Origin of the sequence: Candidatus Sysuiplasma jiujiangense, from assembly GCA_019721075.1 — an archaeon.
In the GTDB taxonomy this organism is placed as follows: Archaea; Thermoplasmatota; Thermoplasmata; order Sysuiplasmatales; family Sysuiplasmataceae; genus Sysuiplasma; species Sysuiplasma jiujiangense.
On the sequence record JAHEAD010000009.1, the window covers coordinates 1 to 95854 of the forward strand.

Consider the following 95854-nt stretch of genomic DNA (forward strand, 5'->3'; position numbering starts at 1 on the left):
TGGAGAAGGTGTTTCCGGGCACACCCATCGGACTGTGCAAATTCCATTTCCTCAGGGATCTAGGCAGGGACATCATGGAATACAGGCACACGCTGCTCGGCAAGACGCTCGGGCGTCTCGGAACAAAGAGTGCACTGAAACGTGTGCTGCAGTCGCTGCCTGCATACGACACAAAACTGCTGCGTGAGGTGGGCGAGGACTACTGTTCGGACGGCGCCGGTCTCGCGAGAATGGTCGTGAGGCACACGCTGGAGGAACTGGTCTATACCGGTGAAAGCAGCGGCCGCGGCTTCCCGTTCTCCCTCAGGCACCTCGAATTCGTGACGGACTGCCTGTCGGCGCTTCCGTCGCTCAGGGAGATGGACGCAGTCACGAACGACGCGCCGATTGCACAGGCGATAGCGGCGCTGGAACTGCTTGCCGCAGACGCGCTCGCGACGAGACTCACCAAAGAACTCACAGGCATAAACGGCGTATTCTGCAAACTGAGGATTGCCATGTACCCGAAGCACGGGGGCACGCCGCTTTCAGACGAGCCGAAACGCACCAATGGGGAGATGGAGGAGGACTGCGAAACTGTCATCGGCACACTGGATGTGTACATGAAGACAAACATACCTCCATACATGCTGGAGGCTGCAAAGCACATAGTCGAACAGTACAGTAAATGGAAGAGCCATCTCTTCGTGAGGGAACTCGACGGCATTGCCCACACGAACAACTCGCTGGAACAGCTGTTCAGGAGGGTGAGGCGCAATGTCAGGCGCAGGTGCGGCGACATGGCAACGGGCCACCAGCTCACGCTGAACGGGGAGCGCCTGCTGCTCTTTCAAAACATATCGAACAGGAAATACATCGCGGCAGTATTCGGCAATGAGGACATTGCCTCCGTGTTCGGAAGGGAGAGGGCACTCCTTCCGAAAACTGTTGCCATGACTCACAGGAAACGGGCGGAACTGCTGGAAAAGGGCAGGCGGATGCTGCACTCGGGCAATGTGCCCGTCACTGTCTATACGGATAAACTGTGGGATGAGGCGCAGGCCGCGAGGCAGGCGCAGGCGGCACAGCACGGCTGACACTGCTCCTGCAAGAATGGAAGGTCGGTCATGTTTCAGAAGCTGATGTATCTGCGGCACTCATTGCCTAACCCTTTATGTCCGCCATAGGGGCGCTTCATCCCATGAATGAATTCTCGGGCTTTCGCGACCTTTTTAGGTAATCATTTCTGTCCGCGCTGACCAGCGGCACGGTGCAGTAATTCATCCTTTCCAGCGCCGGAAATGCGGCGTATGCCGTATCGTGTGTCTGTTGCAACTGTCTGAATGTGCGCACAATCTCTGTTTCATCATGAATCGGCAGGCAGGCAAAAGGACTGCGGTCGCAGGGACATTACGCATCTGCCGGCTCTGCATTTGTGCCGTCATGTTTTGTTACCGTGACAGTTCTACTCCGGATAACGTCTTTGGAACAAACTCTGCGCCACTGTCTGGCAGTCATGTCAGTGGAGAATCACCTGCCGTGAAGCGCCGCCGCAACGATCAGCGGCAGTGTTATGGTTGCATCGCCTTCGACAGTCACATGCCTTGCATCAGTCCTGAGTTTTCCCCAGGAAATCGCCTCCCTGGTCTGTGCGCCTGACAGGCTGCCGTCAAATTCGTTCGCGGTAGTGAGATAAACAGCGTAATCCAGACCGCCCCTGAACTGATTCCACCAGATTGTATGGTGCTTCGATATTCCTCCGCCTATCATGATGGCACCTGTTTTCTTTGCAGAAAATACAATATCGGATAGCATGTGCTCATCCTTCAGCAGATCCACATTGAAGTCTCTGTGTTTCTGCCAGAACATCCAGAGTTGCGAACCTACCGCGCCGTCTGTTATCCCGGGCACGAACACAGGTATACTGTTTTTGCTTGACCAGTAAAGCAGGCTCTGCCTGCTGCCTGCAAATTCGCCCAGCCTGTCCAGCAGCTCGGCGGTCGAAGGTTTTCTGATGCCTTCTGAATAGATTTCCTCAAGGAATTTCTGCATTTTCTCTTCTATTATTGGGCCGTATGATCCTTCGGGGATGAGTATGTTTCCGAGACGGTGGATGCCCTTCTTTTTAAGCTCCACGTCGTCCATCTCGAAACTGCCATGGTAATAGTCTTTCCAAATCCTTGCAAGGTCGTGATCAAGGGTGCCGCAGGTGGTAATAACAGCCGAAACGGTTTTGTCCCTGATCAGCTTGAGAAGAACACCGCGTGTACCGGTAGACACTATGTCGGCTGGAAAGGAGAGGAAAATATATGCATGCGATGAAATCATCTTCCGGACAATCCTCACCGCCTCCCCTACCTTCCTGGCAGTGAATCCGCCGGATCTGTACATCTGCTCCGTCAGATCGTGGAAGGTTGAACATCTGTCAATATCCATGTCGACGACTTTTTCGGCATTAATGTGCTTCATAGCCTGAGTGAATGTAAACGGATAGAAATATTATTACAATCCGCTGTTCAAAAGATTGATTAACCAAATCGCCGGTAGGACGGACTATGGTGACATCGTAGGTGACGGAGCGGATTCCCCCACACAAGCACTGCAAGCAGTGCGGAAAGCCCGTTTCAATGGACGAAACATTCTGCTCGAACGGGTGCCGCGACGACTACAGGAATATGCTGCGGAAGAGGAAGAGGCAGCTCTATCTCTATTACGTCCTGATCATGATAATTCTTCTACTTGCCCTGACCTACGTGAGCAGGTTATGACCGGAAAAACAATATGTCTCGGTGGAACATTCAACGTCCTGCATGACGGTCACAGGATGCTGCTGAGGACCGCGTTTGAAAGCGCAGACAGTGTGATTATCGGCCTGACATCAGACTTGATGGCTTCAGGAAGGAGGAAATTCGTGAGGCCGTATGATCACAGATACAGCTCGCTAAGAAACTTCTGCTCGAAATTTGGCAGTGAATTCGGCATTTACAGGATCGATGATCCGTACGGCCCCTCGATCGAGATAAGCGCCATAGACGCCATAGCAGTAACAGAAGACAACTCGTTCAGGGCGGCGGAAATCAACAGGATAAGGGTGAAGAAGAGCATGAAACCTCTGCGTATTATCGAAGTACCCGTTATCCGGGCGGCTGACGGACTTCCGTTGAGCTCAACTCGCATACTGAACGGCGAGTGCGACAGGCATGGCAATGTTCTGTCTGAGTTGCGCATAGGCATAGGGTCCTCGAATCCGTCGAAGATAGAAGGGATTGAAAGGGCGTTCCGGCGTTATGGAAGGGATTTCTCCAATCCTGTTTTCCTGCCCGTTGCAACGGAATCGCGCGTTCCTGACCAGCCGCTGGACAGAAGAGATACAGTAAGGGGTGCACTGAACAGAGCGACGCAGTCACTGAAGGGAAACGACATCGGCGTCGGCATTGAGGCCGGTCTTATGGAAAGCGGAATTAAGGGTGTTTTCCTTGATGTCCAGTTCTGCGTAATTATTGACAAAGCCGGAGGAAAAACCTGCGGTCAGGGGATCGGTTTCCAGTATCCGGCATCCGTGACAGGTATGCTGACATCCGGCAAAGGCTCGGCCGGAACCGTCATGTCGGAGCTTTCCGGCATAACAGATATAGGCAGGAAAAACGGCGCCATAGGTTATCTTTCGCGCGGCGTTCTGAGCAGGAGTCATATCACCGAGGATGCTGTCATCGCCGCTCTCCTGCCGAGGATTAACCGTGAATTGTATGCCATCCCTGCACATCATGCGGCGAAATGGTAAAATTCGATGATACTGCAGCACATTCTGCATATACATGCCTGTTGCCGGCTGATGTTCCGCCGCAATGCATACAGTTACCGGCGGAAGCGCTGAGGGGGAGATTTGAACTCCCGAGTCGCAGAGCGACACCGGCTTACTCGACTGGTACTCAAGGCCGGCGCCTTGAACCGGGCTTAGCTACCTCAGCTTTATCAGTTCGGTTACGTCGAGTTCGAACCCCACCACGGGGTTGAATAAATTAAAGTTTGTTATCACTTCCGGATGCAATTCTCCGAAAATTCCGATCGCCTTGTTGCCGCTGTGAATTTCTGCCTGTCTTCCGGCGATGAATCTTTCATCGGTCGAAGCGATAAACTCGCCGCCGAACTTCAGATCCCTCAGCAGCGCATCAACAAGCGATTTGCTCTCCGAAAAGGTTGCCTTCGGATGTATGCTGAGTGCGGCAAGATGTTTTCTCCTGGAAGGTGTGTGTACATCGCCTATCTCGTAAATGCGCTGTGGGAGCTCGTTGTGCTTGTTTGCCTCGAACAGTTTCAGGAGTCCGGGAAGCAGCGAAAGCCTCAGTATTTCTGTGTCCTCTGTTACCGGGTTGATCAGACGAACGGCATCTTTTTCACTCAGGCGCATCATTCCGAACTGCATTCTGACCGAACTGAGCATGAAGGAAACTGTCTGCATGTAGCCGTAGCCGGCCATAAGTTCGAAAATCAGGTTCGAGAATATCGTAGCCGGCAGCATGGTTCCGTTTGTCTGTCTCTTTGACTGAGTGTTTCCGAAATTTTCATAGCCGTAGGCAATTGCAGCATCTTCGGCTATGTCGACGGGATGCATGATATCCATCCTGTAGGGAGGTATGCCGGCGACAATGGCACTTTTTTCATTCTGCACTGTGTAACCCATCCTTTCTAGCAGGTCCGCCAGTCTGTCCTGTGAAAACTTCAACCCGGTTACTGAATTGACCAGCGAAGACGGAACGGTCATATGATCGAAGGCCATGTCTGGATAGCGCTCCGTGCTGCCGCCGCTTTCAACTACTGCGGATTCGATGATGCCGCCGCGTTCCGAAAGCGCGGAGCAGAGAATATTGAGCACCCTGCTGCATACGGCGGTATCTACGCCATTCACGTCGAAGAGAACATTTCTTGTCTTTTCCGTCAGAGCGGAAACTGTTCCGTTGATGATCGGGGGCATTGACAGCACTTTTCCCCTCGCATCAGTTATGCAGGGATAAGGACCGCCGCCGAGGAGTGGCCCGTATTCAATGCCTTTTTCATGTCCTCTGACAATTTCATCGGGGGTCATTACATCAGTCATTCCGAGCGGCTCGAAACTGATTTCCTTTCCGCCGTACGCCCTGAACAGGAACGGCGGCGTTACCCTGTCAAGGTCATGTATCCCTATCGATACCTTTTTCCTCCGCCTTCCTACTGTAAGATGTAGTTTTTCCTGTAGATCTATCAGCGACTTCAGCGCGCCGTCGTCCATGACAATGTTCCTCACCACACCGCACAGCATCACGGGCCTGAGGTTTTTGACCGAATCATCGACGGTCATTCTCACCTTTCCCTCATTCACGGCGAATACCTTAGGCCTCGACAGTCCGTACAGATGTTTCAGGGAGCGTGCCACTCCTTCTACGGAATAATGATCCGGCCTGTTGGGGAAAAACTCGAACCTGAGTATTCCCGCTTCGCTGCCTTCAAAACTTGCCCCCATCATCGGAATGGCGGACTGGAACCACTCTGAATCCTTATCCAGTCCTGAAAGACTGACCAGATCCCGGAGCTTCAAATCAATTACTGGCATTCAACTGACCAACAACTGTTAGATGTATTTTAATCTAAAGTGAGTCGGCTTCCGAACATGGAATAAATACAAATTGGTGCAGCCGATGTTGTCCTGACTCCAATGAAGTGGAACGTAGCTGTTCTCGGCGCGGGAAAGATAGGGGAGGCCGTGGCAAGATGCCTCTCTGCCTCGGATTTGACTGCTTCTGTGACTGTAACGAAGAGGAATCCCTCAACCCTGAAACTGGAAGACAGGAAGATACTCATCTCAGACAGGAATGACGAAGCGTGCAAACGGTCGGAAATTGTCGTGATAGCTGTAAAGGCAGGCGATGCGATGAAGCTCATTTCACAGATCGGCGAACATGTCCGCGGCAAACTCGTCATTTCGCTGATGGCTGCAATAAGCATTGATCGGCTGCAGCAGCATCTGCCTGAAAGCAAGATAATAAGGGCGATGCCGAACATAGCCGCATCCATAGGCGAATCGATTACAGCGTTCTGCGTCGGCCGGACTGTCACGGATGAAGAAAGGCGCACGGGAATTTCCGTTCTCGGTACGTTTGGTGACACGGTGGAAGTTAAAGAATCGCAGATGGACGCTGTGACGGCGTTGTCGGGGAGCGGACCTGCATATATTGCAATAATCATCGATGCCATGATTAGCGCGGGACTCAAGGTAGGACTGTCGAGGGAAATCGCATTCAGGCTGGTGACCAGAACACTGACAGGAACAGCCGATCTGCTGAACAGGCACCCTCTGCATCCCGCAGAACTCAGGGACGCTGTCACAACTCCCGCGGGAACGACGATTGCAGGCATATATGAACTTGAAAAGGGATCGGTGCGCACCAGCATCATGAATGCAGTGGAGGCAGCCACAGAGGCATCTAAAAAGGTGGCCCTCCGGTTCGACGGAGAGTTTAATGTGTAATGCAGCGGAAGGCTCAGTTCATTTCGTCCGGATTGGAAGCAGGAGGCTGAAAATTGCAGTCATCCCCGAAAACTGAAATGACTGTTCCGTACAGGAAATGCGATCTCTTTCCCGGACCTGGCCAAATTGCATTCTACCACGGAGACGCGGGCGCAATTCTCAGGGAAATCGTTGACGAGAGAAGCGTTGATGTTGTCGTCACATCCCCGCCGTACAACATCGGCAAGCCCTACGGTCCATATCAGGACAGACTGCCAAGGGAGAAATACATTGACTGGATTGCCGAAATATGCACATCTGTCGGCAGGGTGCTGTCTGACGGAGGTTCCTTTTTTCTGAACCTCGGCCAAATACCGAAGGATCAGTTCCTTCCTCTGGAAATTGCACTACGGCTTAAGGAAAATTTTCACCTGCAGAACACAATCCACTGGGTAAAATCGATATCTGTGCAGAAGAAGGATCAGGTAAATGGAGGCACCGTTACCGAAACTGTGGGGCATGTTAAGCCTCTGAGGAGCGACAGGTATCTCAATGACGAACATGAGTACATTTTCCATTTTACACTGCATGGCGATGTCAGCATTGACAAACTCGCAGTCGGTGTGCCCTACAAGGACAAATCGAACATAGGCCGATGGCGGAGTGTCCGGTCAGATCTCAGGGACCGTGGAAATGTATGGCACATACCATACAAAACAATACAGAGCAGGAAGCAGAGGCCGCATCCTGCGACGTTTCCCGTGATGCTTCCCGAATTCTGCATCAAGCTGCATGGGCTCTCAAAGACACGCATGGTGATGGATCCGTTCAACGGCACAGGAAGCACGGCGCTCGCCTGCGCTTCCCTGAGCAGGAATTATATCGGCATTGACATAAACAGCGCATATCTAGACGAGTCATTCAATGCGGTGAACGACTTCCTCAGGGAAAAAAGGAACAGAATGTCCTGATTCTCCGTATCGTTCAGGGTCTCTTGTTCACCCTCATGTACAGGTAGATATCGGAGACGTTTGTCCCCGAATCGCCGATCCTGAACGATGTGCCGGTAATGTCGAAAAATTTACCGGAATTAAAACTGTCCAGGAAACAGGCAGCCTCGCTTCTGCCGATGGCAGACGTGACGGCACCTGCATTAGTTGTATTTCCGTCATGACCGTCCGTTGCCAGGGCCACGACAAATTCCCCTTTTTTCAGGAGCATTCCTGCCTCAATGGCGAAGTGCTGGCATCTCCCTCCATAACCCCTGGACAGGACATTGACGAGCGCTTCACCGCCTGAGATAAAAATACCATCCCCCCTCAGTGCACGCCGCGCTCTTGCGATGAAACCCGGAACTTCGGCTTCAGTCCGTGAAGTGATGCGCCTGCTGTCGACGGCTGCAGGCAAGCCATTCCTCCTTGCAAACGACACAATTCCGGAAACGGCAGTCGAATTGTCTGCTATGATGGTGTTGCGGGCCGACGAAAGCATCCTGTCCCCCTTTCTGACCGTTTCCCATTTTCCGGACGCCAGTTCATCTATCCTTTCACTGGAAAACATCTTCGTGACATCGTATTTTCTCATGATTGCCAGCGCATCGCTAACAGTTGTGGGATCACCGCACATTGGCCCCGATCCTATGTCCTCGAGACGATTCCCTGTGACGTCGGAAATGAGAAGGGACTGGACTTTCCTCGGAAAGCAGTGCTTTGCCAGCTTCCCTCCCTTTACATCCGAAATGTGCCTTCTCACGCAATTGAGCTCTCCGATGCTGGCAGCCGACATGAGCAGTTTTTCGGTTATGTTCCTTTTCTCCTCGATCGCGACTGGTTCAATTGGCACGGAAAGCATGGCGGATGCTCCTCCGCTCAGCAGAAATATTATTGCGGACGATTCAGGCAGGGAGTCTATTTCGTCAATCATAGCCTCTGTATTTTTTACAGAGGAGATGCTGGTAAGCGGATGGGAGCATTTCTTCAGGGATATTCGCCCGGACCGGCCGTTCTCCAGGCAGTTGATCTGCCCGCCCGCAAATTCGAAATCCGATGCGGGCAGTGCCCTCAGCATACCTGCGGATGCTTTACCAGCTCCGTAGCAATACAATTCCGCCGCATTCTCTGCCGCAAATCTGCGTACTGCCTTTCCCCTGCGAGAAGCCAGAAATTCACGGAGTACGGATGAAGGACTCACTGCGTCGATTGCAGACCTTATGCAGCCTTCGATGATTCTCGTTACGTTCTCGCCGAATGCACTGCTTATCCCGGCAAAACCAACGCCCTGGCCGCTATGGTCTATCTTGCCAGTTTCATGTGGGCGGATGCCAGTTCCCCCCTGGCCTGTGCGGCGAGCGTTGACAGTTCACCTGCCAGAATTACTGATGCTGCTATCTCGGCAAATTTCACAGCCTTTCCGCTTCCGCTGCAACCGATCATCTGCAGCGCTTCCCGCTGAGTCGGAAGTGAAGTGCCTCCTCCTACCGTGCCAACCTCAAGGGAAGGCAGTCTGATGGAAACATACAGTCCGCCGTCAATGTGCTCTGCAGTGGAAATGCCCATGCTGGCCTCGACCACCTGTGCTGCGTCCTGTCCGGTGGCTATGAATAACGCTGCGGCCATGTTGGCAAAATGGGAGTTGAACCCGTAGGCCAGGGAGATGGCACTTCCGAGCAGATTCTTCCTGTATGCAGTTTCGGCGATCTCCGCGGAGGTGGCATGCAGCCTCCTCCTCACAATCCTCTCAGGTATCGTTGCCTCGGCCACAACCGTCTTCCCTCGGCCCAGAATATAGTTGATCGCAGAGGGCTTCTTGTCTGTGCAGACATTTCCTGAAACCGAAATGGTGACTGCACCCGTTTCCCTTTCAACGATATCACATATCCTCTGCGATGCAAAGGTTGCAATATTCATACCCATCGCATCGCCCGTTCGGAACGATAGGCGGACGTGCAGTGTCCTGCCGGAAATGAACGGCAATGCAGACATAAGCTCACCATGTTGTGTGACCTTTTTCACTTCACTTTCAAGTCTGAGCAGGTTGTTCTCAATCCATTTCGATGTCTGAATACCATGTTCTATACCTTCGACACGAAAGACAGGAGCCCTGGTCATTTCGTCCTTAAGGACGCGGCTGTACGCGCCGCCGGAATCCGTTATGACAGAACAGCCGCGGGCGATTGTTGCGATAAGCGCTCCTTCGGTCGTGGCCAGAGGGATGAAAAAATCCCCTTTTGCCTTCTTCCCTCTTATTCTCAGCGGACCAACCACTCCCATCGGTACCTGGGCAACGCCTATAAAATTCTCGCAGTTCTTTGAAGCCGCTTCGGGTTCGAACGAACCGGCTGCAATGTGGGAAAGTTTTGTGTTTGTCTCCGATTCGATTGTTCTCCTTCTCTCTTCTGTCTCCTCTCTTCCGGCGCCCCGCGGAAGCGAAATGCGCTTCATGAAGTTGAAATGAAACAACTGATATAATAAGCATTGATGAGTTTCGACCCGGTAATGTTTTAATAAGAGCCCTCTTTTCAGTTTCGAGGGCCCGTAGCTTAGCCTGGCTGGAGCGCCCGGCTGATAACCGGGAGGTCAAGAGTCCAAATCTCTTCGGGCCCATTTGCTGGAGAATCCAGATCCTGGTGCCCGTACTGTTAATTAACCCGTTTCCCTTGATAACCCAGAGCAGGGGCTGAAAACTATGGCTGAATGGGTTAAACCGGTAACGCTGAAAAGCAGGCATCTCACTGTCAGGCCCATGAACATCGATGATTCAGACGCGCTGAGCCGAATTATCGAAGTGGGCGACTATGCCCTTCTGAGGCAGGGCGGACCGGAAAACAATACGGCCGAGGCTTTCAGAAGTTATTTTCAGGGTATTATCGGCGAACCAGGGCGTCTCGAATTCGTCATAATAGACAACGGTACGGGGAAGATGGCCGGTCATACGGGTTATCTCGATATCAGAGAACATGACAGGGCACTGGAAATCGGGCACACCGTTCTTGCCAGACAGTTTCGAGGCGGATATGTCAATCCGGAGTCCAAATACCTGCTGCTGTCGCATGCTTTTGAGACACTGAATGCCGTCAGAGTCCAGATCAAGACAGACACCAGAAATGTGAGGAGTCAGAAAGCGATTGAAAAGATCGGCGCAGTCAGGGAGGGCATACTCCGTTCACATGACATCACTGCATACAATGTTGTCAGGGATGTTGTCATGTACAGCGTCATTTCAGGCGAGTGGCCAAGTGTGAAGCAAAAATTAATAGAGAGGATCGAGCAGACATCATGACTGTTTCTGCTGAATCCGGGAATCACCACTTCTGGTTTGTTCTGTCGCGTGCGGCACCACGTCTCTTCTGACGAGTATTCCGTTCTAGTACAGGTTAAATTTTTCCACAGCCACATTTACTTCAGTTCCCGGTTCATAATATCTCGCAGCCTTGACTATGAAGTGTTCTTCGCCGATACCGCAGAACAGATAATGAGTGTCTCCGATTGTCTCCGTGCTGAGAATATCCGCCCTGATGCCGTCCGGAGAAAAATGAGTCCATTCAGGTCTGAATCCTGCTTTCATAGCGCCGTCTCCGAAACCAAAAATTTGGCAGATATGAATTTTTCCAATTGTGTCAAGGTTTAAAGTGTGCCGGATTACGAATTGACGGCGTGCCCGCCGAACAGTCTCTTTCTTGTGATTTCGACAGCCGCAGGAGAGACGTCGGCAGCAATCCAGTGTCTCTTCATCTGCCTGGCGACAAATGCAGTTGTTCCGGATCCAGAGAAGAAGTCTGCCACAGTGTCCCCTTCGTCCGTTGATGCTGCGATAATTCTCCGGAGCAGTGCTTCCGGTTTCTGGGTGGGATAGTCGATCTTTTCAGGCTGGTTTCCTCTCAATGCCGGTATATCCCAGACATCGCGCATTTTCACTTCGTTGTAGTAACCGTGCGCATCCTGCTTTAAGTCGATGTTTCTGAAACCGTATCTGTACATCAGGTACGACTTTTCCTTCAATCTGTTAAATTTATATTTCCCCGTTCGTGAATAGAATAAAATCGAGTCGTGTTTGCGGCTGAAAGTTTTGTTCCCCGCGCCACCTGTTTTGTAATGCCAGATAATTTCATTCCTGAAGTTTCCATACCCGAAAATTCTGTCCATCAGGATCTTCACGTAATGCGAAGCATGCCAGTCGAGATGGACGTAAATGGAACCCGTACTTCTGAGCAACCTCCTCATTTCGAGAAGTCTTGGGTTGAGCCAGTCCAGGTACGATGAAATACCCCCTTCCCATCTGTCGGCAAATACTTCCGACTTCTTCAATTCGCTGCCAGTCTTGCTGTATCGTCTGTTTGTAAAAAATGGAGGATCGGCATATATGAGATCCAGAGATTCTGACGGAAGGCCCCCCATTATATTCAGATTGTCACCGCAATAGATGACATCGACCATACCGCGTTTGACAGCGTCATTGCATAGGATGTCTGGTGCCCGCCCCTCATTTTGAATTTCGACGGAAGACATGAGATAATCGGTCATCGATCCTACTGGATGAACAAGCAACTAGTTATCACTTACCCATATCTCCTGAAACAGCGCCGTCTGAAAAGGCAACTTATACAGAAACTGAAGCCGCCATCGGCATGGCCGGAGACAGTATCCTGGAAATTTCTGAGCATGGTGACAGTCAATGGAGTTATGGAGGCACATTCTTCGCAGCCCCTGAGGCCAGTCTGCCAATTATATTGTGTTCGACATGTAGGTGAAACCATCAATTGAAATTTTGAACCCATTATTTAAATAACTCTCAAACCGAACGTTGAGTGACATTCGGGGCGGTTCGGTGGCGAAATGGAGCAATGATATGTCAGGCAGATTCATCCGCAGAATTTCTGCCTCATATAACGAACCGCTCCATGGATTCATCCCGCCGGTTGCAGCAACAATTGCACTGCTGCTCATAGGTCTTTACAGCCCTGTTGCATATACAATGGGAACTGTAATCTATGCAGATGATTTCGGCTACTTTCTTACTGCAGTTATCACCTTAGCAACAGTCGTGCTTTATTTTGCGCGTTACAGAAAGACGATGTTTCTGCAGGATCTTTTCGTTGCCGCCGCACTGATTCAGTCGGCAATCTTCATCGCCGGCACAATATACGTATCCATACTCTTCAACGGACTCCAGGTGAACAGTTTCTCATTTCTATATACCATACTTGATGCTGCGAGGCTCCTTTTAGTGCTCCTTCTCCTGTATTTCGGGCTCTTCAATGCAAGAGTTGCAGATATCAGAAAATCCGTCATTTACTCGGTGTTTGTTGTTTCAACAACAGTGTTCGGCATACTGCTGGTCGCTCTGATAATATACAGCAGGGCAATCGAAAGCATTACCTTTGCTATTGTGTCAGAGCTTTTCGTTTTCCAGGACATAGCGCTGCTGTTAACCGCATCCCTTGTGCTGTTTTTCCTGCTTCTGGAAAGGACTGTAAACGTCCATAGGACACGTAACAGCATGTTCGGTCTCTCAGTTTTCGTCGTGTTCCTCCTGATCGGCAGAATTTTTTATGACTCCTCACAATTTTATTCGCCTTACACGCTCTCTTATGCACATTTGTTCAGCTGGACTGGTGTGCTGTTTCCCCTGTGGGGAATAATGCTTGATGCCAGGAATGATGCAGACATAAGCCTGAGATTTGAAAGGAATATTGCAGATATTGGATTGTACTGGAAAGCATACAAATCTGGTGGTTCAAAAAGCGGCTGGAGCAATTTTCTCTCGGCATGTCTTTCCACTCTTTCAGATGCAACAAGCGGTGCTACTGCCTATGTTTACGAGTCCGAAGGCAGTAACAGCTGGAAACTTCTGTCGACCGGAGGAAAGGACGGGAATTCGTGCGTGCAGCATGTGACTCTTCCTCCCGTTCATGCTGACATACTCAGCGGCGGCCTGATGATAAACGCAGCGACGCTGTCGCACGACGAAATGAATTACAACTCATTCAGGGATTTCGGAAATAATTTCCTGCTTAGCTTTCAAAGGAGCGGTGATACAGTGCTGATGACCGGAATCACCATTCCGGACAAGCAGCCGCTCTTCAATGATTACGCAGCCAGACTGGAGCGCGTTTCCACCCTGCTGTCCGTGGATTTGAGCAGCCGCAGGGATGAGGAAAAACGTGAGAAAATGACGCTGAGACTGCTTGCACTCATAGATGTCGCGCAGAAGCTGAACAATGCAAGAGGCAAGGATGAACTCTATGAATCGGTCTGCAGGACGATCACTGAAAATATCGGCTTTTCATATGTCTCTGTATGGGAGGTGGGAGAAGACAGAATGATCCGGCTCAAAGCATGGGACTGGCCGGAAGAGTTCAGCTCTCTGCTCAGCAGGGACATTACGCTGACCCCAGGACGCGGCATCATAGGGACATGTGCTCTCACGAAAAAACCGTACATGTCCAATGATGTTTCAAAGGATCCGGTTTTTCTGAATCTTGACATATCAAGAGTCGAGAGTGAGCTTGCAGTTCCAATCGTAATCAGCGGCGAATGCACCGCTGTGCTAGATATTGAATCCGCCTCCCTCAATGCATTCGACAGATTTGATTACGACACACTTGTCATATTTTCCAATCTCATGTCGATGTCGCTGCGCAATATTGATCTTTACAGAGGTCTCGAAGAGAGCGAAAGACTCGCCGAAATGAGGGCGCACATGCTTGTCCATGACATAAAGAACCTGTTTCAGTCAATTACACTCAATCTCGAACTGCTTTCCGGCAGAACCTCACAATCCAGGCAGATTACCGAGGCTGACATAAAGCTTTTTCAGAACCTTAATTCAGTTATAGCAAAGGGCAATAAGTTTGTAAACACTGTTCTGGAAATTGTAAGGCTCGGGAGCAAAAGGGACGTGGTGACGCAGAATTACAGCCTTCATTCACTGCTGAGTTCTGCCCTTTCGGCAGTCAGATCATCCTTTTATCCGAGAGAGATAGACATGGAGGCCGACCTGGATCCAGGGGCAGCGGAAATCTGCAGTTCGGATCTTGTCGAAGAAGTGTTCATCAACCTGTTCGCGAACTCTGCTAAATACAATGAAAATGTAATTGTCAATATCAAGGTGAAGTCCTATTTGATCAATGAAAGGAACAAAAAAATGATAAGAGTGGAGATCAGGGACAACGGGATTGGTTTGAGTGCCACAGACCCGGACATTATTTTCGAGAGGTTCAGGAAGGGCTCGAAGGGTACCGGCCTGGGTCTTTCTCTTGTAAGGGCAATAATGGAGAGCAGCGGCGGAAGAATTTTTGTAAAGGAAACCTCGACATCCGGTCCGGAAAGAGGCACCACTTTTGCACTGGATTTTCCGCTGGCTGAAGGAGTATTGAACCGGCTTCCGAATGAACCTGATGCCGCAGTCCAGGGCATCAGCGCTGAATGATACTGTGACATCTCACTCCAGCCGTAAACGTTTGGTGCGTATACGCCTGAACCCTCATTGCCCCTGTATCCGCCAGTCACTATCATATGATTTTGGACCTTGACTGCCATATGTGTATGTTGCTTGCCGTTTGACAATATTATCGTTCATTTATTATCGAAATACTTATAATGTACTTATTCGGATGCAAGATCATGCCTCTTGTCGGCGTCATCATGGGAAGCAAGAACGATTACGAACACATGTCGGCAGCAGTGGAAACGCTTAGAGAATTCGGCGTAGATGTTGAACAGAAAATTGTTTCGGCACACAGAACACCGCAGTTCATGTACGATTATGCATCCGGTGCTGCAGCGAGAGGAGTGGAGATCATAATCGCAGGCGCGGGGGGCGCGGCACATCTTCCGGGAATGGTTGCATCCCTTACATATCTGCCCGTCATCGGAGTCCCAATACCGGCAGGGCATCTGAGGGGGCTGGATTCCCTCCTGTCAATCGTTCAGATGCCCGCCGGTATTCCCGTGGCGACGGTTGCCATAGGCAATTCAAGGAACGCTGCTCTGCTTGCGCTCAGAATACTTGGTTTGAAACACAGAGATATTGCCGAGCGGATGATATCCTTCATGAAGAAGCAGACATCGGAAGTGCTTAATGAGAAGCGCGACTGAGTTCCGGGTGTTGCAATGAATATCGGGATCATCGGATCCGGACAGCTCGGATGGATGATGATAATAGAGGGGAGGAAGCTACAGAACAGTTATTACATTCTGGACAGTGACCCGGGACCCGCGTCACGTGTTGCAGACGGATTCCTCCCCTTGAAGGAATACAGGAAGTTCGTGGACAGCTGCGACGTTGTGACATTTGAATTCGAGCACGTCGATGAGCATGCTCTTCTCTACGCCGAGAAGAAACATAAGCTTCGTCCTTCCATTGATGCGATAATGCTGAAAAGGGAAAGGGCGGCAGAAAAGGAATTTCTCAGTTCCGTTGGTGTACCGCTTGCGCGGTATACAATAGCCGACTCGGGAGAGGAGGCCATGAGGGATGCGAACAAATTCAAAAGAGCAGTGATAAAGGCGTCCCGTGGAGGCTATGACGGCAAGGGACAGTACTATTTCGACGCTTCGAAACCATATGCCGGCAGAATGCGGCTTCCTGCCGGAGAACGCTATGTGGTTGAGGAACACATAGACTTTGATTGCGAAGCATCCATAATAGCATCGAGGGATGAGAACGGCATAAAGAGATTCCACACGCCTTCCATGAACCGCAACGAGGGAGGGATCCTTTTCTATAACGATGCTCCGTTTGAAGACTTCGGCATGCGGGGTGTAGCCTCAAAAATACTCGACGCTCTGGATTATGTTGGCGTAATGGGGATAGAATTCTTCATCACTGGCAGCAGATGCATTGTGAATGAAATCGCTCCGAGGGTACACAACAGCGGCCATCATACACTGCACGGTTCGTCGATATCACAATTCGAGCAGCATCTCAGAACCATCACGGGCCTGCCGATTCCTGAACCTGTGCTGTACAAGCCCAGCGGGATAGTCAATTCTGTTGGAACAGAGATAACAAGGGAGGTTGAAATGAAGCTTCTCAAAATCCCGGAAACGCATTCATACCCATATGGCAAAAGGGAACTGAGGAAGAGGCGTAAAATGGGGCACGTGAACATCAATGCCGGCAGCAGGAGGGAGCTAGCCGAGCGAAGGAATGATGTGATCAGCGTGCTTTACGGGAAAGAGCCTCTGGATTTTTTCCTGCCCTGATCTTCAGGAAATCGTCAAATGCAACCGAAGCCCTCCTCAGCCTGTTCATTACAGCCAGACCGATCCCTCTTTCGCTGAATCCCTCGGCAACGATGACGTCGAAACGGGCTGAATCCGCCTCTCTTATCGTTCTGAACAGGTTGCTGCCGACAGTTGCCAGATCATTCCTGCTCCCTATCCTCACGACATTCCCGCCTGTTATACCGCATTCATCGGAAACCATTGCGCATACCTTCAGCCCCATGCTGCGGGTCTTTTTCAGCATTTCATCCATCCTTTCATCGACATCTTCGCCCGGTTCAACAAGAAGCAGCACCGCATTTGAAGGCGAATAGTGCCTGTGTTTCATACCCGGAGACGGCGCAGTTCCTTCTACCGGAGCTGACTGCAAAACGGCCGGGTGTACCTCCACATCTCCTATAAACGACATAAGCTGTTCTACTGTTACTGCGCCCGGCCTGAGAATCCTGGGTATATCGCGTGTAACATCGAGCACGGTTGATTCCAGCCCTATTTCGCTACGACCGCCGTCAATTATGAAATCAACGAGTCCGGACAATTCCATGATTGCCTGTGATGCTTCAGTGATACTGGGCATGCCCGAAAGATTTGCGCTCGGAGCGGCTACCGGCACACCCGCATACGCAATGAGTGTCTGCGCAACGCGCGCTGACGGCATCCTGACCGAGACTGTTTCCAGACCGCCGGTCACATTGCAGGGTATAAGCCTGCTCTTGCGCATAACCAGCGACAGCGGGCCAGGCCAGAATTTTTTCATCAATTTTTCCGCCGTATCCGGGACAGAATCCACAACTGCACTGAGCTGGTCGTAGTCGGAAACATGGACAATCAGAGGATTGTCAGCAGGTCTGCCCTTAACCCTGAATATACCAGAGACCGCTTTCTCCGAAAGTGCGTTTGCTCCCAGTCCGTAGACGGTTTCTGTCGGGAATACCACAAGTCCTCCCTTGCGGAGGCAATCCGACGCCTGCCTCAGCAAATCCGCACTGGCGTTGTCATGGATCCTGACTATTTTGGTTTCCTGCATTTACCCGGGACGTATCATTACAGCGCGTGGTTAAAAAAGGTTTGATATCCCTTTCAGAGCAGATGGAACGTCAGTATAATTGCAATGAACAGTATGGAAACAGTATTGACCACCTTGATGAGCGGGTTTATGGCAGGTCCGGCAGTATCCTTTGTTGCATCACCCACTGTATCCCCAACAACAGCTGCCTTGTGTGCGTCAGATCCCTTGCCTCCGTAATTTCCCTGTTCTATCAGCTTCTTGCCGTTGTCCCAGGCAGCGCCGCCCACAGTCATCATGATTGCAAGGCCAAAACCGCTCAGCACAACACCGATGAGCAGACCGCCGAGCGCAAGCGGTCCCAGAACGAATCCGACGATGAGCGGCGAGAGTATGCCGATCATTGCTGGCACAGCCAGCTGTCTCAGAGCCTCCTTTGTCACTACATCGACACACTTTCCGTAATCCGGCTTGTCCTTTCCTTCGAGTATTCGTGGATTGTTCCTGAACTGGTTCCTGACCTCGACAACAATGGCCTGCGCCGCCTTACCAACTGCGCCCATAAGGAAAGATGTGAAAAAGAACGGAAGCGTTGCCCCTATCAGCAGACCGCTCAGCACGAGCGGATTGTTAATTTCGAGGTCGGTAAATCCATGACCGGATATGTATGCATAATATGCCGCAAACAGCGCGAGAGCACCGAGCGCCGCCGAACTCACTGCATATCCTTTGGTCACTGCCTTGGTCGTGTTTCCAACGGCGTCCAGGGGGTCTGTTCTTTCCCTGACTTCCTCCGGAAGTCCGGCCATCTCCGCAATTCCGCCGGCGTTGTCTGTTATGGGACCGAATGCATCGACGGAGATTATCATTCCCGTAAGGGAAAGCATAGCCGCCGCAGTTATGCCGATGCCGTAAAGCCCGAAATCAGAAATGCTGTTTGTTATACCGCCACCCGTAATCGTATATGAGATGAGAACAGCACCGACAATCGTCAGGCTCTGCAGAAATGAGGATTGAAGACCCCAGCCGAGTCCCGTAATTATGTTCGTTCCGGCACCGGTTGTGGATGCCTTCGCTATTGATCTTACTGGTCTGAAGGGTGTGTCCGTATAATAATCGGTAATACCCATGATCAGGCCGACGACTATTATGCCTATTATTGAATCAACGAAGAGAGGCTCCACGTATTTCGCCGGGAGCAGGTAACTTGCGACGAAATAGAATCCGACTGCGGCTATCACCGCAGTTGCAATAATGCCCTTGTAGAGGGCGTTCATTATTTTCTGCGACTTGCCGAGCCGAACGAAGAAGACCCCGATGATAGACGCAAATATGGAAACAGATGCTATCCCCAGCGGATAAATGACGCCGTTGGAGCCGAGGGCAGTGTGGACGCTTACCAGCGTATACCCCAGGACCATTGTCGCCACTATTGTGACAACATATGACTCAAAGACATCGGCTCCCATCCCCGCGCAGTCACCGACGTTATCACCTACGTTGTCGGCTATAACTGCCGGATTTCTTGGATCGTCCTCAGGAATACCGACCTCCACCTTGCCTATCAGGTCGGCACCAACATCCGCGCCCTTTGTGTATATGCCTCCTCCCACCCTTGCGAACAGGCTGACGAGAGAGGCTCCAAACATGTAGCCAAGCATGTCTACCGGATTCCCGTTGTAGAAGAGGAACAGAAGCGACAGGCCGATAACCGCAAAGCCCACTATCGTAATGCCCGTCACGCTGCCTCCTCTGAACGCGACAGACAGACCGTCCTTCAACGATTTTCTTGCAGCGTTGGCTGTGCGGACGTTTGCCCTTATTGATACATTCATGCCGACGTAGCCGGCTATTGCCGAACTCGCGGCACCCACGGCGAATCCAATTGCCTCCTTCCATCCCAGCTGATGAACAAACGCTATTATTGCTGTTAAGATGATTGCAAATATGGCCACGGTGGAATACTGCCTGTTGAGGAATGCCTTCGATCCCGCCTGTATTGCCCTGGCGATATCTATCATCTTTTCACTGCCTTCATCCATTCTGAGAATTGTCAGTGTCTGCACGACAGCATAGATGAGAGCGATCAAAGCTGCAACTATCACGAAATCAATAAAATCCGACATTCCTGAAGGCACCAGTCGGAGGAAATTGAGAACCGATTAAATAATTTTCCTATAACCCTGTCCGAAATAACGCGAATTCTGGCGTTCAGCGATTTTTACTCACATTCGAACCATTCCCGCTTGGAGCGCCAGGCTCTCCTTCGGAGACGGCTCCACTCTCCGCGGACGTGATGCGAATGGGCAAAAGGCTTATTAACAGGACAACCTTGATGCGTTGAATCGCAGTAGGATGCCAAGAAGCCGCCGCACTTTACGCGCTTCTGCGGCAAAACGCCTTTGCAGAAGGCAAAAAATGCAAAGCATGAAGTAATATCTGGCGGGTAGAGTAAACTGCTTGCAGTAACGGTGTCCATAATCAGAATGTCTGGAAGGTAGTCGGTTTGTATCAGATTCAATCGAGGCATGGTGTCATAAGGGCTCCCCCGGAACGGCTGGGGGAAGATTACGAATTGCTCATATCTGAGCTGGCTCGTTCCACGTTTGAAGGAAAGCTGGATACAGAGGGAAAACTGGTCGTCATGGTTTCAAACATAGAACCCGACGGAAACGGGCGTGTCGTTCACGGCGATGGAGGCGTTTTCCAGTCGCTTAACTACGATGCGCTGCTTTTCCAGCCTTTGCTTCAGGAAGTCGTCGACGGGTATGTTGTCGACGTTATTAAATTCGGCGCATTCGTCAGGTTTGGCCCTTTCGACGGACTATTGCACATCAGCCAGATCATGGATGATAAACTGGATGTTGATGAAGGCGGAAAGAGAATAATCGGCAAGGAGACAAAGAGAGACATTAAAGTCGGCGACCGTGTAAGGGCACGCATAATATCCGTCAGCCTCAATGACAAAAATGTCAAGGAGAGCAAGATCGGCCTGACAATGAGACAGACGGGGCTCGGCAAGTTCGAATGGATCGAGGAAGACAGGAGCAAGAAGTCCAGGAAGGAGAAGGGAGAAATACCGGCTTAGGGTGACACCAATGGCAAACGTGAAGCAGCTCAAGGCCTGCAAGAATTGCAGTTATATTTCGGAAGAGGATACCTGTCCTCTGTGCGGGGGCCAGACTTCAAGGGAGTTTCAGGGGTATCTCATTGTCATAGATTACCAGAAGTCGGCAATCGCAAAGCAGATGGGAATTAATGTCAATGGCAAATTTGCGCTCCGGGTCAGATGAATTCGATCCGAAGGAGGATCTCTTCCTTCCGCCGGAACTCAGGAAGGAGCTTTCGAAGCAGTACCAGCCGCTGATAACACCGGGGGAGATTGCTGCGATATCGGAGAGTTGCGCGATCGTTGCCGTCGGTGACATGGTCTGCTACACTCTGGTTTCCAGCAGGGTGATCCCAAAGATTTCAGTTTTCGATTTCATGACGGAAAGGCACCGGATACCTGAGACCTGGTCCGATACCCTTCTTTCCACGCCAGGGGCGCAGCTGAGTGTCCGCAGTCCTCCCGGCTACCTCAGCCTTGAGATGTGGAACGCGCTGAAGCTTGCATGGGAGTTTCCCGGTCGGACAAAGATGATTGTGGACGGCGAGGAGGATCTCGCAGGCCTTGCGTCGATTTACCTGATGAAAGGTGCGATTGTTGTTTACGGCCTTCCTGGCATCGGCATGACGGCGATAAAATCGGACGAAACATCAAGGCAGACGGCATATTCGATACTTGCTGAAATGATACCTGTCTCCAGAATGAGATGAACTGATTCCACGGCGCCGGAGGGTCTATACGCAGAATTTAAATGTTAGTTAGATGTAGTGAGTAGAGGAATAAAGGTCGGAGCGATTTAAATGGACGTTGAAATTACATCAAGGAAGGAAAATCCGCTGCTCAACAGGATTGAAGTCAAGGCAGTGGTAAGGCATGCCAATTCACCCACGCCGGGGAGGGACGAAGTCAGGGAAGCAGTATCCAGATCACTCGGAAGCGCAAAAGAGGGCGTTGTCGTAGATTCAATGAAGAGCGTATTCGGAAAGCATGAAACTCTTGTCTTCGCGAAGATATACCCGAAGAAGGAAGATGCGCTCAAACTCGAAAGACGGCACATACTCGTCAGAAACAAGCTTGCGGAAAAGAAGCAGGCGGCACAGAAAGCGGTAAAGGCAGCGAAGCAGCAGGCGAAGTGATTTAATTGGCAAAGGGCAGGAACAGCATTTACGAAGTAAAGGACGGAAAGTTGAGCAGAACCAGGCGTACATGCCCGAAGTGCGGTCCCAGCGTGTTTCTGGCAAAACACAGGAACAGGGTGTCATGCGGAAAATGCGGATACGCTGAATTCGAGAAGAAATAATCCCTTTTTTTATACAGGAACAGCAGTCACCCGCTATCAGGGCCTGTAGTGTAGCGTGGATATCACAGGGGCCTCCGGTTCGTCAGGAGAAAGCCCCGGACCCGGGTTCAAAAGAGTGTATTCATTCTGAAACTCCCGGCAGGCCCGCTTATTTGCCTCTGCTTTCCGTTTCATACCGCAGGCGCGTTTCACAGAACCGGCAAAGTTAAAATTGTTGCAGCGGTGTTCCGATATCGTGCTGAGACTCCAGGGACGTGGACTGGCGGGAGGTTCGATTTCAGGCAGCGCAACACTGATCGATATGGATTCCGCCGTAACCGATGACAGGGTTGAATCAGGCATATTCATAATACGCGGCAATCTGTCTGAGGATATCCTGTCTTCGCTTCCGTTCAGGTGCGGCAAAGATGAGTGCGGCATGGTAATGTGTTCCGGCGTCCTGCCGAACACTCCCGGTTTCGGAAACGGAAACACGGTCGTGGCGGCCTCCGGATTTGACTGGGAGTATTTCAGGAATGGCGATTTCGTCCGCATTGACGGAACAAGCGGAACGGTTGAGATCGAGAACGTGACGGGGAAGGAGGTGGTAAATTGCGCTGTGAAGTATAACGACAGGCTTCTGCTTCTCAAGAGAAGCGGGCTTGTGGGCTCATTCCGGGGAAAATGGGCTTCCGTAAGCGGTTATGTGGAGGAGGGTGAAACGCCGTATGCTGCCGCCCTGAAGGAACTAAGGGAGGAAATATCGGCGGAAGGAGTCTCCCTGTTAAGGGCGGGGAAGCCGGTGGTAACCAGGAAGGAAGCCACCGTGTGGATATCCTATCCCTTCCTTTTCACACTCGAAAACGATTCCATCACGATTGACTGGGAACACACTGAATACAGATGGGTAAAACCCGATGAACTTCCGGCATATGATACTGTCCCGGGTTTCGGAAAGGGCCTGGCTGCACTCGGAATCATCTGAATTCAGATGATTTTGTCGACCTCTTTCTGCAGAACCTTCAGATCCTTCTCATTCATGGACTCGGGATTGACCGAAAGCAGAAGTATAGACTTAGATTTTGCCGCTGTATCCTTCAGGTACTGGATCAGCCGGACAACTGAAGCAAATGTGTTGTTTGATATCAGATATTCTGTACCGTCAATAAACGCAATTCCCGAGTCCTTTGAGAAGAAGTCATTGACCTGGAGGGAGATTGTCTCCAGATCACTCGGTTTCACTGCATTTTTACCGCCGACCGCGGTAAGCCATATTATCCTGCAGTTGCTGACACCGTATTTCTTTTCGAGCTTCTCCGGGAATTCCCTTGTGATAAGAAATCCGTTCAGGCCGCTCTCCATGGCAGATCTGAATATCGCCATTCCTTTGTCGGGCTTGTCCTCGAAAATCGCATACGTTTCACCTGACTCAATGACGAATGTTTCATCCTCCTCCGTAGCCGCTGGAGCCTGCTGTTCCGGCGCAGTCTCGGCCGCACTCTTTTCCTGCGCAGGCTGTGCGGCTTCGGGCTGTGCGGCAGCCTTCGTCCTGGAAAGAGCTATCACGAGATCATTCCTGTCTATCTTCCAGGCTTCCTTCAATTCACCCGCGGCATTTGCTACAATCTCGAGAGATCCTATCCTGCACTCCGATGAGATTACGCTGTTCCATTCAACTATCGCTTCAAGGAGCGACCCGGATGTTGCTATCTGTGCGTGCACGTACTCGTCCACGTTCAGGCCCATTTCCTTTCTCATCTTCTGTATCCTGCGCATGACCTCCCTTGAGAGTGATTCAAGCTCCAGTTTCCTGTCCATGTTGAAATCAACATAAACGGTTGCGAAAGGAAGATCAATCTGGGCGACATTGCGCGGAAGCGTGTAGCTGAAAGACACCATGTTCTCCTCGATCTTGATTGTCTGTCCCTCTATACCGAGGGAATAAGAACCTCCCTTGATGCCGTTTATAACCTCCGCTGCCGGTCTTATCTTGAGCATCATTGCAATTTTACCTGACCACTGCCGGTAAACCTTTCCTATTGCGTTTGGATCCGGCACAACAGTGAGAACGAGTTCCTCCCATTCCTGCGCCGGCTGAAGCAGTTTGCTCGACTTTGCGTTGCACTGCTTCTCAATGATATCGAGCATCCTGCCTATGCTCTTCCTGTTACTGTCGTCGACCGGCTTTATGACGATCCTCGAAAGGGGCCACCTGAGCTTCATACCCGTCTCCTGTCTTGATTTCAGGACCGCCTCGACGATCTGCCTGGCAAGCACCATATCGGCTTCCAGTTTTGCGTCCCTGAGCACATCGATGACCTCCGGCCATGTGGAAAGATGAACGGAGAGCGCTTCAGGATTCATGGCCCTGAATATTTCCTCAGAAATAAAAGGCGTGAACGGCGCCAGCAGTTTTGATACCGCAGTAAGGACATAATGCAGAACTGTGTATGTTTCCGCTTTTTCCCTGCTTTCCTCTTCAGTCCATGTCCTGTCCCTCACCATTCTGACGTACCAGCGGGAAAGGTCCTCCACAATGAAATCATCAATTGAGCGCAGTGCCTTATGGACCTCCAGTGCATCGATTAAACCTGTGGCATCTCCAATAACGGACTGCGTCTTCGAAAGTATCCATCTGTCTTCGATCTTCAGCGATCCTGCAAGAGCCTTCCAGTCAACGGGTGAACTCTTGAAATTATCAAGCGACATATACGTGGATGCGAAATTGTAGACATTCCAGAGTATGTTGAGCGTCTTTCGTGCATTCTTCGGACCATCCTGCTGAAATGAAATATCATCCCATGGGGCCCTTGAGCCGAGAATATAGAAGCGCAGGGCATCTGCCCCGTCGCTTTCTATTACTTCCATCGGGTCGACAACGTTGCCGAGGCTCTTGTGCATCTGCCTGCCTCTCGAATCGTTGACCCAGCCATGCAGAAGAGCCGACTCGAACGGTGCCCTGTTGAACATAATCAGCGATGTGGCAATCTGGGAATTGAACCATCCCCTTGTCTGATCTCCTGCCTCGGTTATCCATTTGCCAGGCCACCAGATGTCGAATTCCTTCCTGTCGGCGTTGTAATTGAGGGATGCCCATGAGCAGATGCCGGAATCGAACCAGACGTCAAGCACATCCGGTACTCTATTCATCTCCCCCCCGCACTTCTCGCACTTGAATACAACAGCGTCAATCGATGGTCTGTGCAGGTCCATTCCTTCGACGTAGTTGCGCCCGCCTGAAAGTTCCGAGACAGAGGATATCAGCCGTTCCGAGCTGCATTTGGCGCATCTCCACACGGGAATTGGTGTCCCCCAGAAGCGCTGACGCGAAATGCACCAGTCCTTCAGGTTCCTGGCCCATTCTGCCTGTCTGGACGAGCCGGCCCAGTCAGGCACCCATTTTATCCTGTTTATCTCCTCAAGCATTCGTTCCCTGAGCTCTGTGGCCCTTATGTACCACTGCATCGTGGAACGGTAGATTATAGGCGTTTTGCATCTCCAGCAGTTGCCGTACCTGTGTTTTATCCTTCCGGAATAATAAAGCAGCCCCGTCCGTTTCAGTTCGCCGATTATTAAGTCGTTGCACTGGCTTACCCGTTTTCTGCTGATGTCTTTTCCTGCATCATCTGAATAGGTACCGTCGTCCAGCACGGGACAGTATATATCCAGATTGAATTTTTTCCCGAGATTGAAATCTTCAGGCCCGTGGCCAGGGGCAGTGTGGACAAGCCCGGTGTATTCCAGTTCCACGCTATCCGACGGTATTACCTTCCAGCTCCATTCCCCTTCCTTGCCTTTTTTGGCAAAACCCTCCAGCGGAAATGTGTATGCTTTGCCCACCAGATCGCTTCCCTTCATCACCCTGACGATCTCGTATTCCTCCTGGTCAGACAGCGAGCCTATTTCCTCTGCCTTCTGCTCCAGAACGATGAGTTTCTCGGTAATCTGCCCCTTCTTTCTGTACTCCACCTCTGCATAATCCATATCGGGGTGCACTGCGACTGCCATGTTGGCAACCAGTGTCCAGGGAGTGGTCGTCCAGATGAGCAGCGAATAATCGCTGTCCTTCAGGGGAAAGCGGACATAAATGCTCGGATCTTCTTTCTCGACGTACTCTATCTCCGCCTCTGCAAGCGCTGTTCCGCATCTGTAACACCACTGGGTGCTCCTCTCGCCAAGGAACAGGAGTCCGGCATCCATTGCCTTTTTGAGAGTCAACCATGCCGTCTCGGTGAATGAGCGCTCGATTGTCATGTACGGCTTGTCCCAGTCCATCCAGACACCCAGACGCCTGAACTGCTGCGTCATATTGTTGAGATTCTTAAGCGCGAATTTTCTGCATTCGGAGACAAACCTGTCAATGCCAATCTTCTCTATATCCTTCTTTGTCTTTATGCCGAACGACTTCTCGACGTTGACTTCAATGGGAAGGCCATGCATGTCCCAGCCCGGCTGATCGCGGACATTGTAGCCGTTCATCCGCCAGAAGCGTATCCTCAGATCCTTGAGCGACTTGTTCAGGGCGGTGCCCGCGTGGATGTCGCCGGTAGTGTACGGAGGCCCGTCCAGAAAATAAATTTTCTGTCCTTCGCTGCGCATGCTTTTGAGCTTGCCGTAAATGTCGCTGTTTGACCAGTATTCGGCTATTTCCCTTTCCACCTTGGCGGGATCGTAATTTCCTTCAGCTTTCTTTATCATCGAAAGCACCATCGACTTTCTAACCACTACAGGGCTTCTGTATTTAATTATCACCCATTGAGTTAGCCTTTCTGACCTTCACATCCACCGGTCAAGGCTTTCCTGCGAGCCGATATCGGCAGAAGCAAGGCTTTCGACCGCCTGAAGCACATTGCTCTCCGAGAATTCATGCTCCCTGCAAAGGAAACTGATGAGCCCGTCTCTGTCCGGACGCCTCCATCTTAGCGCATAGCTTTCTATGAATTTCGGCTTCAGAAAAATCGAACGGACATCCTTGACATTGTCCTGCCCAATCTCTTCAATAAAAGGTGTGTTTTCTATAGCCCCTTTTTCCTTTATGAGCTTGAGGGCCTTCTTTGGCCCTATTCCAGACACGCCTTCGTTGAAATCCGTTCCTACAAGTATCGCAATGTCGACAAGCTGATCGCGCGTGATATCTAGTTTCCTCAGCGTTTCCTCGAGATACATGATTTCAACGCTCACTTCTCTGAACGCCTTCCTTCCAGGCATCTTTCTCCTGTTTGAAAGCGTCAGGTTTCTTACGCATCTCGGAGCGCCAAAAAGCAGGCTGTCAAAATCCTGGGAGCCTATGGCCCACACATCGCCCCTTGCCGCCATGACGCTTGCCTGCGCTTCCCCGTCTTCAGGGGCGGTGAGGAACGGTATGCCCATCAGTTCGAGGATTCTCATGGACTCCGTTATTATCTGTTCGTTGAGTCTGGTGGTCTGCATGGCGAAGCTGTAAGCTTTTTCCATGTCCTTTTTTTCTAGCGCCTCCCTGTATTTGGCCTCAGCAGCCATCTTTGACTCTTTCCTCTTCTCAAGCGTCTTTGCCTTCATGCTGTTAGGTATGCCATCGAAGACGTACACAGGCCGTATACCTGCGAGAAGCAGCCTGGCATTTCTGTGGAGGAGTCCTATCAGATGTGAAGTCGGCCTGCCGTCTTTATCCGAAAGTGGTCTTCCGTCCAGCTGCCGGATAGCCGAAACAAACTGGTAGATTGCATTGTACGCGTCAATTGCAATTACCCGTCCCCTGAGCGATTCGAGGTCTATTTCGCTCCTTTCCACAATTGAAGCAATATTGACGCCCAAAGCATTTCACTTCATTGTCAATGGCTCTTTGTTTCGCTCCCGTAAAACGTGAATACGACCGCAAGGGTATATGTCAGCAGTATTATGATGAAGAGTATGTTGACGTTGAAATAGACAAAAAGCACAAAGAGCACTGCCGGAATAATCACACCGAGCAGCACATACAATCCGTTTTCCAGTTTCCTGCTCATAAGATCCTGCGCTCCATTTTATCTGGTCTGAGTACTTAATAATTGCCGGTGTTCACAGGTAGCCGGATTTCTGGAGAAGCATGATATCCTCGGTGCTCAATTTTTCACCCTTCTTGAATCGTTCAAACACTTCCTGCGCCTCCCTGTTTACCCTTTCCATGTCTTCCATGCCGTACGGTCTCTTGAGTTTCTGCCTTATGCCGTAGAGGAGTTTGTCATAGTCGTGGACCTGGTGGATTGCTTCAATATGCTTCCTGTGTTCCTCGTCGGCCTTAATCTTTGCCTCCACGAATTTTGCCTGGAATTCGTCGGCCCTTTTCCTCACTTCATCGGCGGTATCATACAGCTCCATCATACGATCATGCTCATTCTGTGCCTCTTCTGCAAGCTCCGACACCCGCCTATGAAATTCTTCTGCCTTGTCCCTGGCCTCGTTCACCTGCTTGAAAAGCTCAGAATATTTCGGGTTTGCCTGCAGGGATGACTCCCTCTTCCTGATCTCTGTCTGCACTTTTGACATCTGTTCCACGATTTCCTTTTCCTTTTCCGGCGTGAGAACAGATGTCATCTGCTTGAATTCGAGTGCTTTCAGATCCCGTTTAAGTTTTGAAATGGGGGCGCCTGTCCTGGGCGACATGGTACGCCGCAGTTCGACGAGTTCTGCGGCAAGATCCGTGTACTTTTTGTTCCATATCTCCCTCTGCTCCTTTGCCTCCTTCACCTGCTCGTTAAGTTCGTCCCTTCGTCTTTTGTGCTCCCCGGCCTCCTCAATGAGTTTGCGCACCTCGCTGTTATGTTTGTCTCTCTGATCGGCAAATTGCCTTGTAACATCGTTCAGCTCATCCCTGCTTTTCCTTCTGCGTTCCGCTTCGAGATTGAGCAAATCTCTTTTCTGTTCTATTTCTTCAACAGAAATCTCTTCGGCTTCCAACAATACACTCCCTGGCGCCTAGGGCACAGAACAACGTTTATTATGCACATATAAATAAGATTTGCCTACAGGCTTTTGCATCCAAAAATCCAATCTGCTTCCGCTTCCAAAATCAAATAGGACAGAGATGAACCGGTCATCAGGTCTCTATCCCTGGGCAAGACGGCGCAGCGGTTGAATACAGAATTAAATTGAAATACTGCCGCGACTCCTAATCATTTTTAGTGCAGGAACTGGTATTGGGGAAGATTTCAATTACCGGGCAGGAAGGCTGAATCAGCTCTTTGAATCAGCTCTTTGACTTGTCCAGATCTTCCGCTCTCTTCATGTAGTGGGCGGAATTGACTTCATGCGTTCTCTGTTTCTGCAGATACGCGATCGATTTCTGCTTCAGCCTGGTTGCCTTCTCTGTCAGGGACGCGGCCTTTGCCAGATAGTTGTTGGCCTGTTTCTGGAGTTTTGCCTCCTCATGCTCAAGTCTTGTGATCTTCATATCCCTGTCATCTGCATTGGGCGCAGAACCAGCAGCGCCCTGACTGTTGCTCCCGGCCGGAGAATTCCGCAGGTCTGCGGCCGATTTTCCTTTTGTCTTCGCCTGTTCCTGAATGGCAGTGGCCTCCTGTCTCAACTGGTTTGCCTTGTGAAGCATGGCCGCCGCCCTCTTTTCGGCTTTCTTTGATTTGAGAAGGAATTTCGATGCTTTGTTCCTGTGCCTCATACCTTTGGATCTGAGCTTGGCTACCTGCCGGTGGATGTCGGCATTGTGTTTCGCCCTGGCCATGTCGTAAATGTTGTTATCCTGATCTGTATATTCCGCTGAAATGGCATCCCCGCCGCCTGTGACCTTGTTTGAATCACCATCGCCGCCTGACTGATTGCCTGACATATCTGATCATTTTCCTGACTGGTATTTTCCTGACCGGTAAATTCATTATGTAATATTCAGTAAATAAAATATAGCCTGTCATTATGCCATCCGGGGATTCTCAGCATCACGCAGGGATAAGAAAAAACTCTCCTGCCGGCGAACAGCGCCTGCATAACCATTCAGCCGACGTTTTCAGCAATCCAGTTAAGTATGACGATACACTGGTCAGAATGAAGACTCCTTTTGGAGATCGAAATCCTTTTCGGATCAACTGATTCAAGAAGTTTTTCCTCGCCTGGCGTCAAATCCCTGTGATCGCCGAGAAAGGAAGTAAAAGGTATCGACAGCGACTGGACAGGCTGGCCGTCCTCCCTGAGATAGTACGGTGTGGTGGAGGCAGAGATGGATTTCAGCAGTACGGCGGCTGGTGCGTTGATGAAATAAATACCGGGACTCGAAAAACCCTCCGTTGTTTTAACGGACCTGAGCAGTGCGTTTCTGAGCAACGATGCGGTTGATCTTTCATCAGGATTCAGATATCTTACAGTCGAACCGAAAATTATGATCTCCAGAGAGGTTTCAGCTTCGGCATTCAGTATGAATGCAACTGTTGCATCCTTCCGAATCATATTCGATGCAAGAAGAGCGGAGGTAAGGCACCTGGCGGCCACATCTGCTCTTCCGCCGCTACCCGGTAGATCATTAAGGCTGAAACTGCCGTCGCGGGGGACATCATGCAGGAAAATTACAAAACGTTTGGACCCCAATGGAAGGGCGTCAGTCATCAGTTGCCTTCTGCTCCTTCATCTGTTTCATCAGCTGTCTCCTTATCTGCCTGTTTCCCAGGAAACCCTTGACGGCTCTGCGAGAGAGATTGTACTGCTTGAGCAATTCCCTCACATTTCTCTGCTCAACACCCGCCCCCCTTGCAATGCGTATTATCCTGCTCGATTTGATGACTTTTGGATTGTCCAGCTCCTCGTTTGTCATTGAATCCATTATGACCCGGAACCGCTGCAGTTTCTGCTGCAGCTCGTCCGGGTCAATGTCCTTTTTCATACCCGGCATACCGGGCAGCATAGACATTATCTTCTTCAAAGGGCCGACATCAGCCATCATCTCCATCTGCTCATACATTTCCCTGAGCGTGAAGTGGCCTGACATAATTTTGCGAGCTGTTTCTTCGGCCCTGTCCTCGTCTATCGTCTCCTTCATCTTTTCGAGAAGAGCATGTAGATCGCCCATGCCGAGCAGCCTGGAAATGAATCGTTCGGTGTCAAACGTTTCCAGGTCCTCCAGATGTTCCCCGGTTCCTATGAATATTATCGGAGCCCCGGTATGACCTACGGCACTGAGTGCACCTCCGCCTTTCGCGGTCCCGTCCATTTTGGTGAGTATTACGCCGTTGACGTTTACAGCATCATGAAATGCCTTTGCCTGTGCACCGGCCTGCTGCCCCACCGAGGCGTCCAGCACCAGTATCCTCTGCTCAGGTTTGACAAAATCCTCAATCCGCTTTATTTCATCTATGAGATCCTGTTCGAGGGAATGCCGGCCGCTCGTATCTATAATCTTGACGTCGAGGGCCGAAAACTGCCTGATACCCTCCCTTACAATTTTCATTGCATCCTTTTCATTCCTGATGCCGAAAACAGGAACCTTGATCTCTTTGCCAATCTGTTCAAGCTGGTCATAAGCAGCCGGGCGGTGGACATCGGCCGCAATGAGTCCCACGCTCAATCCCCTTTTGAACAGGAATCTGGCGAGTTTGCCGGCGGTCGTTGTCTTGCCCTGACCGTATAGACCCACGAGCATTATATTCTGCTTCTCCCGGGGAAGCTGTCTTGATTCACCGAGGATTGATGCCAGTTCCTCATAAATGATCTTTATAACATGCTCCTTGAGGCTCGCACCTGCCTGAAGCTTCTCGTTGAGAGCCCTCTCCTCCAGCTTCTTCGAAAGGGACAGCACAAGATTCACGTTGACATCGGCTTGCAACAGCGCTCTCTGGATGTCTTTCACAATTTCCTTCAGGAATTTTTCATCAATGTTTGCAGAACCGGTTATCCTCTTGACAATCGAACGGAGCGATTCACCGAGACCTTCAAGAACCAGAATACCACCTCAGAACTGACATCTCTTCCGCATGGACAGATATGTCACTATTTTTAGCTTTACAATTTAGCTTTACAAAAATCCCTTTAGAAAGGGATGGGCCAGTTTTGTCAGAAGGGATGGGATGCACTCTAACAACTAGCCCAAAACCCTGTCTTTTATCATAGAGACACTACTATTAAAACATTTCTGATTGTCTTTGCGTGAGGTGGAAGGAGGGGTTTGACAGTGCTTGCTTAATGCCGAGATTGCACATACATATCCAAGGCTTCGGTTCTAAAGAGACAGTTAGGTTTCAGGTAGTTCATGAACCGGCGACCCCTGAATTCAGATAATATATCAAAATCTGCCTGAAAAACAGATCCGCATGTCTTTTTTCTGTATAGACTTAAATACTTGTTTTCTCTTGAAAGAGATGAAAATCCTTTTTTTTAAGCTTGGCAGGGATTCGCTGATGGAACTTTCAGAACTGAAGAAGGGAACGACGACCATAGGGATAGCGTGCAAGGACGGAACAGTACTGGCCTCCGAAACAAGAGCCACCATGGGAAACCTGATCGCGCACAAGCATGCCGATAAAATTTACAAGCTTGATGACAACCTCGGAATGACGACAGCGGGCCTTGTCGGGGACGATCAGGCTCTTGCGAGATACGTGAGGGCCGAGGTTGAGCTGCACAGACTGAAAAGCGCATCCTTCATGAGCGTGAAGGGCGCAGCAACGCTGACTGCAAACATTTTGCAGTCCAACAGATACATGCCTTTTTATGTCGGCCTGATCATAGGCGGTATCGACGGAGGCAAGTCCAGCGTATACGGTCTGGATGCGGCCGGCGGCATGACGGACGACGAATATGTTTCAATAGGATCAGGTTCGCCGTTCTCCCTTGGTGTACTGGAAGATCACTTTGAATCCGGCATGAATGTCAACGAGGCGACTGACATAGCAATAAGGGCCCTCCATTCTTCAATGGAAAGAGATTCCGCGAGCGGCGGAAAGGCTGTTGTTGTGAACATCACCTCCAAGGGATACGTAAAGCTTGACGAGAAGGAGATAGACAAGAGATGGTCCAGGATCCAGAAATCATCTCAATGAAACGGTTTAACTGACATATTTCTCACATCAAAGCGATTTGGGATTTACTCTCATTGAACAGAGTTTCAAATGAATCCGGAAGGTAAGTAGCAGATGAGTCTAGAAAGAATGCTTGAAGAAGTTAACGAAGCGGTAAAGAAAATTTTCCCTGCAGATATTGAGATTGCAAACATAGATTTCGAAGCTTCTGTGGTGGTAATATACATCAGGAATTTCGAAAAATTTTCACAGAACACGGAACTGGTAAGACAGCTTGCCCAGTCTCTGAAGAGAAGAGTGGATATAAGGCCGGATCCATCATTGCTGGCAGACAAGGATGAGGTCGAAAAAAAGATCAGGTCAATTATACCGGACGAAGCACAGGTAATGGACATATTCTTTGACGATGAAACCGGCGAGGTTGTTATCGAGGCGATAAGCCCCGGTTCGGTGATAGGAAAGCAGGGGGCAGTTCTCAACGAGATCAAAAGAGAGACCGGCTGGGCGCCCAAGGTTGTTCGTGCTCCACCAATCGCATCCAAGACAATAAACGACATCAGGACATACATGAGGACGATATCAAACGAGCGGAAGGACTTTCTCAGGAAGGTGGGTAGACGACTTTACAGGGCCAGGATGGAAGGGGAAGGCTGGATACGCATAACATCCCTGGGAGGTTTCAGGGAGGTTGGAAGAAGCTCCACACTGCTCAGCACCAGGGAGAGCAAAGTTCTCATAGACTGCGGATTGGGAACATCGGATCAGGACAGCGGCGGGCCAAATGTTCCGGCGCCCTATCTCAGTGCACCTGAACTGCAGCCCATCGAATCGATTGATGCCGTCGTTATTACGCATGCTCACCTTGACCACACAGGCCTGCTGCCGGCGCTTTTCAAGTATGGTTATGACGGCCCTGTTTACTGCACCCCTCCCACGCGCGATATGATGTCGATGCTCCAGCTTGATATGATCAAGGTTGCGTTCGGAGAGGGCAAGAAGCCTCCTTATGAATCATCCCATATCAGAAAGGAGGTCGCAAACTGCATAACACTGAAATACGGTGAAACTACAGACATAGCACCGGATATCAGGCTAACCTTCCAGAACGCGGGCCATATTCTAGGTTCTGCTGTATGCCACTTCCACATAGGCGAAGGGCTGTACAACATAGCATTCAGCGGCGACATAAAGTACGAAAAGACATGGCTGTTCAATCCGGCAAACAACAAATTCCCAAGACTGGAGGCACTTGTTCTGGAGGCAACGTATGGCGGCTACAAGGACATACAGGCATCACGGCAGGAAGCTTCGATAGGTCTCAAGGAGATCGTAGAGAGGGTTCTCGGCAGGCAGGGAAAGGTCATAATTCCCGTTTTCGCAGTAGGCAGATCGCAGGAAATGATGCTAGTACTGGAGGAACTTATGAGAACCGGTCAGGTGCCGACCATTCCAGTCTGGCTCGACGGGATGATCTGGGAAGCTACAGCCATTCACACAGCCTATCCGGAATACCTTAACAGCCAGCTAAGAACGCAGATATTCCAGAATGGAGAGAATCCATTTCTCTCACCCATATTCCGAAGGGTCGACAGCAGTGAGACAAGAAACAGGATACTCAACGACACGGAACCCTGCATCGTCCTCGCCACATCGGGAATGATGAACGGCGGGCCTGTAATGGAGTACATGAAACACTGGGCAGACGATCAGAGAAATACGCTCATATTCGTCGGTTATCAGGCCGAGGGAACGCTTGGCAGAAAGATCCAGCGCGGTGCAAAGGAACTGCAGATGAGCGAGCATGGCCAGCAGATAGCGGTGCCCATAAACCTGAATATCGAGACTGTAGACGGTTTCAGCGGCCATTCGGACAGAAGACAGCTGCTTAACTTTGTTTCCAGCATGGAGCCGAAGCCCAGCAGAATATTCCTTGGACATGGCGAAGAGCACAAGTGCCTTGAGCTCGCGAGCACCATACACAAGAAATTCGGCATTGAAACTAAGGCGCCGATGAATCTGGAGACCGTCAGGCTCAGGTGAAAACTTCCCTTATCCTGACCTTTATCGCGGGAAAACAGGATTTCGGCGGCTCATGCAGTAACTTGTTTCCTTGCCCTGTTGTATCTTATTTCTTCCTCCACAGGTCTTTCAAGCCCCGGGAGCCATCTGTTTACGCCATCTCTTACCAGGAGAACGACGCGTGAATCCTCTCTCTCACTCTGAATCCGGTAATTTCCGAGGAGTTTTCCGAGCGTGTTTGCAAATCCCTTTATCTCCTCATGGGATGGCATGTTCCTTATCGACAGTCTTTCCCTCGAATAGCCGACGTGGACGTATCCCTTGGATTCGATGAAATGCGGCTTGGCAACGCTGTCCAGGGCAGCATATGTTTCCTCAAAACCCATTGTCCAGTCCTTTACCAGGGTATGCCTTATTACTTTCCTGGTGTTGAGAGACGGTAGCAGCTCCAGTGTTTCCATGAGCTGCTCCCATGCATTCGATCGTATGGGAGCGCAGATCTTGGTGAAAATCTCCCTGGTGGGTGCCGCAACAGTGACATAAAGCTGGGTAGGCAGCGGGTTCAGTTTCCTCAGCACGTCCGGGTTGGTACCGTTCGTTACAAGAAAGGTAGTCATTCCGTTTCTGTGGCATAGCTCAATGTACTCTCCGAGGCGCGAATAGGCCGTCGGTTCTCCAGTCAGGGAAATGGCAACATGCTTTGGCGACTGGGATTCCTCCCATTTCGTGAGCGTGCATCTCGGATCCCCCTTGTACCCGCTCATCAGTTTCTTCTGCGCCTCTATCGACTTTTCCAGTATGAACGACGGGTCATCCTCGACATCGATATGATCCTCCTGGAAATCCTGGAATCGCCAGCAGAACTGGCAGTTTTCCGAGCACTGGTTAACCGCAGGCGTCATCTGCATGCATCTGTGCGACGCAATGCCGTAAAAACTCTGCTTGTAGCACCCCCTGTCATGTATCATGCTCTCCCTGGTCCAGTGGCATACCTTTACAGCGCTGTGTTCACCCACCACCTTGTAATGCTGCTTTTCAAGCACAGCCTTTCTTTGGGAATCCATAACGCCGATATTGCGTCTTGATATTAGAGTATTGTGAGTTTTTGCTGCTTGCTGCCGAATCCGCGATCGTATTTCATGATTCCCGTCCTGCGAGGATGAACGTGGGCCCTCGTTGAATGATGAGGTAGGTTTTTGACCCTCCAATAAGAGGTCATTTTGCAGCCTGCATGACCTGCATTTTACCAAGAAGGCGCGAAATTCTTTCCGAGTCTTCCGGCTCGTCGATAAGGTTTGAAACGTCCTCAACCGTGAATGACAGCCTGCCTATCATCGAAAGTGCAAACTGGTCCGAGGATTTGAATGCGCTTCTGAAAAATGGAATCACATCATCCCTTGCATGGGCGATTGAACAGTGGCAATAACCGGCGATCTTTTCCTCCATCGACGCCCTTGACCTGATCAGTGAATTTCTGTAGCCTATCCGCATTAGCATGTAAGGGAACCTGGGCAATGGAGAATGGCTGCTGCCCCGTGCCGCATTGCTTGCGCCTATTCCCATCAGTTCGGAAGAATAAGACCAGAATTTATAGTAGCTCAGTCTCCCTGCTCTTTCCAGGAATTCCGTAGCAAGCGCCAGCATAGCATATCCGCCGGCCAGTCTGTCGATGTTTTCCACATAATACGGGAGATTTTCATCAATCCACAGGGATATGTGTTCCGGATCCTCGTCGAACCTGCCTAGAATTTCCCTTACCTTTCCTGGGCTGTCCGACTTAAACAGGGTTGCGAGACCATCCCGCAACTCCACTGTTTTGTCCCGCTTCTTCATAGACAAAACGTCTTCAAGAGTTACGACTTTCCTGATCGAAATCGCCTGCAGATCATTGATTGCGGCCCGCGCATCGCCGGATGACTGTTCGATCAGTTTGAGCGCAGCATCCCTGCTGATGGATATGCCTTCGGCATCAGCTATCCTGTGAATGATGGATGCAAGTTCGTACTCGCCGATATTTTCGAATTTGATCACCTTCGATGACTTCTTTATGAATTCGCTCCTTTTTGTCAGGCTGAAAAGATCGTTCACTATCAGAACGACCGGCTGCAGGGTGTTCCGTATAAGATCGGACACAGCCGCAATTCCTCCCCTGTCCTCCCTGCTGTGTATATTATCAGCCTCATCGAGAATTATCAGATGGCGTTTGCCCTTCTCAATTGAAAAATATTCTCCATTCTGGGCGAAGGTATTCGTGCCTGAACCCGGGATCACAACTCTCCGTATTTCCTTTTCGCCTCTCTTGTCCGATGCATTCATCTCTATGAAATCCCATCCGAATTCCTTCGCAAGCGCGATCGCACTTGAAGTCTTTCCGACACCAGGCGGGCCTGAAAGTATGGCAGCGCGGATTTCCGGCGGCTCCCTGCCTGACCATGTTTCAGCCCATTTTTGAAGCGCAGCCTTAGCCTGCTTGTTCCCTGCAATTTCAGCCAGGGTTGAAGGCCTGTATTTTTCGCTCCAGGCGATCTCGTATTTCATCAGAATGAAGCAATGATATCCGCGCCTTAAATGCCTTTTTTGTTCAAGTCTCATATCGTTATATGTCTAATAGTTAGTAAATTATGCCATACATATACAAACAATAATTAAACACTAATATGCTATATTCGGCTAAATTGCAAAGCGTGCGATCAAATGGAGAAGGATCGACCTATCCATCCATGCAGAACTGATTATGCTCAAGCCTGAGTAAATAGCGATAAGAGAAATTGTTATCCGCGTAGACAGAAAATTACAAAACTCAAATAACGGGTCTCATGAACACTCAATTTTGATCTGAAGAGAACTTGAAAGGGATCTTCATAAACATGTCAGTTGAAATTCAGCATTGATTATGAATATTATTATTGGATTATGCTCGTCTCATCAAATTATATGTTAAACATATAATAGCTCTGACTTCCTGGCCCAATATCTGAATTTATTCCCTGTAATACACTATCAAGCTAAATAATAATAGGTATACACTGTATTGGATAAATTAATATTTGTCGATAGTTATTTTCACTGTACATCCATTTCCGTAAAGTCCTGTCAAGGCATTATACGGGGGATATTCACAGAGAGCGGATCCAAAACCTGTTGTTTCCGCAATATCCGGCCCGATTGCCTGATCCGGTTTTCAGTGGATCGATGCATAGTGTGTCGGTTAATGCGCAATATCAGGGACTGTGGCGCCTGGAGAGGAATAAGACAATCCACGATCCGTACATTCACGTAAATGTCGGTGAACCGATATTTACGTGAATGCGCAATAATGTTCTTCAATTTCTTTTGTGCTCCACAAGATACCGCTGGAAATGCACGGAGCGGCGCCGCACGGATTTTAACATTGTGTATCGCGAAAGCAAATTTATTCATTCATGTAATGGCACAACTGCAGGGGCACAACCGCCGTTTCACACATTTCAACATCAAGATGAATGGATAAATGATATGAGCAATTAGCATAGATCGAATATCGTGTCATTCACAGTTTGTCACGTCGCATGCTCTCAATGACCGTGATTTATGCGCTGCGTCATGCAATCGTCAGGCCGAGGCACATACACCGAACTCGCCATTTACAAGCTTTTGAATCTGCATAATACGGCAGCTGTCGCCGCGACTCCTAAGTTGCCTGAGTCTCTGGGCCGCATTCCACTTTTCCTGATCTACTATAGGTGTGTGTTTTCCTTTCCAGTAGAACAGGCTCCACCTGTGATATCCGGCGTAAAGCGGATTTGTCAGCACGTTGAGGACAGTCTGCCTCGTCCACTCTTTCAAATTTTTTGTCTTAATGTCTTTCATGTTCATGCCTGTCGCTATGTCCTGGAGGCTATGCCCTTTCAGATATTCATCGTAAATCCGCTTCACCACCATAGCTTCGCGATCCTCCACCTTCAGCCCGCCTTCCTCATAGCGGTAACCATATGGATGATTGAAGCCAAGAATACCGTTTCCCTCTTTAGCCTTCTGAAGCATTCCCATTTTCACTCTCTCGGCTATCATACCACGCTCAAACTCAGCCACACTGCCTAGCATATTAAAAATAAGTTTGCCTGCAGGAGTCGTTGTATCAAAGGGTTCGGTCGCACTCTTGAAATACACTCCGCTCTCATCCATTTCATGGACCAGGTTAGACAGATCCCTCATATTCCTGGAGAGCCTGTCCAGCTTGTAAACAAGTATCAGATCAAAATTCTTCTTTCTGAGATCCTCTCTCAACTTCAAAAAGGCGGGTCTGTTCAAATTGCCCCCGGAGAATCCGGCATCTTCGTAAATTTCGGAGAGCTCCCACCCCTGACTGACTATGTACGCCTTGAGCCTGTCCCGCTGGGCAGCAATGCTGTAACCCTCCTCGGCCTGTTCAGTGGTTGAAACCCTGAGATATATCGCTACCCGCATGTGCATCCGACGATTGTCAGACATCAACCTTCATGAATATAATTCTTTCAAATCAGCGAGGAGCAGCATCAACACGATGTTATTGGGACTTTCTAAATACATGAATGACCCTTTTTCAGTCGTGAACGAAGAAATAAAGAAAAAAATCGAACATTTTGGCGGCCTGCTGGATGAACAGACGGCAAAACTGCTGATCGATTACGAGAATGGAAAGTTTGACGAGGAGAGAAAGGAAAAATTGCGCGCAAAAATTTACAAATCACTCAACTCAAGGATCGAAGCGCTTGTACTGGAGGTACAAATGCCTCGGGAATACAGGAAAAAGAATGAAGAGACGGGAAAAATACTTTCCATAAAGGTATTTGTAAATCAGAGAGAGGCATCGCTTACATTCTGGGACTCCCAGATAGAAAAAATCGATATCGGAAAATTTTCAGAGGGAAAGAAGATTGTCATGGTGAACTGCCATCTAAGCGAGGGAAAATTCGGGCTACAGATTAACACAGGTAAGGGCGGGGTAATTTCAACAGAAACAGGTGAGTTGATATTCAGCGCATATTAATTTAGCACGCATATGTATTAGATAAAATTAATTATGTTCGACAAGAACTTCGGTGGCAATACGAAATCTGATTACGGATTAACGAGCAGGGATTGTGCATGCCTGCGAAACAACCTGACAGCTCTGATTCTTCAATCCTCACCCTGGCGGGATTGTCCGCATACAGAGATTTTCACACATATATAGATATATGTCTATAAATCAAATATTAAAATGCATATAATTCAATATAACATTAACTACAATTTAATATTAATATAAAAGTTTTAAATTAACATAAAATATTAAATATAAATTAAATATATATTGCCATATAACAGTGATTTAACATATCCCCACAGTCACATAGGGAACGGAAATTCAGTCTCCGGTAGTGACAGATGTGCTGAAGCAGGTAATTCTCATCTCTGCAAACAGCATTAATAAGAGCGTGTTTTTACCGATTGACAATGAAAACCTTCGTCGAGAATGAATTTGACGAGTACAGGATTGAAAATCACGGAATAATCGGAGACACCTATACAGCGGCACTGATCACTGTTAAGGGCACGATTGACTGGTGCTGCTTTCCCATAATGGATTCGGATGCCGTTTTTTCGTCGTTGCTTGACAGGGATAAGGGAGGGGAGTTCAGAATCGACGTTTCCGGCGCGATATCGTATTCACAGCGCTATCTCAGGAACACAAATGTACTCGAAACCGCAATTATTTCTGAAACAGGGAAAATGAAAATTGTTGATTACATGCCTGTCGAGCTCCACCACGAGCATTATCACAGCTTCATATATTCAAGGCGTGAAATACACAGGATCATCAGTGTCGCTGAGGGAAGCGTGAAGTTTAAGATTGTGTTCAGACCGGGATTTGGCTTCGGACTCCGCAAGGCTGCATTCAAAAGAGTTGGCGGTGGCATTGTTGCCTCACACGGGACTGAAACGTTTTCAATTTCCGGTATCGAAAAGTTGAAGGCTGAGAGGCTCTGCGGCTCAGCGGAAATTTCCATGAAAAAGGGCATGGAGAAAGCGCTAGTAATGAGATGGAACGAGTCTGACCCTGTACCGTTCAACCCTTCCGTCGCAAAAGATTACCTCAAAAATACCATATCATTCTGGCGCAATTGGGTTTCCGGGTCCTCATACAGCGGTAAATGGAAAGACGAGGTTATGAGATCTGCACTCGTGCTGAAGCTGCTCACTTATTCTCCCACCGGTGCCATCTGCGCTGCCGCGACGACAAGTCTGCCTGAATCAATCGGAGGTGAGCGTAACTGGGATTACAGGTATTCCTGGATTCGCGATTCATCCTACGCCCTGAGCGCGTTCAACCTGCTCGGCCACAGGGAGGAAGAGGAACGCTACTTCATGTGGCTGCTTCATCTTCTCAGGGGGAGAGCGACGAGTCCCGAGAGATTGAGGGTAATGTATACTGTCGAGGGCGACAATGTGCAGGATGAGATTAGTCTGAATGCGCTCGCCGGTTATGAAAACTCGCGTCCGGTAAGGGTGGGAAACGGTGCGACAGACCAGCTGCAGATTGATATCTTTGGGCCTATCATCGACGCAATATATTACACATTTTCGACGCCGGAAGTCCTGCCGGATCTTCTGTGGCGCATCGTGAAATCTGTCGCCGGCTATGTGCTTCTCAACTGGAACAGACCGGATATGGGAATATGGGAAATGAGAAACGGAAAAAAACGCCATACGCACAGTGCAGTTATGTGCTGGATCGCACTTGACAGGGCCGCGAAAATTGCAGAAACTGCCGGGAATACTCTTACAGCAGGGAAATGGCGCAGGGCAGCGGATGCCATCAGGCGGACAGTGCTACGTGACAGTTATGTAAGCGAGGGAGGCTATGTTTCAGGCATACTGAATCAGGCGTGGCTCGATGCGAGCGTTCTGGTAATGGCTGATGCAGGCATAATAGATGCAAAGGATCCTGTATTCTCGTCGACACTGGATATGGTATCGGCACATCTTATGAGGGACGGACTCGTCTACAGATATCTCGGAAAGGACGGCCTGAAAGGCAATGAAGGCGCATTTTTACTGTGCACCTTCTGGTACATCGAGGCGCTGTGCCTGGCAGGAAAGCGGAGGGAAGCTGAAAATCTTTTCAAACGCATGCTGCGCCGAAGCAACCACCTTGGGCTGCTTTCCGAAGAGATTGAACCTTCGGATGGAAGATTCCTCGGCAACTTCCCGCAGGCTTTCAGCCATCTCGGACTCATAAAATGCGCTTGCCGGCTTGCCGGCAGGGAATAAAAAAAGAAGAGAAAGAGAAAACGGTTTGGGGGCCGCGCGCCTTCCGCGGACGGTTCTCCGCTTCTACCAGTTACATCATGCCTGGCGGCATACCGCCCATACCACCCATGCCGCCCATGCCGGGTGGCATTCCGCCTGCTCCTCCTGGTGGTGCGGCAGACTCCGAACCTCTCTTTGCAGCTATCACGTCATCTATACGGAGTATCATCACTGCCACTTCAGTCGCGGACGCAAGCGCCTGTTTCTTGACCCTCAGCGGCTCCAGAACCTTTGCCCTGACCATATCCTTGATCTTTCCGCCGTCCACTGAAATACCTTCGGTGTTGCTGGAATTCTTTGCGCTGTGCCTGGTCTTCAGCTCAAGTATTGTATCTATAGGATCAAGACCCGCATTTTCGGCAAGCGTCCTTGGTATGCTCTCAAGAGCCGAGGCAAAGGCTTCTACTGCAAGCTGTTCCCTTCCGCCGACTGTGGACGCATAATCTCTCAACTTGAGCGAAAGCGCTATTTCGACGGCACCGCCTCCGGGAAGCATCTTTCCGTCTTCCGTTGCTGCAGATACGACACGGATGGCATCGTTGAACGCTCTCTCAAGTTCCTCGACTACATGTTCGGTGCCGGCACGGAGCAGGACGGTAACTGACTTGGGGTTTTTACATCCTGTTATGAAAGTCATGTCCTCGTCTGAAACCTTTCGCTGTTCCACCCTTGCAGAGTGTCCGAGATCTTTTGATGTAATATCCCTGAGATTCGCAACAAGTCTTCCGCCGGTTGCCCTGGCGAGCTTTTCCATATCCGATTTCTTGGCCCTCTGGACTGCATAAATTCCCTGCTTGGAGAGGTAGTACTGGACACTTTCGGAAATGCCCTTCTCACAGATGACGACGTTTGCTCCTGCGTTTATTATCATGTCTGCCATTTCATGAAGGGATTTCTCTTCCTGATCAAGGAATTTCTGAATCTGCGACGGCTCCCTGATCTGGATACTTGACGAAACTTCAGTCTTCTTTATCTCCAGTGCCTGGCTGATAAGAGCGATTTTTGCACCGTCTACGTATTCCGGCATCCTCGAATGAACTCTTTCCTTGTCAATCACAATCCCCTGGATTAACTGCGAATCTGAGACAGCGGCGCCATGTTTCTTCTCCACCTTGATGTTTTCAGTGTCCGCCTTTACAACACCGTTCGACTCTTCAGTAACAGCCATGACGGCTTTGACTGCGAGATCTGCGATTATAGACGGATTCCCGCCGACATTTTTGCCTGTTACAGCAGTCTCCGCAATGCTCTTCAATGACCTGGAATCCTTTCGGTCGAGTTCAATTGCCATCTTGTTCAGCAAAACCATTCCGTGCTCCTGGGCCATCTTGTAGCCGGCTGCGATTACAGTAGGATGCACATTTTTATCCACCAGTTCTTCCGATCTCTTGAGAAGCTCACCGGCGAGCACGACTGCAGTTGTCGTGCCATCTCCCACTTCATTGTCCTGTGTCTTTGCGACCTCAACAAGCATCTTCGCAGCTGGATGCTCGACCTCGAGTTCCTTCATGATGGTAGCACCGTCATTTGTTATGACAACCTCTCCGAGGCTGTCAACGAGCATTTTGTCCATCCCGCTTGGACCGAGAGTTGATCGCACCGCCTCGGCCACCGCCACCGCGGCTGCAATGTTGTTGTGCCTTGCTGATTTGCCTGTATCTCTTTCCGTGCCTTCCCTGAGGATTATAACTGGCTGTCCTTGTAACATCTTACACCTGATATAACCGATGAGCAGTTGATATTTAATCCTACTGAGTGAACAGGGTGAAACCGATATGGCAGGCTGCAGAAACGCGGTAAAGCTGAAATGCAGGCCTGCAGGTGCCGGAAATGTGTTCCCTGCACAAGCAGAACTCGCATACCGGAATTGCCTTAATTATCAGAATTGATCGAGCCTTCTCTGCTCCCTGAAATTCCGGAGTACCTCACTGTGCGCCAGCCAGTCGTTCACCGGAATCTCAAGTATTCCGGAAGCATACTGAAGGGAGGCATCAAGTGTATCAAAAGAAGAGGGCGTGCTCCTCAGGGTTTCCCTTACATGTTCCCTGACGTTCCAGACGCCCACAGGCATGATATAACCCGGATGGGCTTCCCGCAGTATTACCGCACCGGCCTGTATCCTCTCCTTCCGGAGCAGTTCATTGACTGCGAGTCGGGCCGCATAGTAACATCCGCCGATTTCTGCATACTCCCTTCTTCCGCCGTAAAATTCGTGCGAGGAAATCATCCATATCTGCCTTCCGGAAGGGTTCCATGTGGTGTTGGGGTACCATGCTTCAATCAATTCGTAACGCCATGAGGACGGCAGAAGTATGATAACCCAGCGATTGTCAAGAGCCGTGTATGAATAAACACGGAAATTCCAGAGCAGGTCGTTCTGCTTGTTTTCTGCCACAAGATGCTTCCCTATTAAATCGTCAACCGCCGTTATGCTCCACCTTGTCGGTACCATCTTCCTGTTTTTGCCCACACCGAGCACGCCGGCGCTGAAAGCACGCTGGATGCCCGAAACCATGACATTTGAGTTGTAAAGACTCACCACACCTTCACCGGCAGGCAGATCAGTGTCGTAGAACGCCTTCTCTATTCTCGAATCGAACCTCCCCGATTCTGACTCGATTCTTTCTATTCTGCCAGATCGTCCGAATGGCTGAATATCGTCATCAAGGGCTATCACAACCTTTGGCTCTTTCCTGAATTTTACCTCCATCGAAGGTGAGCTGCCGGCCATTGAAATTTCCTGTACCATAGTGTAAATTTTATCCCCTTCCGGCCTGTCGATCCTTATGGAATGCTTCCCGCGTATAAGTGAAAATCTCATCTGTGTTATATCTTCAAGCTTCTTTCCAACCCACCTTTCGGGAGTGTCTAGGATGCTGACGTTTTCAGTCACGGGAGTGATAAAAGGGCCAATGTCGACCTTCGGATATCCGAACCGCCCAATAAAGACACCAGGAGGGGACATTCCGTCCATCTCCGTTTGGGAGGTGAGTTTCCTGACACTGCTGTCTGCATAGTATTTGACAAGTATCGGGCAGACGGGTTTGCCGCATAGCATTTTCGTTCCCCTGCACCTGACGCAGATGGAAACTGCATAGGGGGTCCTGGGATTGGCAAATATATCCTCCGCTTCATGCAACTGATACTGCATCTTCTCTCTGAATTCCAGAAACAGATATTTAAACAGAACAACGGGGTAGCCGAAATCAGCCGGCCCAGGAGTTGACCTCGATCAGATTGTCATTGACCGGAATGCTGCCGCTGCGAAGCATTCTGATGTTTGTCCCCCTTAGGCTGTAACCCGCCCTCCTGAGCATATCGAGCGCAGAACGGCTTCCGGTATAAAACCTGACATTCATCCTGTCGCGTTCACTCTCAATCGCAACATCCTCACTTGCATTCATAAGGCAGCCTGCTTCCGGGGATGACGGGTCGAAACCTGAAAGGAGGAGCAGTCTGATGGATGCGTTAGTGGATCCGTCGGAGGTGCTGTAGGTGTAAATGAGCGAGAAACCTCTGACCTCCCCGTCCTTGGTAAGAAAGAGCGTTTCGCCTGTCTTATGTTTCATTGAAAAATCAACTTCCCTTGAATAGTCCAGTTCCGGCATAGACGCGGTTGACAGCCTTCTGACCGCGTTTAGGGCACTGTCCCTGCCGATTTCATCAAAGGTGAGAACCCTGCAACCTTCAGGTTTCGCCGGCTCCCTCTTCACACCGGTAAGCGGCTTTTCCATCAGATAAGTTATCCTGTCTGGCAGGAAACCAAGATTGGAATAGAGAATCACGTTCTTCAGCGTCTCTGGCATCGTTTCAAGACCGATAACCGAACAGCCTGATCTGTCAAGATAGGAAAGTGCATTTCCGATCAGCTGCTTACCAATACCAGAATTCTGAAAATTCGGAAGAACTTCGACGGGGCCGAACCATCCGACCTTTCCCCATACGTGGCAGAACACGTCGCCAACGATGCGACCGTCAGATTCAGCCACTATGCATCCGCCCGGCTCCTTGTCGAGATAAAAAACAATATTCTTCCTGCTTCGCTTTGGAACCTGAAAATTCTGATGAAATTCCTTGGAATATAGATCTGACCATGCATTCTGACCCACTACCCTGACATCTTCGATGTCGCCTTCGCACATAGGTCTCGTCTGAACAGTCATCTTCCTCGAGAAAAGTCTCATTTAGACGCTCCCGGACTGATGTACAGATGCGTCATTTAAATAAATCAACTTTTCTGGTGTGCCTTGAAAGATTCGCATTCGCCTTCACCTTCACCTTTCATGCTTGTGCCGTCTCATTTATATCACTGCCTGGTCTCCTTTTCGGACGACCCGCAAAAAGATTCATAATCGCGACAGCCGAAGCTGCCGCTCCGACACCGTTGTCTATGTTCACCACCGTCAGACCGGGGATGCAGGATTGCAGCATTGACGTAATTGCCGCGATGCCGCTGCCGCCGAAACCGTAACCTGTGGATACAGGAACGCCAATGACCGGTATGTCGACAAGTGATGTGATGACTGAAGCAAGCGCACCCTCCATCCCTGCGAACACTATTGCTACTGCATAATCACCGCGCTGCAGTTCTGCCGCCACTTCCACAGTCCTGTGAAGGCCCGCGATTCCGCAGTCAAAAAAGCTGTCGTGTTTGCATTGCAGGATTTCCAGAATCGCCTCTGTTTCAGCAGCCACTCTAATGTCTGATGAGCCGCCAGTGACGATTGCCGCTTTCAGCGGGAGATCGGAAAAACTGCTTTTCCACTTAAGCGGCACTATTGACAAAATCTCCGCATCGCCCCAGTACTTTGGCTTAATACCGGGCGGTATCCTCTTCAGAACTGCTCTCGTGACTGCTGCGCTTCTGGATTTGCCGATTTTCGATACGATTACCGGTTCACCCGATTCGACGACCCTGATGCATATCTCTGTCAGCTGCCTAACGCTTTTGCCGGAGGAAAAGACTATTTCGGGAAAACCTTTCCTGTAAAAACGCGAAATATCATATTTCACAGCTTTACCTATCGCAAGCGTGTAATCATTTAGATATCTGTTCTTCCTCATAACCTCAATCCTGATCCGCAACTGGCGCCGAGGGGGAGATTTGAACTCCCGAGGTGCAGTGCACCAGTGGCTTTCACGACTGGGTCTCGAGGCCACCGCTTTACCGGGCTGAGCTACCTCGGCCTGAATACAAAGAATGGAAACGTGTTTAAAACATTGTTGCATAGCAGGTTTCCGTGGAAGTGCACGTAGAGCTTCATGGCAGGGAACGCAGAGACTTCGATATACAGATTTTTCCGGGAATGACAGTTCTCGAAATTATGAAGAAAATTTCGGTCAACCCGGAAGGAGTGGTTACATTCAGGGGCGATGTGCCGGTTCCGGTGGACCAGGAAGTAAACGACGGCGATGAATTTGTTTTCATAGAAGCGGCTAGCGGCGGCGTGTGAAAAATATTTGTCAACCATACGTCTGCAGTTTACCGGACTGTGAGAGTGCCGATGTTTGCTGCCTGTTCGGAGGTTTGTTTCAGTTGCATGGAAGAACTGTAGGATTTCAGGGAGAAAAGGGTGCGTACAGCGAGCAGGCGGCCATTGAATACTATGGGGCGGATGTAGAGACAGTTCCACTGAGAACGGTAAGCGACGTATTCCTGGAAGTGGAGTCAGGTGGCGTCGATTCAGGAATTGTTCCTGTAGAGAATTCAATCGGCGGCAACATTTATGAAACATATGACATGCTCTCCGAAACCAGCCTGAACATTGCAGGCGAGACAATTCTCAGAATCGAGCACTGCCTTATCGGTGCCCGCGGATCAAAACTCCCGGACATCAAAACAGTCTATTCGCATCCCCAGGCTCTGGAACAGTGCAGGAACTACCTGAAGAAACTGAAGGTTGAAATGGTGAGCACTTATGACACAGCGGGAAGCGTCAGGATGATAAAGGAAGGCAATATGAGGGACTGTGCGGCAATAGCTGCCGAAAGAAACGCTTCACTGTACGGCCTCGAGGTAATCGCAAAGGGCATTGAGGGATATGCCGGCAGTTTTACGAGATTTTTGATCATGTCGAAAGACAGAGGAGAAAGGATCGGACCTTACAAAACATCCCTTATGTTTGGCGTCGATCACTCGCCGGGCTCCCTCTACAGGGCGCTTGAACCATTTGCGGAACTGGGCATAAACCTGAGCAAAATAGAATCCAGACCGAAAAAAGGATTTCCATGGGAATACTACTTCTTCATGGATTTCGAAGGCGGAACTGATGAAACGGAATGTGCTCTTGCTGTTTCGAGGCTTCGCGGCCTGACACAGTACGTGAAAGTGCTTGGCTCGTACCGCAGGGCAATGCCTCCAAAGAAATGACGAAGGCACATGGATATCGGATTGCAGTCGTCATCGTAAAAACAGACAAAACCGCGGCAACCGCATCGTATGCCGTTTTTGTGAAAAGGATGCTGCAGTTTATGGAAACGTAAAGTCCGTGAATGGACCGGATGCCTCATCTGAATGCTGTCAGAGAAAATTGTCTGTCCAGGGAGAGGTTTCGCTTATACCGCACAGCAAATGCAGATGCGGAAAGATTTTGGTAGCAGATTTCAGATGAGGGAAAGGTTTATTAGGCACGCTACAATGTGGCATGCCGATGATGGCATTCATAGCTGCATCGGCGTCTTTTATCCAGGATGATGCAGCCTTGCTTTTGCCGAACTGAGATCGGTCCGCTGTTTTGCCCGGTCTCCATACATTCGTGGTGGTATTTTGAAATCAGAATATTCTTCAGTGGAAAAAGTCGTCGGTGTTCGAGGCATGGACTCATATGCGAGAGCACCGCACAGGATAGTGAGTAACATCATTGAGCGGGATGCTGAATCCACAGCATATGTTAGAATACTCGATACTACTCTGAGGGATGGAGAACAGACACCCGGAATATCGCTCACTCCTGAGCAAAAACTGAAACTCGCTGGAATACTCAACGAGCTGGGCGTGGACACAATCGAGGCAGGTTTTCCGGTCACCTCACGGGGGGAAGAGGAGGCTGTAAAGAAGATAGCCTCTTCTGCAACCGGTGCAAAGGTAATCTGTCTTGCGAGGGCGGAAAAGAGCGACATCGAGAAGGCTGCCGAATGCGGTGTTTCCAGTATTCACATATTTCTTGCCTCATCGGACATACACCTCGTGAACAAACTGAAAATGACGCGCGGGGAGATGCTGCAGAAGGCTGCGGATGCCGTTGATTTTGCGGGAACACGCGGCCTTGAGGTTGAGTTTTCTGCAGAAGACAGCACCCGGACTGAACCTGGTTTTCTCGCAGAGGTTGCCAGGACAGTGCATGACGCCGGGGCAACGGTATTCGACATTGCAGACACGGTAGGCGTTGCGACTCCCGAATTGATGAAGTGCCTGGTGAAATCGGTTTCCGGGACAGGCATAGAAGTCAGCGTGCACTGCCATAACGACTTCGGTCTGGCTGTTGCCAACAGCATAGCGGCAGTGGATGCGGGAGCGGCACAGGTCCATGCAACGCTCAACGGAATTGGGGAAAGGGCCGGAAACACTTCGCTTGAAGAGTTTGCAACGGCCGCAACATGGCTTTACGGCTACAGAACCAAAATCAGGTTTGAGATGATATCGCACGCATGCGAACAGGCTGCAAGCATTACCGGAATGCCAATACACGCAAACAAGCCAATAGTAGGAAGCAACGCGTTCGGGCACAAGTCAGGGATTCACACTCACGGCATAATACGGAATCCGATTACATACGAGCCGTTTGATCCGCGTCTGGTCGGCAGAGGGCGATGGATGCAGGCTGGAAAGCACTCCGGTCGCCATGGTATAGAAGCGCAGCTAAAGGAACAGAACATAACGCTGGGAAGAGAGGAACTTGACATGGTGGTAAGGATGGTAAAGCAGCGGGGAGATTCCGGAATGATCACGGCGGCAGACGAGCTCGCGAGACTGGCTGATATGGCAAGGAAATCGTCGCTGCAGCAGATCCCCGAGGCACGGAATGGTGAGTGAATGGGCTCTACCACGGTGGAAAAGATCGTGTCAAGGGCATGCGGGAAGGCTGTAAGTGCGGGGGAGAAGCTGGAATCCCTTCCTGTGGACAGGTTATATCTGAACGAAGTTGTTGCGCCACCAGCAATTATCAACTTCCAGAATGACTTCAGCAAGGTATTCAGGGACACGCAATCGCCGAAGCAGGTGTTTGACAGATCCAGAGTAACATTTTTTGCAGATCACAGCGTGCCATCATGCTCCGAGAGTGTTAGCAGGGGGATTGCCCTGATGAAGACATTTTCGAATGAAACGGGCGTCAGAATGTACAAGGAAGGGGACGGCATAGAACATACTGTGGCTGGAGAAGAAGGTTCCGTGCTTCCCGGGGAAATAGTCGTGGCCACAGACTCGCACACATGCACGCAGGGTGCCCTGGGTGCACTTGCATTCGGAATAGGAGCAACGGAGGCTGAATATGCGATGGCGAATGGTGAAATCTACTCATTCTCCGTTCCTGAAACGATTCGCTTTTCAATCGGAGGCGAGCTGTCCGATGGTGTTTTTGCAAAGGATCTGATTTTACACATACTGGGAATGATGGGACAGGACGGCTGTTCAAGAAGGATCGCCGAATTCGATGGCCGGTGCATCAGCTCAATGGACATGGACGGAAGATTTACGATGTGCAATCTCTCTGTGGAAATGGGTGCCAGAAGCGCCATCATCAATCCTGATGACTCCACTTCGGCATATATACGCGAAGCATTCGCCAATTCAGGAAAGAGTTTTGACGGCAGTGCACTAGATAAAGCGCGGCGAAGCGATTCGGATGCAGTGTTCTCGTCCGTGTTTGAAGTCGATGCCGCAGATGTCGAACCAACTGTGGCACTGCCGCATTCGCCTGCCAATGCGAAGCCGGTGAGCGAAGTTGATGATGAAATTGACACCGTCTTCATAGGGTCATGCGCAAATGCCAGGAAATCCGATCTTGAAATAGCTGCCAGGATACTAGGCGGAAGAAGGATCAGCCGAAGGGTTAACCTTATCGTAATCCCGGCGAGCAGGAGGATCTACAACTGGGCTGCCTCTAACGGCATTCTTTCCCGGCTGGCAGAGGCAGGGGCGAATATAGAATCATCTAACTGCGGTCCCTGTTTCGGAAAGCACATGGGTGTCCTGGGGCCAGGTCAGCGTTGCGTGAGCACGAGTAACAGGAATTACAGGGGCAGAATGGGATCTCCGGATGCAATGATTTACCTGGCATCTCCTGCAGTGGCCGCTGCCTGCGCAATCGAAGGAAAAATCGCAGATCCGAGGAAGTATCTGAGGTGAGGAGATGAAGATAGCAGGGAATGTCAGGAGAAAATTCGGGGATGACATAAACACCGACTACATCATACCGGCTCATCTTCTCCAGGAAAGCTGGGATCCGCATTTTTTTGCGGCTCATGCCTTTGAAAAATTCGATCCGCTTTTCAGGGAAAAATGTCAGGCGGGCGACAGCAACATTATTGTGGCCGGGCGCAACTTCGGCTGCGGAAGTTCGCGTGAGCAGGCCGTCTATGCCCTGAAATACAACGGCGTCGTGGCAGTCGTGGCGGAATCGTTTCCCGATATCTTCTACCGGAATGCGCTGAACAACGGCCTCCTTCCTGTCAGGACACCACGCGCCGGGGGTATTCAGGAGGGTGATTCTGTAACGATAGACGTTTCTGCCGGCACAATGATTGTCAATGAGACCGGCAGCGCCATCATGCTTCCGGATCTTGATGATTACGCCGGTGTCATGTCGAAAGGCGGAATGCTCGGACTTGCACAGGAGCGGTTACGTGAGAGGCTTATGCGTGCAGGAGGGGATTAGCCTGGGTTTCAGAATCGCCGTAATGGAGGGGGACGGTGTCGGAAAGGAGGTGGTATCCGCGGCTATTGAGGTGATTTCTGCGGTCGAAAGGAAATTTGACATCGGTTTCTCGTTTGAGAACGCTCCGGCCGGCGATGAGCTGCTCAGAAGAGATGGCAGCCCCTTCCCGCGATCATCGTTCAACGCAATAGAGGAAGCAGACGCGACACTGAAAGGTCCGCTAGGATGGAGTGCAAAGGACGTAATCGTCAGGCTCAGGCGTGATCTTGACCTTTTTGCCAACATACGGCCGGCCAGGACACTATATGGTGCCGTAAGTCCGGCGAAACCCATAGACCTTGTCATTGTCAGGGAAAATACCGAAGACCTCTACAGTGAAATTGAATTCGATCTTGGAGACGGCGCGATAGCAATGAAGGTCATCACAAGGCAGGCTACTGCAAGAATAGCAGAATATGCGGCAAGGGTTGCGATGAACAGAAATAAGTCAATGAAGGTTACATGCGTTCACAAATCGAATGTTCTGCAAAAGACCGACGGCTTGTTTTCAAATATATCGCGCGATGTGATTTCAAATTACCCTGCCATTCGTTTCGAAGAAATGCTTGTGGACGCCGCCGCCATGAACCTGATACGCAATCCGCAGGATTTCGATGTTATTCTGACATCCAACCTATATGGAGACATACTTTCTGACGAAGCTGCGCAGATCGCCGGCGGGATAGGTTTCGCACCCTCAGCCAACATCGGCCGGGATCATGCCATATTTGAACCTGTGCACGGGGCGGCATTTGACATAGCGGGCGGCGGTGCGGCCAATCCGGCGGGCATGATACTTTCTGCCGCAATGATGCTCCGTTACCTCGGAGAGGGACACGGCAGCAATGAGTGCATGATTGCCGCTGCAGCTGTTGAGAGGGCGGTGGAAGATGCACTTTCGAGGGGGGTGGTGACTGCAGATTCAGGCGGAACGGCCAGCACTTCAGATTTCGGCAGATACGTCTCCAGAAGCATACTGGCTCAATGACAGCGGTCATGCGCCGTACTTCTTATTCCGCTGGGCATATCCCTTCAGCAGCGGCATGATGTCGAGCCCTCTGAGGCCGTTGAGCGAACCGCGGGCCGCACTTATTTCGTCGAACGAGGAAATTCCGTCGGAGCGAAGCCCCTTCGAATAAATCATAAGCGGCACCGGATCGCAGGTATGTTCCTTCGCCGAAACAGGCGTTGAATGGTCGGCAGTCATTGCAAACACAACATTTTCATCCAACTCAGCGAATATGTCGTTAAGCATTGCATCCACACGCTCGATTATTGATACCTTGCCGGCTGCATTGCCGTCATGCCCGGCAATGTCTGTAGGCTTCACATGGATGAATACAAAATCGTTCGTGTCAAGCATCTTCAGCGCAGCCTTTCCCTTTGATCCAAGGTTGGTGTCCATCCCTGCAGTGGCGCCGGCCGGAGTTACAACATCTGCCCCGAGTGCAAGGCAGATGCCCTTTATGAGTCCCTCCGCGGCAATTGCACCGAAGGACATGCCGTGCTTTACACTGAAAGGCTGAAGCTCGGGATACATTCCCCCGCTCCTCGCAAGAATTGTATTGGCAGGCGGAAGATTTCTTTGAATCCTCTTCCTGTTGACTTCGGAACCGGCAAGAATCTTCGAAGCCTGAAAAGTAAATTTATTGAGTACCTCGGCAGTCCTCGCGGAGTGCCTGTCGAGCGGTCTTGACTGGAGAACCGGACTTCCTGTCTCGCCAGGATCCGTGTCGCTGACGTTTGCTCCCAGATCCTTCCCGCTCAGCACCAGGACGCATCTGTGTTCCGTGCTTTCCTTGAATGTTACACTTACATCATCTATACGCATGTTTGATACAAGCGAGGCGAGCTCGGCGGTTTCCGGCTCCCTGATACGCCCTGCTCTCCTGTCCACTATTTTTCCTCCGGAATCGACCGTCGCGAAATTGCATCTGAACGCTATATCCCCCCGTGAGAGATGCAATCCTGCCCCGAGTGCCTCAAACGGTCCGCGCCCCGTATAAAATTCAGCAGGATCATAGCCGAGTATGGAAAGATGCGAGGTATCGCTTCCAGGAATAAAACCTGGTTTTATCGTGTAGAGGAGTCCGTGCATGGCGGATGACGCAATCCTGTCAGTTGCTGGCTTCCTTGCGGCCTGCAATGGAGTCCTGCCGTGCAGTTCCTCTACTGGCCTGTCTCCAAGACCGTCGCATATCAGAAGAAGTATCTTCCGTTCACTCATTTCAGCATACACCTCTGTTCAATGATGCTCCCATGCGTCCAGGGGCAGCTCGTCATATACATTTGTGTCCGCAGTCTTTTCCTCTTTTTTAGACAGTATGTTGCGTATCTGATTTACATTGAGCTGCCAGTAATAAATTCGCCACAGCCTGCCGTTGGGCAGGAGGGACTCTTCCCAGTCGCTAGAAAGTATACCTGTATCGTGCAGTTCATAGAATATCTTTCTGTCATCGGGATCAAGTGCGTTATCTATAACCTGAAGATCAAAACCGAAATACGACATGACTGTTTCCGCCACTGTCTTTGCCTCCCCTGGACTCAAGCCAAGCTTGAGCACTATCGCCGAGGCCAGCGTCTCGACATCGACAAGATCCAATTTGCCCGAATCTGTCATCCGGAATATACACCCTGTCCCACTCTATCGTAAATAAGCAATTAAACCTAGTTACTATCAGCATCCGGGTGTTTTCATTGAAGGAAAGGACGGAGCGCACTATCGGGCTGATAACCAACCCGATCGCTGGACTCGGAGGGAGCAAGGCGCTCAAAGGAACAGACGGCGAGCTGGCCCGGCGTGCCATTTCAATGGGTGCAGGTGGGAACGCTGTCAGGAGGACTTTCGAGGCACTTGCATCCCTGATAGATATTCTGGATGACAACGACATTGATCCGCCTAAGATACTCAGCTGCCATGGGCCAATGGGGGAAGCGGCCCTGCTCCGCTCACGATATCCGAATTACTCAGCGGTTTACTCATATGAGGGCAAAACATCCTCTGGTGAAGATACCAGACTCGCGGCAGCCGTGATGGAGGCAATGGGGGCATCCATCATTGCGTTTGCAGGCGGTGACGGAACGCTGAGGGATGCGTCAGGAGGCATTAGAAGGAGGACACCGTTAATCGGTATTCCCTCCGGCGTAAAGATGTATTCCGGAGCGTTTCTACGTAAACCTGAATTGTTTGGTCAATCCATCCTGGGCTGGTTTGAGTCCGGCTGCCCTACAAAGAGTGTAAATATGCTGGATTTCGAGGACATTGCTGAAGGAAACATCAGCGTCTCAAACTATGGAACCGTCATCTCACCAATGCTGGAGACCGTCCAGCAGTCCAAGGAAGAGACGATCGGTGATGAGGATAGTAAGCAGGATATTGCAGAATATTTCATCAGTACGATGGACGATTCCTTGACATACCTGATGGGTACCGGCTCTACTGTGAAGGAAATAGTGAAAGAAATGGGGTACAGGACGCATGTCCTGGGAGTCGACGTGTTCATGGGAAGGAAGATGGTATGCGCCGATGCCACAGACAGCATGATTGCACAGGCTGTTGAAAATGCGGGTCCAGGTAAGGTGCGGATAGTTGTCACGCCGACAGGCGGCAGCGGATTCCTGTTCGGAAGGGGAAACCAGCAGTTTACACCGGAAATGCTGAAGGAAATTGGCAGAGAGAACATAATCGTGCTCTGCACTCCGCGCAAACTGGAATCCATCGGAACAATCAGGATCGACACGGGTGACAGGGAGGTGGACAGGACGCTCAGCGGAAACTATGAAGTAATAAAAGGCTTCGGCATAAGGAGGATAACACATATAGGCAGCGAGTGAGATGCGATGTCGCCAAAAAGTCAGCCAGCAGGAAAAGTCGGCGAAATAAGGTGCTGGGCAATATGCCATTCTACAGAAGATGAGCATAAAGTCGAAATGGCGCTCCGAAATGTGGTTGGATCTGAAGCCGCGATTGAGCATGTTCGTACTGAAACGCACTTCGGGCAGCCGATGTCAATTATCTCATGCAGATTAAGCGGCGGAAAGAAATTTTCCGAAATTTTGAGCAGGTTCTCCGCTGAAGATATTGAAACACTCCTAGGGCAGCTCGAGGAAAGGCTTGACAGTGACAATACATTTCACATCAGGCTTGATAAACAGCAGACATATGAAGGCGAGCCGAAACTGTCATGCAGCTTTGATCCAGTGACGCGCAAGAAGAGGGACAGCATAGATCTCGATATACACTTCACCACGTATCCGTCCAGGAGAGAAAATGCAATCAGGTTCATAGAATCGCTGTTGAGAAAAAATGATTTGGAGCAGGGGTAGCCCAGCTTGGCCAAAGGCGCAAGGCTTAGGACCTTGTCCAGCAGTGGTTCGCCGGTTCAAATCCGGCCCCCTGCACTGGGACGATTGTTCGACCTGTTTAGAAGCGGTTAATCCCTCACTGATATTTGGATCATCATTGGCTTTTTTGAACTGATGAACGAACTGGAGTTGCATCAGGATACCGGTTCTACGTAATCATGATGCAAGGAAGAGTGTGACGGAGAGATTAAAGGCTCTTCAGGACAGTCGAATGACGACAGTCGAACTCAAGATGCCCGTCATTGACGGAATACGCACAAAGGATGTGAACAAAGTGGCACCGCTTAAGGGTTCATGGCGACATCATCGATCGCAAAACCGCTCTTCCTCGAAGGACTGGTGAAGCTGCCCGGTGCAAAGCTGACATTCGGCGGCGCGGTCAGCAAGGCAGGGCTGCGGAGGTTCGTGATCTCGATATGGTCGACCGTTGAATTGAAGAACTGCCCCGAGGATACGTTGCATTATCGTAGCGTTCGCAGGCTTGTAGAAGAAGCAGTTGATGGCACATTCACCAGCTACTCCAGCGTAACGCACGGCAGCAGGGATTAGTTTCAGATAGCACTGAGATACGGCCAAAAAACGAGTCCAGTGCTCGTGCCTGTGTATCAGTCGTATGCTCTCGAAATCATTGAACTTGATGTCACAACCTGAAAGCAGAGCCTGTGCTATCTGTCCCTGTTGATCAATACTCCTGATCTTCTCCGGACAGCTTACCGATGGTTCCGATTGCCCTGGAGGTATCCGGGTCCATCGTTGACAGGCACTCTTAGATGAAAACCGCGAGCATCATCAGCAGTTCTTTGAATGCGCGCAAATAGCGTTTAGTGAGATTTCAACTATCACAACAGAACAACGCATTTTATCTTCCTTCCTCACCATTACCTGCGCGATCGGTTTTGCGACGGATTCACGGGCGCATCACGAAGAGATGTGCCTGGTTTCGGCTCAAGCGCAACTGAAAGCAGTTAAATATAGGTATGTAAATACTTACTACTAGTAGTAAGTATTAAGTAATTAGCTATCACTGATCATTACCGGCGATTTCCGTGAATGAAAAGGTAAGCATATCCCTTGATGAAAATATAATCAAACTCATAGATGCCGAAAGGGGAGATGTACCCAGAAGCAGGTACATAGAGAACCTGCTCAAGACTGCCGGCTCGCTTTTTGAGGCTCTGTGGATATTTTCAGACGAATTTGAAAGTGTTACAAAAATGGAGAGATGGCTCGCAGCTCACGCTTCGCAGCCACTGGGGAGACCGCTGCACAAGCATGAAGGGTACCTCTCCGTTACGGATAATGCACTGCGCTTTTATAACGATAAAATGGATCTTCTGTTTATTATCGAAAAGCGTTCAATCCTGAATATGAGCGTGAGTTACGATGAGCAGTTCAAAAGATTCAGAGACTCGCGCGGACTCATACCGCCGCTCAAGCTGGAGCTCGATAACAGGATTGTGTATCTCTTCACCAAGACCATAGGCAGGAAACGGCTGGGAGGGGGGTGGATGTTCAGAGGAGAGAATGAAGCTCTGGAAATGTGGTTTAAGGGCTTTCCGCAGCGCTGAACTGTTCGGTTCTGCCGCGGCGGAGTTATTACGCTGCAATGAAGAGTACATACTGATCGGCAAAGGAACAAGACCGGCCCATAAGTCGTCAGCTCGTCAGCGCCACCGCAACATTTGTGCTGCCTGGCAACGGCGCAGTGAGAGGCTCACACACTGTCTATTGGAAAAACGGCAAATTCATCCATGCGTCAGAATGCCACCTGCACCTGTCAGGGCAACAGCAGACAGGTTGTCGATTTCACAGACAGCATATTCAGGTGCTGAATGAGATCAAACCGGTTTGCTCCCTGCCTGCTTAGCGGGGATAGGGTTTCGCCCTACCCGGATTCAATACCTGATTTACTGGAAATTGAAATATGGACCGCCGATTGTGAAGAGCGAGGCCTGCATGAATCCGGATTCCTGCTGGGGGGGCGTCAGCGTGACGTCTGCTTCCTGCTGCACATTTCCCATTGAAAGGATATCGTAACGGAGTTCCTCCGCTATGTCCGAACTGAAGTACTGCGTAATCTGGTCGTTTATGTGCCTGCAGACGGAGAGTATTATCTTGGATATTCCCTCCTGGACTATTCTGAAACCGTCCTCCAGCGTGATTTCATCCGAAAGCTCGGTGAGTTTATTGTTGTCTATGACAACAATCGCATCCGAGATGGATTTCAGTTCAGCAATTGTCTTCTCGCACTGCGACCTGGACTCCTCGACAAACGGTCTTATACCAATCGAGACAACAGTGATATCCATTTCCTTTGCCGCCCTTGCCACGACAGGCGCAACACGTGAGCCGAAGGTTCCACCGAGGCCGGTTACAACAAATATGATACCTGCGTTGACTATCTTTGCCTTTATTGCCTCAAGGTACAGCTCTTCGACAGCGTCAATATCCTCCGGCCTGATCAGGAGCGCAGAACTGCAGGCGACAGAGCAGAGTCTGTCCTGATTGTCATTGACTGCGACTGTCTCAATATCGGGGTGTTCCCAGTACAGCCGTTCAGCAATGTTCGTTCCGGCGCCGCCGCAGCCGACGACGCTCACTCTAGGTTCTCCGATTCCGCCCACAATGGATACATCCATCCCTTCCTGGGTGAAGTCACCGAATTCAGACATTTGTCTCCTCCTTGATCTTGCGGATATGCTCTGGAGAAACCGTTTCCCTGTTCAGTAACTGTTCGTGCATCCCATCCCTTCTGACAGCCGCCAAACCTTTCCATGTCCACTACTAGTGCTCGCGGTCCACTTGCACCAGTCTTTCCCTGGAGTCGCATATGGAATCAATGGTTTTGTCGAGCCTGCTGTCCTTATTTATGGTGTGGTTCTTCAGAATGAAGTATGCAGCCTCATTCTCATCCACGAAGTACCCTCCTCTCACCATCTCTTGGAGGACATGCATGACTGCAGGCGCGGCAACAATCTTGATCACTCTTCTGTTCTCAGGCGCCTCGTTCGCAGTGCCTGCGACGCTACCATCTTCTTCGAAGATAAAGCGCCTGATCGCCTCTCGAGCTAAATGAGATCTGCTCGCAAATTCCGTGTGCGATTCAAGGAATTTGTCGATTGTCTTTATCTCATTGTCGTCGAGACGAAGAGAAATCCTGTTGTCCACCATTGTGCCCTTCTCCATCGGATATTCGCAGGGATGACATAACCTTCAATTTATATTTAATACTTTTGTCATGCGTCGTACGAAGTATGACAAACAGACCGAAAACGGAGAACACAAATTCCGAATCAGTCAATGTATTCGACGGTAAATCTTTTTCTATATCTCTCCAGTATTTTTATCGTGTACGCACCCAGAAAAACAGTGAAGAGCAAATTTGCCATGGCGTCTATCAGGTTGAAGGGTATTCCCGCAACCATTATCGGTATGAGCGGCGCTTCGCCGTTGTAGCTCAGCCAGGTAAAGAAATCAAGCGGCATTCCGAATATGAATCCCCAGGCGAAATTATACGCGGACAGAGTCTCGACGGAAATAGTGCCAAAACGTTTTCTGATGGCACCGCCTGACCAGCCCGCTATGGCCCACATAAGCATCTGCCAGACAGTCCATGGACCCTGCCCCAGAAACATGTTGGAAATGGCAGGTGTGAGAATGCCGACCATAACACCGGCCTCTGGACCGAAGACGTATCCGGTTATCACTATTAGGAAGGTGCAGGGTTTGAAATTGGGAATTGGAATCACGAGGCGAGAAGCTGCAGAAAGCGCCGCAAGCGTTCCGATTACAGCAATCTCCTTAGTGCCGCTCTGCCTCCTTTCATACCTCATGACGATCGACAAAACGAGAAGGGCGGAAACTACGAACGAAATTGCGGAGTAATATATCACAACATTGATATTGTGCAGACCGGCAAAACTGAGTGAATTCGGGTTGAAAGAGAGCATCACAGAAACAACGACCAGACCGAGGGAAAGAGCCGCGGCCACCGGCCATAGCCGTTCGATGGCGTGCCTTTTCTCTTCAGCATCTGCAGTGCTCTGCATCACATCGATCCTCCGGAGTTGTCTCCACAATTTTACCCTCTTCCAATCTGTAAACCCTGTCAGCATAGGAATGAAGCAGGAACCGATCGTGCGTCGTCATGAGCACAGACTTGGCGTACCCTGATGAGAGTCCTTCAAGAAAGGTCATGAATTTCTCTTTTTTCCAGTAATCCATGCCTCTTGTCGGTTCATCAAGCAGGACGATTTTTCTGCCGCCCACTAGTGTGCAGGCTATTGCCGCAATTTCCCTTTCGCCGCTGCTAAGTTCCCTGGGAAAACGTTCCATCATCGACTGTATTCCCAGTGATGAGGCGACAGCAGCTGCTTTCTCCTTCAGAAATCCTTGATCGGAGGCGGACATACCTGAATATTTTGCTGAAAATATCAGTTCTTCGAGAAGTGTCTGATGGAAAAGATATGAAAGCGGGTTGTGACCGAGATATGCCACATGTTTCGAAATGTCAAGCGGTGTGAGATGTGTGACATCCATGCCGTCAACGCCGATTGCTCCGCGTTGCCTTGGTATGAAATTCATTATAGACTTGAGCAGAGTCGTCTTTCCTGATCCGTTCTTACCTGTAAGCATGGCCAGTTCACCACCGGCAACACTGAAAGTTACACCGTCGAGAATGCGCAGCCCTTCTATATCAACGACAAGATCTTTCACTGAGAGCATCGCTCTATCTGAAAAAATGCTGCGATGGCCTTGACCGCGGTTACTGACAGGTCTGAAAAGACTGATGCCCCTTTCCCCATACCACCGTTCAGTCTCACCCATCTTCCCGTCGACCTCTATTTTCCCTCCATTCATGACTAGGAAGCGGGAACAGTATTTTGCAACCCTTTCGATTCTGTGCTCCGATATAATGATGGTATGCCCGGCCCTTTTCAGGCCCAGAAGTATCTTCATCAGGGACTCCGTGCCCTGATCGTCCAGCTGGGATGTGGGTTCGTCCAGAAGAATATATTTTGTCCTGGAAGCGGCTACAGATGCAATTGCAATTCTCTGCTTCTGCCCCGCGGAGAGTTCGACTACGCTTCTCTCAAGCAGGTTCCCCGCCTCCACTAGAGACACGACTTCAGCTATGTCCGCCCTGATCTCCTCCTCTGTCCTTCCCCTGTTCCTCAGGTTGAATGCAACCTCTTCGCCTGCTGAGAGCATTATGAACTGGTTTTCAGGGTCCTGAAATACGGTGCCTACCGCCGAACTGAGTTCATAGGGGGTAGCGTCCCTCGTATCAATTCCATCCACGATGACATGACCGCCGAACTGCCCGCCGTAAAAATTTGGAATCAGTGAATTTAGGCATCTGAAAAGGGTCGTCTTGCCGGAACCGGTAGGTCCGCAGACGAGCACCATTTCCCCTTCAGATATGTCAAGGCTGTCTATGCTCAGAGAGATCCTTTCTGCATCGCTATACCGGAACTTCAGATCCCTGATTTGCAGCAACTTTTGACCTCCCGTTAAACACGAAGAAGGGAACATTGACTATCAGCACCGACAACATCCCAATCAGAGAATAGCCGGCATATATCGATGTTACTGAATAATAATCAGCTTCCCCAATTCCGTAAAGGGAAAGAACTGTGAAAGTGAGAACGGAAAAGACGCTCGCAGCGATCTGGAACAGATCGAATCGGGTTAAGATTTCCTTCTTATGCTTCCACCGGGAAGGGAATCCCCTCGTCTCCATTGCTTCAGCAACAGCTATTCCCCTGTCCATCGAACTATAGAGCATAGGATACAGGACATGAGACGCTGCCCTTACTCTGTCGAGCATCCTGCCGCTCCTCAGTGGAACGCCGCGTGCCTCAAACGCCTGCAGAATTTCATCGCCTTCATTGCTCATCACCGGCATGAGCCTGGTGGAGATGAGGAGTGCACCTGCCGTCTTCCTGCTCAGGCGGGATAAAATTGACATGACTGAATCTGGATCGACTGTGAGCAGAAGCATTTCGAATGACATAACAGAACTTACAAGTCTGATGGTCATGGATATTGAAAACAGTACCGGTGAAATGGTTACAGATATGAAACTGATGCTGTAGATTATTCTTCCTCCGGGACCGAAAATAACGGAGATTACGGCAAGGAATGCCGACATGTACACTATAAAACGTGAGAAATAAAACGCTTCTCTGAGAACACCCGCAAGACATGCAGTAATGATAATCAGGAAGAGTACAGCCATCTGAATCTCTATGCTGGAGAACAGGATGGAGAGATAGAAGAGAGCCGATAGATATGCGATTCTGGCCCAGGGATTCAGGTTGTAGAATGAGGTTTCCCTTCTCCTGTATGCAAATTTCATTTTTGCTTTCTCTTCCTATGGGACATTACAGCATAAACAGCAGACACTGCAACTACCAGCACTACGATCCCGATTACAAGATAAAGATAGGGGCCCGGGAAACTCTGTTTCTTGGAGGGAGCAACTGTTTTCACGACATGGACGACAGAATTTACGATCACCTGGCCTGAATAGTAGGCGGTGGTGTTATTCGAGTATATGACGGTCAGCGTCACGGGATATGTACCGTTGGCGGTGTAGGTGTGCTCAGCAGTCTGTGAATAGGAGTACTGACCGTTACCGACATACCATGTATAGTTCAAGACGGGCGATGCCTCCTGAATAATGTTTGCGTTGAGCGTCACTGTTCCGTTCACCTGGGAATAAGTGAAATTGGCTACCTGAAGGTGCTCGAACGAGAATAACTGGCCTGCATCGTTTCCCCAAACCATCGCCGTCCCGTTGTATGATGGTGATGAAAGCGAGTAGCTGCCGCTTACAGGATCTGTGAAATTCCAGATGAGATGGCCGTTGTCAGACAGTACGAAGACTGATGCATTCGACGAGTCCTCTGAAACAAGTAAATACTTCTCGAATGCGAACGGAGACGGACTTCCGTATTCGTTATTCAAACTCATTTTCCACAGAACAAAGGAGGTTGAATTCGATGCTGAAGTGTTGACGGATATAAGCTCGCTGCCGTCAGAAAAGATTGCCTGATGGCCCATTGGCAGGACGCTCGATGGAAATGAGTTTGAGACGCCGACTGAATAATTTGCGGCAAAGGAGCCAGTAACGGCATTCAATTCAGTGAGTTCGACGCTGCCGTACGTGGAGGTTCCGGTGGATTTTTTTGCCTGGGTGAGATATACCATTCCGCCGTAGACAGCGGGTGTATCGTAAATCAGGCCGGAAATTCCGCGCTGCCAGAGAACATGCGGCCTGACGCTCGCATTCGGAACAGAGAGTGCTGTAACCCTGCCTGCACCATTCAAATTCGAGGCAACGTAGAGGGTGCTGCCGGAAAAGGAGGGGGAACTGTAATAAGACTGCGCTCCGAGCATAAAATTCCAGTACTCCGTACCGTTAAACGAGAAATAGAAAATGCCTCCCGTGTCGTTCAGGACAAAATAGCCCTGCGGTCCAAGGACCGGAGAGCTCGTGATACCTGCGGAAGAATTGAGATTCAACCTGTAAACCAGGCTGCCGTCGGCCGCATTGAAGGCATAAAGATAGCCGTTAGTACTGGCTACGATCAGCATGCCGCCGGCGGCAAGGGGGGCAGCCAGTTCGTATCCGGAACTGCCCAGAGTGTTGTTCCATACCTGATCTCCATAGAAATTAAAGGCGAAAATGCCTGCCTTCCCGCCGTTTGACGGACCGTCGGTAAGGACGTAGACAAGACCGTTGTATTCAATCGGCTGTGAATCTATGCCGCCAAAATCAGTTGTGTTGATCCTTGCAGTCCATGACGGCGCTGGAACGGGCGGAAGAAACGGCAGATTGGAATGCGGACTGCTGTAACCGGTACCTGCCGAAACAGCCCGGACCTGGTAGACCGGATACGGATCTACCGGCGTCGGAACCGGAGCGTACAGTGGTGCCGAGAAGTTTGATGTCCAATATGAGTAACTCAGTGCAATCGACAGGTTGCCGTTCATCGAGATACTTCCGATGCCAACGGGAGAAACAGACCACTGATTCAGTGAGTTGTTCCAGATCCAGAGAGACCAGGACGGGTTGAATGTGGTATTGTTCTTCCAGACCCCGCCAATCATGTTGACTAACGTGCCGAAACTGTAGTTTGTATAATTGAACGCCATGCCGTAATAGCCGACTGATGCAGCAGTCAGGTTAAAACCGTTGCCGTACCTGCCGTGCTGGGCGTAGTACCAGTAATATGAGCCGTTCTGAAAATAAATGAGCACAGAGTTCATCCCCTGCCCGATCAGGAAGTGCGCTGCGCCCTGAACAACCGTGTTTCCGTCATACTGCGTGACTTTCGTAGCCGGGGAATCATTTTGAAAAGCAGCACCTGCAAGAAGAAGCACCGAAACGACCGATATCACCAAGACAAAGTTCGCATTCATCAAATCACGTTGGATAATATATCCAACGGAATACTGAATTTGTATTTAAGCATAGCTGGAGTGTCCAATGACGGACATAGACTTCCAGCCCGGTTCCTGATTATGAACTGCAACAGGCATCGCTGGATTCAGCTGCTGCGGGCAGTGCTTGCAGTATGTCCATTTTGACTCAGGATGCAATATCAGTTACACGCCCCAGAATTCCGATAACTCATTTCCGCTGCCTGTGAGCGCCTTCAGCTTCAGAATCGTGTTCATGCCTCAAATCATGAGAACGATTCAAATGCAGGCTGTTCCGGTTGTCCGGGCAAAGGAGCAGAGCTTCACCCTGTTTGACAATTCAGACAACAGTCAGCGCAGCAAAGAAGGCCGCCTGTTCCGAAATTTCAGGCGAGTCGGCCGATGTCAGAATCACAGCATCCTCTTCTGAGCCGAGAAGTCTGCCGAATACAGCCGATTCGGCTTCAGCATCGGTGACTGGTTCCATCATGGGAGGAATGAGCAGCTTCCCTTTCATTATGAGCAGTGTCACCGCGCCAGCGGCACCGTGCCTGACTGCCTCGTCCCTCTGGAGAATCCCGTTGGTTATTTTTGGCGCTGCCTTCCTCGCAAGGGCGGCAGTGGTAAAACTTCCAAGCGAGAGTCCGCACCGTTTCACCGGACAGGTGTTGACAGGAAAGGACGACAACGTTTTCTGCGCCTTTCGCGTGAGTACAATACCGGAGTTGTTTCTGCGTATGAAACCTGCGTCTTCAAGCTCGTCCAGGAGAGTCCTGATGCTCCCCTCGCCTATTCCCAGTTCTGAAGAAAGGCGGGCCCTGCCCGTCCTTCCTTTTTCGCTCAGAACTGAAAGTGCCTTGTAGTAGTGGAACGGTCCGAATTTTCTCCCCGGACCGTGTGGCGACAGTTTCGGAAGGCCCGCTAAATCAGAAAACCGAGAGTTCATTTCTAATTACTCTCTGAGTAACATATTTATCTATGTTATCGAGGTAATCAGCTAAAATATTTTCTGCCTCTGATTTGTACCTGTTAAGTTTGACTCCGTCCGACATGATGATATCAATATTGCTGGAAAGCGGTTCAGATACCGGCTTGCCAATCTGAGAAAGTATTCGCACGCTGACTTCCTGTATGTCTCCCTTGCCCAGTTCATAAACCTTCTCTGCCACCTGCATGGAAAGCAGATTGTACAGCTTTCCCACATGTGTCACAGGATTCTTTCCCGCGGCAGCTTCAAGGCTCATGGGCCTGAACGGTGTGATTAGACCGTTGACCCTGTTTCCTCTTCCGACAGATCCGTCGTCTCCGTTTTCCATGGACAGCCCAGTTACGGTGTTGTAATAAATGCCACTCTCATAATCGTCAGCGGTGTTTATGTATACAGTCACTTCCCTGTCTGTGTATTTTGAAGCATGTTCCAGTATCTTCTCGCTCATCTCCTCCTTCACGCTCATATAGTGATCCCTGTCAGGAATGCGTTTTCCGATCATTGCAATGGCACAGGTAACGGTAATCTTATCTCCCCTCCTGGAGGTCATTACCTTCACATCCTGTCCTGATTCGGGTATTTCTTTTTTCATTTCGCCGTTGATAAATTTTTCAGTTTCCTTCGTAATTGTCTCCGCTTCGCTGAACGGCGCAAAACCGACACCGAAACTGGTATCGTTGGCAAGATATTTCTGTGTCTCGTAGAGACCCCTGAGATCCACGGAGCCCTGTCCGATCTTGGTTTCCAGTCTGACATTCCTGTCGGCTTCAAGATCCGGAAATGTATTCCTCAGGTAATTTATCGCAGCTTCTTCAGCGATTTCTCTGAAAGGAATATCCCTCTCACTTACCCTCGTTGTGGCTCTGCCCACAAGGAGGATATAAATCGGCTCTGAAACGACGCCGCCGCCAAAAGCCGGGGTTGCCTGACCTCCCACAATCTGGCATTCGTCCGTATTGTGATGCAGGACGCGGTCGAAGTGCTTTAGATAATATCTGCACAGTCCCCTGCTTACCTGCTCGGCTATTCCATCCGCAACACTGTCCGGATGCCCGATACCTTTTCTCTCAACCATTTCAGTTTCTGTCTTTTCGATTGGATCTGATCTTAAATCTTTGACTGTTATGTTCTTGGCCAACGTGACTACCTCGATGAAGTATTCATTCTTGCCATATTATTGTGGTTAATATCTGTTTGGCACCAATATATTCCAGTAGGAATATTATATCACAATCGTGTGAACTGCTTCCACGTGAAAAACTGATCAGCCCGACGGTCTCAGGCGATAACGAAGGAAATCCCTTGCAACGTAGGTTCTTTCAAATAATGCCCTGGCCTCATCGCGCAGCAGTTTATCGGTTTCATAACGGCCGCTGATATGTGTGAGATAGAGTCTGCGGGCGCATGCCTTCCTTGCAACCGTTGCCGCCTCAGCGCTGGTTGAATGCATTGTGTAACGGGCCCTGGATTTGAGAGAGGAATCGAAGGTTGAATCAAACACAAGGACATCGACACCGCGAACAAGCCTGACTATTTCCCTGGTCGGCCTGGTATCCACGGCATATCCTACCGATAGACCGGCCCTTGGTTTTCCCAGTACCATTTCCGGCGTAATCCTTTTCCCTCCTACAATTATTTCCTTCCCTTTCTGCAGGACACCAAATGCCGGACCGGGCGTTACGCCGAGTTGTATTGCTTTTGCCGTATTGAACCTGCCCGGTCTGTCGTTTTCCTGGAGTCTGTATGCAAGGCATTTCACGTTGTGCTTCGCATTGTCGCAGGTGAGCCTGTATTTTTCAAAATCGAATGATGTATCTCGTGAAAGTTCCACAGGTATTATTCTGAACGTGTTGGTAAGCATCCGCATTTCAAGCAGAGACATAAGAAAGCCTGACAGACCCTCAGGCCCAATGACGTACAGCTCCCTCTTCCGACCGGAAAGCTGCATAGACTGGACGAGGCCGGGTATGCCGAGAACATGATCACCATGAAAATGCGAAAGAGCTATCCAGTTTACCTTCATGTAGGAAATTCCGGCGAGCATCATCTGCCGCTGGGTTCCCTCACCGCAGTCAAAGAGAAACGTACCTTCATCGAGTATCACTGCGCATGAAGAAACATTCCTCTTTGTTGATGGCAGGGTAGCCGCAGTTCCGAGAAAAAGCAGTTCCAATAAACCATCCTCACCTGGCTTCGAGTATGCATTAATCAGCAGATGCTCCTGTACAATTCACCAGGTGAGACGATCTAGTTCGCGTTCCGATCTGGTCGTCTTCTTGAAATCCCTGTAATGTTTCTTGCAAAGGTGGGCCCTGCCGCCGTTGTCCGGTTTTATCGACATTTTTGCTTTGCCTATTGCATCCCTGGCAGGGACAGACCTTACAGATTTCTCACTGCATGATATGACGGAACACAGTTCTTCAGATGCATGCCTCACTGCATGTCTTTCAGCCATTGAAATCTGGATAGAATGGCTGGATAAATAAATTGATTCCTCCGAAATGACCGGCGTGCGTCCAGACAAAGTTATTAATTCGCTTCACTTAGAGGCCTCCGGAGAATTCAATTTGGCAAGAATATCACCATCGATACTTTCAAGCGATTTCGGGGATCTCAGGCGAGAGATCCTGAAAGTTGATAAGGCAGGCGCTGACAGCATACACATAGATGTCATGGACGGGCATTTTGTACCGAATCTTACTTTCGGACCGGCTCTTATCAAATCGATAAGGAGCGCCTCAAAGCTCAGGTTCGACGCCCATCTCATGATAGAACGGGCTGACATGTTTGTGGATAAATTCTCGGAAGCCGGGGCAGATCTGATCATCATACATCCGGAGGCAAAGCACAGCACAGCTGATGTTATCAGAAACATCAGCGGTATCGGGAAATCGAGCGGGCTGGCATTGAATCCTGAAACGCCTTTCCATACGGCGGAAAAATTTATGGGCGACATCAGTCTCCTGCTGATCATGACAGTCCACCCCGGATTTGGCGGGCAGCAGTTTCTGCCGGAGGTTCTTCCGAAGATCAGGGAAGCGAGGAATTACATCGACAGGGAAGGCATTAAGGTTTCAATTTCCGTGGACGGTGGCATAACGCCGGAGAATGCTGTTGATGCGCTGAAGGCCGGTGCCAGCGAGCTGGTAGCCGGAAACGCCATATTCAAATCGGAAGACGCTGAAGCGGCCATAAAGTTCTTTAAAAAACTGTAAATCTGAAATTTCAACTTCGGTTGGAACAGCGAATCCTGCCTGATCTCCGATACTGTTGGCACCAGTCGCCCGGCGGTGGCAAAAGCATTAATAACCCGATACAAATAGATGATAACGGGCAGACAGCTATGGAATCGATCCTGACTTTCATAAATTCACATCGTATGGGTTTCAAACCGTTGAACCGGATGCGCAGCGTTGTGTGACAAAGGGCTAGATTGTTTTCCTCAAATGCTGGTTGCGCCCTGAAACCAAAAACAAAAGAAGTGAAAGAGATGGCAAATAATGAACACATCAATATTGACCCGTCGACAACAAAATACCTTATACAGGCACGGCTGAATGCCGACGGAATAGTCGAGAAGCCGGATGTCGTTGGCGCGATATTCGGCCAGACAGAAGGACTGCTCGGAGAGGAACTTGATCTGAGGGATCTGCAGAAAGGGGGAAGGATCGGAAGAATTGAAGTGGACGTTACTTCAAAGATGGGTAAATCGGAAGGCACCGTCCTGATACCATCAAGCCTTGACCAGATTGAGACGGCAATACTCGCATCTTCCCTTGAAACAATAGATCGGATAGGTCCGTGCAAGGCGAAGATTGCGGTTGAATCGCTCGAGGACGTAAGAATATCAAAAAGGAACAAGATAATTGAAAGATCAAAGGAACTGCTCACACAGATGTCCAAACAGTCCAAAACCAGCGGACTCGACCTGCTTGAGGCCGTCAGACAGAACATAAAAACAGAAGAACTCACCTACTTCGGAAAGGAACGGCTTCCTGCCGGGCCCAATGCCACGGATTCCGACGCAATAATAATCGTCGAGGGAAGATCAGACGTAATTAACCTGCTTAAGAGCGGCATAAGGAATACAATAGCGGTAGAGGGGACAAACGTCCCCAAGTCCATTCAGGACATTTCAAAAGAAAAGGTCGTGACTGCTTTCGTCGATGGCGATCGCGGCGGTGAACTCATATTGAAAGAGCTTCTCCAGGTTGCGGAAGTCGATTTCATTGCCAGGGCTCCCAAAGGGCAGGAAGTGGAGGAACTCACCCAGAAACAGATAATGAAGTGCCTCCGGAATAAGATGCCGGCCGAGCAGTATGTCGAAATGTACGGTATCAACGTACAGACACCCGACCAGCGTGAACAGCGGGAACGCGAGGCCGGACACAAGAGAAGGGAGGACAATCATCACCCCAAGCAGTTGGAGGTTGTCGAGAAGAGGGTCAGACCGGACGAAGCACAGCAGGAAGAAAATGACAGCAGGCAGGCGGCACAGCCTGTCAGACCGGAGCATCTGCTTTCGGACGTACAGGAAAATCTTAAGGAAATACTCAATTCACTGGCCGGAAATTCGAAAGCTGTCCTTCTCGATGATTCGGGAAATCGACTGGTCGAAGTTCCGGTAAGGGAGCTGGTAAACAACCTGAGGGAACAGGAGGCCGGAAAGGTCAGCAGCGTTGTCTTTGACGGCATCATCACTCAGCGCATACTGGATATTGCCTCCGAAAAGAAAATCGGCACGCTTGTTGCAAGCAAACTGGGCAGCATAACAAAACAGCCTGATAACGTGGGCATATGGGTTAAAGAGGAGTTAAGTTAATTAAGCGTGAAGAAGAGTTGATGTACGCGGGTCTGTAGATGCAGGAAAACAAGCAACAGCTGATTTCGGAGATAAGCACTACACAGGATATTTCAATACCGCAGGATCCGCTTGAAAGGGTAATAGGACAGGACGAGGCAGTCAATCTTGCCAGGGTTTCGGCAGTGCAGAGAAGAAACCTTCTCCTTGTAGGACCCCCCGGGGTAGGAAAGAGCATGATTGCCCGCGCGCTTTCCCTTCATCTTTTGCCGCCTACACAGGAGCTTCGTGTCGTTCACAACCCGGAAAATCCTGAAAGACCCACAGTAGAGGTGAAACGCGGGGAAGACACGGAGGCTGAAAAGGCCAGCAGGGAGTATGCCGGGGGCGAAGTGATAGATCCGACAGAGGCACCGATTACGGTGGCCGAACGTCTCGGTTACAGGTGCAGAAGCTGCGGAACGTACTCCTCCCCGAGAGAGGTCTACTGCCCAAAATGCCAGAAATCGAAAATGCTGGGAACCTTTCAGGGCCAGGGGAATCCGTTCAGCGATATATTCGGAAACCTGTTCGAAATAACGATGGGACAGGGCTTTGGCACAGACAGAGTGACGACAACCAGAAAGAGATTTGACAAGGAGGAGGTCGTCGTCTATGAACGGTTCGGGGACAACATAAGGGTTCTGGACCAGAAGGCTCTTGAGAAGAGAAGGACAATAGAAAAGCAGAGTCCTCACAAAGTCATAGTTCCTTACAGGAGAAACAATTTCATAATGGTGGCCGGAGCGAGCGAAACCGAACTTCTCGGGGATGTGAGGCATGACCCTTACGGAGGGCACAGTCAGCTTGGCACACAGCCCTATGAGAGGGTGATACCCGGCGCAGTACACGAAGCGCACGAAGGCGTCCTCTATATCGATGAATTGCCTCACCTTGGCCAGCTGCAGAGGTATATACTCACTGCGATGCAGGAAAAGGTCTTTCCGATAGAAGGGCACAATCCTCAGAGCGCAGGTGCTGCTGTCCGCGTCGACAATGTACCGTGCGATTTCATACTTGTAGCATCGTGCAACATACAGGATCTGCAGCAGATTATCTCTCCGCTGCGTTCGAGGATCGTAGGGACCGGCTATGAGGTGCTGCTTGAAACGACAATGAAAGACACGGAGGAAAACCGTGCCAAGATAGCCCAGTTTGTCGCCCAGGAGATACAGAAGGACGGCAAAATACCGCACGCGACGCCCGAGGCTCTGGCTGAACTGATAAAGGAGGCGTCCAGGCGTGCCAAATCCATTGACGGTAAGGACGATGCACTTACACTCAGGCTCAGGGAACTCGGAGGTGTTGTGAGGGCAGCCGGAGATATAGCGGTGATGGACGGAAGCACCCTCATGGAGGAAAGGCACATCAGGCTGGCCCTCAAGAGAGCGCGGCCGGTTGAGGAGCAGATCAAGGACAAATACGGCTATTTCTACAAAGCAGTAAATGACGAGATGACAGCCGCGCAGCGGCATGCAGGAAACGACTACTGGTATGAAAACGAAGTTTCCCAGGAAAACAACAAACCCGGATATGGCTGATACTGCATCGCCTGACAGTCAGAGCTGGCGCACCATCCGATAGCCGTCCTCCATATCCGAATAATACCTGCTCAGCACGCCGGCAATCTGGAAGCCGAATTTTTGGTAGAAGCGGATTGCGCCGATGTTGCTCTTTCTGACTTCAAGCGTTATCCTCCTGACCCCACGGACAGCGGATCTCTTCATGAAGTCGAGCATCATCATTGACCCGATGCCCCTGTTCCGGTATGGCGTCTCCACGGCAAACATGAGTATCCTTGATTCGGATCGTCCCTCGAGCGCGCCCAGGAGCATGGAAATAATCCTTCCCCCCTCCTCCGCCACCATGAAACCTTCATTCCACTGTCGGGATTTTTCCAGATAGAGTGTTCTCGGATAGAATTCTCCCAGTGAACCAAGGACGAGTTCTGAGACGCTTTCGACGTCCTCGGAGCGGAATTCCCTGATTTCTGCCATTTTCGTGATTGCAAACACATTCGCTTTTATTTTCTTTTTGAATCGCCTTCAGCGCGCAATATACACCGCCGCAGCGCCCAGGGACGGCTGATATTCACACTGGCACTCCGGAGCTATGGTTATAAATAATCAATGCAATAGCCTCGCCATCAGGGAATAACAGTATGCGGCAGACACATGTGATGGTTAACGAAGGAGTTCGCTGATAAAATGGGAATGAATTATGATGTTGTCGTTGTCGGCGCCGGTCCCGGCGGGAGCGTTGCCGCAAAATACGCCGCCAAATCGGGTTGCTCTACCCTTCTGATCGAGAAGAGGCAGGAGATAGGAACACCTGTCAGATGCGGGGAGGGCATAGCAAAAAGGTGGCTTGATGACGTTGGAATAGAGCCCAGCAGCAAGTGGATAGCCAATGAGGTTGACGGCGCGCGCATAATTTCACCCAACGGAACAGTGCTGACAGTGGACGAAAGCCGCGCCGGAAACGAGTGCGGCTACGTCATACACAGGGACGTGTTTGACATGACTCTTGCGCAGCATGCTGCCGCCGCAGGCGCTGAAGTGATGGTCAAGACTTCTGCAACGGGCATCATCAGGGAGGATGGTATGATCAAAGGGATCAGGGCCCGCTCCATGGGAAAAGAATTCAGCATAAGGAGCAATGTGGTGATAGCTGCGGATGGTTTCGAGTCGCAGGTGGGAAGATGGGCCGGCCTCAACACAAATCTGAAACCGAAGGACGTTGATTCCTGCTATGAATACACACTCGTGGACGTCGACATCGACCGGCGCTATACAGACTTCTTTATCGGAAACATTGCACCGGGCGGCTACATTTGGATGTTTCCGAAGGGCGATGACGTCGCGAACGTCGGTATCGGTGTTCAGACAAGCAAAATCAGGGGTCCGGGTGAGGCAAAGATGTACCTTGACAGGTTCATCGAAAAACATCCGGAATTCAGAAAAGGAAAACCGATCATGGAGATAGCCGGGGGTGTTTCCATCAGTCCACCGCTTGAAAAAACAGCACTTCCCGGATTCATGCTCGTGGGGGATGCTGCCAGGATGATAGACCCAGTGACCGGGGGCGGAATCTACAACGCGTGCGTCGCAGGCAGGATAGCGGGTGAGGTTGCGGGAAGAGCTGTTGAGCGCAACGATTTCAGCCAGCAGATGATGGACGCCTACGAAACCGGATGGCGCGAAAGGATGGAGGAACACCTTTACAGAAACTACCTGATGAAGGAGAAGATAGCAAAACTTGACGATGAAACATTCGACAAGCTTGTAGATGCAATGACGAAAGTGGACATGAAGAGAATGACCACGCTCGACATACTCAGGGCAATACAGCAGAAATATCCCGAACTTGTAAAGGAGTTTGAAGAGTTTCTCTGAGACACGGCATTAGCCATGCCGTGGAAACACAGGATATAAATGCAAGCATATTCTGCACTCTTACGGTGTGCCTGATTGCCTTCAATATCAACTTCTGATACGATAAGCGCCGAACTCGACGGGAGAGAAGTTAAAATTGGCGGATGGATTGAAGACATCAGGGATCTTGGCGGAATATCGTTTTACATCGTGAGAGACGGATACGGTGCGGTGCAGGTCACTGTAGTCCGGAGGAATGCGCCAGCGGAAGTCATCTCGGCGCTTGAGGGCGTCCAGAGGGAAAGCGTAATAGAAGTCAGAGGGAAGATAAGGAAATCAGAAAAGGCGGGAAGGGGCTTTGAGCTCATACCTGATGAGATAACTGTTCTTTCCGCAGCCGGAGCCCCACTTCCGCTGGGAGTTGTCGACAGGGTCGGAACTGAAGCCGAAACACGCTTCGACAACAGATTCCTTGATCTCCGTAAGGAAGAGAAGAGTGCGATATTCAGGGTCAGGGCTGAAATGTCGTACAGAATGCGTGAAAAGCTCAGGGAGATGCGTTTTGTTGAGGTTTTCACTCCGAAGGTCGTTTCCGAAGGCGCGGAGGGTGGAGCAACGCTGTTCAGGGTTGACTATTTTGGAAAGAAGGCATTCCTGGCGCAGAGTCCACAGCTCTACAAGCAGATACTCATGTCTACAGGCCTCAACAGGGTTTATGAGATTGCGCCCGCCTACAGGGCGGAGCTGTCCGACACGGTGAGGCATACATCCGAATTCGTCTCATTCGACGCAGAGATTGCTTTCATCGACGGCCTTGAGGACGTGCTGAACACGCTGCAGGAGCTGATGGTCTACACAATTTCCAGGACGGCCGAATTCATCAGGGAGCGCTTTCCATCCCGTTTCACTCCGGAAATACCGAAGACTCCCTTCCCGCGTCTCAGGTACAGCGAATGCCTCGACTTGCTTGCTTCGGAGCACAAGGAAATACGGGAAGGAGAGGATCTCGACTCGGAAAGCGAGAAACTGATTGGCAGGATAATGAAAGAGAAGGGCTATTCGATGTATTTCATCACAATGTATCCGGCTTCGATCAAGCCGTTTTATGTAATGGAGGACGGCAACGGCATGTCCTTCTCATTCGATCTTGAATTCGACGGGACTGAGATGGCTTCCGGAGGGCAGAGGGAGCACAGGTACGACAGGCTTGTATCGAGAATGAAACAGAAAAATCTTGAAATCAGCGCGTTCGAGTTTTATCTCAAAGCTTTCAGATTCGGGATGCCGCCGCATGGGGGCTGGGGTCTCGGATTTGACAGACTCGTAAACTCATACCTGAAACTGGGAAACATAAGGGAGGCAATTCTTTTTCCAAGGGACAGGACCAGGCTGGCACCCTGAATGTACACTCGGTCATATCTGCAAATTGGGAGGCATTGGCAGGCATGTTCATGTACACGCGGCGGAAGACGGCAGCTGCAGGGGACATACATTTTACAGATGCTGCTATCTGGAGCATGTTACAAACAATGGGAAGACACCTTATGCCACTGCCGTGCACATAGGTCAGTCATCTTTTCACGGCATGAAGACGCACGAAAGGTGTGAAGATCGCAGGCGGCCGCGGAAATTGGCAGAGGCATGTTGCCTGAGAAAAACTGCGGGCCTTGGCAACTGAAAGTGATGGCAAGATAATATATTTAAAAACACATAACGCGACTGAAGATGGGAGATACATACGAAAGAGAGCTGAAAGGGATCCTCGGCGGGGAGGGGGCCTTCATCGAGAGGATATCCAGGACCCTTCCTTCTGCGGAAAGGGAGTCATACCAGAAGCTCAGAAGAAAGCACTTTCTTGTGATACGGGCTGCAGGATCCTTCGGCGTTGATCTTCTGGCCGTAAGGGGAAATTTTGCATTCCCCATAGAAGTCAAGAGCTCAAGGAGCGATGTTTTCCGTTTCAGCCGGAGTGAAAAGCTTGCTTTCCAGGCAGCACGCATGAGGGAACTCTGCGAACAGTCGGCACTCGTTCCTGCATATGCATACAGGCTGAAAAACGCCGATTCTGATCCATGGAGGCTCTTCACGATTCAGGATTCATCCGACGGCCTCAAGGGAATACAGGCACTCCTGTTCAGGAAGCTTCCCAAAATCGGAATGACGGAGGACGGGAACGGAATTATGAAATGGTCAGAGGGGATGAAGTTGAGTTCGTTTGTAGATTACTTCAGCGAAATGATGTGATCGCGGGCTGCTACAGGGTCCGGCAGCAATCCGCGGCGGGGTGCATGCGGGCGGTTGCGGCGTGGTATTTATGAGCATGGTCCCTAAAATCAATTAAATAATCCTTCGGCAATACACCCTCGAGGCTCAGACGGGGATTGGTTCATCTTTGTTGAACTGTGTCAGGCAGTGCTATGCATCATTTGGAGCGTTTTTGCACTGGGCGATTCCCGAGGGGTGCTACATTTGATACTGAAAAATCCACAGGAAATGACAGGCGACAGCGAATGCATTACAGAATGTGAACCCTGGCCCGGGTTCCTGGAGAACGATTTGAATCTGCCCTTATCTGTCCCGGTAACAGGCACGATGCATGAAGGGAAGAGCGAAGTTGCGAAGATCTGAATCCAAGGTGTATGAAGATGGAATTTCTTTCAGCCATTCCGGTTTCGCAGCGCGCGGCCATGCTTGTGCGGGCTCTGGTGGAATAGATGGCTGAGGTGGTCAAAATAGGGCTAACCGGCCTTCCGGGCTCAGGAAAGACCAGCACCCTCCTGAAACTTGTGGAAATGCTGGAGGAGGAGGGGAAGACCGTCGGCGGCATGGTTACCGAGCCGATTGTGGAAAACGGCAGAAGAAAGGGCCTCCGCATATACAACAAAATGACAGGTGAAAGCGGAACGCTTGCGCATGTAGACATCGAGTCGAGATACATGTATGAGAAATTCGGAGTCGATCTCACCGTTCTTGAGAGCATAGGGGTAAAGGCACTGGCGGATGCGGAGGAGAAGGCGGACGTCATAATCGTCGACGAGGTCGGAAAGCTCGAAGTTGAAAGCGAGAAGTTTGTCGACGAGGTCAAGAACGTGCTGGATCTTGACAAGCCTGTCATACTTACGCTGCACAAGAAGTCGAGAAACCCGCTTTTGCAGGATATAAGGAAGAGGGATGACATACGGATACTCGAGGTTACGCCGATCAACAGAAACCTCCTTCCTTACAAGGTGATGAAGCTCATGAAAGGTCAGCTATGGTGAAAAATGACGATTTGCGCGAAGTCACCGAAGGGAAGGTTAACTACTTCGTTCCCTCGGACTACAATTTAAACGGCCCCGGCAGCATAACAGGAAGCGCGTTCTACAACAGGCAGATGGAGTTCAACAGGGACGTATGCATCGCATTCCTTGCGGGCACAGCCTCCGACGGATTCAGGGTACTCGACGCAAACGGCGCAACAGGCATACGATCCGCGAGAATTGCGATTGAAATACCGCTCCGTCTCAGGATTACCTGCAACGACACTGAAAAGAACGCCACTTCCCTGATGAGGGAGAATTTCAGAAGGCTTGGCCTCGACGGCATCAGGATTACTTCCAGGAGGGCTCAGGCACTGCTTGCCGAGGAACATTTCGACTACATCGACATTGATCCGTTCGGCACCCCTGCCGGCTACATACCGGCGGCGGTACAGTCGGTTAGCGGCGGCGGGATTATGGCAATCACGGCCACCGATGCGGCAGTCCTGTGCGGCTCGGCCCGCGGCTCTGAAAGAAGATATCTATGCAGGGCAGGGAGATGGCCGTTCATGCATGAGGTCGGCCTGAGGAATCTGACAGGTTATGTCGTGCGGATGGCAGCATCATATGACAGGGCCGCATACCCTCTTCTTTCCTATTATGCCGACCATTATTTCAGGATTTATTTCAGGTTCGCGGATGGGGGGACAAGAGCTGAAAAGCAGCTCGAGTCAATCGGCTACGCGCATTATGACAGCAGGACGGGCGAGAGGAGGGTGGACCTGGAGTATGATGCCAGGGCCGCAGGACCGATGTGGATCGGACCCCTGCACGACAGAAATACGTTGAACTCACTCAGTGTCCCTGACGGGTCAGGCACAGGAAAGAGACTGGCGAAATGGATTGATATGTGGAAGAATGAATGTGATGCGCCGCCGTTGTTTTACAGAATGGACGAGATTGCATCGATGCTCAGGATCAGCATGCCGAAAAGGGAAGAACTGCTCGGGCTTCTTTCTACCGAGACCCCCGCAGTCAGGACGCACTTCGACAGCAAGGGTTTCAAAACACGGTTGACCATGGGTGAAATACGCCATAAACTCCTCGATATTTACGGAAAAACGGATGTATCAGACACCCGCGGACAAATACCAAATACGGGATAGCCGTTCCAACCGCGGCAGCAGGGAATGACCTCACTGAAAGTAACAAACGGGAACGGAATTGAAGTCGAGACGGGAGATTCGTCGTATCTCCTCGATCCGAAGAAAACTGTTGACGGAATAGTCAATGTGATATCCCATGCCCACTCTGACCATCTGCCGAGGGGAGGAAGCGGCAGAAAGGTCATTTCGACCTCAGAGACAATTGAGCTTGCATATCACAGGACAGGGAAGAGGTATTATCCTGCCGAGGATGACACCGTCGAAATTGTCGAGGCAGGGCATATTCCAGGATCCGTTATGACGCTGATCCGCGGCGATTCCAGCTTCCTCTATACGGCGGATTTCTGCACAAGGCAGAAGGTTTATCTGAAGCCGGCGGAACCGAGAAAAACAGACTGTCTCGTGATTGAGACAACGTACGGCCGTCCCGATTACGTTTTTCCCGATCCGGTGGAACTCTCGGGCGTTATAAGGGACTGGGTTTCGGACTCCATAAGTCACTCGATTCCAGTCTTCTTTTCGCTGTATCCGCTGGGCAAGGCGCAGGAAATCGAAGTGATTTTGAAGGGACTGCCGCTCTATGCCGACGAAACTGTCCGGTCACACAACAGCATTATTTTCGGCGACACACCGTGGATCGGCAGCATGGAGGAAGCGCATTCGGCGGAATCTGTCTTCATCTGCTCCTCGAGGAAGTCCCTTTCGGCGGTGAGACCCTCTGTCAGGAGGAAGCTCCTGACGGCAACTGTTTCCGGATGGGCACTCGGCAATGGTTTCCGGCATGGGGGAGGTTACGACGAGGCTTTCCCGCTTTCAGATCACTGCGACTACAACGACCTGATGAACTTTGTCGAAAAGTGCGGACCCGAAATCGTGTACACTGTCCACGGTTTCACGGACGATTTTGCAGCTTCGGTGAAAAGCGAGCTTGGAATAGAGGCAATGCCTCTGAAAAGCGCGCGCGTTGCGCGCAGAAGGATGCAGAGCCGGATTGACAGTTTCAGGCCAAGATAGGCCGCAGGGGAGTGCCGCATCATGGCTTCCGTCTGAATCCGGGATAGGTCCCATGCCTCATAAGGACACGGAGCGTATCGGAGGCAATGCCGGACGCAGAGCTGGATATGGAATCGCCGGACATGAGTGCCCTTGCGATTGCCACGCCCTCGCCCTTTTCAGTCAGGAGCGCAATTACCGAGCCCCGTCTTACTGTTCCGTTGATCCGCCTTACTCCCTTCACGGTGAGATCGGCGCCATGGCAGATGCTGTCGACAGCGCTGTCCTTCAGCACTATTGACGGAAGCGCCGACAGTATTTCCTCATATGGAACGAGTATTTCGCGCAGCCGCGTTTCATCGCCTTTCCTCCAGTAATAGACGGCGTCCTCGAGCTGGTGAAGCGTTACGGCCCTGTCCTCACCGAACGGTCCCGCCCTTGTCCTCCTCAGCTCTTCCATCTGTGCGCCTGTGCACAATGCCTTTCCGATATCGACGCAGAGTGTCCTGATATAAGTGCCTGCCTCGCATTCAACACGGAAGAGGAAGCGCCTCTCTCTTGATTCCAGCAGCTTCAGCGAGCGTATTTCCCTTGTCCTTCTTTCTCTCTTTACAGCGGATCGCACGGGCGGCACCTGGAAAATGCTGCCTGTGAATTTGGAAAAAATCCATTCTACCTCACGCTGCGGAACATCCGAATGAAAACGCAGGACACCGACGTACTCCTTTGTGAGGTAGTTCATGACATCAAGAGCCCTCAGCGCGTAACCGGTGCCGATGGGCAGAACGCCTGTCACTGCGGGATCGAGCGTACCGCTGTGCCCTGTTTTCTCCACGCCGAGTATGTCTGAAACCCATGAGGTAACCTGATGGCTCGTGGGACCGCTTGGCTTGTCCAGAACAATGATGGAGGATGTCAGCTTCTCCTGCAGCGTGCGCTGCGACGGACTTTTTCCGTAGGCTGCGGAGGAACCGCCGTCGGCATCCACAGGATCACTCCCTGTAAAGACGGCGCATAACGTTCTCTGCCAGTTCATCGGGGAGCATGGCGGTAGAGTCGAGGACAGCGTCGTAACAGGACATGTCATCCCTGTCTATGCCGTAAATTTTGAGATACCGCCTCTTCTCGCTCTCCTCCCTCATCAATGTCTGCCTTACCGCCTCTTCATACGTGATGCCGTCTCTCTCCGAAATTCTCTCCATTCTTGTGCCGAAAGATGCATCGAGAAAGACAGACAGTGCAGAGAGACCGGCGCGTTTTATCATGTGGCACGAAAGCCTTCCCTCAACAACACAGTCCGCCTGCCTGGCGGCTTCCGCAACAACCCTCTTGTCAAGCGCAATGTCTATCTCGTAGTCGCTTTCAGCCAGCAGATTCATCTCCACGACACCAATTCCCCTCTCCGATGCAATCTGCCTGAATATCGAGCCGGTGGATATGAGTTTATAGCCCAGCTTCCCTGAAATCAGGGAGGCGAGCGTTGTTTTGCCGCTTCCTGCCGGACCGCTCACTGTTATGATCATCCGGGATGTTAAATGCAATCTCTATAAAAACAGATTGCCGGTGCAGCCATTCCTGCCCGGTCCGTAATAGTCCGTGCAGGCCCGAACATACTGTCCCGGAATGCAGGGCGGCGCGTGCGGACCGGCAATTCAGCTGTTCTCGGCGGGCTTTTTCATTGCGGCCGTATTCAACCGTTCAAGTCTTCTCTTCAGTATGAAATAGCGCAGAAAACGCTGATACACGATTGTGAACGGAAGACCGAGAAGTCCGTAAAGGAACACCCACGCCGGGAAAAAGATGATCGACTGGCCGAAATACACCCTGGCTGCCCACGGAACAGCGAAAACAGGATATGGAAGCGCAAGGAGAAATACGCTGAGCCAGGCGAACAGGGGGAAAATGACTATTATCGTTATTGGCATTACCTTGAACTGCCTGTTCATCTGCTGCGTGTTTTCCATCATGTAGGAACCCTGAATCTTCTGAATCTTCTTCAGCTTCACCTGATCCCTTTCCTTCATCGCCTGCCTGTGGTGGATGCGCAGTGCTGCAAGATGTTTCTGGATCCTTGCCTGCTGGATGAAATCAGTGTAGATGACACGGAGCGATGTTCCAAGCAGGACGACAACCAGTTCGGCAAACATGATCGTGATTGTAGGATAAAGGCCGCCGAAACCGATGAGCGGATCGAGCACGTCGCCCGTGACCCTTACGGCAACCGCCCGTACGGAGGGGTTGAGGAAGGCAAACAGCATCACAAGCATGAATATCATGACAATGAACATCTGTCCCGTTCCCTGCGGCATCTGCTGCGGCGGCTGCCTGCTCTGCGCTGATGCCATGCTCATCCCCCGAAGAACTGTCTCAGCACAGGATGCATCTCCATCATCTGTTCCTGGCCTATGGCGTCATAAAACTGGATGAGTATGCCGGTGGTCAGCAGCAGTCCTACGCCCGTGGCGTTGCCCACAGTGCCGATCAGATCAGCACCTACCGCCAGGAAACCCACCAGTGCTCCGCTCAGAACGGTCACTGTCGGTATGTAACGCTCAAGCACTCTCTTCATGACACGGGGGTCCCTCCTGAAACCGGGAATCTGCATGCCGCTGCTTTCAATCTGCTCCGCAACGGCCTGCGGTCCCATGTTGGTTGTCTCTATCCAGAACTTGGCGAAAAGTATCGACCCCAGGACGTAGACAAGCGTGAATGCGCCTATCCAGGCAGCAAACTGTATGAATGTATGCCCCTCCAGCTGCGGACTTCCGTTGGCGTATACCGGGCTTATCATCGGAAGCAGCCAGTCGGAAAGGCCGTTGACATTGCTGACATACCATGCGATACCGCCTGTCGGCGTTGTGCTGCCCGCGGCATATGTTCCCAGCCATGCCTGGTGGCCTATAAGGGGTATCTTCATCATTGCGGGGTTCGTCCAAAGTAGGTAGCTGAACATGCTGACGTTCGCAAGAAGCGCAGCAACTAGTATTACCGGTATGTTCGAAGCGTAGATGAGTTTTATCGGATACCTGCCTCTCGCTCCCTTGGCTGTTTCATGCGCAAGCGGTAGTTCAATCCTTGTCGATTCGGTCCAGGCAACAATGAGGAAGATCGCTATCGTCCCGATAAGTGCCGTCACCGGATTGGGCTGGCCCAGCATCAGCGTTTCAAAACCGCTGCTGCTCAGCTGGCCGGCCGGGACGTTGAACAGCACGTATATTATTTTAGGGATCGTCCCGACCGGTGCACTTGCGAACGGTCCCGTTGCGACAATACCGTTGGATGCGGCCGGGGCAGGATACCAGTTGAGTGCGCCGGTAAATATCTGCTGCGACACGCCGGCTGCAATGAACATCGAGATGCCGCTTCCAATCCCCCATTTTGATACTATTTCATCCATGAGGAATATCAGGTATGACCCGACAAAAAGCTGCCCGATGATTATGATCTGCGAAAGGGACTTGCCGCTGTCCAGGAGCGGATATACGCCCAGCACCGATATCCTTGAGGCGGCAGCGCCTATATTGTGGACGAATGTGGGCGAGGGGGAAAGATATCCGAAAACCTGCGGTATCGCCTCCACAAATATCATTATGAGCACGACGAACTTCTGTGTGCTCTGGTAAACGGCCTTGTCCTCGTCGTCAGTGAGGTCCAGATTGATTATCTTGGCGCCAGTGAACAGCTGCATCACTATGGACCCCGTGACAATCGGGCCTATTCCCAGCTGGAGTATTGAACCGGAGGCACCTGCAATGATTGCCCTGTACTGCGCGAAAAGATCGATGGTGGTCGCCCTGTCGAGACCGTAGATATAGACATTTGTCATGACGAAGTAGAGGAATATGATCAGTATGACCCAGAGCATTTTTGTCCTGAAATGGACATGCCCCTCCGGCTTTGTTATTGCCGGCAGCCTGTCTGTAAAGGGCTTAAGCTTGTAAAGAAGACTTTTTTTCTCCTCGTTCGCCATTCTAAATCACATAAAACGCCAAGCTATTTAAGTGTCACACTTCCGCCTGATTTTTCAATATGCTGCTTTGCCTTTGGAGTCGCAGCCGCGACGGCGACATGAATTGCCGAGTGAATCCTGCCGTCAGAAATGAGCTTGTCGTAGCCTGCTGCACCGAGATCGACAGTAATTTTGCCGTCCTGTTCCTTCGCAAAGCCGTCGGAAACCAGCCGGGGCAGAACGGATTCCAGTACGGTTGTGGTTATCGCCCTCTTCTCGTCAAGCATCTTCAGGGGGCGCTTGAATCCACGCGGTCCGAAGTGGCCGGGATCGTATTTCAGCATATGCATGAACTTGTGCTTGTGCAGGCCCGCATTTCCCCTGCCGCCATGTATGCCTGCCCCCCTTCCCGACTTCTTTCCCCTGCCGTGCGTCCTTGAGCCCCTGAACTTACTCGTTCTGCTTACCATTTCCGTTCACTCCTCCCATTGGTATCATGCGCCCTATGAGCGTGTTTATCTCCCCGCCCCTGTAACCGAGGGAGCCGCCGGTCGCATAGTCCTTCTTGACAGCCTCCCATCCCTGCCTCGGGGGATGGAGCCGCACGACCTTCTTGAGCTTCAGATCCGGCAGGCGTTTGCTGCCTTCGGAGAGGGACCGGACGAGCGATTGCCTGTCCATCCCGGAAGCTTTCTCGATCTCACCCGGCGATGGTTTCCTGTCCCCTTCAAGCCGGAATGCTGAATTCATCAGTTTTTCGATGCTCTCCCCGCTGATCTCTCCCCAGGTGACATAATCCTTGACTATCTGGAGCATCCTCCGCGTCGTTTCCGTTTCAGGAAGAAGAACCATGTGGTTGACCCTGCTCAGATGCATCTGTTCCAGTGTCACAACTGCCTTGCGCTTTATCTTTCCGTGACCCCTGACTCGTATGACCGCATACATCATTCAGCACCCTCCGTGCCCGCCGGCGGTATTTCCGTCTCGACGACATGGACCCTGCTTATCCCGGACCTTATCTTCAGCCTTTCGAGCTGGTCTGAAGACACACGGTAGCTGACGGTCTTCTTCAGCGCATCAAACGCCGCATACGTGAAGTTGAGCGTTGTCTTCGAGTGACCGTTGGTAAATCCCCAGGCATCAGATATGCCTGCGAGCGAGATTACAGTCTTTGCGACGTTCCCGACCGCAAGGCCAACGCCCCTGGGGGCCGGCCTGAGCGAAAGCGTGACCGAACCGGCCCTCCCTTCCACCCTGAACGGAAGGGTATGCGCGGTCAGGCAGCCGCACTGCCATGAGCCGCATCCTCTCCTTATTTCGATGATATTGAGCTTTGCATCCTGTATTGCGTTTCTTATCGTCGGTCCCACTTCCCTGCCCTTGGCGCGGCCGACGCCGACGATTCCGTCCCTGTTACCGACAACACATGTAATGGCAAACCTGACCCTTCTGCCGCTGTCCGTCATACGCTGGACCATCTTTACATCGGCAACCTCGTCCGCCATGTCCGGAACAAGCATGTCGACGATTTCCGGTTCCCTGAGAGGGAGCTTTGAACCGAGCGCCTGTGATATAGAGGTAATCTTTCCTTCATAAACAAGCCTGCCGAGTTTTGTTTTCGGCGTCCATGGCAATGTCTCATTCTGCAACTCATTTCACCAGCTTTGTCTTGATTTCAGATATATTTCCATGACCTGCCGAAAGCGCCTCGATACGTGCCGCCGGCACAACAATCGAGTCGTCATGCGGTATCTCCACCCCGCCTTCAAGCATGCCGCTGAGTGCGGCATACATGTTGCCGTTCTTCCGGGGGTTAATCATGCCGACATCGAGGATGGCCTCGCTTACACCATGCTTTTTTGCCCTCGCCGCCGCCAGCATACCGGTCAGGAAGGCTGCGGCGCCGTTTGAGGCTGCGCCGCTCCAGCCATACTTCCTGAGTTCAATGCTGTTCGCCGTCGCAATGACCCTGTCTCCGGAAGGATCAAAACTGATAAACTGAACAGTGAAGTACCTGTTGCTGCAGCGGACAACCGCCCTCGGGCTTCCCGACTTGAGCAGACGGAGTCTGTGGGAATAATCTGTGATTCCCTCCCTTCTTCTCCTGAACGGTACCTTGTAACGCGGTCCTGTCATTTCACTTCCTCCCTGAGCAGACCTTCACCCTTGAGGTGCTCTTCAAGGTTTCTTCTGCCCTTGAACATGCCTCCCTTGGTGAGCCTGTAAAATTTCCTGTAGGTGGAGCGGTCGATTCTCCCGCCGTCGCGGTACGATTTGAGCTGTTCCCTCATCGCCCTTATTGTTTTCTTCCATCTCTGCTTCTTCGGTGCGCGTGTATTGAACGTACCCTTCTTCGATCCCCTGCCGCTCTGCCTTCCCTTCATCTTCTGCTCCAGATTGCTGTTGATCCTTCCCCTGGAGTTGCCTTTCCGCGGAACGGCATAGATGCTGCCGGACTGGATTGCTGTCCTGATGTCCGCCCTGGTGATGGCATCGGCGACGTCTGAAATCCTGTTGGGGTTTATCTTTACACGAGAACCGCCGCACTTCAATATGCCGGCAGCCATCCTTTTCTGATTTTTCAGATCCATTGATATCACCCGTTGAGAACCCTTATCTGCAGCCTTTCGGCCTCTGCAACAATTTCATTCCTCTTCCTGGTGCCGACGGAGTGGGCAATCCTCACTGCTGTTGTTTTCGGATCAACGCCTTCCAGCTCACCGGCGTTATGAACAATCTTTTCGGCAAAGCCTGAGGGGTGCAGATGCCTCGCCATTGCCGGGGAACCGTAGCCTGCGGATGCCAGCTTCGGCCTGTAGTAGACCGCAAGCCTCATCTTGCCCTGGTTTCCCCTCGGCCTCCTCCACTTGAGACCGATCCTGTCCGCCTTGTAATATTCGGCGCGGTGGAATGCCGGCCTTCTTGCGGCTGTCTCCGCTCTCTTCCTGAGCGCGTCCCTGAGCGCCGGTGTGAGTGAAGGTTTCCGGTGCGGATGGTATTTGCCTTCCTCCTCGAGTTTTGAAGTTTCGGCGACAACAGTTTCCTTTTCCTCGGCTGCTTCCTCTTCGGCGCCGTTCGCTTCAATGCCGAGTTTTTCCTTCCAGGAATTCAACTCTGCATCCGATGCGCCGATGCTGGTCTGAAGCTCGGCCGCCTTCTCTTCATCCTCGAGCCGCTCGGCGAGAGCACCTTCATCCGTGATGCCTGCGTCGGAGAGCTTTTTCAGCATTTCGCTGTCCTGTCCAACAATCTCCTCAAGCTTCATGATACCGCCTTCCCTGCCTTCGACACAATATATATTCCATCCTGGAACACGCGCTTATCATAGTTTTTGATCCTCGTGGCGCGCTCTATGTTGGCGGCAGTCTGGCCCGCATGCTCGATATACGGTGAAGAAACAGTGACCTGATCTCCCGATATGCTGACCTTCGCACCGCCGACAATGGCTGCCCTCCTCGGATGCCTCTCGCCAAGGAAGTTTTCAATCATTACCTCCGGGCCTTTCACCTGAACCTTAATCGGGAAATGGGCATAGACAATCCTGAGTCTGTATTCGAATCCCTTGGAAACGCCTTCAATCATGCTCCTTATCTCGGATGTTATGGTGTTGAGATTTGCAAGCTCCAGCTTTGAGGGCATTTCAATGCCTAGCTTCAGTGTCTTTCCGGAAATACTGGCATCCACCCTGCCGAAATTCACCTTCCTGGCTATTTCGCCTGCCTTCCCCTTTGAGGTTACGGCATCCGGGCTGATTGACAGCTTTACATCGTCCGGTATCTGTATTTCATTCTCCGCTCTGCCGATTACTGCCATCGATTACACCTCAGTAGACGTACGCCAGGAGCTTTCCTCCCACACCAAGCTCCTTTGCCTTGAACTGCGAAATGACACCGTTTGTGGTCGTCATTATAAGAAGGCCGAAATCCTGTGCGGGAAGGTATCTTGACTCGTACTGCTCGATATCCATCTTCCTCACAGAATGGCGGGGCTTCACCACACCGCAGTTGTTTATTCTCTTTGCAAGGACGACCCTGAAGATTCCGGCCCTGCCGTCGTCAACGAGCTCAAACTGGCGGATATAGCCGTTCTCTGCCATGACTTTCAGCACATGCCCTATGAGCTTTGATGCCGGGCGTATCACGCATTCGTCCTTACCCCTTTCCTCCGCGTTCTTTATTGTCGACATTGCGTCATTTAATGGATCAGATTGCATACTGTTCACCTCAGGAATATTTCCTGAACTCAAGCTGCGGGGCAATTTCCCTGAAGCACTGTCTGCACAGGTGCAGCCCGTATCTTCTCACTATGCCCCTCTTCCTTCCGCATCTCCTGCATCCCGCCTTCCTGCCGAATTCCTTCCTGGGCTTCATTCAAGCACCTCCAAGCTGAAATGCTCCTTCAGGTATGCAACCGCTTCCGTCAGTGTCATGCGGTGTCTGGCAGGTATGCTCCTCCGTTTTGTCTGGCGACGTGCAATCCTGTATCCCTTCCTTTTCAGGGAGACGCTTATATCCATCCCGAAAACACCTATTTCAGGATCGTACTTCATTCCCTCGAAATCTGTATAGTCCGGTATGCCAAATGAAAAATTACCGTCGCTGCTGAACGAATAGAGACTCACCCTGTTTTCCTTCACCCAGAGGGCCTTCCTGAGGAATGTCATTGCCCTTTCTCCCCGGAGTGTTGTCTTGCATCCGATATTCTGTCCCTTTCTGATGCCGAAATCACGGTTGGTCCGCCTGGAATAGGTGACGGCTGCCGACTGGCCAGTAACCATTTCAAGCACTTTCTGTGCCTTGAGAAGGCGCTCGCCCGCTTCCCCTACACCTATATTGACAACGACCTTGTCAATTGCCGGTGCCCTCATCGGATTCATAATGCCGGCACCTCCACAGCCTTTATTGAAGAGACCTCATCCCCGGCAACAAACACGTTTCTCCATACCGTGGAGAAACCTTCCTTGAAATAGACCAGATTTGGAGCCGGATTTCTCCACTTTTCGAATTTTGAGACTGTGGCTATTTCCCCCACATGGGAACCGCCGGTGACGAGTGCCTTTGCCCCGGGCTTAAGCTGCATCACGTCGACAATCTTCTGTTCCGGCAATCCGATCCTCACCGCGTCGCCGGTCTTGACTGATATGTCGGAAAGGATTGTCCTGCCGTCATGCAGCAGGATCTGCGGCCTGCCTCCGGGGAGCGTCCTCCTTCCCTCCACCCTGCATATCTTCCAGCTGCATTCCTCGGGCGGTATGCGCACAAGATGCAGTTTCTTCCTCCTGTCTATAATCATCCTGTATCCGCCTTCCTCGCCCTTTACCGTCAGCACATCCATCAGGCCGACGGGGTATCTGTAATCCTTTCTGATTCGCCCGTCGACAGAGAATGCCCCCGCGTTGATCAGGGCTCTGGCCTCCCTTGCATTGTTGCACAGCTTCAGCGTGTCCCTGACAACCATGAGAAGGGGAAGAGAAAATTCCGTCTCATGCGGTCCGGCTGAGGGTTTGACTATCCAGTAGTCGGTTTTCCGCTTAAGCGGCCATCGCTGCGGCGCCGCCATCCTCTTGATCCTTCCGGACATTTCAGCTCTCCTCCCTTGAAATATTTCTTTTCTGGTCAACCGCCAGAGCGATGATCATCAGGTTTGAATATGCCAGCGGTCTTGCAGCCTGTTTTCCGTCTGCCTTGGCAATCGTAACGCCGTCAACAAGGATCTTCCGCCTGCGTGTGTCGACCTTTGACACCTTGCCTTCAAGCCCGCGTATGTCGCTGTCTCCCTTGACGACGACAACGGTGTCGCCCTTTCTGACCGGCACCCTGCTTATGTTCCGCTGCTTCCTCAGCTCCTCGCTCAGCGGCAGGACCATCTGCTTCCTCCTTGCCGTAACATGGGCGGTGAATATACGTTTCCTCTGCAATCTCCTGTTCTCCGTCATATTTGCATCACACTATCATTGAGGCGACAGCCGCGATTCTCGGCCAGCGTTCCGCAGCTTCTCTCGCGACGGGGCCCTTGATATCTGTTCCCTTGGCCTCGCCTGTTTCGGTCGTTATGACTGCCGCATTGTCCTCAAACTGGACCATCGTCCCGTCTGATCTCCTGAAAGGACGTCTCTGCCTTACTATCACTGCATACAGAACCTGTTTCCTTATTTCCGGCGTCCCCTTTTTGACCGTGACAACAACGATGTCACCGATGCCTGCTCTCGGATAACGCCTGATTGTGCCGTGATATCCGGGAACGGCAATTATCTGTGCCATCTTGGCGCCCGAATTGTCTATGACTGAAAGTATTCCGCCGGTGTTCATTCCCCTCATCTGCTTTCCGGCAAGTCCCTTCATGCTGATCCGCTCCTCTCTATGACGACAAAGCTCACTGTTTTGCTCAGAGGTCTGCACTCCATTATCCTTACTTCATCCCCTTCCCGGATCTGGATGCACCCCGGGAGATGGGCAGGATACCGCCTTCTCCTCCGCTCATACCGCTCATACTTGTGACTGAACTTCCTGTGCTCATTCTCGACAATGACGGTGCCCTTCATCTTTGCCGAAACCACCCTGCCGATTATCGACTGGCCCCTCACGGACAGTCTTCCATGATAGGGGCACTTGCTGTCGCTGCATTCTGCAGCCGGCTTCCATTTTGTTACGCCTATATCCCTTGTTACCATTCATCTCAGCCTCTTTATCCTGTCCTCGGGTCTGAACGCTATCTTTGCACCTTCCACCACTGCCCTGCCGTTCTCCGTCTGAAAGATGAACATGTGCCCCTTCTTGGAAAATTTCCTTTCAGGATTGCCGATATGCACCATGTTCTTTGTTTCCCAGACGACAGTTCCTCTCGCCATCTCTTTCATGCTGCTGTCGCAGACGACAACACTTTCGCCTATGAATTCGCCCCTGAGAAAACCTCTTTCTTTCAGATTAATCACCTGACAGTGGCATTGAAACCCATTTCATCCAGCGTTTCCTTGACCCTTCTTTTATGATCTCCCTGAAGTTCAATCCTGCCGTCCTTGACAGTTCCGCCGGACGCACATTTCATCTTCAGCTTCTTCGCCAGAGCCTCGATATCTATGTCTGAAGTGTTGAATCCTTCAACCACAGTCACGACCTTGCCATAGCGCCGGTTGTCTGTGTAAACGACTATAGACTGCTGTTCTCTTGCTATCTGCTCGCACATGCACAGTTCTTCGGGTAAACCACACGTTGGACATATTCCTGCCATTAACTTTCTTCCTCCCTTTCCACCGTGAGTATGCGCGCTATCTGCTTCCTCAGCGCCCTTATCTTGCCCGGGTCTGCGGGCGCACCACCCATCGCGGAAAGACCTCTCTCTGTCATCAGCTCATCCCTGAGCTGCTTCAGCTTCTGAGCCCTTTCTTCCTTCCTCATGGCTCTGACTTCCTTTGCCTTCACAAGACTCATTTAGGCTCTTCACCCCCGTTTTCATGCCCGTCTGCGGTCGCAGGCGGTGTCTCCGCCGCAGTTTCGGCCGCAGCCTGCTCTGCAACGGGCGGCTGCTCGGCCGGCACCTCAATTCCCACCTTTCCAGGCTCGCTGATCGTGATCTCATCGGGCAGTTTTGCATCGGGAGCCATTATCTGCACCTTGACGCCTATGATGCCCAGTTTCAGCTTTGCAGCGGCAAAACCTTCCCTGATGAACAGGCGTTTCGGCTCGCCGCAGTATTTAATATGCCCCTCCTTGAACTTTTCAGTCCTGTGGCGCTGGCCGGTGAGTTTTCCCGATATGATGACCTGGCATCCCCTTGCGCCTGAATCCATTATACGTCTTACCGTAGAATGACCGGCTCTCCTGAAATGCCATCCGCGCTCCAGTGCAAATGCAAGCTTCTTTGCCATAATCTGGGCATTGAGGTTGGGATTCTGGTCTTCCTGGACCTCTATCTGCGGATTGTCGAAATCAAAGAGCTCCTCCATCTGCCTGGTAAGCGACTTGATCACGCCGCCCTTCCTTCCGATGACCAGTCCCGGACGCTCTGTCACAAGCGTGACACGTGTGCCCAGAGGCGTTCTCTGAATGTCTATACCACCGAAGCCCGCCCTGTCAACCTCCTTCATCATGTACTCCTTCAGCAGTACGCGTCTCGTGTTTTCATTGATGAACTTTCTCTCTCCACTCATCTGTCTTCCTCATTTGATTTCTTCAAGTATTACCTCTATGATCACGCGCTGCCTCTTCCACTGCCCGCTCCTCCCGAATGCGCGCGGCCTGAAAAAGTCGAACGGCTGGCCCAGGTGAGAGCTTATTGTGTGTATGCGCATGCTGTCCGAATCGAGTCCCTTGTATTCTGCGTTGTGCTGTGCTTCCTCTATCGCCCTTTTCACGAATTTAGCAGCCTTCACAGGAAACCTTCCTGGTCCGATGCCCTTCTTGTGGGTCACCTGCTTCTTGAAACGCCTGAAGGGCACCGCCTTCCTCAATTCGATGATGTCGTCGAGATATCCGAGCGCTGTGTCCACCTTCTTTCCTCTCAGCGAGCGGCAAATTTCGCGCGCATGCTTGGGTGAAATGTCAATGTCCTTCACAAGCGCTCTGGATGTTGTATCCGGATCTGTCTGCTGTGTATAACCTGACATTTTCTTACCTCATTTGAGCGGCAGGAATTTGGAGCCTCTGGTCGCACCGACACCCGGTCCCGAATGCTTCGTGAAACGCCTGGTCTGCGCAAATTCTCCAAGTGCATGGCCTATCATTTCGGCCTTGATTTCAACTTCCTTGAATTCCTTTCCGTTGTAGACTGCAACCTTTTTGCCGACAAAGTCCGGAAGTATGAATATCTCCCTCCGGTGTGTCTTCACTGCCTCGCCGTTCGATGATTTCAGCCTGTCCACGAATGACTGCTGTTCCCTGTTGAGACCCCTCTTATAGGAACGCCTTGCCCTGGCAGGAAGGATCGGCAGAATTTCCGCAAGTGTCATGCCGAGCATTTCCTCCAGCGAGTGTCCGCGGTAAGTGAATTCCTTCTTTCTTCTGACTGTGACCTTGGACCTCTTCTTCCCTGTCCTCTTCTTGGCCAGCTTGCTTTCGAGTGTTTCTTCAGCCATTTAATCACTCCTTCTTCTTCCTTTGAGGCGACAGCCTGCCAACCTTCTGCCCGGGCCTTGCGCCGCGCGGAACTGTACTCGGTCTGCCGACATGAGGATGTGAACCGCCGCCAAACGGATGGTTGACGGGATTCATTGAAACGCCGCTCACCTTAATGTGTGTCTTTGCCTTGGAAGAAAGAGCGTGATACTTTTTGCCGGCCTTGGCGTACGGCCTGTCAATCCTGCCGCTGCCCGCGGGAACACCGATTGCGGCATAGCACCTGTTGTTTATCCTCTTGAAGCCGCCCGAAGGAAGCTGGACTGTTGTCTCGGTCCCATGGCTGATCACGGTCGCCGACGTACCCGCTGTCTTGACAAGCTTCCCGAGATCTCCCGGTTTCAGCTCTATGTTATAGATGAGAGTCCCTTCCGGGATGGAGCCTACGGGTATTATATTTCCCCTCTCAATCGGTGCCTCCTGCCCCACCGCAATTTCCTGGTCAACAAACGAGCCTTCGGCAGCAATGAGATATTCCTTCTGTCCGCCGAAATCGACAAGCATCAGGGGCGTGCTCCTTCCCGGCGCATGCAGTATGTCCATGACCTTTCCCTTGCCCTCCCTGATCTGGGGATGCCTTCCGGGCGCGAGATGCCTGAAACTGGGTGACCTGTAGTTCGGAGAACCCTCGCCTCTTCTCTGCGTTCTTAATCTCTTTCCCATTTCAACTACCTCATATTACGCCAATTCTCACGCCTATGTCCTCCGCGGAGTAGCCTTCCTTCAGCAGTATTATCGCATGTTTGCCGTCCGAGCGGATCTTGACATTCACCTTTTCCACCTTAACCTCAAACCTTTTCTCGAACGCCTGCTTTATTTCCTGCTTGGTCGCATCTGTCCTGACAACAAACTCCAATCTGTTGCCGTCCCTGAGATTCTGTCTTGATGTCCCGGACATCGCGTTCATTGTCTTTTCTGTCACATACGGATGCACGAGAACCGTGTACTCATCAGTGATCTTCCGCTCCTTCGGCATGCTACTTCCCTCCCAGATTCTGCAGTGCTTTCCTGGAAAATATGACAAGCCTTCCCGCATCCCCGCCTGGAGCAAGCATCTCTGTACTGAGCTGGCCAGGAGTGATCACATCGACACCTGCAAGATTCCTGGCACTCCTTGCGAGTGCGACATCGGGAGAGGAAAGAACTACGAGCGGACCCACAGGCTGTCTGTACCTTCTGTTCCTCATCTTTCCCTTTCCAGCCCGGACATGCCTTCCGTTCCTGACCCTTACAATATCGTCAACCACTCCGAGGGAACCCAGCAGCTGTTCAAATTCCGCCACCTTGCTGAGCTCCTCGATACTGTCTTCCAACACAACAGGCAGTGAAAGCTCCTCGGAAAACCTGTGTCCTCTGGAACGGACGATTTCGGCATTCGCGGTTGCCGCAAGGGCTGACATGCGGGCAAGCCTTCTTTCCTTCGCGTTTACCTTCATTGACCAGTCTTTCCATGGCCTTGGCGGATGTGCCCTCCTGCCACCGACGTTGTTTGGAGACTCTGCGGCAGTGGACTGTCCCTTGATGCGCTGGACCCTTGCCACGCCCCTGCCCTTTCCCCAGGTCTCCACGGAATGGTGCATTCCTGCCCTGAATTTCGGTCCGTACGGCTGCCTCCTGTTTGATGCGGCTGCCGCGACATCCTTCCTTATTATGTCTGGCCTGTAAGATGTGGAAAAGCAGACAGGCAGCTGCACCTGGTCGGCCGCCTTTCCGCCAGGTGAATACACGAAGACGTGTCCTTCCCTGAGTGCGGTGACCTGCTCCTCAAGTTTCTTTTCAGCCATATTCCATCATGCCCCCTGCTTGGATTCTGTCGATATGTAAGTGAGCGACGGCGCTTCCTTGACCTTTGTGAGTCTCGGCCGTACTGTATCTCTCAGCCGTATCAGCCTCTTTGCCGGGCCCGGAATACTTCCATGCAGCAGGAGGTACGACCCTGAGACTTTTCCATAATTGAGGAAACCGCCCTTCGGTGTTATCTCCTCGCCATTGTCCCCTATTTTCAGTACACGCTTGTTGAGTTCGGTTCTCTGATGGTATCCCATCTGGCCCGACTGCGGGACGGTCGGCCAAATATAACCGGGCCTCTTGGGACCGAGTGTGCCTATCATTCTGGTGTGCTTGCTGTTCTTGTGGGACAGCAGCTTCACACCCCATCTCTTTACCGCACCCTGAAAGCCCTTTCCTTTCGTAACGGCAATAACATCCACAACATCCCCGTCCTTGAGATAATCCCTGACATTGAGGTCCTTTCCAAGAACGGAAAGACCGTATTCCAGTCTTTCGGCAAAAGAGCCGCCGCCTATCCTGATTTCCATGAGTTCCGGCTTCTTCTTCGGGACACCGGTTACAAACGAGGGCTGTGTATGCACTATGATATTTACCTCTTCGCCTTCGATCTTCTTGAAATTCTCAACTTCCTGAGCAAAATTTCTGTTCTTTTTTATTTCATAAAGCCTGGACAGTTCCCTGTCAGGTTTTTCAGACCACAGTTCACCGGCCGTCTGGAGGCCGTTGCCACCGCGGCTGTATATCCTCACAGCGGCGATACGCAATGGCGGCGTCTCGACGACCGTCACCGGAACCTGGACTTCCTGGCCGGCTGTTGTCGAAGAGGCCCTGTAATCAACAAGTATAGCATGCGTCATTCCTGCCTTGTAGCCCGCAAAACCCTGAATTCTCGGTCCTCCGGCTGCCTCGGGCCATGAATCCAGTTTCGGCACCTCCCGTTTGGCCCTCTTTCTCGGCGAGTAGCCCATTGAGCCTCGTCTTGGTCTCCTTCTGTTTGGCATTAACTAACACCTTCACAGCGCCGCCTGTCACAGGTACGGCGTCTACTTCGAATGGTCCCTTGCGACTCAGGCAACCGTGGCGCCTCCGATTCCGTAAGAAAGCATCAGACGGAATCTTGTCGGGATGCGGTGCATTGCCCAAATGCGTCTGGTCACCCTGAAGGGTAGAATTGCTAAACGGTAGTTGTATTTAAAGATAAGCTGAATGACTATGGCGGCCATAAAGGGTTAGGAAAATAAGCGTTTTTGATTCGATTTTTGAATTGCCAGTGTGCTCGGACCGAAGAGTCTAAATAGTTAGTAGTATA

General features: G+C 50.9%; 102 protein-coding genes and 5 tRNA genes. 42 read left to right on the forward strand and 65 right to left on the reverse strand.

Translation table 11 applies throughout. The annotated features are described in order from the left end of the window. A partial coding sequence (locus KIS29_06200) for a hypothetical protein (protein MBX8639914.1) occupies nucleotides 1-1076 on the forward strand: 1076 nt, incomplete at its 5' end. Nucleotides 1077-1509: 433 nt separating this feature from the next. Here the strand turns inward: KIS29_06200 and KIS29_06205 are convergent. Beyond that, the gene (locus KIS29_06205) at nucleotides 1510-2448 is read right to left on the reverse strand and encodes a deoxyhypusine synthase (protein MBX8639915.1); all 939 of its coding nucleotides are present in this window, start codon (nucleotides 2446-2448) and stop codon (nucleotides 1510-1512) included. 101 nt (nucleotides 2449-2549) lie between these two features. On the opposite strand from KIS29_06205, the gene KIS29_06210 reads away from it, so the two are divergent. Then, entirely contained in the window at nucleotides 2550-2747 is a 198-nt protein-coding gene (locus KIS29_06210) for a DUF2116 family Zn-ribbon domain-containing protein (GenBank protein MBX8639916.1), read from the forward strand. Continuing rightward, nucleotides 2744-3760, forward strand: coding sequence for an inosine/xanthosine triphosphatase (gene yjjX / locus KIS29_06215; GenBank protein MBX8639917.1), 1017 nt, complete (start codon nucleotides 2744-2746; stop codon nucleotides 3758-3760). The genes KIS29_06210 and yjjX overlap by 4 nt, the downstream gene beginning before the upstream one ends. A gap of 87 nt (nucleotides 3761-3847) precedes the next feature. On the opposite strand, the gene KIS29_06220 is transcribed toward yjjX, so the two are convergent. After that, nucleotides 3848-3947: transfer RNA gene (locus tag KIS29_06220), tRNA-Ser, on the reverse strand. Continuing rightward, nucleotides 3938-5566, reverse strand: coding sequence for a phenylalanine--tRNA ligase subunit beta (gene pheT, locus KIS29_06225; protein ID MBX8639918.1), 1629 nt, complete (start codon nucleotides 5564-5566; stop codon nucleotides 3938-3940). Before pheT ends, KIS29_06220 begins: the two co-directional genes overlap by 10 nt. Before the next feature lie 102 nt (nucleotides 5567-5668). Here pheT and proC point away from each other — a divergent pair, with 102 nt between their 5' ends. Further along, on the forward strand, nucleotides 5669-6481 hold the full coding sequence (proC, locus tag KIS29_06230; protein MBX8639919.1) for a pyrroline-5-carboxylate reductase: 813 nt from the start codon (nucleotides 5669-5671) through the stop codon (nucleotides 6479-6481). Between the two features lie 53 nt (nucleotides 6482-6534). Further along, entirely contained in the window at nucleotides 6535-7431 is an 897-nt protein-coding gene (locus KIS29_06235; GenBank protein MBX8639920.1) for a site-specific DNA-methyltransferase, read from the forward strand. A 13-nt stretch (nucleotides 7432-7444) separates the two neighbouring features. On the opposite strand, the gene KIS29_06240 is transcribed toward KIS29_06235, so the two are convergent. Together KIS29_06240 and KIS29_06245 are read right to left on the reverse strand one after the other, a co-directional pair. Further along, a complete protein-coding gene (locus tag KIS29_06240; GenBank protein ID MBX8639921.1) occupies nucleotides 7445-8650 on the reverse strand; it encodes a DUF4147 domain-containing protein in 1206 nt (401 codons plus the stop codon). Nucleotides 8651-8751: 101 nt separating this feature from the next. Continuing rightward, nucleotides 8752-9900 (reverse strand): hydroxymethylglutaryl-CoA reductase, encoded by a 1149-nt coding sequence (locus KIS29_06245; protein MBX8639922.1) that lies wholly within the window; start codon nucleotides 9898-9900, stop codon nucleotides 8752-8754. 87 nt (nucleotides 9901-9987) lie between these two features. On the opposite strand from KIS29_06245, the gene KIS29_06250 reads away from it, so the two are divergent. Together KIS29_06250 and KIS29_06255 are read left to right on the forward strand one after the other, a co-directional pair. Further along, a tRNA-Ile gene (locus KIS29_06250) sits at nucleotides 9988-10062 on the forward strand. Between the two features lie 82 nt (nucleotides 10063-10144). Next, nucleotides 10145-10738, forward strand: a complete 594-nt coding sequence (locus tag KIS29_06255; GenBank protein MBX8639923.1) for a GNAT family N-acetyltransferase — start codon at nucleotides 10145-10147, stop codon at nucleotides 10736-10738. A gap of 84 nt (nucleotides 10739-10822) precedes the next feature. Here KIS29_06255 and KIS29_06260 read toward each other — a convergent pair whose 3' ends face one another. Both KIS29_06260 and KIS29_06265 read right to left on the reverse strand, forming a co-directional pair. After that, the gene (locus KIS29_06260) at nucleotides 10823-11023 is read right to left on the reverse strand and encodes a hypothetical protein (protein ID MBX8639924.1); all 201 of its coding nucleotides are present in this window, start codon (nucleotides 11021-11023) and stop codon (nucleotides 10823-10825) included. 74 nt (nucleotides 11024-11097) lie between these two features. Then, on the reverse strand, nucleotides 11098-11979 hold the full coding sequence (locus KIS29_06265) for a hypothetical protein (GenBank protein MBX8639925.1): 882 nt from the start codon (nucleotides 11977-11979) through the stop codon (nucleotides 11098-11100). A gap of 280 nt (nucleotides 11980-12259) precedes the next feature. Here KIS29_06265 and KIS29_06270 point away from each other — a divergent pair, with 280 nt between their 5' ends. The 3 genes from KIS29_06270 (at nucleotide 12260) to KIS29_06280 (ending at nucleotide 16665) form a co-directional block, all read left to right on the forward strand. Further along, the gene (locus KIS29_06270; GenBank protein MBX8639926.1) at nucleotides 12260-14887 is read left to right on the forward strand and encodes a GAF domain-containing protein; all 2628 of its coding nucleotides are present in this window, start codon (nucleotides 12260-12262) and stop codon (nucleotides 14885-14887) included. Nucleotides 14888-15081: 194 nt separating this feature from the next. Next, nucleotides 15082-15555, forward strand: a complete 474-nt coding sequence (gene purE / locus KIS29_06275; GenBank protein ID MBX8639927.1) for a 5-(carboxyamino)imidazole ribonucleotide mutase — start codon at nucleotides 15082-15084, stop codon at nucleotides 15553-15555. 15 nt (nucleotides 15556-15570) lie between these two features. Next, the gene (locus tag KIS29_06280) at nucleotides 15571-16665 is read left to right on the forward strand and encodes a 5-(carboxyamino)imidazole ribonucleotide synthase (GenBank protein ID MBX8639928.1); all 1095 of its coding nucleotides are present in this window, start codon (nucleotides 15571-15573) and stop codon (nucleotides 16663-16665) included. Here KIS29_06280 and KIS29_06285 read toward each other — a convergent pair. Next, on the reverse strand, nucleotides 16619-17713 hold the full coding sequence (locus KIS29_06285) for a threonylcarbamoyl-AMP synthase (GenBank protein ID MBX8639929.1): 1095 nt from the start codon (nucleotides 17711-17713) through the stop codon (nucleotides 16619-16621). The two genes, KIS29_06280 and KIS29_06285, sit on opposite strands and share 47 nt — an antisense overlap. 53 nt (nucleotides 17714-17766) lie before the next feature. After that, nucleotides 17767-19818: a sodium-translocating pyrophosphatase gene (locus KIS29_06290; protein MBX8639930.1), complete on the reverse strand. Its 2052-nt coding sequence runs from the start codon at nucleotides 19816-19818 to the stop codon at nucleotides 17767-17769. Between the two features lie 380 nt (nucleotides 19819-20198). Here KIS29_06290 and KIS29_06295 point away from each other — a divergent pair, with 380 nt between their 5' ends. From KIS29_06295 to KIS29_06325, 7 genes are all read left to right on the forward strand, one after another. Beyond that, nucleotides 20199-20780, forward strand: coding sequence for a DNA-directed RNA polymerase (locus tag KIS29_06295; GenBank protein ID MBX8639931.1), 582 nt, complete (start codon nucleotides 20199-20201; stop codon nucleotides 20778-20780). 10 nt (nucleotides 20781-20790) lie between these two features. Then, nucleotides 20791-20985: a DNA-directed RNA polymerase, subunit E'' gene (locus KIS29_06300; GenBank protein ID MBX8639932.1), complete on the forward strand. Its 195-nt coding sequence runs from the start codon at nucleotides 20791-20793 to the stop codon at nucleotides 20983-20985. Further along, a complete protein-coding gene (locus KIS29_06305) occupies nucleotides 20957-21511 on the forward strand; it encodes a DUF359 domain-containing protein (GenBank protein ID MBX8639933.1) in 555 nt (184 codons plus the stop codon). The genes KIS29_06300 and KIS29_06305 overlap by 29 nt, the downstream gene beginning before the upstream one ends. Nucleotides 21512-21601: 90 nt before the next feature. Next, the gene (gene rps24e / locus KIS29_06310) at nucleotides 21602-21937 is read left to right on the forward strand and encodes a 30S ribosomal protein S24e (protein MBX8639934.1); all 336 of its coding nucleotides are present in this window, start codon (nucleotides 21602-21604) and stop codon (nucleotides 21935-21937) included. Between the two features lie 5 nt (nucleotides 21938-21942). Continuing rightward, on the forward strand, nucleotides 21943-22101 hold the full coding sequence (locus tag KIS29_06315; protein ID MBX8639935.1) for a 30S ribosomal protein S27ae: 159 nt from the start codon (nucleotides 21943-21945) through the stop codon (nucleotides 22099-22101). A gap of 39 nt (nucleotides 22102-22140) precedes the next feature. Further along, nucleotides 22141-22248 (forward strand) — tRNA-Arg (locus KIS29_06320). Nucleotides 22249-22525: 277 nt separating this feature from the next. After that, a complete protein-coding gene (locus KIS29_06325; protein MBX8639936.1) occupies nucleotides 22526-23065 on the forward strand; it encodes an NUDIX pyrophosphatase in 540 nt (179 codons plus the stop codon). A 2-nt stretch (nucleotides 23066-23067) separates the two neighbouring features. On the opposite strand, the gene ileS is transcribed toward KIS29_06325, so the two are convergent. The 7 genes from ileS to KIS29_06360 form a co-directional block, all read right to left on the reverse strand. Further along, a complete protein-coding gene (gene ileS / locus KIS29_06330) occupies nucleotides 23068-26805 on the reverse strand; it encodes an isoleucine--tRNA ligase (GenBank protein MBX8639937.1) in 3738 nt (1245 codons plus the stop codon). A 51-nt stretch (nucleotides 26806-26856) separates the two neighbouring features. Beyond that, nucleotides 26857-27873 (reverse strand): flap endonuclease-1, encoded by a 1017-nt coding sequence (fen, locus tag KIS29_06335; protein MBX8639938.1) that lies wholly within the window; start codon nucleotides 27871-27873, stop codon nucleotides 26857-26859. A 17-nt stretch (nucleotides 27874-27890) separates the two neighbouring features. After that, nucleotides 27891-28064 (reverse strand): hypothetical protein, encoded by a 174-nt coding sequence (locus KIS29_06340; GenBank protein MBX8639939.1) that lies wholly within the window; start codon nucleotides 28062-28064, stop codon nucleotides 27891-27893. A 52-nt stretch (nucleotides 28065-28116) separates the two neighbouring features. Continuing rightward, entirely contained in the window at nucleotides 28117-28995 is an 879-nt protein-coding gene (locus tag KIS29_06345; GenBank protein MBX8639940.1) for a phosphoserine phosphatase, read from the reverse strand. Between the two features lie 289 nt (nucleotides 28996-29284). Continuing rightward, nucleotides 29285-29881 (reverse strand): hypothetical protein, encoded by a 597-nt coding sequence (locus KIS29_06350; GenBank protein ID MBX8639941.1) that lies wholly within the window; start codon nucleotides 29879-29881, stop codon nucleotides 29285-29287. 161 nt (nucleotides 29882-30042) lie between these two features. After that, on the reverse strand, nucleotides 30043-30648 hold the full coding sequence (locus KIS29_06355) for a tRNA (pseudouridine(54)-N(1))-methyltransferase TrmY (GenBank protein MBX8639942.1): 606 nt from the start codon (nucleotides 30646-30648) through the stop codon (nucleotides 30043-30045). Next, entirely contained in the window at nucleotides 30641-31978 is a 1338-nt protein-coding gene (locus tag KIS29_06360; GenBank protein ID MBX8639943.1) for a signal recognition particle protein Srp54, read from the reverse strand. The genes KIS29_06355 and KIS29_06360 overlap by 8 nt, the downstream gene beginning before the upstream one ends. A gap of 454 nt (nucleotides 31979-32432) precedes the next feature. Between KIS29_06360 and psmB the strand changes: the two genes are divergently transcribed. Both psmB and KIS29_06370 read left to right on the forward strand, forming a co-directional pair. Next, nucleotides 32433-33074: an archaeal proteasome endopeptidase complex subunit beta gene (gene psmB, locus KIS29_06365; GenBank protein ID MBX8639944.1), complete on the forward strand. Its 642-nt coding sequence runs from the start codon at nucleotides 32433-32435 to the stop codon at nucleotides 33072-33074. A 93-nt stretch (nucleotides 33075-33167) separates the two neighbouring features. Beyond that, nucleotides 33168-35093 carry a beta-CASP ribonuclease aCPSF1 gene (locus tag KIS29_06370; GenBank protein MBX8639945.1) on the forward strand — a complete coding sequence of 642 codons (1926 nt, stop codon included), beginning with the start codon at nucleotides 33168-33170 and terminating at the stop codon, nucleotides 35091-35093. A gap of 50 nt (nucleotides 35094-35143) precedes the next feature. On the opposite strand, the gene twy1 is transcribed toward KIS29_06370, so the two are convergent. The 3 genes from twy1 to KIS29_06385 form a co-directional block, all read right to left on the reverse strand. Continuing rightward, nucleotides 35144-36136 (reverse strand): 4-demethylwyosine synthase TYW1, encoded by a 993-nt coding sequence (gene twy1 / locus KIS29_06375; protein ID MBX8639946.1) that lies wholly within the window; start codon nucleotides 36134-36136, stop codon nucleotides 35144-35146. A gap of 151 nt (nucleotides 36137-36287) precedes the next feature. Beyond that, nucleotides 36288-37610, reverse strand: coding sequence for a replication factor C large subunit (locus KIS29_06380; GenBank protein MBX8639947.1), 1323 nt, complete (start codon nucleotides 37608-37610; stop codon nucleotides 36288-36290). Nucleotides 37611-38663: 1053 nt separating this feature from the next. Next, a complete protein-coding gene (locus KIS29_06385) occupies nucleotides 38664-39542 on the reverse strand; it encodes a recombinase family protein (GenBank protein ID MBX8639948.1) in 879 nt (292 codons plus the stop codon). A gap of 97 nt (nucleotides 39543-39639) precedes the next feature. Here KIS29_06385 and KIS29_06390 point away from each other — a divergent pair, with 97 nt between their 5' ends. After that, nucleotides 39640-40080: a hypothetical protein gene (locus tag KIS29_06390; protein ID MBX8639949.1), complete on the forward strand. Its 441-nt coding sequence runs from the start codon at nucleotides 39640-39642 to the stop codon at nucleotides 40078-40080. Between the two features lie 449 nt (nucleotides 40081-40529). Then, a complete protein-coding gene (locus KIS29_06395; protein MBX8639950.1) occupies nucleotides 40530-42347 on the forward strand; it encodes a glycoside hydrolase family 15 protein in 1818 nt (605 codons plus the stop codon). A gap of 70 nt (nucleotides 42348-42417) precedes the next feature. Here the strand turns inward: KIS29_06395 and KIS29_06400 are convergent, their stop codons facing one another. The 5 genes from KIS29_06400 to KIS29_06420 form a co-directional block, all read right to left on the reverse strand. Next, complete coding sequence (locus KIS29_06400; protein MBX8639951.1) at nucleotides 42418-44094, reverse strand: TCP-1/cpn60 chaperonin family protein; 1677 nt, start codon at nucleotides 44092-44094, stop codon at nucleotides 42418-42420. 171 nt (nucleotides 44095-44265) lie between these two features. Next, nucleotides 44266-45537 (reverse strand): Nre family DNA repair protein, encoded by a 1272-nt coding sequence (locus KIS29_06405; protein ID MBX8639952.1) that lies wholly within the window; start codon nucleotides 45535-45537, stop codon nucleotides 44266-44268. Between the two features lie 55 nt (nucleotides 45538-45592). Further along, entirely contained in the window at nucleotides 45593-46528 is a 936-nt protein-coding gene (locus tag KIS29_06410) for a GNAT family N-acetyltransferase (GenBank protein MBX8639953.1), read from the reverse strand. 139 nt (nucleotides 46529-46667) lie between these two features. Beyond that, complete coding sequence (larB, locus tag KIS29_06415; GenBank protein MBX8639954.1) at nucleotides 46668-47450, reverse strand: nickel pincer cofactor biosynthesis protein LarB; 783 nt, start codon at nucleotides 47448-47450, stop codon at nucleotides 46668-46670. A gap of 22 nt (nucleotides 47451-47472) precedes the next feature. Then, nucleotides 47473-47573 (reverse strand) — tRNA-Ser (locus KIS29_06420). Nucleotides 47574-47626: 53 nt separating this feature from the next. On the opposite strand from KIS29_06420, the gene KIS29_06425 reads away from it, so the two are divergent. The 6 genes from KIS29_06425 (at nucleotide 47627) to KIS29_06450 (ending at nucleotide 53288) form a co-directional block, all read left to right on the forward strand. Continuing rightward, nucleotides 47627-47839: a hypothetical protein gene (locus KIS29_06425; GenBank protein MBX8639955.1), complete on the forward strand. Its 213-nt coding sequence runs from the start codon at nucleotides 47627-47629 to the stop codon at nucleotides 47837-47839. A gap of 83 nt (nucleotides 47840-47922) precedes the next feature. Beyond that, on the forward strand, nucleotides 47923-48756 hold the full coding sequence (gene pheA, locus KIS29_06430) for a prephenate dehydratase (GenBank protein MBX8639956.1): 834 nt from the start codon (nucleotides 47923-47925) through the stop codon (nucleotides 48754-48756). Between the two features lie 444 nt (nucleotides 48757-49200). Further along, a complete protein-coding gene (locus KIS29_06435; GenBank protein MBX8639957.1) occupies nucleotides 49201-50418 on the forward strand; it encodes a homoaconitate hydratase in 1218 nt (405 codons plus the stop codon). Beyond that, complete coding sequence (locus tag KIS29_06440; GenBank protein ID MBX8639958.1) at nucleotides 50419-51732, forward strand: 3-isopropylmalate dehydratase large subunit; 1314 nt, start codon at nucleotides 50419-50421, stop codon at nucleotides 51730-51732. A gap of 4 nt (nucleotides 51733-51736) precedes the next feature. Further along, nucleotides 51737-52261 carry a 3-isopropylmalate dehydratase small subunit gene (leuD, locus tag KIS29_06445; GenBank protein ID MBX8639959.1) on the forward strand — a complete coding sequence of 175 codons (525 nt, stop codon included), beginning with the start codon at nucleotides 51737-51739 and terminating at the stop codon, nucleotides 52259-52261. Beyond that, nucleotides 52170-53288, forward strand: a complete 1119-nt coding sequence (locus KIS29_06450) for an isocitrate/isopropylmalate dehydrogenase family protein (GenBank protein ID MBX8639960.1) — start codon at nucleotides 52170-52172, stop codon at nucleotides 53286-53288. The genes leuD and KIS29_06450 overlap by 92 nt, the downstream gene beginning before the upstream one ends. Nucleotides 53289-53294: 6 nt before the next feature. Here KIS29_06450 and KIS29_06455 read toward each other — a convergent pair whose 3' ends face one another. Both KIS29_06455 and KIS29_06460 read right to left on the reverse strand, forming a co-directional pair. Further along, nucleotides 53295-54527: a 2,3-bisphosphoglycerate-independent phosphoglycerate mutase gene (locus KIS29_06455; protein MBX8639961.1), complete on the reverse strand. Its 1233-nt coding sequence runs from the start codon at nucleotides 54525-54527 to the stop codon at nucleotides 53295-53297. Between the two features lie 18 nt (nucleotides 54528-54545). Further along, nucleotides 54546-54920: a hypothetical protein gene (locus tag KIS29_06460; GenBank protein ID MBX8639962.1), complete on the reverse strand. Its 375-nt coding sequence runs from the start codon at nucleotides 54918-54920 to the stop codon at nucleotides 54546-54548. A 77-nt stretch (nucleotides 54921-54997) separates the two neighbouring features. Between KIS29_06460 and KIS29_06465 the strand changes: the two genes are divergently transcribed. The 5 genes from KIS29_06465 (at nucleotide 54998) to KIS29_06485 (ending at nucleotide 58233) form a co-directional block, all read left to right on the forward strand. Then, complete coding sequence (locus KIS29_06465; GenBank protein MBX8639963.1) at nucleotides 54998-56134, forward strand: ATP-NAD kinase family protein; 1137 nt, start codon at nucleotides 54998-55000, stop codon at nucleotides 56132-56134. Nucleotides 56135-56140: 6 nt separating this feature from the next. After that, complete coding sequence (locus KIS29_06470; protein MBX8639964.1) at nucleotides 56141-56626, forward strand: hypothetical protein; 486 nt, start codon at nucleotides 56141-56143, stop codon at nucleotides 56624-56626. Further along, nucleotides 56617-56701: transfer RNA gene (locus KIS29_06475), tRNA-Leu, on the forward strand. Before KIS29_06470 ends, KIS29_06475 begins: the two co-directional genes overlap by 10 nt. A gap of 258 nt (nucleotides 56702-56959) precedes the next feature. After that, complete coding sequence (locus KIS29_06480; GenBank protein ID MBX8639965.1) at nucleotides 56960-57214, forward strand: hypothetical protein; 255 nt, start codon at nucleotides 56960-56962, stop codon at nucleotides 57212-57214. 497 nt (nucleotides 57215-57711) lie between these two features. Then, nucleotides 57712-58233, forward strand: coding sequence for a hypothetical protein (locus KIS29_06485; GenBank protein MBX8639966.1), 522 nt, complete (start codon nucleotides 57712-57714; stop codon nucleotides 58231-58233). A 339-nt stretch (nucleotides 58234-58572) separates the two neighbouring features. Here KIS29_06485 and KIS29_06490 read toward each other — a convergent pair whose 3' ends face one another. The 10 genes from KIS29_06490 to KIS29_06535 form a co-directional block, all read right to left on the reverse strand. After that, entirely contained in the window at nucleotides 58573-59337 is a 765-nt protein-coding gene (locus tag KIS29_06490) for a hypothetical protein (protein MBX8639967.1), read from the reverse strand. 112 nt (nucleotides 59338-59449) lie between these two features. Further along, on the reverse strand, nucleotides 59450-59851 hold the full coding sequence (locus KIS29_06495; GenBank protein MBX8639968.1) for a hypothetical protein: 402 nt from the start codon (nucleotides 59849-59851) through the stop codon (nucleotides 59450-59452). A gap of 107 nt (nucleotides 59852-59958) precedes the next feature. Continuing rightward, nucleotides 59959-60714 carry an ECF transporter S component gene (locus KIS29_06500; protein ID MBX8639969.1) on the reverse strand — a complete coding sequence of 252 codons (756 nt, stop codon included), beginning with the start codon at nucleotides 60712-60714 and terminating at the stop codon, nucleotides 59959-59961. Next, nucleotides 60692-62164: an ATP-binding cassette domain-containing protein gene (locus KIS29_06505; GenBank protein ID MBX8639970.1), complete on the reverse strand. Its 1473-nt coding sequence runs from the start codon at nucleotides 62162-62164 to the stop codon at nucleotides 60692-60694. The genes KIS29_06500 and KIS29_06505 overlap by 23 nt, the downstream gene beginning before the upstream one ends. After that, nucleotides 62130-63026 carry an energy-coupling factor transporter transmembrane protein EcfT gene (locus tag KIS29_06510; protein ID MBX8639971.1) on the reverse strand — a complete coding sequence of 299 codons (897 nt, stop codon included), beginning with the start codon at nucleotides 63024-63026 and terminating at the stop codon, nucleotides 62130-62132. Before KIS29_06510 ends, KIS29_06505 begins: the two co-directional genes overlap by 35 nt. Next, complete coding sequence (locus KIS29_06515) at nucleotides 63023-65095, reverse strand: PQQ-binding-like beta-propeller repeat protein (GenBank protein ID MBX8639972.1); 2073 nt, start codon at nucleotides 65093-65095, stop codon at nucleotides 63023-63025. Before KIS29_06515 ends, KIS29_06510 begins: the two co-directional genes overlap by 4 nt. A 340-nt stretch (nucleotides 65096-65435) precedes the next feature. Further along, nucleotides 65436-66041 (reverse strand): DUF4443 domain-containing protein, encoded by a 606-nt coding sequence (locus KIS29_06520; GenBank protein ID MBX8639973.1) that lies wholly within the window; start codon nucleotides 66039-66041, stop codon nucleotides 65436-65438. Beyond that, a complete protein-coding gene (locus tag KIS29_06525) occupies nucleotides 66022-67221 on the reverse strand; it encodes a methionine adenosyltransferase (GenBank protein ID MBX8639974.1) in 1200 nt (399 codons plus the stop codon). The genes KIS29_06520 and KIS29_06525 overlap by 20 nt, the downstream gene beginning before the upstream one ends. Before the next feature lie 126 nt (nucleotides 67222-67347). Then, nucleotides 67348-68256: a ribonuclease Z gene (gene rnz, locus KIS29_06530; protein MBX8639975.1), complete on the reverse strand. Its 909-nt coding sequence runs from the start codon at nucleotides 68254-68256 to the stop codon at nucleotides 67348-67350. A gap of 57 nt (nucleotides 68257-68313) precedes the next feature. Next, nucleotides 68314-68538, reverse strand: coding sequence for a hypothetical protein (locus tag KIS29_06535; GenBank protein MBX8639976.1), 225 nt, complete (start codon nucleotides 68536-68538; stop codon nucleotides 68314-68316). A gap of 112 nt (nucleotides 68539-68650) precedes the next feature. Here KIS29_06535 and rpe point away from each other — a divergent pair, with 112 nt between their 5' ends. The 3 genes from rpe to KIS29_06550 all read left to right on the forward strand — a co-directional run bounded on the left by rpe (nucleotide 68651) and on the right by KIS29_06550 (nucleotide 72464). Continuing rightward, nucleotides 68651-69298 carry a ribulose-phosphate 3-epimerase gene (rpe, locus tag KIS29_06540; GenBank protein ID MBX8639977.1) on the forward strand — a complete coding sequence of 216 codons (648 nt, stop codon included), beginning with the start codon at nucleotides 68651-68653 and terminating at the stop codon, nucleotides 69296-69298. A gap of 275 nt (nucleotides 69299-69573) precedes the next feature. Then, the gene (locus KIS29_06545) at nucleotides 69574-70905 is read left to right on the forward strand and encodes a DNA primase (GenBank protein ID MBX8639978.1); all 1332 of its coding nucleotides are present in this window, start codon (nucleotides 69574-69576) and stop codon (nucleotides 70903-70905) included. A 38-nt stretch (nucleotides 70906-70943) separates the two neighbouring features. Beyond that, entirely contained in the window at nucleotides 70944-72464 is a 1521-nt protein-coding gene (locus tag KIS29_06550) for an ATP-binding protein (protein MBX8639979.1), read from the forward strand. Nucleotides 72465-72482: 18 nt separating this feature from the next. Here KIS29_06550 and KIS29_06555 read toward each other — a convergent pair whose 3' ends face one another. Further along, nucleotides 72483-72920 (reverse strand): GNAT family N-acetyltransferase, encoded by a 438-nt coding sequence (locus KIS29_06555; GenBank protein ID MBX8639980.1) that lies wholly within the window; start codon nucleotides 72918-72920, stop codon nucleotides 72483-72485. 216 nt (nucleotides 72921-73136) lie between these two features. Here KIS29_06555 and KIS29_06560 point away from each other — a divergent pair, with 216 nt between their 5' ends. From KIS29_06560 to KIS29_06590, 7 genes are all read left to right on the forward strand, one after another. Next, nucleotides 73137-74318 (forward strand): NAD(P)/FAD-dependent oxidoreductase, encoded by a 1182-nt coding sequence (locus KIS29_06560; GenBank protein ID MBX8639981.1) that lies wholly within the window; start codon nucleotides 73137-73139, stop codon nucleotides 74316-74318. Nucleotides 74319-74402: 84 nt separating this feature from the next. Continuing rightward, nucleotides 74403-75698, forward strand: coding sequence for an aspartate--tRNA(Asn) ligase (gene aspS, locus KIS29_06565; GenBank protein ID MBX8639982.1), 1296 nt, complete (start codon nucleotides 74403-74405; stop codon nucleotides 75696-75698). 324 nt (nucleotides 75699-76022) lie between these two features. After that, entirely contained in the window at nucleotides 76023-76541 is a 519-nt protein-coding gene (locus tag KIS29_06570; protein MBX8639983.1) for a Holliday junction resolvase, read from the forward strand. 225 nt (nucleotides 76542-76766) lie between these two features. Further along, nucleotides 76767-76925 carry a hypothetical protein gene (locus KIS29_06575; GenBank protein ID MBX8639984.1) on the forward strand — a complete coding sequence of 53 codons (159 nt, stop codon included), beginning with the start codon at nucleotides 76767-76769 and terminating at the stop codon, nucleotides 76923-76925. Between the two features lie 86 nt (nucleotides 76926-77011). Next, nucleotides 77012-77557 (forward strand): NTPase, encoded by a 546-nt coding sequence (locus tag KIS29_06580; GenBank protein MBX8639985.1) that lies wholly within the window; start codon nucleotides 77012-77014, stop codon nucleotides 77555-77557. Beyond that, the gene (locus tag KIS29_06585) at nucleotides 77551-78702 is read left to right on the forward strand and encodes a hypothetical protein (protein ID MBX8639986.1); all 1152 of its coding nucleotides are present in this window, start codon (nucleotides 77551-77553) and stop codon (nucleotides 78700-78702) included. Before KIS29_06580 ends, KIS29_06585 begins: the two co-directional genes overlap by 7 nt. A gap of 24 nt (nucleotides 78703-78726) precedes the next feature. After that, nucleotides 78727-79716, forward strand: a complete 990-nt coding sequence (locus KIS29_06590) for a hypothetical protein (protein ID MBX8639987.1) — start codon at nucleotides 78727-78729, stop codon at nucleotides 79714-79716. Nucleotides 79717-79735: 19 nt separating this feature from the next. Here KIS29_06590 and KIS29_06595 read toward each other — a convergent pair whose 3' ends face one another. The 28 genes from KIS29_06595 to KIS29_06730 form a co-directional block, all read right to left on the reverse strand. Then, on the reverse strand, nucleotides 79736-80731 hold the full coding sequence (locus KIS29_06595; GenBank protein ID MBX8639988.1) for an RNA-guided pseudouridylation complex pseudouridine synthase subunit Cbf5: 996 nt from the start codon (nucleotides 80729-80731) through the stop codon (nucleotides 79736-79738). After that, nucleotides 80688-81218: an AAA family ATPase gene (locus tag KIS29_06600; protein ID MBX8639989.1), complete on the reverse strand. Its 531-nt coding sequence runs from the start codon at nucleotides 81216-81218 to the stop codon at nucleotides 80688-80690. The genes KIS29_06595 and KIS29_06600 overlap by 44 nt, the downstream gene beginning before the upstream one ends. Nucleotides 81219-81347: 129 nt before the next feature. Next, complete coding sequence (locus KIS29_06605) at nucleotides 81348-82040, reverse strand: DUF106 domain-containing protein (protein MBX8639990.1); 693 nt, start codon at nucleotides 82038-82040, stop codon at nucleotides 81348-81350. 2 nt (nucleotides 82041-82042) lie between these two features. Next, nucleotides 82043-83665, reverse strand: a complete 1623-nt coding sequence (gene secY / locus KIS29_06610; GenBank protein MBX8639991.1) for a preprotein translocase subunit SecY — start codon at nucleotides 83663-83665, stop codon at nucleotides 82043-82045. 23 nt (nucleotides 83666-83688) lie between these two features. After that, complete coding sequence (locus KIS29_06615) at nucleotides 83689-84114, reverse strand: 50S ribosomal protein L15 (protein MBX8639992.1); 426 nt, start codon at nucleotides 84112-84114, stop codon at nucleotides 83689-83691. Continuing rightward, nucleotides 84095-84592: a 50S ribosomal protein L30 gene (locus tag KIS29_06620; protein ID MBX8639993.1), complete on the reverse strand. Its 498-nt coding sequence runs from the start codon at nucleotides 84590-84592 to the stop codon at nucleotides 84095-84097. The genes KIS29_06615 and KIS29_06620 overlap by 20 nt, the downstream gene beginning before the upstream one ends. Further along, entirely contained in the window at nucleotides 84589-85278 is a 690-nt protein-coding gene (locus tag KIS29_06625; protein MBX8639994.1) for a 30S ribosomal protein S5, read from the reverse strand. Before KIS29_06625 ends, KIS29_06620 begins: the two co-directional genes overlap by 4 nt. A 16-nt stretch (nucleotides 85279-85294) precedes the next feature. Next, the gene (locus KIS29_06630) at nucleotides 85295-85780 is read right to left on the reverse strand and encodes a 50S ribosomal protein L18 (GenBank protein MBX8639995.1); all 486 of its coding nucleotides are present in this window, start codon (nucleotides 85778-85780) and stop codon (nucleotides 85295-85297) included. After that, nucleotides 85777-86235 (reverse strand): 50S ribosomal protein L19e, encoded by a 459-nt coding sequence (locus tag KIS29_06635; protein ID MBX8639996.1) that lies wholly within the window; start codon nucleotides 86233-86235, stop codon nucleotides 85777-85779. Before KIS29_06635 ends, KIS29_06630 begins: the two co-directional genes overlap by 4 nt. A gap of 5 nt (nucleotides 86236-86240) precedes the next feature. Then, entirely contained in the window at nucleotides 86241-86909 is a 669-nt protein-coding gene (locus KIS29_06640; GenBank protein MBX8639997.1) for a 50S ribosomal protein L32e, read from the reverse strand. Beyond that, nucleotides 86906-87457: a 50S ribosomal protein L6 gene (locus KIS29_06645; GenBank protein MBX8639998.1), complete on the reverse strand. Its 552-nt coding sequence runs from the start codon at nucleotides 87455-87457 to the stop codon at nucleotides 86906-86908. Before KIS29_06645 ends, KIS29_06640 begins: the two co-directional genes overlap by 4 nt. A gap of 10 nt (nucleotides 87458-87467) precedes the next feature. Next, nucleotides 87468-87857, reverse strand: a complete 390-nt coding sequence (locus tag KIS29_06650) for a 30S ribosomal protein S8 (GenBank protein ID MBX8639999.1) — start codon at nucleotides 87855-87857, stop codon at nucleotides 87468-87470. 10 nt (nucleotides 87858-87867) lie between these two features. Further along, nucleotides 87868-88014 carry a 30S ribosomal protein S14 gene (locus KIS29_06655; protein MBX8640000.1) on the reverse strand — a complete coding sequence of 49 codons (147 nt, stop codon included), beginning with the start codon at nucleotides 88012-88014 and terminating at the stop codon, nucleotides 87868-87870. Further along, nucleotides 88011-88511, reverse strand: a complete 501-nt coding sequence (locus KIS29_06660; GenBank protein MBX8640001.1) for a 50S ribosomal protein L5 — start codon at nucleotides 88509-88511, stop codon at nucleotides 88011-88013. Before KIS29_06660 ends, KIS29_06655 begins: the two co-directional genes overlap by 4 nt. A gap of 5 nt (nucleotides 88512-88516) precedes the next feature. Next, a complete protein-coding gene (locus KIS29_06665) occupies nucleotides 88517-89224 on the reverse strand; it encodes a 30S ribosomal protein S4e (protein ID MBX8640002.1) in 708 nt (235 codons plus the stop codon). A 1-nt stretch (nucleotide 89225) separates the two neighbouring features. Continuing rightward, entirely contained in the window at nucleotides 89226-89579 is a 354-nt protein-coding gene (rplX, locus tag KIS29_06670; protein MBX8640003.1) for a 50S ribosomal protein L24, read from the reverse strand. A 7-nt stretch (nucleotides 89580-89586) separates the two neighbouring features. Then, the gene (locus tag KIS29_06675; GenBank protein ID MBX8640004.1) at nucleotides 89587-89985 is read right to left on the reverse strand and encodes a 50S ribosomal protein L14; all 399 of its coding nucleotides are present in this window, start codon (nucleotides 89983-89985) and stop codon (nucleotides 89587-89589) included. Then, nucleotides 89982-90314 carry a 30S ribosomal protein S17 gene (locus KIS29_06680; GenBank protein MBX8640005.1) on the reverse strand — a complete coding sequence of 111 codons (333 nt, stop codon included), beginning with the start codon at nucleotides 90312-90314 and terminating at the stop codon, nucleotides 89982-89984. Before KIS29_06680 ends, KIS29_06675 begins: the two co-directional genes overlap by 4 nt. Beyond that, nucleotides 90315-90575 (reverse strand): ribonuclease P protein subunit, encoded by a 261-nt coding sequence (locus KIS29_06685; protein MBX8640006.1) that lies wholly within the window; start codon nucleotides 90573-90575, stop codon nucleotides 90315-90317. After that, the gene (yciH, locus tag KIS29_06690) at nucleotides 90572-90871 is read right to left on the reverse strand and encodes a stress response translation initiation inhibitor YciH (GenBank protein MBX8640007.1); all 300 of its coding nucleotides are present in this window, start codon (nucleotides 90869-90871) and stop codon (nucleotides 90572-90574) included. Before yciH ends, KIS29_06685 begins: the two co-directional genes overlap by 4 nt. Beyond that, entirely contained in the window at nucleotides 90871-91071 is a 201-nt protein-coding gene (gene rpmC, locus KIS29_06695) for a 50S ribosomal protein L29 (GenBank protein MBX8640008.1), read from the reverse strand. Before rpmC ends, yciH begins: the two co-directional genes overlap by 1 nt. Continuing rightward, nucleotides 91068-91790 (reverse strand): 30S ribosomal protein S3, encoded by a 723-nt coding sequence (locus KIS29_06700; GenBank protein ID MBX8640009.1) that lies wholly within the window; start codon nucleotides 91788-91790, stop codon nucleotides 91068-91070. The genes rpmC and KIS29_06700 overlap by 4 nt, the downstream gene beginning before the upstream one ends. Nucleotides 91791-91799: 9 nt before the next feature. Further along, nucleotides 91800-92246 (reverse strand): 50S ribosomal protein L22, encoded by a 447-nt coding sequence (locus tag KIS29_06705; GenBank protein MBX8640010.1) that lies wholly within the window; start codon nucleotides 92244-92246, stop codon nucleotides 91800-91802. A gap of 9 nt (nucleotides 92247-92255) precedes the next feature. Further along, complete coding sequence (locus tag KIS29_06710) at nucleotides 92256-92714, reverse strand: 30S ribosomal protein S19 (protein MBX8640011.1); 459 nt, start codon at nucleotides 92712-92714, stop codon at nucleotides 92256-92258. Between the two features lie 4 nt (nucleotides 92715-92718). After that, entirely contained in the window at nucleotides 92719-93417 is a 699-nt protein-coding gene (locus tag KIS29_06715) for a 50S ribosomal protein L2 (protein ID MBX8640012.1), read from the reverse strand. A gap of 10 nt (nucleotides 93418-93427) precedes the next feature. After that, nucleotides 93428-93730: a 50S ribosomal protein L23 gene (gene rplW / locus KIS29_06720; protein MBX8640013.1), complete on the reverse strand. Its 303-nt coding sequence runs from the start codon at nucleotides 93728-93730 to the stop codon at nucleotides 93428-93430. Nucleotide 93731: 1 nt separating this feature from the next. Beyond that, complete coding sequence (gene rpl4p, locus KIS29_06725) at nucleotides 93732-94538, reverse strand: 50S ribosomal protein L4 (protein MBX8640014.1); 807 nt, start codon at nucleotides 94536-94538, stop codon at nucleotides 93732-93734. A 6-nt stretch (nucleotides 94539-94544) separates the two neighbouring features. Beyond that, complete coding sequence (locus KIS29_06730) at nucleotides 94545-95546, reverse strand: 50S ribosomal protein L3 (protein MBX8640015.1); 1002 nt, start codon at nucleotides 95544-95546, stop codon at nucleotides 94545-94547. Between the last annotated feature and the right edge of the window lie 308 nt (nucleotides 95547-95854).

Bases quoted from the DNA above. Each gene is read 5' to 3' on its own strand.
- KIS29_06205 (MBX8639915.1), bottom strand. From the start codon at position 2,448: ATGAAGCACATTAATGCCGAAAAAGTCGTCGACATGGATATTGACAGA.
- yjjX (MBX8639917.1), top strand. From the start codon at position 2,744: ATGACCGGAAAAACAATATGTCTCGGTGGAACATTCAACGTCCTGCAT.
- pheT (MBX8639918.1), bottom strand. From the start codon at position 5,566: ATGCCAGTAATTGATTTGAAGCTCCGGGATCTGGTCAGTCTTTCAGGA.
- proC (MBX8639919.1), top strand. From the start codon at position 5,669: ATGAAGTGGAACGTAGCTGTTCTCGGCGCGGGAAAGATAGGGGAGGCC.
- KIS29_06245 (MBX8639922.1), bottom strand. From the start codon at position 9,900: ATGAAGCGCATTTCGCTTCCGCGGGGCGCCGGAAGAGAGGAGACAGAA.
- KIS29_06255 (MBX8639923.1), top strand. From the start codon at position 10,145: ATGGCTGAATGGGTTAAACCGGTAACGCTGAAAAGCAGGCATCTCACT.
- KIS29_06260 (MBX8639924.1), bottom strand. From the start codon at position 11,023: ATGAAAGCAGGATTCAGACCTGAATGGACTCATTTTTCTCCGGACGGC.
- KIS29_06265 (MBX8639925.1), bottom strand. From the start codon at position 11,979: ATGACCGATTATCTCATGTCTTCCGTCGAAATTCAAAATGAGGGGCGG.
- purE (MBX8639927.1), top strand. From the start codon at position 15,082: ATGCCTCTTGTCGGCGTCATCATGGGAAGCAAGAACGATTACGAACAC.
- KIS29_06280 (MBX8639928.1), top strand. From the start codon at position 15,571: ATGAATATCGGGATCATCGGATCCGGACAGCTCGGATGGATGATGATA.
- KIS29_06285 (MBX8639929.1), bottom strand. From the start codon at position 17,713: ATGCAGGAAACCAAAATAGTCAGGATCCATGACAACGCCAGTGCGGAT.
- KIS29_06290 (MBX8639930.1), bottom strand. From the start codon at position 19,818: ATGTCGGATTTTATTGATTTCGTGATAGTTGCAGCTTTGATCGCTCTC.
- KIS29_06300 (MBX8639932.1), top strand. From the start codon at position 20,791: ATGGCAAACGTGAAGCAGCTCAAGGCCTGCAAGAATTGCAGTTATATT.
- KIS29_06305 (MBX8639933.1), top strand. From the start codon at position 20,957: ATGGCAAATTTGCGCTCCGGGTCAGATGAATTCGATCCGAAGGAGGAT.
- rps24e (MBX8639934.1), top strand. From the start codon at position 21,602: ATGGACGTTGAAATTACATCAAGGAAGGAAAATCCGCTGCTCAACAGG.
- KIS29_06325 (MBX8639936.1), top strand. From the start codon at position 22,526: ATGTGTTCCGGCGTCCTGCCGAACACTCCCGGTTTCGGAAACGGAAAC.
- KIS29_06340 (MBX8639939.1), bottom strand. From the start codon at position 28,064: ATGAGCAGGAAACTGGAAAACGGATTGTATGTGCTGCTCGGTGTGATT.
- KIS29_06350 (MBX8639941.1), bottom strand. From the start codon at position 29,881: ATGTCAGGCAATCAGTCAGGCGGCGATGGTGATTCAAACAAGGTCACA.
- KIS29_06355 (MBX8639942.1), bottom strand. From the start codon at position 30,648: ATGACTGACGCCCTTCCATTGGGGTCCAAACGTTTTGTAATTTTCCTG.
- psmB (MBX8639944.1), top strand. From the start codon at position 32,433: ATGGAACTTTCAGAACTGAAGAAGGGAACGACGACCATAGGGATAGCG.
- KIS29_06370 (MBX8639945.1), top strand. From the start codon at position 33,168: ATGAGTCTAGAAAGAATGCTTGAAGAAGTTAACGAAGCGGTAAAGAAA.
- twy1 (MBX8639946.1), bottom strand. From the start codon at position 36,136: ATGGATTCCCAAAGAAAGGCTGTGCTTGAAAAGCAGCATTACAAGGTG.
- KIS29_06380 (MBX8639947.1), bottom strand. From the start codon at position 37,610: ATGAAATACGAGATCGCCTGGAGCGAAAAATACAGGCCTTCAACCCTG.
- KIS29_06385 (MBX8639948.1), bottom strand. From the start codon at position 39,542: ATGTCTGACAATCGTCGGATGCACATGCGGGTAGCGATATATCTCAGG.
- KIS29_06395 (MBX8639950.1), top strand. From the start codon at position 40,530: ATGAAAACCTTCGTCGAGAATGAATTTGACGAGTACAGGATTGAAAAT.
- KIS29_06400 (MBX8639951.1), bottom strand. From the start codon at position 44,094: ATGTTACAAGGACAGCCAGTTATAATCCTCAGGGAAGGCACGGAAAGA.
- KIS29_06405 (MBX8639952.1), bottom strand. From the start codon at position 45,537: ATGCAGTATCAGTTGCATGAAGCGGAGGATATATTTGCCAATCCCAGG.
- KIS29_06410 (MBX8639953.1), bottom strand. From the start codon at position 46,528: ATGTGCGAAGGCGACATCGAAGATGTCAGGGTAGTGGGTCAGAATGCA.
- larB (MBX8639954.1), bottom strand. From the start codon at position 47,450: ATGAGGAAGAACAGATATCTAAATGATTACACGCTTGCGATAGGTAAA.
- KIS29_06435 (MBX8639957.1), top strand. From the start codon at position 49,201: ATGGACTCATATGCGAGAGCACCGCACAGGATAGTGAGTAACATCATT.
- KIS29_06440 (MBX8639958.1), top strand. From the start codon at position 50,419: ATGGGCTCTACCACGGTGGAAAAGATCGTGTCAAGGGCATGCGGGAAG.
- leuD (MBX8639959.1), top strand. From the start codon at position 51,737: ATGAAGATAGCAGGGAATGTCAGGAGAAAATTCGGGGATGACATAAAC.
- KIS29_06450 (MBX8639960.1), top strand. From the start codon at position 52,170: ATGATTACGCCGGTGTCATGTCGAAAGGCGGAATGCTCGGACTTGCAC.
- KIS29_06455 (MBX8639961.1), bottom strand. From the start codon at position 54,527: ATGAGTGAACGGAAGATACTTCTTCTGATATGCGACGGTCTTGGAGAC.
- KIS29_06460 (MBX8639962.1), bottom strand. From the start codon at position 54,920: ATGACAGATTCGGGCAAATTGGATCTTGTCGATGTCGAGACGCTGGCC.
- KIS29_06470 (MBX8639964.1), top strand. From the start codon at position 56,141: ATGTCGCCAAAAAGTCAGCCAGCAGGAAAAGTCGGCGAAATAAGGTGC.
- KIS29_06480 (MBX8639965.1), top strand. From the start codon at position 56,960: ATGGCGACATCATCGATCGCAAAACCGCTCTTCCTCGAAGGACTGGTG.
- KIS29_06490 (MBX8639967.1), bottom strand. From the start codon at position 59,337: ATGTCTGAATTCGGTGACTTCACCCAGGAAGGGATGGATGTATCCATT.
- KIS29_06495 (MBX8639968.1), bottom strand. From the start codon at position 59,851: ATGGAGAAGGGCACAATGGTGGACAACAGGATTTCTCTTCGTCTCGAC.
- KIS29_06500 (MBX8639969.1), bottom strand. From the start codon at position 60,714: ATGCAGAGCACTGCAGATGCTGAAGAGAAAAGGCACGCCATCGAACGG.
- KIS29_06510 (MBX8639971.1), bottom strand. From the start codon at position 63,026: ATGAAATTTGCATACAGGAGAAGGGAAACCTCATTCTACAACCTGAAT.
- KIS29_06515 (MBX8639972.1), bottom strand. From the start codon at position 65,095: ATGAATGCGAACTTTGTCTTGGTGATATCGGTCGTTTCGGTGCTTCTT.
- KIS29_06520 (MBX8639973.1), bottom strand. From the start codon at position 66,041: ATGAACTCTCGGTTTTCTGATTTAGCGGGCCTTCCGAAACTGTCGCCA.
- KIS29_06535 (MBX8639976.1), bottom strand. From the start codon at position 68,538: ATGGCTGAAAGACATGCAGTGAGGCATGCATCTGAAGAACTGTGTTCC.
- KIS29_06545 (MBX8639978.1), top strand. From the start codon at position 69,574: ATGGCAAATAATGAACACATCAATATTGACCCGTCGACAACAAAATAC.
- KIS29_06550 (MBX8639979.1), top strand. From the start codon at position 70,944: ATGCAGGAAAACAAGCAACAGCTGATTTCGGAGATAAGCACTACACAG.
- KIS29_06555 (MBX8639980.1), bottom strand. From the start codon at position 72,920: ATGGCAGAAATCAGGGAATTCCGCTCCGAGGACGTCGAAAGCGTCTCA.
- KIS29_06560 (MBX8639981.1), top strand. From the start codon at position 73,137: ATGAATTATGATGTTGTCGTTGTCGGCGCCGGTCCCGGCGGGAGCGTT.
- KIS29_06570 (MBX8639983.1), top strand. From the start codon at position 76,023: ATGGGAGATACATACGAAAGAGAGCTGAAAGGGATCCTCGGCGGGGAG.
- KIS29_06580 (MBX8639985.1), top strand. From the start codon at position 77,012: ATGGCTGAGGTGGTCAAAATAGGGCTAACCGGCCTTCCGGGCTCAGGA.
- KIS29_06585 (MBX8639986.1), top strand. From the start codon at position 77,551: ATGGTGAAAAATGACGATTTGCGCGAAGTCACCGAAGGGAAGGTTAAC.
- KIS29_06590 (MBX8639987.1), top strand. From the start codon at position 78,727: ATGACCTCACTGAAAGTAACAAACGGGAACGGAATTGAAGTCGAGACG.
- KIS29_06595 (MBX8639988.1), bottom strand. From the start codon at position 80,731: ATGAACTGGCAGAGAACGTTATGCGCCGTCTTTACAGGGAGTGATCCT.
- KIS29_06600 (MBX8639989.1), bottom strand. From the start codon at position 81,218: ATGATCATAACAGTGAGCGGTCCGGCAGGAAGCGGCAAAACAACGCTC.
- KIS29_06605 (MBX8639990.1), bottom strand. From the start codon at position 82,040: ATGGCATCAGCGCAGAGCAGGCAGCCGCCGCAGCAGATGCCGCAGGGA.
- secY (MBX8639991.1), bottom strand. From the start codon at position 83,665: ATGGCGAACGAGGAGAAAAAAAGTCTTCTTTACAAGCTTAAGCCCTTT.
- KIS29_06615 (MBX8639992.1), bottom strand. From the start codon at position 84,114: ATGGTAAGCAGAACGAGTAAGTTCAGGGGCTCAAGGACGCACGGCAGG.
- KIS29_06620 (MBX8639993.1), bottom strand. From the start codon at position 84,592: ATGATGTATGCGGTCATACGAGTCAGGGGTCACGGAAAGATAAAGCGC.
- KIS29_06630 (MBX8639995.1), bottom strand. From the start codon at position 85,780: ATGACAGGACCGCGTTACAAGGTACCGTTCAGGAGAAGAAGGGAGGGA.
- KIS29_06635 (MBX8639996.1), bottom strand. From the start codon at position 86,235: ATGGATCTGAAAAATCAGAAAAGGATGGCTGCCGGCATATTGAAGTGC.
- KIS29_06640 (MBX8639997.1), bottom strand. From the start codon at position 86,909: ATGAAGCTTGAGGAGATTGTTGGACAGGACAGCGAAATGCTGAAAAAG.
- KIS29_06645 (MBX8639998.1), bottom strand. From the start codon at position 87,457: ATGGCAGTAATCGGCAGAGCGGAGAATGAAATACAGATACCGGACGAT.
- KIS29_06650 (MBX8639999.1), bottom strand. From the start codon at position 87,857: ATGCAATCTGATCCATTAAATGACGCAATGTCGACAATAAAGAACGCG.
- KIS29_06655 (MBX8640000.1), bottom strand. From the start codon at position 88,014: ATGAAGCCCAGGAAGGAATTCGGCAGGAAGGCGGGATGCAGGAGATGC.
- KIS29_06660 (MBX8640001.1), bottom strand. From the start codon at position 88,511: ATGAGGGCACCGGCAATTGACAAGGTCGTTGTCAATATAGGTGTAGGG.
- KIS29_06665 (MBX8640002.1), bottom strand. From the start codon at position 89,224: ATGTCCGGAAGGATCAAGAGGATGGCGGCGCCGCAGCGATGGCCGCTT.
- rplX (MBX8640003.1), bottom strand. From the start codon at position 89,579: ATGACGGAGAACAGGAGATTGCAGAGGAAACGTATATTCACCGCCCAT.
- KIS29_06675 (MBX8640004.1), bottom strand. From the start codon at position 89,985: ATGAAGGGACTTGCCGGAAAGCAGATGAGGGGAATGAACACCGGCGGA.
- KIS29_06680 (MBX8640005.1), bottom strand. From the start codon at position 90,314: ATGGTAACAAGGGATATAGGCGTAACAAAATGGAAGCCGGCTGCAGAA.
- yciH (MBX8640007.1), bottom strand. From the start codon at position 90,871: ATGGCAGGAATATGTCCAACGTGTGGTTTACCCGAAGAACTGTGCATG.
- rpmC (MBX8640008.1), bottom strand. From the start codon at position 91,071: ATGAGTCTTGTGAAGGCAAAGGAAGTCAGAGCCATGAGGAAGGAAGAA.
- KIS29_06700 (MBX8640009.1), bottom strand. From the start codon at position 91,790: ATGAGTGGAGAGAGAAAGTTCATCAATGAAAACACGAGACGCGTACTG.
- KIS29_06705 (MBX8640010.1), bottom strand. From the start codon at position 92,246: ATGTCAGGTTATACACAGCAGACAGATCCGGATACAACATCCAGAGCG.
- KIS29_06710 (MBX8640011.1), bottom strand. From the start codon at position 92,714: ATGGCTGAAGAAACACTCGAAAGCAAGCTGGCCAAGAAGAGGACAGGG.
- KIS29_06715 (MBX8640012.1), bottom strand. From the start codon at position 93,417: ATGGGAAAGAGATTAAGAACGCAGAGAAGAGGCGAGGGTTCTCCGAAC.
- rplW (MBX8640013.1), bottom strand. From the start codon at position 93,730: ATGCCGAAGGAGCGGAAGATCACTGATGAGTACACGGTTCTCGTGCAT.
- rpl4p (MBX8640014.1), bottom strand. From the start codon at position 94,538: ATGGCTGAAAAGAAACTTGAGGAGCAGGTCACCGCACTCAGGGAAGGA.
- KIS29_06730 (MBX8640015.1), bottom strand. From the start codon at position 95,546: ATGCCAAACAGAAGGAGACCAAGACGAGGCTCAATGGGCTACTCGCCG.